Source organism: Pedobacter sp. CFBP9032 (assembly GCF_034045265.1).
In the GTDB taxonomy this organism is placed as follows: domain Bacteria; phylum Bacteroidota; class Bacteroidia; order Sphingobacteriales; family Sphingobacteriaceae; genus Pedobacter.
This window is the reverse complement of sequence record NZ_JAXCWE010000006.1, coordinates 288,358-372,579: the sequence shown is the minus strand read 5'-3', so window position 1 is coordinate 372,579 and position 84,222 is coordinate 288,358. Positions and strand designations below refer to the sequence as shown.

Genomic DNA, 84,222 nt, shown 5'->3' with positions numbered 1-84,222 from the left:
AAGAATAAAGGCTAAAGGTCAAAGCAGAAAGCCAAAAGCTGATTCTTCGTATAGTTCACGGTACGTCCTCCTAAACTTGATTAAGGATCTTTTTACAGATGACTAAGGAGTAAGGATTAAAGAGTAAAGACTAAAGGTCAAAGCAGAAAGCCAAAAGCCGATTCTTTGCATAGTTCTCGGTACGTCCTCCTGAAGTTGATTCAGGATCTTTTTTACAGATGACTAAGGAGCAAGGAATAAAGAGTAAAGATCAAAGCAGAAGGCTAAAAGCTGATTCTTCGCATCATCAGTCGCACGTCCTCCTGAACTTGATTCAGGATCTTTTTTACAGATGACTAAGGAGCAACGAACAAAGAGTAAAGACTAAAGGTCAAAGCAGAAAGGTCAAAGCCGATTCTTCGTATAGTCCTTCTTACGTCCTCCTGAACTTGATTCAGGATCTTTTTAAAGATGACTAAGGGGCAAGTAATAAAAGAGTAAAGATTAAGAAGGAGAGCGTAAAGACTAGAGGTCGAAGCAGAAATCTAAAATGGATTTCTGGAATTATCTTTATCGAGATTAGGCAGAAAAAGAATAGCATGCTCTTAATATAATTCTGCCAATAATAGTACAAGATTATAAACGTTATAGGATTACTAATCTGGATTTAATGTATTGGTAATAAAAAAGTTAAATTTGGCTATTTACCTCTACAGGGATTGCTTTTTTGGTAAACACTGGCCTTATCCAGGTTGATAAATTTTATATTTGTGAAAATTTGTATTCTTATGCAGACGTTAGCGCAATTGAAATGTGGAGTATTGGAGGGTTGTACTTCCCTAAAACTATCTGAAGGATTAACAAGCTTTCCAATAGAGATTTTTTCATTATCAGATACCCTGGAATATCTGGATTTATCTTCTAATAACTTATCTGAGTTGCCAAAGGATTTCGGAAGGCTAAAAAAACTGAAGGTTTTCTTTTGTTCTGATAATAGCTTTGATACTTATCCCCAGGTTTTGGCAGATTGCCCGCAACTTGATATCGTTGGCTTTAAAGCTAATCGTATTCAGACCATTCCGGATAATGCAATTGGCGCTAACCTAAGGTGGTTAATTTTAACAAACAATCAGGTATCAGCAATACCGGCAGCTATTGGTCAATGTTATCGTTTAGAAAAATTAATGCTTGCCGGAAACCAGTTAACGGCCTTGCCTGATGAGTTGCAAAATTGTAAGGCTTTAGCACTTTTAAGGCTTTCTGCAAATGAAATCGATATTATACCTGAATGGTTATTCTCCCTGCCAAAATTATCATGGCTGGCATTTGCTGGAAATCCTTGTACTCAAAATGCTATTGCAGAGATTGAAGCGCCGGTTATTGCTTATAATAGCTTGCAAATTAAAGATAGGTTAGGGGAAGGTGCTTCTGGAACGATTTACCGTGCATCGAGAGCAGGCATACTTCATGATGTGGCCGTAAAAGTTTTTAAGGGAGACGTAACCAGCGACGGATACCCTGAAGATGAAATGAGTTCGAGTTTGCAAGCAGGGGAACACGATGCATTGGTTAAGATTCTTGGCACAACAGATAATATTGTCGAATCGAAAACGGGTTTGGTAATGGAACTTATTCCGAAACATTATGTAAATCTTGGAAATCCTCCAAGTTTGAAGTCGTGCACTCGCGATGTTTTTGATCCTAATGTTCAATTTTCTGCCCAGCAAATTATAAACATATTAACCTCTATTTCTTCGGTGGCCAATCATTTGCATGAAAGAGGAATTATGCATGGCGATTTATATGCGCATAATATGTTAATTGATGATGAGGGTAATACCCTGTTTGGAGATTTTGGGGCAGCTACCAGGTATGAGCGAACTGAACTTAGCAATGCTTATGCTTTGGAGAAAATAGAAGTAAGTGCTTTTGGTTACCTGGTGGATGATCTTTTATCGTTATACCCTTCCAATAAAAATGATGCATTCAGTTTGGCTTTGCAATCACTAAAAGAGAGATGCCTTTCTACAAAAACTGATAGCCGCCCGAATTTTGAGGAAATTGAATCAAAATTAGCAGAGATAAAGCTATCCGTTTAATCTTAGCTTTCTTTTACTGCCAACTGGCCACATGCTGCATCAATATCTTTTCCACGGCTACGGCGAATGTTGGTGGTAATCCCCTGCGATTTCAGGTAATTTGCGAAGGCATCGATTTTATCTCCTTCTGCATTGGTAAAATCAGCAAATGAGATCGGGTTGTATTCAATTAGATTTACTTTACATGGAATGTGTTTGCAAAACTTTGCTAAATCCATTGCGTCTGTTATCTCATCATTGAAATGGTTAAACACAATATATTCGTAAGTGACCGGATTTTTTGTTTTGGCAAAGTAGTACTTTAGTGCTTCTGCTAATGCCTTTAATGTGTTTGCCTTATTGATTGGCATAATTTCATTGCGTTTTTTATCATCAGCAGCATGAAGCGAAAGTGCAAGGTTAAATTTAGCGCCATCGTCTCCCAATTTTTTAATCATCTTTGCAATTCCGGCAGTAGATACCGTGATGCGTTTGTAACTCATATTTAAACCATCGGGTGCGGTGATACGTTCAATAGATTTTAATACGTTGGCATAATTCAATAGCGGCTCGCCCATCCCCATATAAACAATATTGGTAAGTGGGTTATTGTAGTTTTGTTTGGCCTGTTTATCTATGAGCACTACCTGATCATAAATTTCATCTGCGTTCAGATTTCTTTTACGATCCATATAACCTGTGGCACAGAATTTACAAGTTAAGCTACATCCAACCTGGGAGCTTACACAAGCAGTCATGCGATCTTCTAACGGAATTAGTACACCTTCTACAATGTTACCATCTGCTAAACGAAACGTATTTTTAATGGTATGATCGTTACTGAATTGTGAGTTATTTACCTGAACAGCATTAATGGTAAAACCTTCATCTAATGTTTTGCGCAAATCTTTAGAAAGATTGCTCATCTCATCAAAATTAGTAGCTGATTTTTCCCATAACCACTGATAAATCTGCTTTGCCCTGAATGCTGGCTGTTGCATGGCCGCTAATTGTTGCTGCAACTGTGCTAAATCAAGTGAGCGGATATCGATCTTTTTTGCTATTACCATTTGCTGCAAAGATACTTAAAAAGCTTTTAAGCTAAAAGGCTAAAGCAAAAAGCAAATGGTTGTGATTCAGAATTTTACAATTAACAGGTTATCTTCCTTTTGGTCTGCCATTTGACTTTCCTGCAGGTTTGCCTTTTGCGGGTCTGGCATTTTTAGTAGCGTGAGTTTTTTTTCCGGCTGTTTTACCTTTTGCTGATGAGGGGCCGCTTTGCTTTTTATATGTTGGTTTTGCCCCAGTTGAGTGTTTAGGTTTCTGACTTTTTTTAGCTTCTTCTCTCAACTCAGGAATTTCTTCCCAGGCATTTGGTTTTTTCTTTGCAGTATTTTTGGCTTTTGGACTTGCCTCTGATGATGATTTCTCTACGCTTTTCATTATCCCTGACATTTCCTGTTCAGAAAGTTCTCTGAATTCGCCAGTTGGAATGCCCTTTAGATTGACATTCATGATGCGTGTTCGTTCTAATTTGGTTACTTCATAGCCAAAATGCTCACACATTCTTCTAATTTGTCTGTTTAATCCCTGAATTAAAATGATGTTAAATACGAAGGTGCTGATTTGCCGAACTTTACATTTGCGGGTATTTACCCCGAGAATGGGCACGCCATTACTCATTTCAAAAATGAAGTCCTCGTTAATGGGCTTATTTACGGTAACCACATATTCTTTTTCGTGCTTATTACCCGCTCTTAAAATCTTGTTTACAATGTCTCCATTATTGGTTAGAAAAATAAGCCCGGATGAATCTTTATCTAATCTTCCTATAGGAAAGATCCGTTCGCTATGGTTAATATAATCAACAATATTATCTTTTATATTAGATTCTGTTGTACTGGTAACACCTGTTGGCTTATTAAAGGCCAGGAGGATGAAGTTACTTTCTTCTTTTGGCTCGATGTTATGCCCGTTAACCATCACGTTATCACCGGCGAAAACCTGATCGCCGATTTTGGCTCTCTTTCCATTGATAAATACATTACCCTTTTCTATAAACCGATCTGCTTCTCTACGGGAGCATAAACCACTTTCGCTGATGAATTTATTTAATCTGGTTGCGGGGTTATTATTCATACTACAATTTTACGGAAATAAATTTGGTATAATCTATCAGATTAGGTGAAAGCTAAAACTTTGCCTGCTCCTCTTAAACGCATTTCTTTCTGTGCTAAATCTGAAAATTTAAAGTATAATTGCGTATAAATACTCAATCTTTCACACATTGCAGTTCGTTCTGTGTAAAAAGAATCAAACAATGTGGAGGGTAAAGCTGAAAAATTATCTTATTTTTGGCTAGTTAATTACAGTAGTTATACCTGTTTGTTTTATCAGAAAATATAAATGATAAAGGAATCATTAGAATGATTTACTTCATCTGTTTTGTAATAATGGTATTAAAACGTAATTATATTTCAGTATGTTTCCCAATGCAAGATCCAGAAGAATAATTTATAAGCAACTAATAATAAAATCAAATGTCTGCTGAAGTTCCCGGTGCAAATCCTTCATTTAAAATAAAAGATACTGCATACACTTTTAATGTTGAAGAGTACATTAGTTTTCTAGATCAGTGTGAAGACTTTATGTCTGTAGAAAAAGAAAATTTTGAAGTAATGCTTGATTGTATATCCGAGCGTTTGATTAATTGCGCGGATGCTAAGACTCCAATAGGAGAAATCAGGCCTCAAATCAAATTGCTTAAGGAACTTGGGTTTTTTCTTAAAAATATAGTAAGTGTTGAAGCGACAGAATAACTAATACAGTACTTTTGTTTTTGATGCATAATTGTAAGAGCTCATTGTATTTTTCCAGCAAATCAATGTATTTATCTTTCCAGTTTGAATCGCCCGTACTTAACGCATTTTCTGTAGATTCTGTATAGTGGAGTGTACTTTTGCCAATGGTTTCGCCTTTAACAAATAAGGATGGGAATTCTGAAGAGAAATCATGATTTAATACGGATCCTATTCTAAATATAATTTCAGGTTTAAGGTGTCTTTGATTAAACCAGTTATATACTGATCTGCGGTTAACCTGAATAATTCTTGCAAGTTCGGCGATGCTGTATCCGTTTCTTCTGATTATTCTTTCTACTGTTTGGCCATGATGGAGTTCCATAATGATAATGAATAGGGGTTTTTAGTGATTTGTTTAACGATTAGATGAAATTGTTTTTGCCTGACCAGTGATGATATTACCAATATCTACTCTAATTTTTGCAACTAAGGCACAATCAAGTTGGTTGAGTACCAGTAATACGGTTTTCTCCTCCACTTCTAATATCTCTGCCTCACTACCCGCTTTAAAGCCTTTATTAATTAATACCTTATCTCCAACAACTAATTGTTTGCGATTGATTGTTTCAATTCCGTTATAAGTAGAAAGAATTCCATTAATTCTGCTGATATCTTCATCTGGCATGATAGCAGGCTTACCGCAGAAATTTACATAATTTAAAATGCCGGCAGTAGCCAATACTTTATGTTCTTCAATCGCACTTACATATACAAACAGGTAAGATGGGAAAAGCGGTTTCTCAATAAGCTTATATCTATCGGCCCATTTACTCTTAATGGTAATAACCGGGCAAAAACTGTGCAATCCGGATTGACTTAATAGCTGATGCGCTTTCTTTTCATAGTTGGACCGCGTATATACGACCTTCCACTTTTTTTTACTCGCAACGTGTTGCGGGAGGGGTTTTAAATTCATATTTAAGGGGTAAGACATTGTAAAATAACCGAAAATGTGCCAAATATGTAGCTTAAAGATTACATTTGTATATCAATATGTGAATTTGTGTAAACCCACTTTCTTGATAATAAGTGTTTTATACTCTTTTTATGTTTAAGTGTTGGTTTATTGACACTTATCTGCAGGTCAAGTTTCCATAAGTCAACACATTTTCTCTTTTGTGAAGTATTTTAGCTGGGAAGCCTTCCCAAAATACCACGTTATGCTAACCAACTCATTCGAAAATTCGTTCGAAAATAAAATCTCCCCTACTTTCGCAGAAGCTTTTTAAGACGCTCAACAATTAAATCCCCGAGTATCTAAATTCGTCAAAAAGGATCACTGTAAGTGAAATGGCGAAGCTATACCCCCCAGTGTAATCAACATTATTATGAAAAACAAATTTCTATTGCTTTACGCAATAACGGGCATGTTATTGCTGTCTGCGTGTAATGCTTACAAGAATGTTCCCTACTTTCAGGATCTCGACAAGAGTAAGCAAACTACCGAAAACATTGAAAACTTCAGTGCACTTACTATTCAAAACTCTGACATTCTAGGGATTACAGTAAGTAGTTTGAACCCAAAGGCCTACAGCGATTCCAGCGCAAGAGTTTCTGGTTATTTAGTAGATCAAAAAGGTGAAATTAGGTTACCGCTTATCGGTAAGATTCCTGCTGCAGGTTTAACAACAGGTGTTTTGGCTGATCAAATTCAGAGCCAATTAAAAACGTATTTAAGAGAACCGGCAGTAACCGTTAGAATGCTCAACTTCAAAGTATCTGTAATGGGCGATGTTTTAAAACCTGATGTATACAAGATTCAAAGCGAACGTGTAACCGTTACTGAAGCTTTAACAATGGCGGGTGATTTAAATATTACCGCTAAAAGAAAAAATATCCTGCTTATTCGTGAGGTAGATGGGAAAAGAGAATTTATACCAATAGACATTACTTCTGCGAAGCTTTTTACTTCGCCATATTATTATCTAAAGAACAATGATGTTCTTTATGTACAACCAGACAAAACCAAATATGCATCAGTAGACGGAGGTTACCGGACAGTGAGTCTGGTACTTTCGGCGCTGTCTATTGTTGCGATTGTGCTTTCCAATTCATTGAGATAAATTATGAAAACTAATAATGAACAATTTATTTACACTCCGTTTGTAGAACAGGCAGAGGTAAAGCAAAATAAAATATCAGAACTGGTGAGTAATTTACTTTATCACTGGCCACTTGTATTGTTGAGTTTAATTATAGCGATAGTACTTGCATTTGTATATATCAGTTCTACCAATTCCGTGTATAACGTAAAGGCAAAAATATCCATCAACGATAATAAAAATAAAGAAACAAATGTAAAGGAGGCTGCTATGGAACAGCTCTCGCTATCTACTGGTAACAAGTTGGTGGAGAGTGAAGTAGAGATTATCAAATCGCGTCCATTAATTAGAAATGTGGTTGATTCCTTGCAGTTGTGGGTTAATTACAGTGTGAAGCAAAGTCTTAAAACGGTTGATATTTATACTTCATCACCTTTTCGCCTTCAGCTGATTAAGCCCAGAACTTCCTTATCCACACAAAATTTTGAGGTGAAGATTATTGATGGCAAAGAATTCAAAATCATTCAGAACGAAGAAGAGATTCCAGGTAAATTTGGTGCACCGGTAAGTACGAGTTTTGGAAGCTTCACTTTGTTGGCTACCAACAAACTAAAAAACTATGAAGGCGAAACCATTAAAGTAGATATGGTTCCGTTGGAAACAGCAGTAACTGCTTACCAGGAAAAAATATCGACTAGTTTTAACAAACAGGCTCCCCTGGTTGAGCTTAATATTGAAGACCAGGTTCCATTAAGGGCGATCAGAACTTTAAATACGTTAATCAGTGTTTACAAAAATTCTAATATCCAAAACAAGAATAAAGAAACGCTTAATACCTTAAAGTTTATTGATGATCGTTTAACTTCTTTACGCGGAGAATTATCGCAAGCAGAAAAAACGGTTGAAGGTTATAAAAGTAGTGTTGGTTTAACAGAGATTTCTTCAAAGAGCCAGTATTATTTAGATAATGCACAATCGAATGATGGAAAATTAGGTGCCGTAAGTGTGCAGTTAAATATCATTAATGGCATTGAGCGTTATGTAAATTCCGAAAAAAATTCTTCCAGTCCACCAGCAACAATCGGGATCGAAGATCCGGGCTTAGTAGCTTTAGTGGGTAAACTAAGTGCGTTATTGTTAGAAAAGGATCAGTTATTGGCTACTGCACCAGAAAGCAACCCCATATTTTTTCCACTAAACTCTCAGATAAAAAGCACTAAAACGGCGATTAAAAATTCCATTAGCAATATTAAGGCTTCTTTGGTTTCTACCAACCGTGAGCTGCGTAAAATCAGTTCGGGTTTTGAAAGTTCAATAAAGGATATTCCGGTACAGGAACGCCAATATGTAAGTTTTAAACGCCAGATGGACATTAAGCAAGGTCTTTACATCTATCTTTTGCAAAAAAGAGAAGAAGTGGCGCTAAGTTATGCCTCCACATTGAAAGATGCGCGTATTGTAGAAAATGCGTATGCAGGGAAACCGGAATCGAAGAAAAAAGGACCGATCACTGTTGCGCTTCTTTTGGGCTTGCTATTCCCGGTAGGCTTATTATCTTTCAGGAAAAATATTCGCAATAAGGTATTAACGGTGAACGATATCCAGTTGGGTACAGCTGTTCCGGTAATTGCAGAACTGATCCACGAAAGTGGAAAAAACGAGTTGGTTATGCTTAAGAAGGGCGCTTTTGCGATTACTGAGCAAATCCGTAACCTTCGTACCAATATTTTACAGCAAACCAGTGGTTCTAATAATCAGGTGATTTTGTTTGGCTCGAGTGTAGCGGGTGAAGGTAAAAGCTTCGTAGCCAGTAATTTCGCTTTATCATTAGCGGCAACCGGGAAAAAGACTATTATTCTGGAGCTGGATATGAGAAAGCCGAGAATCAGCAAAATTTTTAAAACTAAAAATACAACACTTGGGATCAGCAGCTTTTTAGAAGGAAAGGCTAATTTAAGTGCGATCATTGAACCCTCTGTTTTTAATGAAAACTTATCTATCATTGGTTCAGGTCCTATTCCAATGTATCCTTCAGAGTTATTGGAAGGCGATAAAATGGCTGATTTAATTAACCAGCTAAAAGAAGAATATGATCACATTATTATTGATTCGCCGCCAATGCATTTGGTTACCGACGGATTGATTCTTTCGCAGTTTGCAGATGTATGTTTATATATGGTTAGACATAACCATACGGCAAAAACTGAACTTAATTTTGTAGAAAAATTATACCAGGAAGAAAAAGTAAGGAATATGTTCATTGTATTTAACGGTGTGTTTATGGATAGCAGATTTGGCTATGCATTGGATTACGGTTACTATAGTGAAAAAAGCAATAAAAAACTAGGTTCTGGTGCATTCACAGATCTTGCATTAAGATTCTAAGCTTTTCATTTTCATACTCACTATTTCATGTCTGCCTCAAAAAGAATACTTTCCGGAACAATCGCCTCATGGGTGCAAATTGCAGTAGCTATGTCTGCGCAAATCTTACTTGTACCTCTTTACTTAAGTTTCTGGGATGCGGCAACATATGGGCTATGGCTTGCAGTATTGTCTTTTTCGAGTTTACTTAGTGCCTTTGATTTAGGGTTTCAGGAATACATGAATTATGAGTTTCTGAAACTTGGAGGGCAGCTGCCGAAGAAAATGAGCAAGTTGCTGTCATCAGGAATGATGGTTGCCATTGTATTAGGCTTGATCCAGATTGCAGTTGTTTTACTGATTTACTGGCTGGATGTTTTGCCCATGATTTTTAAAGATCTGGGATCATCCTTAAGAGGAAAAGCAATTCAAGCCTTTTATGTACTGTTTATTCAGTCTATCGTTTGGTTGCTTTGCAACACCGCCGGCGGATTGTTAAACAGAATAATGGCTACTTACGGCTATTATCCAAGAATGGCCTGGTGGGGTGTAGTTACCAATACGATGTTACTGGTATCGCCGGCAATTGCAGTAGTGTTTGGTGCAGATTTATTAACGGCAGGCGTTGTAATGGGGGCAGCCAAGGTTGCTTTTGATATTCCTGTTTGGTTCGACATGTTAAGGTTATTGAAAAAACACAAAGTAAAGCTAGTTAAGCCATCTTTTGAATTAGGATGGAGCAGTTTCTGCAGGTCTACAAATCTTTCTGCTACCGGATTTTTAGAAAATGTTCGCCAGCAGGGGGCAAGGCTAATCATGTCTCCAATTATCGGCGCTACGGGTATTGCAGTTTTTTCTACGATCAGAACCGGATCGAATGTAGCCTTGCAAGGCTTGCGGACAATTATTAATCCGCTAATGCCAGAGTTAATGACCTTTCTTCACAAACGAGATCAGGAGCGAACGGAAGTTGCTTTTAGTACGCTATGGGTAGTTACCATCGCCGTAATTGCACCATGTTTATTGGTGGTGCAGACTTTTATGCCAATCATCTATCATGCCTGGACAAGAGGTAAACTAAGCTTTGATTCCTGGTTATTTGCCTTGCTATCATTAAGTGTTCTCATTTATGCTTTATCTCAACCTGGTATTGCTGTAGTAAAAGGGAACAACCTGTTAAAACCGCAATTAATGATCTCTATAATGAGTGCCATTATCGCAGTATTGGGAATTTTTATTCTCGTTCCTGTTTACGGAATTAAAGGTGCTGGTATGGCACTGTTGCTATCGGAAATTGCTGCTTCGGTTGCATTTACCAAAATTGCAGGGAAATGGCTGGAAGATGCCGGTTTGAGGTGGCCTCAGCGGGGATTTAGAATCGCATTATCATCTGTAGCCTTAACCAGCCTGGGTTTGGTTGCCATGATCATTAGTCCGAAATATGAACTGCTAACGCTGTGTATCTTCTTATTGTTATTGGGATACAATTTTTATCGTTACTGGCTTACCTTACCACAATTGGCAGTAGTTAAAGCAAAAGCCATTTTAAGTGGTTTTGGAAGCAAAAATTAATTGAATTTATGAATATTTCAGCATATCAAAAAAATAAAGCCTATCAGCTAAAAAAACCTATACCCCTGGTAAAGGTTATGGTAGGATCGGCATTTTTAGGTCACGCCAAATTTTATTCCAGAGTGATGCTGTTTATTGCATTGTGTTTTCAGTGTTATTTCTTCTGGACAACTGATAACGTGATTGTGCTGGCCAACATTGCAATCGTTTGGCTGATTGTAACCGAGTTTATTCTTACAGATGATATGGTGAAGAAATATCCATTATCATTATTTATTGTAATCGGTTTCGCCTCCACACAGTTTTATTTCCCCTTGCTGTTTACATCAATGGAATTTAAACCAGTTGTGTATAATCTGGAGAAACCGCAGGATGTGTTCTTTCATGCAAGCCTGGTTTTAATTGTATTATTTATTGCGCATTATATTTACAGGCTTTTGCCGACCCAAAGAGACCGCGAATCATTTATTTTAAAGAAATTAGGTTTTTTCCAAACGCCACAGAATTTACAATTGTGGATTATGGGGATTATTGGTTTCCTGGCCAATATTTACGTTTTGGTTTTTAATCAGGCTTTGGCGACAGAAATTAGTGGCGATGCATCTGGGAAAGCCATTCAGGCATTGTTTCCTTTTGCTTATGCACCTTATTTTATTCCCTTTAAAACTTTATTTGGCGGCATAGGTAAGGTTAAAAAGTCTACCATTTATCTTCTGGCTGGCTTTACGGTTTTGCTTTTTATAGTGAGTATTGCCAGAAATAGCCGCGGGGTTTTTATGGTTGGTTTTGCCTCCATTGGTTTCGCTTATTTTTTAGGTTTGCTTATCGGTGTTTTCGGCGTTCCGAAGATCAATTACAAAATTGTTTTACTGGCTCTGTTTGGGCTATGGTTTATTAACGGACCGCTTGGAAATTTAGGAACAGCCATGTTGCTTGTTCGTTCTGAACGTTCGGATATCAGTAAAAAAGAGCTGATTGAAAAGACCTGGATTGCCATGAAAGATGACCGGGCCATTGCTATACGCAGGCTTGAAGATAGACAATTGGAAAGCGACTGGGATGAACGTTATTTAGACAATGCATTTGCTTCCCGTTTCGCTACGATAAAGTATAGTGATGCCAGCCTGGTGCAGGCAGAGAAAGTGGGCGAAAATAATCCACTAATGAGGTCGCATACCATCAATTATGTTTGGGGTGCGCTTCCTGATCCAATTCTTAGGGTAATCAAACCTGGCATTGATAAAGAAACTTTATATGCGCAATCTTTCGGTGATTATATCTATAATCTGGCCGGAGCGGGAAATGTAACCTTTGGTGGTTACCGGTTAGGAAATATGTCTGGTACAGGAATGGCTGCATTCGGCTATTGGTATCTGCTTATTCTTGGTTTGGTAATGATTCCTGTTTTTTTATTGTTCGACAAATTCGTAATCAGAGGATCGCGAAAATATATGCTTAATGGTAAGCTGGAGCACAATATTGTTTTCAGCGTGTGCGGATTACTGGCACTTACCTCTATTTTTCAATATTTACCAACAGAAAGTGTAGCCGGCCCTTTTACTTTTTTAATAAGGGGTTATGTGCAAAGCCTATTTCTATATTTTATTGTTTTTAAGTTTTCGGGTTTATTCGTTAAATCTGGCACATCAGCCAATCTCAAATTGTAAACATTTTCAAACTTTAATTAAAGATTATGCTTAACATTTTATATTTCGGCGATAACCGCCATTTTTCTACCGCATTTCATCGTGCAAAGGCACTGGAAAGAATAGGGCACAAGATCCTGGCCTATCATAATCCAGAAGAAACTTTGCCTGGTTATTTTAAGTCTTCTATTATGAGTGCGGTTAATTTTAGAAGTGGCTATCGCCTGGTACAGCCTACTATTTATCTAGAATTAAAAAAGATTTTGCATTCCGGGTTAAAACCAGATGTAATCTGGGTAGATAATGGAGAGTTTTTTGGTGAGAAATGCCTTCGTCTTTTAAAGCAGTTTAAATGCCCGATTATTTTATACAGCATTGATGATCCGACAGGGAAAAGAGATGGAAGAAGGTTTGATAGTTTTTTATCAGCTATCAAATTGTACGATTTAATTGCGGTGGTAAGGGAAGAAACCGAAGATGAATGCAAATTACTAGGTGCGAAAAACGTTTTGCGGGTGATGAGAAGCTATGATGAGGTTGCACATGCGCCATATAAAAATGCGGCTGAGATACCTGCGAATTTCAAATCTGAGGTGGCATTTATTGGCACCTGGATGCGGAATGAAAATAGAGATGAATTTCTAAAGGTGCTAATTGATGCCGGTATTGCTGTTTCCATTTGGGGAGATCGCTGGCCTAAAAGTCAGCATTTCGAAGCACTTAAGCCCTTTTACCGTGGTCCGAATTTAGGTGGCAAAGATTATATTGCGGCCATTCAGGGTGCAAAGATTTGCCTGGGTTTGCTTTCTAAAGGTAATCGCGATTTACATACTACCCGATCTATGGAAGTGCCTTATGCAGGCGGGATGTTGTGCGCAGAACGTACCAGTGAACATACCGAACTCTACGACGAAGGTAAGGAAGCCATTTTTTGGAATGATGCACATGAATGTGCCGAAGTTTGTAAAAAGCTATTGGCAGAAAAAAACATCGAAACTATTAAAAAGGCCGGGATGAAAAAAGTACGGGCGCTGCGTTTGGGTAATGAGGATATTTGTAGACGTATCCTGGAAAGAGGATTATCCATCGCGGTATAAGTTATTATTTGAAATCGAAAGACATGCACAGCCTGCTGTGCTAAATGGTAAACGAATTACGGCCTGTTTCTTTTGATATATTTCCATTATTGTTACAGGCCACTTTGCAGGCTGGTGATTTCAAATTTGTTGTAAAATTTTCATGCTTAATATATTATTTTTTGGTGATAACCGTCATTTTTCTACGGCTTGCCATCGGGCAAAAGCTTTAGAGCGAATTGGGCATCGGGTAACACATTTTAACCCGGAAGAAAATCTTTCCGCTTTTTTTAGGTCTCCTTTAATGAGGGCCATAAATTTTCGCAGTGGTTATCGCCTGGTTCAGCCATCTGTTCAACGTAAACTAAAGCATATTTTACAATCTGGCTTAAAGCCCGATGTAATCTGGGTAGATAACGGAGAGTTTTTTGGAAGGAAATGCCTGCAGATTTTAAAGCAATTTAATTGCCCGGTAATCTTGTACAGCATTGATGACCCGACAGGTAAAAGGGATGGACACCGATTTGATAGTTTACTCGATGCCATTAATTTATATGATGTTATTGCTGTAGTACGCACCAAAACTGCCGAAGATTTTGAAGCGTTAGGTGCTAAGAAAGTGATCAGGGTGATGATGTGTTACGATGAAATAGCGCACGCGCCTTATCAAAACGAAGCTGAAATACCTGCAAAGTTTAAATCTGAGGTGGCATTTATTGGTACCTGGATGCGGAATGAAAACAGAGATGAATTTATAAAAGTATTGATAGATGCCGGAATTCCTGTTTCCATCTGGGGAGATCGCTGGACAAAAAGCAAGTATTTTTCGGTGCTTAAACCCTATTATCGGGGTGCAAACTTAGGTGGCAAAGATTATATCGCAGCCATTCAGGGGGCAAAAATCTGTCTGGGTTTACTTTCTAAAGGCAACCGGGATTTACATACTACCCGATCGATGGAGGTGCCTTATGCTGGCGGACTACTCTGCGCTGAACGCACCAGTGAACACCTGGCGCTTTATGATGATGGTAAGGAAGCTGTTTTTTGGAATGATGCACAGGAATGTGCAGCACTTTGTAAAAAATTGCTGGCTGGAGACAATATCGAAACCATTAAAAAAGCAGGAATGAAAAAGGTAAGAGCCCTGAAGTTGGGGAATGAAGATATCTGTAAGCTCATCCTGGAAAAAGGATTATTTAACGCAAATTAACAACTGAATGATATGCTCAACGAAAGGGATAAACAAAGACAAAAGCGCCACCGAAAGCGATTTGAAGCTAAAATAGATCCTTCGGCAATTGTGGTGGCTTTTAACAATCATTGCTTAAACGCCGATCTGTTTAGCCTTATCTATTCCATGCTTAGTGACTTACCAGATCATATCCGTTTAAAAACCCACTTATATGGAATTGATTCTGGAGATTTTACCGATGATTTTATGGACTTAGGCACCAAAACTTTTATAGATTATAGCGTGCCTTTGCATTATGTAAAAATCGATGGTCAATACGAGTTATCTGATCATTATCATGCAATTGATATCCTGATCGTTACTGACGATAATGAGCCAGGTTTAACCACCGTAAAGTCTGCACTAACTGCAGGTTGCTCCGTTATTACAAACAGCAAAAATTCTGATAGAATTAACCTAAATATCAAAGAACGTTTACGTATAAGTGAGCGACAGTGCCCAATGGAGTTATCAAAACACATTGCTGCATTGGCTGCCCAAAGAAGAAAATTTGATTGCGCTTTAGCAAGCTAACCCATTTAAACCCGCCTCAACCTAAATATTATGCAAATTATTTTCTTTTCAAACCCTGATTTTTTTGGATCAGAGAAAAGACCAGCGTTTTCCAGTATGCCACGTTTTACCAATATGCTAGTAGATGGCATGAGGGATAAAGCGCATGAGGTGAGCGTTTGGACACCGAAATCTACTTTTTTTGATTTGCCATTCCCTTCTAAACTGAAAAAATGGATGGGTTATATTGATCAGTATGTCATTTTTCCGATTCAGGTAAAAAGAAAGCTTAAGAAAGTAAGTCCTGAAACGATTTTTGTATTTACAGATCAGGCGCAGGGGCCATGGATGCCGTTGGTGCGAAACAGAAATCATGTGATGCATTGTCATGATTTTCTTTCTCAATGGGCCGCCATGGGCGAAATTAAAGGCCAAGAAGTTGGTTTCACCGGAAAGATGTATCAAAAGTTTATTCGAGACGGCTTTAAAAAAGGCAAGCACTTTATTACCAGTTCTTATAAAACGGATGCTGATTTAAAGAAATTAATGCCTGAAGCTGAAATAAACACCTATATGATTTATAACGGACTTGAAGCATTCTACAAGCCTTTAGATAAAATCAAAGTTCGTGCATCCTTATCATTATCTCTTGGTGTTAACCTGAGCAATGGCTATTTACTCCATGTTGGCGGTAATCACTGGTATAAGAACAGAAATGGTGTAATCGAAATTTACAACGCATGGCGATCAATGACTAAAAAAAGAATTCCATTGCTATTGGTTGGTCCACCCCCAGATGATTTTATAGGAAAGGTTCAGAAAGAATCTTCCTACCGCAGTGATATTCATTTTCTGGTTGGGCAAAGTGATGAAATTGTGAGTCAGATTTATGCAGGCGCGTCGCTTTTCCTCTTTCCTTCTTTTGCTGAAGGTTTTGGCTGGCCTAGTGCAGAGGCAATGGCTTGTGGTTGCCCGGTAATTACCAGTAATGAAGCGCCAATGACAGAAGTGGTTAGTGACGCAGGCTTTCTTATTCCGCTGAGGGATATAGAAAACCCAAAACAGTGGGCAAATGATGCCGCCTTTGTTGTAGAAGAGGTTTTGAACGCACCGAATCAGGAAGCACTAGTTACAAAATCGATAGAAAATGCCAAACGATTTAATAAGAAAAAAGCGATGGATGACTTTGAGCAGGTCTACAATCGGATAGTGAAATTGAATTAATAATAACTGCTTAAAATTTATATATGGTTACGCTAGTTACTTCGCAAATTCCAAAGGCAAGTCCGGATATTACACATTTAATAGCTTTCGAAGATTATTGTAAGGATAAAAGTAGCTGGACCATAAAACGCGGACCGAAACTGTTTAATCCCCGTTCGTTTTCACTTCGTTTTTATTCATTTGTGCAAGCGCTTTTAAAACCAGTTTTAAAGCGGGTTAAAATTAAAGGTGCCGTACTATCACTTGGCTTGCCATATTACTATTACCTCACTGCAAAAACATTTCCATATTATGGTACCGATTGTGATTTGCGGGTACTGTGGACTTATGACGTTTGGGAACCGGATTTTAAGCGTGTGGAGGAACTGGTAAATAAAAGTAACCTTGATTTGCTTTTGCTTTCCTCTTACCAGGCTACAGCGCATTTTAAGAAATTAAATCTGCGCAACTGTAAAGTGCATTGGGTACCAGAAACGATAGATGTTCATGCTTATCAACATAAGGCGTGGAAAGACAGATCCATTAATATACTTTCATTTGGCAGATCGTGGCAACAGTACCACGAAGTTATTGTAGATGGTTGTGAAAAACATCAGATCAATTACCAGTACCAGGAACGTTCTGCAACACATGATGTTGCTGTTCATGGCTTAAAAAAGAAACTACAGTTTCCAACCACTGCTGATTTTACTGCAGGCCTTGCCGATTCGCAAATCTGCATTTGTTTTCCTCGTTGTGTTACGCATCCGGCATTGGCTGGAGAGGTTTCTACACTTACCATTCGGTATTTGCAGGCCATGGCTTCGAAATGTGTAATTCTTGGCGCTGCGCCAAAAGAGATTACCCAATTGTTTGATTACAATCCGGTAATTGAAGTAGACTGGGAAAAGCCTGTAGAACAGATCAGGCATATTCTTGATTATCCGGAAGCATATATGGCGATTGTAGAAAAGAATTACCAGATGGTTCATCAGCATTTTCATCACCAGAATGCGATAGATCAAATAAATGAACTTGTCAAATTAAATTTGACTTAAAACTAAATATTATTATAATGAGCGAGCAGCCAGTGCAAAAGATTCTCCACGTCGTATCCTCTATGGATCCAAAAGAAGGGGGTGTGTGTCAGGCAGTAAGGACAATCGTTGCGGGTTTATCTACCAGAAACATTTATAGCGAAGTTGTTAGTTTAGATGATGCTGAATCTTTTTTCTTCAAGTATGATTCTTTTACGGTTCATGCGCTTGGGCGTGGAAAAGGGCCCTGGAGATACAATAAAAGGCTTACCGCCTGGTTTATAACCAATTTATCTTATTTCGATAAGGTAATAGTACACGGACTTTGGACGTTTATGGGCTTCTCTTTACAGAAAGCCATTAAAAATATCTCAGCTAAACAAGGTGAGAAAGTACCTCAAGTATTTGTAATGCCGCATGGCATGCTCGATCCTTATTTTCAGCGGGCATCTGGCAGGAAAATGAAAGCATTGAGAAATACCTTCTATTGGAAGTTTATCGAAAATAAACTCATTAACAACGCTGATGGGATTTTATTTACCTGCGAGGAGGAGGCTGCATTGGCTAAGTTGCCTTTTAAACCCTACCAACCAAAGAAAACCTACATTACGGGTTTGGGTGTAGAACACCCGCCAATATATGTTGATGAAATGAAAGCTGAATTTGAGAGCCGTTGTCCACAATTGGATAATTCACCATATATCCTTTTTCTGAGTAGAATAAACGAAAAGAAAGGAGTTGATTTATTGCTGGATGCATATTCATCCATTATTGAATCAGTAGAATCAAATCCACGTTCAGAACTTGCCGGCTTATTACCAAAACTGGTTATTGCCGGGCCAGATTTAGAAAGTGAATTTGGAAAAAAAATTCAGAAGCAGGTAGATCAACATCCTTTGCTTCGAAAATCGGTCGTTTTTACGGGCATGTTATCCGGCCTTTCTAAGTGGGGCGCGTTTTATGGTTGCGAAGCCTTTATTCTGCCCAGTCACCAGGAGAATTTCGGAATTGCAGTGGTGGAAGCACTTGGCTGCTCCAAACCGGTTTTAATCTCGAATCAGGTAAATATCTGGCGGGAAATTAATGAAGATGGAGGCTGTTACGTTTCCAATAATACAATTGATGGTACAAAGAAGCTTTTGGAATCGTGGGGACAAAGCTCATATAGAACAAAGATGATGATGTCTAAAAATGCATTCTATTCTTTTACCAAAAACTTTGCTACCGTATCGGCAACGACCAAGTTTGTTGATGCCATCTCTAACCTAAACTAAAATGAGTGTTGAAACTGCAAACCTATTAGAAAGTGATCTTTCGAAGTTCGATATCGGAGATTATAATGCCGGTAATAAATGGAAGGATATATTGTGGTATCCCTTTAATTACCTGGTTTTTAACAGTTGCATTCCATGGCCTAGTTCGATAAAAGCAAGCTTGCTGAGGTTGTTCGGCGCCAGGGTGGGAACGGGTTTGATTATTAAACCACGGGTGATTATTAAAAACCCCAGAAGATTGGTTATTGGTGATCATTGCTGGATTGGTGAGTTGGTTTGGATTGATAACCTGGATGATGTGGTGATTGGCAACCATGTTTGCATCTCTCAGGGGGCCATGTTGCTTACCGGAAATCATGATTATAATAAAATAGATTTCCCCTACCGTTTAGGTACAATCATTTTAGAAGATGGCGTTTGGGTAGGCGCAAAATCGGTGGTTTGTCCGGGAGTTAAATGTTTATCTCACGCCATACTTACTGTAAATTCTGTAGCGACAAAAAATCTCGAATCCAGAAAAATTTACTCCGGAAATCCTGCGGTATACATTCGGGATAGAAAAATTACTCAGTAATTTAATGTTTCGATTTCCATCGGAAACGGATTACTGGTTTCGATAAACTGCTTGTTAAAATAAACGAACACCAGGAACCAATGGTGTTCAGGTATGTGTTAATCATTAGCCCATGCCCACCTCTTTAAAGAATAAAAATATTGCTTCTTTCTGCTAACCAGTAAGCATAAACAAACGCATCAATCTTTGGATGTGCTCGCTCAAAACAAATTTTATGGAACAAATCAACACCGCCAAAAAACGCATTTTATTACTTGGAATTAATTTTTCGCCTGAACTTACTGGTATTGGGAAATATTCGGGAGAGATGATTGATTGGTTAGTCAAGAATGGATATGATTGTACGGTAGTTACTTCATTTCCATATTATCCAAACTGGAGCGTTCAAAAGCCATACCGAGGATTGTTCTATAAGAAAGAGGTAAATGAAACTGGAGACCTGAAAGTGTATAGGTGCCCGCTTTATGTGCCATCTACGCCAACCGGAAAGAAAAGAATTCTGCATGATATCAGCTTCTTTTTAACCTCCTTACTAATGATGATTTACCTGCTGTTTAAGCCAAAAAGCGATTACGTTTTTTGTGTGGCACCACCATTTCACCTCGGGTTTTTAAGTAGTTTTTATTGCTTTATAAAAGGAAGTAAGATGGTTTATCATATTCAGGATTTGCAGATTGAAGCCGCCAGAGATCTTGGCGTGATCAAAAATCAGTCGTTATTTGGCCTGATGCTGAAGATGGAGAAATTTATCCTGAAAAGAACCACGTATGTTTCTACCATTTCTGAAGGGATGTTGGAGAAAGTAGCGTTAAAGACTGATAAAAAAGTGCTCATGTTTCCAAACTGGGTAGATGTAGACGCGTTTCATCCCATTAATAAGAGAGCTGAACTGAAAAAACAATGGGGCTTCGAGCCTGATGCCAAGATTGTTTTATACTCTGGTAGCATCGGTGAAAAACAGGGTTTAGAAAGTTTAATTTCTATTGCTGATGATTTCCAACAGTATCCGTTTATTCAGTTTATTATCTGCGGAAATGGCCCTTACCGAAACAAGCTGCAAGAATTTGCGAAGAATAGAAATCTAATGAATATCAGCTTTCTGCCGCTGCAGCCCCTACATATTTTTAACGAGTTTTTAAATATGAGTGATGTTCACCTGGTATTGCAAAAGAAAAACGCCTGTGATTTGATGATGCCATCTAAATTGGCTGGAATACTTTCTTCAGGAGGGTTAGCATTGGTTACGGCAGAGCAAGGAAGTACGCTGCATAAAATTATTAAAGCAAATAATATAGGAGTGGTGATTAACTGTGAAGATGAAAATCTTTTATCCAGTACAATCCTGGCCTGCTGTTCTGGCGATTACCAGGCAAGAACACATAATGCCCGTGAATATGCCATGAGAGAATTGAATAGGGAGGTGATTTTGAAACGTTTATTTTCTGAAATAGAAACCGGAAAAGAATCAAAAGCCGTTGTGCCGAAGATTAAGGAAATTAAAACAGAATTGGTTTTCAGTAACAATAATTAAGCCTCAGCACCATCATGAACAACTTTAATCTCTCAGATGAATCAATTATAGATCATTTCGAAAGCGAATTAGCTGGTAATATAAATAATCAGTTTGCACTAAGTGCTCCAATTGATGCGGCGAACAGGGAATATGTTTTCCAGCAACAGCTGAAGAGAGGATTTGATATTCTCTTTAGTTTAACTGTTATGATTGCCTTTAGCTGGGTATATGTTATTGTAGCAATTCTTATCCGGGCAAATAGCAAGGGAAAAGTAATCTTTAAACAGCAGCGAACGGGTAAAGATGATCAGCCATTTTGGTGTTATAAGTTTCGTACAATGGTGATTAATGAGCATGCACACGCTCACCATGCACAAAAGAACGATGCAAGAATTACCAGCATCGGCAAATTCTTAAGAAAATCGAGTTTGGATGAATTACCTCAGTTTTTTAATGTGCTTATCGGTAATATGAGTGTAGTTGGCCCACGCCCACACATGTTAAAACATACGGAAGAGTACAGGCAAACGATCGAAAATTTCATGGTTCGGCACAGCATAAAGCCAGGCATTACCGGATGGGCACAAGTGAAAGGTTTTAGGGGAAATACAACAGGAGATGAGATGATGGAGAACCGGGTAAAACACGATATCTGGTATTTAGAAAACTGGTCTAACAAGCTGGATTTAAAAATTATTATGCTTACCGCAAAGCAAGTTTTCAAAGGACATGAAAACGCATTTTAAAGAAAAAGTAAAAAATATTAAATAAAAAACGCAATGAAAAAAAAGGCATTAATTACAGGGATAACCGGTCAGGACGGTGCATATCTAACTGAACTTTTATTAGAAAAAGGTTATGAAGTACACGGGATTAAACGAAGAAGTTCGCAGTTTAATACGGATAGGATTGATCATTTGTATCAGGGGCCAGAAGTAGAAAACAGAAACTTAGTTCTTCATTATGGAGATTTAACAGATTCCACCAACCTGATCAGAATCATTCAACAGGTACAACCTGATGAGATTTATAACCTGGGTGCAATGTCTCACGTACAGGTGAGTTTTGATGTTCCGGAATACACGGCCAATGCAGATGGAATTGGAACATTAAGAATTCTAGAAGCCATCAGAATTTTAGGCTTACAAAAGAAAACTAGAATTTACCAGGCTTCTACTTCAGAACTTTATGGATTAGTACAAGCTGTACCACAAAGTGAAACTACTCCTTTTTATCCACGCTCTCCTTATGCAGTAGCCAAAATGTACGCATATTGGATTACTGTAAATTATAGAGAAGCTTATGGCATGTATGCTTGTAACGGGATTTTATTTAACCACGAAAGTCCGCTTAGGGGAGAAACTTTTGTAACCAGAAAAATTACCAGAGGTGTTGCTAAAATTGGTTTGGGTCTTCAGGATATGCTTTACCTGGGTAATCTTGATGCCAGAAGAGATTGGGGACATGCGAAAGATTATGTTGAAGCCATGTATTTAATTCTTCAGCAGGAATCTCCTTCAGATTTTGTAATTGCAACGGGAATCACCACTCCTGTACGTGAGTTTGTGAAGTTAGCCTTTGCAGAAATCGGTGTAGAAATTGGTTTCTCTGGTACTGGTGTAGAAGAGAGAGGATTTGTTGTGTACTGCAATAATCCAGATTATCAATTAGAAATTGGCAGAGAAGTAGTTGCCGTTGATCCGAAATATTTCAGGCCAACAGAGGTTGATCTATTGGTTGGAGACCCAACTAAATCAAACCAATTACTAAACTGGAAACCTAAATACGACCTGCAAATGCTGGTAAGTGAAATGGTTGAAGCAGACGTAGAACTTTTCAAAAAAGACCAGTTACTTAAAGAATCGGGTTACGTAATCAAAAATCAATATGAATAAAATGGAACAGACGGATTTAAAAGATTTAAATGCAAAGATATATGTTGCTGGCCATAAAGGAATGGTGGGCTCAGCCATAGAACGGGCCTTAGTGAAGCAAGGTTACACCAACATTATTAAAAGAACTTCAAAACAATTGGATCTGACTGATAAGTTGGAAGTAGACCATTTCTTCGCGACACATAAACCAGATTACGTTTTTTTAGCTGCGGCTAAAGTTGGCGGTATTTTGGCCAATAATACTTACCCGGCAGATTTTTTAGTTCAGAATATCAATATTCAGAACAATGTGATCCATGCATCCATGGTTAACAAAGTAAAAAAGCTTTTATTCCTGGGTTCGTCTTGTATCTATCCTAAACTTGCACCGCAGCCCATTAAGGAAGAATACCTGTTAACAGGTGCTTTGGAGGCCACTAATGACGCTTATGCGATTGCTAAAATTTGCGGAATAAAAATGTGTCAGGCTTATGCTAAGCAATATGGTGTAAACTATATTAATGCGATGCCAACCAATTTATATGGTAAAAATGATAATTACCACCTGGAAAATTCTCATGTTTTGCCCGCTTTGATTCGCAAAATTCATGAAGCAAAACATGCAGGTACACCAGAGGTAACGGTGTGGGGTACAGGAACGCCTAAAAGAGAGTTTTTATACGCTGATGATTTGGCAGAAGCTTGTGTTCACCTGATGAAAGTTTATAACAGCAGTGAGATTGTAAATATTGGTACAGGTGAAGATCTGACCATTAAAGAATTGGCCACAACCATTTCAAAAGCTTTGGAATATGATGGAAACTTAATTTTCGATGTTTCAAAGCCCGATGGAACACCAAGAAAGCTGCTCGATGTTTCGAGAATTAAGAATACTGGCTGGCAGCCAAAAGTAGAACTGGAAGAAGGTGTATTGCTGGCTTACCAGGATTATTTAGAACAGATAGATTACCCAAAAATAGCTGTTGGCAATAAATCGCTTTGTGCATAACACAAAGCAATTTATACTGATGGTAAATCCAGTATAATAAAGAAACACTTTTTTTTATAGTGTGTCACTGGGGACAATTGAGAAACCCTGTGCCGGATGGCCAGGGTTTTATTATTTTCTCATTTTTTTAAGGGTTAAAACCCTGGCTCATCTGCACTCGGGCCATAGCTGCCAGGGATGGGAATATTTAAAATTCTTAAATAAACACCCAGCTGTGCACGGTGGTGAATGGTTTGGCTAAATGCGATGCGCATCATTTCATATTTGGTTAAGTCGCCTAAAATATGTTCGCCATTGCGCAAAATCCACTGGTTATCAAAGTCTTCTACGTTGGATTGCGCCAATTCTGATTTCCCCTTCTCATAACTTTCTTCCAGCAGCTTCAGCAAATCCTCATTATTTTCTACCTTTTTTTCCTGGTAAGGAGCAGTTTCAAAATCTAATCCATCGGTAGTAAGCGCCAGGCTAACCCATTCAGGAAGCTCTGCAATATGGCTGGCAAGTGATTTTAATTTCATGCTTTTCTCGTGTGGTGCCCAATCAAATTTATCCACAGGTACAAGGGCCAGAAATTTCTTGGTCGTGATAAACTCCGATTCCAATTCCTTCAATAATGCTTTAATAATATCCATATTTTTTTGTTTTGATTTTTCCATTCCGTGTAATTCCATTAATAGTAAGTCGGCGAAGCTCATCTTTTTTCGTTTTGGTGATACAAAGAAAACAGGCGGTAGTGACAACCCTATGGCAGTGCTAAAAAATAAAATCATTTTATTTTTATTGCTCGAAATAGTAGCAGTTTTTATGGATCGGAGCTGCCTGATCTGTGAGTTGAAAGAAAAGCTAGTAGTTGATTTTTAGAAGTTAACTGGTAGCATACTCATATAGTCGCTTAAAGGCATGTGGTCTGTCTTGGAAAAAGGGGTTTCCAGGTTTTTAAGGCAAACAATTCTGGTTAAATTAAAGTCGCGGTATTGATTTCTGAAATGGCACCAGGCAATCATATGCCAGCTAAAAGCGTAGAAAATTAATCCAATAGGTTCCACACAACGTTTGGTTGCTTCTTCCTTTACATTTTTATAGTCCAGTTCGATTAAATTTTTCTCAGAAATAGCCTGCTGAATAAGGGAAAGGTAAGTGTAATTGAAAGTTAAGCGTTCTGGAATCTGCAGTTTGATGTGTTGATTTAAGTTTTCTAACTTTTCTTTTTGTGCGGTTTTCAAAACCGCTTTTACTTTTGTGAGCGCGGTAGAATAATGAGAACGGATGGAGTGATCTGCAAAACCATTTACCAGACTTTCTACCAGCAGTAAGGCATTTGCTTCATCTGTATTAAAAGAAACCGGAGGTAAAAAATATCCCTGAACAAGAAAATAACCTTTATTATGCTCAAAGCTGATCGGAATTCCCTGCTCGCTTAAAGCCTTCACATCCCGGTATACCGTGCGAACGCTTATATGAAACCGCTCTGCAATCTTCTCAGCAGTATTGTATTTGGTTGATTGAAGAAGTATTAATATGCCGAAAAGGCGATCAATGCGGTTCATGTTTCCTGGCTTAGAGCAAAACTAAGTAAATAATTTAAACCTTTTAGGGGTACAATTGTATTATATTGTTCGATATGTCTTTCGGGCGAAAATTTCGTTAATGATTAAGACACAAATCTATAGTTCATGGCAGCCGCAATTCAGAAGCGTTTTTTTCGTGCAATAAAAAGCAAAGTAATCATCGGGTTTCTGTTTGCGTGTTTTGCTTTGCTGCTGGCTTGGGGAATCAGTAAATTCGCTTTCACCCGCATGCTGAACACTGTTGAAGAAATTTCTGCTCCAAATGCCAGGTTAAGGATTGTAAACGAGTTATCGCATAAAATTGCCCGGCTTGATCAGCTCCAACGAGATGAGGCTTTTAACAAGCAAGGCAATTATAATTTTTTAAAAGAATCCAGGCAGCTGCGGTCTAACCTGGATACACTGCGGCGTCTTTATACTGGTGATGCGCTACAGCTTAAAAGAATTAAATCTATTAAAAACTTGTTAATAGAACGTGATAAACAGTTTATTGCTTATCTGAAAGTTCGCGAGACTTTAGTAAATACAAAATCGTTTTCTACTGAAGTACAGAAATTAAATGAGTTAGTTGCAACACGATCACGCCAGACGGATAGCGCAGTGCTAACCACCGAAACCACTACCTCAACTACCACCGTTGCACCAGAAGAAGAAGAGAAATCAAGAGGCTTTTTAAGTAAGCTGTTTGGTAAAAAGAAGTCAGAAGTTTACAAAATCATTAACGAGGAATTTAAGGTTAAACGTGATACGCTGAATGCAAAAGCGGAAGACAGTATTATGAAAAGTATGGCTGGCTCACTTAAAAATATTGAGAAAGAGCAACGTCAGAAAAGCCAGAAGTTTTTAAAGCGGGAGGCTAATCTATCTACAGCCAGTAATGCGTTAACCAATCAGATGCTTCAAATTTTACGAGAAGTAGAAGGTGAAGCGGTGGCACAGGTAGATTTGAATGGCATCCAGGCCAGGGAAGTGGTGAACGATGGGATAACACAAATTACCGCAATCATTATTACATTCTTTTTTCTTACGGTTATCCTCCTGTACTTAATCCTCACCGATATTACCAGGAGTAATAAATATCGTAAAGCATTGGAAGAGGCTAAAGACCTGGCCGAATATCATGGCAAGGCGAAGCAACGCTTTCTTTCTAATATGAGTCATGAAATCAGAACCCCTTTGCAGTCTATTTTAGGTTATGCAGAATTGATCGCTCAGCAAGAACAGCCCAAGAAAAAAGATGTGGATGCCATTTACCAGTCTTCTATTCATTTGCTTCAGATTGTAAACGAGGTGCTGGATTATAATAGGATTATCTCTGGTGAGTTTAGTTTTAATCAACAGGTTTTTGATGTTAAAAAGATTATCGAAGAGGTTACGTCTGTTATCCGTCCATTGGCTGCGCAGAAATCGCTCACGCTAATTACAAACTTAAATTTAAGTGATGTGGAATTTGTGAGTGGCGATGCTTTTCGATTGAAACAAATTCTTTTCAATTTGCTCGGGAACGCGGTAAAATTTACTTTAAAGGGAGAGATTACCTTATCTGTAACCTGCAAAAAACAATCCGGAAACCTCCATTTTAATTTCACCATCAAGGATACCGGGATTGGCTTTGATGAAAAAGATATTCCTAAAATATTTAAGGAGTTTGAGCAGATTGAATCTCCTGAAAAATATGTGCTCAATCAAACCGGAACAGGTTTGGGTCTGCCTATTGTAAAGGCCTTAATAGATGGACAGGGTGGAAGAATCCATGTGAAAAGTAAAGCGGGGATTGGAACTACCTTTAATATTTACCTCACCTATCAGGAAACTACAGAGAAGGTAATAGATCCGTTGGATCTGGATCAGTATGCCATTGTAAATCCTGGAATGGTTTGGGTTATTGATGATGACAGGTTAATTCTGGAACTCTGTGAATTAATTTTTGAGAAAAATAAAATTCCATATCAAAGCTTTAACCAGGTTGCCGATATTTTGCATCAGGAGGCTGATCCTCTGCTAAAGTACGTTTTAGTCGATATGCGTTTGCCAGAAATGACGGGTATGGAACTCTGTCATATCTTGCGGAAAAAACTCCCTGCTAACGTTAAATTCTATGCCATTACTGCCCAGGTATTGCCAGAAGAGCGGGAGATGGTATTAAGTGAAGGTTTTGATGGGTTAATCTTAAAACCTTTCCGGGCGGTAGATTTACTTTCCATTTTCGAAAAAACTGAACTGTTAATAGAAGCACCTGAGTTTGACTTTTCTTCTATCGAAAAAATGACCTTTGGTGATCAGCAGATGCTGGAAAAGATCATTGCAAGATTTAAACAAGATTGTATTGATGATGCAGAAGTATTAAAAATTCATCTGGAAGAAAATGATCAGGATAAAAGCCGCTTAATTGTTCATCGGCTTGCTGGCCGAACGGCACAAATGGGTTCGAAGACTTTGGCGCAAGCATTGCGGCTACTGGAAATTGAAATCGCAGAAAAAGGTTTAGATCAGCGTATTAAGGATGCTGTTTTAGATCAATTATTGAAATTAGAAGCACTAATTGTAGTGCTAGCAGAAATGGAACCCGCAGCTGAGAAAAGTAATACTTAAATCATTTGCGTAGCTATTTTATCAAGAATAAAAGATATTGCGTTTGGATTAATCAATAAGTGTTAGTCGATCCCGTACCGTTCCATTTTAGAATAAAGCGTTTTTCGATCAATATTGAGCATTTTTGCTGCCTTAGATTTGTTATGTTTGGCTTTAATCAGCGTTTCTGCAATTAAAGTTTTCTCATTATGCTCATTCACGGCTTTCAAATCAGAGGAACTTCCTGGTGAAGTTTGTTGGGTTACAGCAATCATCATTTCATCAGGTAAGGCGTTTACCTGGGCCACTTCGCCGGGTGTTAGCAATACCATGCGTTTGATCACATTGCTGAGTTCCCTTAAATTTCCAGGCCAGTCGTAATTGAGGAGTAAAGATTTTGCTTCGGCAGAGATGCTCTTTACATTTCTTTCCAGATCGCGGTTAGAAAGTTGTATAAAGTGATTGATGAATAATTCCAGATCACTACCACGGTTTCTCAGTGGCGGCAACTGAATTTTAAATTCGTTAAGGCGATGATATAAATCTTCTCTAAACTCACCAGCTGAAATGCTGTTTAACAAATCATCATTGGTAGCTGTAATAATCCGAACATCTACAGTAACATGTTTTGTACTTCCCAAAGGTTGGATTACCCGTTCCTGAAGCGCACGGAGTAATTTAATCTGCACTTCATAGCTTAAATTACCCACCTCATCTAAAAACAACGTTCCGCCATTTGCGGTTTCAAACTGTCCTTTTTTATCGTTTAAGGCACCTGTAAAGGCACCCTTTACATGTCCGAATAATTCACTTGCTGCCAGATCTTTCGATAAAGCACCGCAATCTATCGCTATAAATGGTTTATTGGCGCGTTTGCTTTGCTGATGTAAAGTTCTGGCTGCAAATTCCTTTCCTGTACCACTTTCACCCTGAATAATAACCGACATATCTGTTGGAGCAACCAGGTCAATATGTGCATAAAGTTTATCGGCAATGGCACTTTTACCTTTTATCAGGTCGGCATCAGTACTTTCAATTTCAACAGCTTTTGCTTCCTTTTTAGTTAAGGAATTTTTGATCACCATTAACAGCTCGTCGGGATTAACAGGCTTGGTAATATAATCGAAAGCACCCATTTGCATGGATTTAACAGCCGTGCGAACATCATTGAAACTCGTCATGATAATAATTGGCGTGGAGATACCGAGATTTCTGTTATGCGTAATCACATCGAAACCGATTCCATCCGGAAGGCGATAATCAATTAAAAACAGATCGAAAGTTTCATTTTCAATCAACTTAAAAGATGGTTTGATGTGCGTAGCCAAAGAAATGTCATGGCCATGTTTTGTCAAAAAACCTTCGAGTAATTGGGCAAATGTTGTATCGTCTTCTATAATCAGGATTTTGGCCATACAACAAAAATAAGAAAAGCCAGTTAAAAAACTGGCCTTCTTAAACTAGGTAGATGTAATATTTGGGTTTACTCAACTGGTTTACCGTCTTTATCAATTTTAATTGAACCAGTTTCGGCTTCTTTTTTCACATTAATAATGTAATATTCTTTTGCACCTTCTTTAACAGACCATGCTTCAGTAGGGGTCCAGCCTTTATAGGTATCAGATTTTAAGGCTGTAGTTATCGGCTCTGGAAGCTCCTCTAATTTAACCGGAGTTTTTACTGCGCTATCCTGAACTGCAACAATTGCAGCATTTTTCATTGTATTTACTTCACTCGCTTGTACTGCTGAGAATCCTGCAAAAGCTAAGAACGCAGCTGATAAAATTAATTTTTTCATCTTATTATATATTTAATGGTGATGAAACTATCAAATAGTTTCGTGATTCGCTTAGTTGAATGTAACCAAAGGTTACGCTTATTGATTATGCCTCCGGGGCATTTTATTATTGAACTGGTTTACCGTCTTTATCAATTTTCACAGAACCAGTTTCTGCTTCTTTTTTAACATTGATTAAAAAGTATTCTTTAGTACCTTCTTTAACAGACCATGCTTCGGTGGCTTCCCAACCTTTATATGCATCTGATTTTAATGCTGCTGTTACTGGCTCTGGAAGTTCTTCTAATTTAACCGGAGTTTTTACTGCGCTATCTTGAACTGCAACAATTGCAGTGTTTTTAATTGTATTTACTTCACTTGCCTGTACTGCTGAGAACCCTGCGAACGCTAAAAATGTAGCTGATAAAATGAACTTTTTCATAGTATGTAAAATTTGAATTTTAATATGTGTAACAATACTTGCTAATGTTTCATAATGATGCCAAAGCTGGCACGAAATATCAAAGCTTTGTAAATCAGTATTTTGTGTTTGTGCCAAAAAAATGATAGTGGGGAATTATTCCACAAGTTGGGGGATTTGGTAACAGATTGGTATCTAGTTGAGCGTTATTGCGGCCTGAAATGCTGTGCTGAAAGCGGGTGCTAAAAATTTAAAATAAATTTTCTGGAAAAGAATTTTTTTTTCTATCATTGCAGCCCGATTAAAAGCCTCCTTAGCTCAGCTGGTAGAGCAACTGACTTGTAATCAGTAGGTCATTGGTTCGATTCCGATAGGAGGCTCTTTTTAATATACGATTGTAGATTTATGATCATTCTTAAATCACTTCTCCTCTAAAACTTATTGATCGCCAGCAAAATCGTAATTCGGTGCGCTAAAATCTTAAATTTGTTTCATGCTAAAATATTTTTCGGCCGACTGGGTTTTTCCCGTAAGTGTAGCGCCAATTGAAAATGGTGTAGTCTCCGTTAATGAAGCGGGAGAAATTCAAGAAGTTTTAACGCCTGCAGCAGCTCAACAGCGTCAAATAAAGGTTAATAAACATAAAGGTGCAATTGTGCCGGGTTTCATTAATACGCACTGTCATCTGGAATTGTCACATCTTTTCGGCGAGATTCCAGAACGAACTGGCCTGGTAGAATTTGTGCAAACCGTTATCAAAAGCAGATCTGCCGATGCAGATGCAATTCAATCGGCAATGCATAGCGCAGACCAAAGGCTGTTTAATAATGGAATTGTAGCCGTTGGCGATATTTCCAATCAGGTTATTTCAAAAGAAATTAAGCAGCAAAGCAAAATTTATTACCACACGTTTGTAGAAGCATTAAGTTTTAATCCCGATAGGGCCGTGGCAACGATGGATTATGCTATTGAAATTAAAAGCCAGTTTGCGCCGCTGCCTGCAACTGTAGTACCACATGCACCCTATTCGGTATCGCCAGAACTTTTTGCCTTAATTAATACATCGGCAGAAGAGGATGAGGCATTTATTAGTATCCATAACCAGGAAACTACCCATGAAAATGAATTTTTTGAAACTAAGTCTGGCAATTTTTTACAACTCTATCAGTTCTTGGGTCTGAATTTATCATTTTTTAAACCCTCTGGCAAAACAGCTTTACAAACCTGGCTACCTTATATTAAAAAGCAGAAAACATTGCTGGTTCATAATACAGTAACCAGTAAAGCAGATGTAGCCTTTGCAAAACAGCATCATGGAAATTTATATTGGTGCTTATGTCCGCAGGCTAACCTATATATCGAAAATACCCTTCCTGATGTTGACTTATTCATTTCAGAAGATTTGAAAATTACTTTAGGAACGGATAGCTTGGCAAGCAACCACCAACTCAATATTCTGGCTGAAATGAAAACTTTGCAATCGTTAAAGAAGGTAGAATTTGAAAAGCTTTTACAATGGGCAACCATTAATGGTGCTGAGTTTCTTGGATTGGAAGATCAATTTGGAACGATTGAAGTAGGTAAATCGCCTGGATTAAACCTGATTCAATTATCGAAAGATTTTGAAATTGAAAGTGATCGGGTGATTAAATTGGCGTGATGTTGCACTTTGTTCAATGATAAGTTTTGTTTAATTTTGATAGTATGGGAACATTGATTGTACATCCTGAAAATAAAGAGCAACTTTCAGCACTTAAAGCGTTTATGAAAGCGTTAAATATTTCTTTTGAAGAAGCAAAACAACCATATCATACTGATTTCACTGAAAAGATGAAGATTAGTAAGAAGCAGGCTAGAGAGGGACAGACCGTCAAAGTTAGCCTGGATGATATATGGAAATAGAATTTACACTTATTGCTATGCAAGATTTAAATTATTTTAAAAAATCTGGCAATAAAACAATTCTTAAAAAGATTAGAGCGCTTTTGGAGAACATTCAAGAAAGTCCTTATGTTGGAATAGGCAAGCCAGAAGCGCTTAAATATGAACAATCCGGCAATTGGTCCAGAAGGATAAGTCAAGAGCATAGGTTAATCTATGAGGTTCAATCAGAATTTATTATTGTTCATTCTTTAAGGGGGCATTATCGTTAATAGTAATCATTTGATGAATCCAATCTGCAAACTCCTTCACATCAAATACCCCATTATACAGGCAGGCATGGTTTGGTGTAGCGGATGGAGATTAGCATCGGCAGTTTCTAATGCTGGTGGTTTAGGGGTTATTGGGGCAGGCTCGATGTATCCTGAAACCTTGCTTGATCATATTCAAAAGTGTCGAAAGGCTACAAGCAAACCCTTTGCAGTGAACATCCCGCTCTTGTACCCAAACGTTCAGGAAATTATCGAACTCATTATTCAGGAGGAAGTTAAAATCGTTTTTACATCTGCAGGGAATCCGGCAACCTGGACAGCCATTTTAAAAGAAAAAGGCATCATCGTTGTACACGTAGTTGCCAATACGAAATTTGCATTGAAAGCACAGGAAGCAGGAGTAGACGCAATTGTTGCGGAGGGTTTTGAGGCGGGCGGACATAATGGTAGAGAGGAAACTACCACCTTGTGTTTAATTCCTATGATTAAAGAAGTTGTGCAGATTCCTGTCATTGCAGCAGGAGGGATAGCCAGCGGAAAATCAATGCTTGCTGCTTTTGCACTTGGTGCTGATGCCGTTCAAATCGGTTCGGCTTTTGCCATTGCCGAAGAATCTTCAGCCCATCAGGCATTTAAAAATAAAATCATTTCATCATCTGAGGGCGATACCAGGCTGGCGATGAAAAAACTCGTACCGGTGAGGTTGTTGAAAAATGAGTTCGCTGATGCGATTGCAAAAGCAGAGGCCGAAGGTGCCGACCGAAATCTTTTGCTTGAGTTATTAGGCAAAGCAAGGGCTAAGCTTGGGATGTTTGAAGGTGATATGGAAAATGGAGAGCTCGAAATCGGTCAGGTTTCAGCAATGCTCAATGAGGTAAAACCAGCAAAACAAATTCTTGAAGAAATCTGGCAGGAGTTTATTGAGGGGGTAAAACATTTATCAAGCCTAAATTTTCCAGTTTAAAGAAGATATGAATACAAAATACTTAATGGTTGCAAGCGGCATTTTGTTCGCCTTAACTGTGCTAGTCTGTTCGTTTGTCCCAGAGGAAATTTTAAAGTTCCTGCATCTCGAAAGCCAAAGCCTCTTCACTTTAATTATTCAACTACTGGGTGCGCTTTACCTGGGTTTTGCTATTTTAAACTGGACAGCCAAATCGAACTTAATCGGTGGTATTTACAGTAAACCTGTTTCGCTCGGAAATTTTTTGCATTTCTTGGCGGGAGGATTGGCATTGGCTAAGTATTATTCAAAACACACCACAGATACAGTATTGATTGCTCCAATAGTTATATATTTGATATTTGCCATTGCTTTTGGACTGGTTTTTTCTGGCAGGCACGAGTTTAAAAAACCAGTATAACATCACACAAAAAAATTAACTTTGCTGCCATGACGAAACACATCGATATCAAAGTAACAGGCAAGGTGCAAGGCGTATTCTTCAGGGCGAGTACAAAAGCAGTAGCCGACCAAATGGGCATCCGCGGCTTCGTTAAGAACGAAAAAGATGGTTCTGTTTACATTGAGGCAGAAGCAGAACAATTTATTTTAGATGCTTTTATAGACTGGTGCAAAGAAGGGCCAGAGAAATCGGTTGTAGAAAATGTAGAGATCAGTGATGGCGGACTTAAAGATTTCCGAAATTTTGAAGTCGTAAAAAAGAATTTGCTCTGGTAAAATTAAGTTAAGATTTTAGATTGACGAATTGCGATTTAAAACCTGAAATCATATTATTGTTTATAATTAAATCGATTTTAATTTTTAGAAGCTGAATGGCTATTCAATCTAAAATCTAAAATCCTTAAATCTAAAATTACTTGTCTGTATATAAAAAGTTTCTTGGGCAAACAATGGTTTATGGGATCAGCACCATAGCTTCGAGGTTATTAAACTTTATCTTAACGCCAATATTTACCAGGAGTTACGGGGCTGCGGCGTTAGGTGTTTTTACTAAAATGTATGCCTATGCTTCCATGACTAATGCTGTTCTGGCGTTTGGAATGGAAACCACCTTTTTTCGTTATTTAAATAAGTATGAAGATAGAAAGGCCCAGGTTTATAATAATTCGTTTTTAATTGTAGCTTTTATTTCTACACTGTTTTTAATCACCGGACTTGTTTTTACAGAGTCGATTACCAAATGGCTGCTGAATAATAACATGTCGCACTACCAGGATCAAAAAAGGTATGTGCAATATTTTTTGTGGCTACTATTTTCTGATGCCATTTGTGTGATTCCGTTTGCCAGGATCAGAGCTGATGGAAAACCATTTCGTTATAGCATTATCAAATTTGTAAACATTCTAAGTTATGTATTGCTGAGTTTGTTTTTCATTTACGGCATCCCATTAATTATAAAACACGATTTGCCTGGTCGCGAATTTTTTCAGGGCTGGTTTCGGGATAAATGGGTGGGATACGTTTTCATTTCAAACCTGATTGCGAGTGCAATTACATTCTTATTGTTAGTGCCCGAGTTTTTAAAAGTGCAATTCAAGTTTGATTCTGCATTATTCAAAAACATGCTGTCTTACAGCTGGCCTGTACTTATTGCAAACTTATCTTTTATCATTAACGAAAATTTAGATAAAATTTTATTGGATCGCTACACCACCGAAGCCCAGGTTGGGATTTATGGTGCGGTTTGTAAGCTGGCCATCTTCCTTAGTATTTTTAATATGGCTTTCAGATTAGGTGCTGAACCATTTTTCTTTAGCTACGCGAAAAATGAAAATGCAAAAGTTACTTACGCTAAAATATTGGAATATTTTGTCATTGCCCTTTCTATTCTTTTTGTGGCTTTAACAGCTAACATCGAAATCCTAAAATATTTTATCAGCAGAGATAAAGCGCATCTGGCCGAATACTGGGTAGGATTACCAGCCGTTCCGTATCTGTTGGTGGGTTATGTATGTTTAGGAATTTATATGAATCTTTCCATTTGGTACAGGTTATCCGACCAAACGCGTTTCGGCCTGTATATATCATTAATTGGCGCAGTTATTACCATCGTTTTTAATATGATCCTGATTCCGAAATATAGTTATATGGGGTCGGCATGGGTATCAATGGCCACTTATGGCACCATGATGATTATCTCCTATATTTTAGGACAAAAATATTATCCAATTCCTTATAATCTTAAAAAGATTCTGGCTTACTTAATTGTGTCTACTATTATCGTATTTTCATCATTCTTTATCTTTAATAAAAACATCTATATCGGCAATGCCATGCTCATTGCATTTATTGGCGGTATTGCTTATTTTGAAAAAGAAGATTTAAGAAGAATGTTAAAACGATAAAAATTTTATTTACAAAAAACCGCTCTTTTCTATCAAAATGAATATCAACATCATCAATAAATCTGAACATCCACTTCCTCAATACGAAACCGATCATGCTGCGGGGATGGATTTGAGGGCATCACTTGTAGAAGAAATTACGCTTAAACCATTGCAGCGCCAACTCATCCCAACGGGTTTATTTATTGAATTACCTATTGGCTTTGAGGCGCAGATTAGACCGAGAAGTGGCCTTGCTTTTAAACATGGCATCAGCATTGTAAATTCGCCTGGTACTATCGATGCAGATTATCGTGGCGAAATTAAAGTGTTATTGGTAAATTTATCAGATACGGATTTTAAGATTGTTAACGGAGACCGTATTGCACAAATGGTAGTGGCTAAACATGAAACGGTGCAGTGGCAAGCTGTTGAGGTGCTTAATGAAACACTACGTGGAGAAGGCGGCTACGGCCATACGGGGAAAAGTTGAGTTTTGAATTCGCGAAGGAGAGAATTTAGAATGAAAGATTTATTGAGGGATAGATTTTGAATTTAGCATGAAAGATTTAGTGAGGGTTAGAATTTTAAATTTAGAAATGAAAGATTTAGTGAGGGATAGAATTTTGAATTTAGAATGAAAAATTTAGTGATGGATAGAATTTTGAATTTAGCATGAAAGATTTAGTGAGGGATAGAATTTTGAATTTAGCATGAAAGATTTAGTGAGGGATAGATTTTGAATTTAGCATGAAAGATTTAGTGAGGGATAGAATTTTGAATTTAGAATGAAAGATTTAGTGAGGGATAGAATTTTGAATCTAGAATGAAAGATTTATTGAGGGATAGAATTTTGAATTAATGAGTGAAAGAAATGAGACCATCATCTATTCATTCTATCATTCCATTTAATATATGATAAAAAGGCACATTTTTTTTGCATTGTTGGTTATCGGCGGAAAAACTTTTGCCCAGGCTCCTGTTGTTTCCGCTGCCCAGGATAGTAATATGGTAAAAAAGTTGTTTTTTGCTGGCTTGCGAGACAAAATGACCGATAACTATGCGCTGGCGTTGACCAATTTTAACAAAGTTGTGAGTTTGGAGCCAAATAATGATGCTGCGCTATTTGAAATGGCCAACGCGAATTTGCGGTTAGATCGTTTATCAGAAGCAGAATTAAATATTAAGCAGGCGATAAGCATAAAGCCTAATAATCCCTGGTATCAGCGACTGCTGGCAGAGATCTATAAGCGCACCAACAAAATGCCAGAATTGATCGAGGTGTTTAATCAATTAATTAAGATAGATCCAGAAAATGATGCTTACTATTTTGATAAGGCAAATGCACAGTTTTTATCCAATCAAACCGATGCTTCGAAAAAAACTTATGATGAAATTCTAGCCAAATTTGGCGAATCTAATGAATTGCTTACCGCAAAGAAACGCTTTCAGCCAAATTCGGGTGCATCAGAAAGTGATATCGTAAAACTGTTAGAGGGTAACCAGGCTGATATTAAAAACTACCTTTATGCTGCTGGTTTATTGTTGCAGAAAGGCAATGATACAGAAGCGCTGAAAGTTCTTTTGAAAGCGCAACAACTGGCTCCAGATAATTTCGAAATAAACCTGGGGCTTGCAGATCTTTATGGCAAGCAGAAAAATGAAGAAAAAGCATTTGCCTCGTTAAAGCTTGCTTTCGAAAATACAGCAATGCCTTTGAATGAAAAAGTGAAAATTATTGCGTCTTTATTTTCAAAGTTGAGTGAGCCGGTAGTTGCCGAAAATGTTACGGAATTAAGTAAGCTTTTAGCTGAAAAAAACCCAACAGATGCGAAGGCATTGGCACTTTATGGTGATGTTTTATACCAGCAGAATAAGTTAAAAGAGGCCTTAGTTCAGTATCAGGCGGCGTTGAAGCTCAACGATCAGGTATATATGGTTTGGGAGCAAATTATTAATATTCAAACGTTATTAGGTCACTACGATGAGGCTGTAAAAATGGGTGATGAGGCACTAACTATTTATCCCAATCAAGCCAGTCTTTATTACTATTCGGCTTATGCCCTATTTAAAACAAGTAAGCTGGATCTGGCACAAAGTAATTTAAAAGCAGCATTGCAATTAGATGTTGATAATAAAAGTTTACAGGCGCAGGTTTTTGCTTTGCAGGGCGATATCTACGTTAATCAAAACAACTTTGCATTGGCAAAAACAGCCTTCGAAAAAGCAATTGCAATGGAGCCTGATAATTATTTCATTATGAATAATTATGCTTATTATCTGGCCTTAAAAAATGATGACCTGGTTAAAGCAGCAAAATATTCTGAAACAGCGGCCAATGCCATGCCGAATAGTTCATCCATTACAGACACTTATGCCTATATTTTATTTAAGCAGCAAAAATATGATCTGGCCAAGGTTTGGATAGAAAAAGCACTGCAAAACAATACCAATAAAAACGGTGTTTATTTGGAGCATTATGGAGATATCCTTTTTATGAAGGGAGATAAGGAAGCCGCGCTTATACAGTGGCAAAAGGCAAAAGCTGCAGGAAACGGATCTGAAGTATTAAACAAAAAAATTAATGAGAAGAAGTATTTTAAATAGTTTGCTAATTGCAGGAACAGTAATTTCTATATCTGCCTGTAAGGCTAAAAAAGCAATCGTTGTTGCACCACCTGTTACTACAGAAGTGAAGACAGATAACACCAAGGCAGAAGCTTTAGCTTTATTAAATAGTAAACAACTAAAGTTTAATACCCTTTCATTAAAAGCGAAGGCCACCTTAGATATTGCTGGTAACTCGAATGATGTGACCATGAACTTCAGAATAAAAGACAAGGAAATTATTTGGGTAAGTATTACCGCACTGGGTGGTGCATATGAACCTGCCAGAGCCATCATAACACCAGATAGTATCAAGGTAATGAACAGGTCAAAAAGTGAATATTTGAGCAAGCCGTTTAGTTATATCTATAATTTTACCAATAAGCAGGTTAACTTTAATACGCTGCAAGCAATGTTAACCGGTAACGCAATGGGTGAGTTTTTAACACCAGCATCTAACTTAAAGCAAGAGAATGGTGTTTGGATGGTAACAGGAAGCAAAGAAAGCCTTGATTATAGGTTGTTATTTAATACGCTTTTAAAGGTGGAAGAAACGAACCTGAATGATTCAAAATCTGGTCAGGCATTGAAGGTAACGTATTCAGATTATCAGGATTTAAATGAGTCATTATTTCCTAGTACGCTTAAAATCAACACCCTATCGGGAATGAAAAAAATAAATATTGATTTAAAATTTGTGAAAATTGATGGTAATGTGCCATTGGAATTTCCATTTAAAGTTCCTAATAGTTACAAGTTAGTGCAGTAAATTTCTCAATACTCGCTTAATAGCTATCCGGCAGTCATTAAATATTTGGGTTAAATTTTTGCCCGCTTATTTGATGACTGTTTTTTTATGGCTATAAATTTTCTGATGAAGACGGGGTGAAGATTATTTGTAAAGCCTTTTGTATCTAAATTTTAATGTCGTTTCCTATAAAATTTTTATACTTTTGGATTAATGAAGCTACAGAAAATCATATTTATCCTGTTTTTAAGCGTATTTGCCTATTCGGCTACTGCACAAACCGAAAGTCAATTAAGAAGGAAAAAAGAAGCTATCCAGCGTGAAATTGAACAGCTTCAAAAGAATTTGAATAAAACTGCTAACGGTAAAAAGTTAACACTGCAGCAGATTAATGCGATCAATGCACAGATTCGCCTGCGTCAGGATAAAATTGGAACCATAAACTCTGAAATAAAAAACCTGGATAATCAAATCTCCCAGAACACAAATACCGTACATACATTGCAAGGTCAGTTAGGAGATCTTAAAAAGGAATATGCCGGAATGATTCGTTTTGCGCAGCGAAACAGAAATGCTTATGAGAAGATGATGTTTATTTTTGCGGCAAGAGATTTCAATCAGGCTTATAAAAGGATAAAATATTTGCAACAATTTAGTCAATACCGCAAAAAACAAGCAGGTTATATCGAAAATACCCAGCAGGATTTAAATGGAAAGATTAAGGTATTGGATAAAACACTGAGAGAGAAAAGTGATCTTTTGAAAGAACAGGAACGGGAGCGTGAGCGGTTAGGAAAAGATAAGAATCAGCAGGCTGTTGCCTTAAATCAGTTAACAAAGCAAGAACGTCAGTTCAAGCAGGATATCAATTCAAAGAAAAAAGAACAGGCGCAAATTAACCGGGCAATTGCTGCAGCCATTCAAAGGGCCATTGAAGAAGCGAGAAGGAAAGCAGCAGAAGAAGCACGTTTAGCAGCAGCAAAACGAGCAGCAGAAGAAAGAGCTGCTGCGGCAAAAGCAAAGGCAGAAAATAAACCTGCCCCAACTACAAGTACTGCACCTGCTGCACGGGAGAAAAGTACTTCAGAGTTGCTAACTGCTACACCTGAAGCGGCCAGACTCTCTGCAGGATTTGAAAATAATAGGGGTAGATTGCCATGGCCGGTAGCAACCGGAACAATAACAGAGCGGTTTGGTTTACATAAAGTAGATCAGGCATCGTACACAAATGATGGGGTAGACATTACCACGGCAGATGGCGCCGCAGTAAGAGCGGTATTTGCAGGTAAAGTGGTAATGGTGCAAAACATTATGGGTAGAACTGCAGTGGTAATTAATCATGGAGAGTACTTCACTGTTTATCAGAATTTGAGAGGCGTGAGCGTAAGCGTAGGTAATTCTGTTGATACCAAGCAAACGATTGGTGCGGTAGCCAGCACGGGTGATGATGCCATACTTAAGTTTCAGATAAGAAGAGGTCAGGGGGCCTTAAATCCGGAAGCCTGGATTAGTAAGTAGAAAGTTTTAAAATGTTTATATTTGTATAAAATAGATTAGTGATGTATCAAGGAACGTTATTAGAGTTTTTAAATATGGGTGGGTCTGAGATCGTACTTATATTAGTGGTAGTTCTTTTGTTGTTCGGGGGTAAAAAATTACCTGAACTGGCAAGAGGGTTAGGAAAGGGAATCAGAGAATTTAAAGATGCATCTGATGGTGTAAAACGTGAAATTCATAGAAACATCAACGCCATGGATTTAGATAAAGAAGAAGCTGAAGAAAAAGTGGCAAATAATCAATCCCATCAACCCGCAGCAGAAACTGCTCCTGTAGATGAGAAAGTGCCAACAACAGACAATCATCCATCGAGCACTCCAATAGATGAAAAAATTGTAACTGACAGTCAAAAAGTTTAAACAAAAAAGTTATGTTAAATACAACAATAGCAGCAATGCTTGGAACACCAGAAATTATCATTATTGCGGTAGTGGTATTGTTATTATTTGGTGGTAAAAAAATTCCTGAACTGATGCGTGGTTTAGGTAAAGGTGTTAAAGAATTTAAAGATGGTAAGGATGGAGTTGATGGAGAACAAGTTGATCCCTCAAACCGTGATAAGACTGTTTAATTGTTATAATTTTAAGTTTTGAAGAAATACAGCGCTCTAAAAGAGATCCAGGCACTCATTTCGCAAAAGCAACTTACTTTACCCGATTTATTGGCTTATTATTTTAAGCAAATTTCAGCTAATGAACACCTCAATGCATTTAATGAGGTGTTTTTTTATTCGGCAGAAGTGCAGGCGAAAGCAGTACAACAGAGAATAGAGCAAGGCACCGCAGGTAAACTTGCCGGGATGGTGATTGGCATTAAAGATAATATTTGTTATCAGGATCACAAGGTTACTGCATCTTCAAAAATGCTCGATGGCTTTGTTTCGCCCTACTCATCTACCGTTGTTCAGCGGTTATTGGAGGAGGATGCCGTAATTATCGGCCGCTTAAATTGCGATGAGTTTGCCATGGGCGGCTCTAATGAAACTTCCTACTTCGGGCCAGCCAAAAATGCTGCAAATCCGGAATTGGTACCCGGTGGCTCTTCTGGCGGTTCTGCTGTAGCTGTTCAGGCCGATCTGTGTCTTGCTGCCCTTGGTACCGATACCGGCGGGTCTGTGAGACAGCCAGCTGCCTTCTGTGGTCAGATTGGTTTAAAGCCAACTTATGGACGGATTTCGAGGTACGGTGTGATTGCTTATGCTTCCTCATTTGATCAGGTTGGACCGATCACATCTTCTGTTGAAGATGCAGCGCTTTTACTTCAGGTGTTAGCTGGCGCTGATGACCATGATTCTACCGTATCTCCATTAGCGGTACCAGATTATCCGGCGCAGTTAAATGAAGAGAAAAAACTGAACATCGCTGTTCTTAAAGAAACCATAGAAAGTGATGCGCTTGATCCGGAGATCAAGGCTGCAATATTAAAATCTATTGCCGATCTTAAAGAAAAAGGCCATAATGTAGCGTATGTTTCCTTCGATCTTTTAGATTACCTTGTGCCTGCCTATTACATTTTAACCACTGCAGAAGCCTCCTCAAATTTATCCCGTTATGATGGAGTGCATTACGGGCACCGGAACACGGAAGCAAAATCACTAACTGAACTTTATAAGCGCTCCCGTGCGGAAGGATTTGGTGAGGAAGTGAAGAAGCGGATTCTGTTAGGAACTTTTGTTTTGAGCGCAGGTTATTACGATGCCTATTATCAAAAAGCACAACAGGTGCGTAGGCTAATCAGAGAAAAGATGGATCATCTTTTTGAAGATTACGATTTAATTTTATCTCCTGTGGCACCGACAACGGCCTTTAAAATAGGCGATAATGTGCAGGATGCATTGGTAATGTACCTTGCAGATATTTTTACTGTTTTACCATCATTGAGTGGAAATCCGGCAATTGCCTTACCTTTAGGCAATAATACAGCTGGCTTGCCGTTAAGTATTCAATTTACAGCCAAACATTTTGAGGAAGGTAAGCTCCTTGCTTTTTCTCAGGCATTTTTAAAATAAGCATATTTTTTTAAATATGCCCAGCGTTTTTTGTGTTTTTCTGGCTAAATCGGGAAAACACACCAATTGAAATTTAGTAGGATAACTGAAAAATAACGCTGGATAAACCAAATTGCCCATGATAAAAAAATTACTTTTTACCAGTGTATGTGCCCTTATAGGATTCGTATCTGTTACTTCTGCCCAGCAGAAGGTAAAGATTGATAGTCTTCCGAAAATTCAAGATAATATTTTCATCAATACAGACCCGGTTTTAGTTCCGCTTATCTATGAAAACCCCTTGTTGATGGGACAAAATTATATCTACAAGCTGCGTTTAGATTCCATCGCCAAAACCGTTCCGCTTCCCTATAACGAATACGTTCAGCAGTATATTGATATTTACGCTAAGCGAAAAGATTTATTTGGCAAAATGATGGGCTTATCCAATTATTATTTTCCAATTTTTGATAAGGCATTAAAAGATTTCGATATTCCACAGGAAATTAAATACCTCACCATTGTTGAATCACAAATGAATCCACATGCGATTTCGAGAGTTGGAGCAACAGGGATTTGGCAGTTTATGTTTGGGACCGGGAAAGCCTATGGTTTAAAAATGGATAATTTTGTAGATGAGCGAAAAGATCCTATCCAGGCCAGTTACGCCGCAGCACAGTATTTTAGAGATGCTTATGAAGAGTTGGGTGATTGGTTACTGGCTATTGCAGCCTATAATTGTGGTAAAGGTGCTGTAGCGCGGGCGATGATTAAGGCAGATTCCCGTGATTTTTGGGAAATCAGACAATTTTTGCCTAAAGAAACGAGGAATTACGTGCCTGCATTTATAGCTGCAGTATATGTAATGAATTATTCAAATAAACACCAGATTTCACCTCAGGCTTGTAGCCTATTCTTAAAGACAGATACCGTTCAAACCAATAAGTTTGTTTCCTTGTCTGAACTGGCCAAAGCCTTAAATGTTGATGAAACCGCTCTTTTTGCGCTTAATCCGTCATATAAAAAACAGATCGTAAATGGTACTGATGAAGATCCTAAACGGATTGTGATGCCAAAACTTAGGGATATCGACTATGCCGGAGTTTATGAGGTGCTAAATAACACTGAATTGGAGACTAATATGCGCGTTATCCAGGCGAGTACAGATGATGTAAGAGACCTGAGGAAAGCCAAGGCTGCCCGAACCGTTTCTGCCAGATCTGTAGTTGTACACAAAGTTACCTCCGGGCAATCGCTCACAACAGTCGCTACTAAATATGGTGTTGAGGTGCAAGATTTGAGGGTGTGGAATGGATTGAAAAGCAAAACCATTGTGCCGGGGCAAAACTTAAAAATCTTCGCTAAAAACGTAAGTCGTTTAAAAGCACCGGTTTCCTTTCTGAATTATACGGTTAAATCTGGAGACACCTTATCGGAAATTGCAGAGAAGTTTAATGGTGCTACTGTTCAGAGTATTAAGCGTGATAATAAGTTATCTAAAGCAGGCTTACACGCCGGGATGATTTTGAAAATTAGCAAAGGATAATAAGTAAAAATTTTAACCACTTATTACAACGGATTAATCATCCAGCCCCTCTTCTTCTAAAAATTAGATATATTGTCTAGGTAAGAATTAGGGCAATATTTTTCATAAAATCTGTTAAAATAAACTTACCGCTAATCACAAGATAATTTAAGCATTTAGACTTTCTAATATAACCAGCCATTCATTAAAATTGAACAAAATAAACAGGGTTTAAATTTCCATATTCTTGAAATCATAGCGAGCAATTTTTCGGCTATTAAACTGTTTACGAGCGAAGTGATAACTATCCTGCAGATTTCGCACGACTTATTTTGCTTACATAATGTTTTCTGCCTGACAAAAGAATCGTACCTTTGCGCCGTCACTAATAAGTTACTTAATGAGTAATATCAATAGAAAGCAAGATGCGCTCGATTACCACTCGCAAGGGCGGCCAGGAAAAATACAGGTAGTACCTACAAAACCAACTACTTCACAACGTGATTTAACTATGGCTTACTCGCCAGGTGTAGCAGAACCTTGTTTAAAAATAGCAGAGAATACAGATGATGTTTACAAGTACACCGCAAAAGGGAATCTTGTTGCTGTAATTAGTAATGGAACCGCCGTTTTAGGTTTGGGAAACATTGGTCCAGAGGCCAGCAAGCCCGTAATGGAAGGTAAAGGTTTATTGTTTAAGATCTTTGCCGATATCGACGTATTCGATTTAGAACTAGATACCAAAAACATAGACGATTTTGTAAAAATTGTTAAAGCTTTGGAGCCAACTTTTGGAGGGGTTAACCTCGAAGATATTAAGGCACCGGAGTGTTTTGAGATAGAAACCCGCTTAAAACAGGAAATGAATATTCCTGTAATGCACGATGATCAACATGGTACGGCTATTATTTCTGGGGCAGCATTATTAAATGCCTGCGAAATTCAGAAAAAGAAAATCGACAAGATTAAAGTGGTAGTGAGCGGGGCAGGTGCAGCGGCAGTTTCGTGCTCAAAAATGTACCTTTCGCTTGGCGTAAAAAAAGAAAATCTGGTGATGTTTGACATCAATGGATTAATCAATACAGAACGAACTGACCTGGATGATATGCGCATGTATTTCGCCACCAGTAGAAAAGATATTGGTACCATAGGAGAAGCCATGAAAGGTGCAGATGTTTTTATCGGTCTTTCTGCAGGAAACGTAATCCAGCCAGAGATGTTGGTTGGAATGGCAAAAAATCCGATTGTGTTTGCCATGGCTAATCCTAATCCGGAGATTGCTTATGAATTGGCCATCAAAACCCGGAAGGATTTAATTATGGCAACTGGTCGGTCTGATTATCCAAATCAGGTGAATAACGTGTTGGGTTTCCCTTACATTTTCCGGGGTGCTTTAGATGTTCGTGCAACCACGATTAATGAAGCCATGAAAATTGCAGCTGTAAAAGCAATTGCAGAGTTGGCGAAAAGATCAGTTCCCGAGGCGGTTAATTTAGCTTATAATGCCCGTAATCTTAAATTTGGAAGGGATTATATCATTCCTAAACCGGTAGATTTCAGGCTAATTACAGAGGTTTCTATTGCGGTGGCAAAAGCTGCAATAGAAAGTGGAGTTGCACGTAAAACAATTACCGATTGGGATGCGTATTCTGAAGAGTTAAGAAAACGTTTAGGTTTGGACGATGCCATTATGCGTTCCATTACTACAAAAGCTAAAACAGATCCTAAACGTGTAGTGTTTGCAGAGGCTGATAATTATAAAATTTTAAAGGCTGCTCAAATTGTTAAGGATGAAAATATTGCGATTCCTATTTTATTAGGAAACAGGGAAAAAATCCAGGCGATTATTGATGAGCATGCACTTGAACTGGATGGCGTGGAAATCATTGATCAGATGCAAAATCCAGCCAAAACAAAACAGTATGCAGCAGCACTTTACAAAAAAAGACAACGTAAAGGAGTATCTATAAATGATGCAACGAAGTTATTGAGAGATCGGAACTATTATGGTGCCTCAATGGTGGAGTTCGGTGAAGCAGATGCCATGATTTCTGGTTTAACAAAAAATTATGGCGATACCATTAAACCGGCCTTGCAGGTAATTGGTGTAGAGCCAGGCGTTAAACGTGTGGCTGGGATGTACATGATGATGACCAAGAAAGGCCCGGTGTTTTTTGGTGATACCACTGTAAATGTAGATCCCACGGCTGAGGAATTGGTTGACATCACTTTGCTGTTAGATAAATCAGTGAAGCAGTTTAATATTAAGCCCCGGATTGCCTTGTTATCTTATTCTAACTTCGGCTCTAATGATGGTATAACGCCAAATAAGGTGAGAGAAACAGTAAGAATCCTCCATAAAAACCATCCGGAAGTTATCGTTGATGGTGAGATGCAAGGTAACTTTGCTATTAATAATGAACTTTTAAAAGATAACTTTCCGTTCAGTACACTGGCAGATGAGCCTGCAAATACGCTGGTTTTTCCTAACTTAGAATCAGGAAATATAGCCTATAAACTGTTACAGGAGCTAGGAGGAGCAGAAGCTGTGGGGCCAATTTTGTTAGGTTTGAATAAGCCTGTTCATATTGTTCAGTTAGGAAGTTCGGTGAGAGAGATCGTAAATATGGTTACTATTGCAGTAGTAGATGTTCAGGCAAAAGAAGAAATTGCGGAAACATCAAAACGAAAAGGTATATTTACAAAAACAACTAAGAAGTAATACCCATGTACGCCTATATTGATGGTAAATTAACATACAAAAACCCAGCGTTTGTTGTGGTTGAAGCTGGTGGTATAGGCTATCATATAAACATTTCATTAAATACCTACAGCGCTTTAGCTGACGCAGAAAGGTGTAAACTCTACACTTGGCTTTACGTAAGGGAAGACGCACATACATTATACGGGTTCGCTGATGAAGGCGAACGCCGTTTATTTTTACATCTGATATCTGTATCTGGGATAGGACCAAATACAGGTAGAATGATTCTATCCTCGATCACACCTGAGGAAATTCAAACAGCAATTGTTAAAGCTGATTTGCCACTAATCCAGCGGATAAAAGGCTTAGGTGCAAAAACTGCACAGCGTTTGGTTTTGGAGTTGCAAGACAAATTAAAAAAAGAAGGAGTAGATTCATTAATTTCTATGCCTCAGCACAATACGGTTAAAGATGAAGCCTTATCGGCATTGGTAATGCTCGGCTTTGCCAAACAAACAGCAGAAAAAACAATCGACCAAATATTAAAAGTTACAGAAGGAACGCTCTCTGTAGAGCAACTAATTAAACAAGCTTTAAAAAAACTATAGATCTTAACGCCTTTGAAGAGAATATCTACACTCCTATTTCTCATCCCCCTTTTCTTGATTGCTCCCAAAAACGCCTTCTCACAAGTAGTTCAGAGCAAAGCAGATACTGCTTTGTCTAAAAACAACTTCGGTTTAAAAGAAAAAGAGCGCTTGGGTATCAGTTCTTTACGAAGTCCGTTTTATCCGCTACCCAATAATGTGAGGAAGGTGGTGGAGTATGACGCGAAAAATAAACGATACATTGTAAAGGAATTAATCGGCGATAAATATGTTACACAAACCCAATATTTAAGTATTGATGAATATTCGCGATTGGTAAATAGCGAGATAAAAAGAGGTAACTGGCGTAGTATTTCAAATGCAGAAGTTGGCGATTATAGAAGCACTGGGATTATTCCAAAAATTCAAATCAACAGCAAAGCATTCGAGAAACTTTTTGGTGGAACAACCATCGATATTCAACCACGCGGAGAGGCAGAGCTTACCTTTTTAGGACGTAGAAATAAAAACGAAAATCCTTTATTTAATGAGCGGCAGCGGGTGCAAACCAATTTCGACTTCAATCAAAGAATCCAGATGGATTTGGTGGGTAATATTGGTACAAAGCTTAAAATTAAAAGTAACTATAATACCGAAGCACAGTTTGATTTTGAAAACCAGATTAAATTAGATTATACAGGTGGTGCTGATGACATTATCAAAAAAATAGAGGCTGGTAATGTAAGTTTGCCCCTGAATACGAGTTTAATTACAGGTACGCAGGCATTGTTTGGGATTAAGACCCAATTGCAATTCGGAAAACTGAATGTAACCAGTGTTTATACCCAACAGAAATCAGAGTCGCGGGAACTTCGCATTACGAATGGTGCACAGCAAAATGAATTTTCTGTTTCTGCCGATAATTACGAAGCCAATAAACACTATTTCCTGGCCCAGTACTTCCGAAATAACTATAATAAGCATTTAGCCAATGCTCCGATCATCACCTCACCTATTCAGATTACGAAGATCGAGGTATGGATTACCAATAAAGCCGGAAATACCACAGATTCGAGAGATATTTTAGGCTTCCTTAACTTAGGCGAAAACCAGCCCTTTAATCCGGGCGCAATAGCTGGCGGTGGCTCAGCACTTCCCGCAGGTACAACTGCAACAGGATTTCCTCAACAGTCAAATAATTTATTGTCTAGTTTACCAGCCGATGCCAGGTTTACAAACTCCAATTCTATTATACCGTTCTTTCAAGCCAATGGTGGTACAGATCAGTATGCTAAACTTACTTATGCAAGAAAATTAACAGAACGGGAATTTACTTTTCAGCCTCAATTGGGCTATATTTCCCTGAACAATCCACTCAATGCCGATGAGGTTTTAGCAGTAGCCTATCGCTATACTTATAACGGAGTTGAATACCAGGTGGGTGAATTCTCTACAGACATATCTTTTGACGCCGTAAATCCAAAAGTACTTTATGCGAAACTATTAAAAAATGAAACAATCAAAATCAACCTTCCAACATGGGATTTGATGATGAAAAACATTTATTCAATAGGCGGTTATCAGATTAGTCCACTAAATTTTAAACTGGATGTCTTTAGGATTGACAATGAGACTGGTGTTGAAAAACCGATCATGACGGAGGGACAAAATACAGCCAACAGACAGTGGATTTCCTTAATTGAATTTGACAGGCTGAACCAGCAAAATGAAAAAAAGCCAGACGGAATCTTTGATTTTGTAGCCTCAAACAATGCTTTTGGATCATACTTTTCAAATAGTTCTACCGCAAACAATACCTTTGGATCCAACTTATCATTGAGTGGATTAGCCTCCTTAATTAACAATACCAATACCGGATACATCACTATTGATCCTGCAAACGGACGGATTATATTTCCTATTCTAGAGCCATTTGGTCAGGATCTGGCCAGTAAATTTGCACCTGGCGAACAGGCATTAATTGATAAATATACTTTTACAGCACTTTATGATTCAACCCAGCTGATTGCGAAGCAATTATTTCAGAATAAAAACAGGTATGTCATTAAAGGACATTACCAATCAGAAATATCCTCTGAATTCAGCTTAAATGCAATTAATGTTCCGGAAGGATCTGTTAAAGTTTTTGCAGGAACAATGCCATTGCAAGAAGGTGTCGATTTTACGGTAGATTATCAGGGCGGCAGGGTCAGCATTATCAATCAAGCACTGCTTACTTCTGGTCAGCCGATTCGAATTACTACGGAAAATAATGAACTTTTTGGTTTGCAACAAAGATCATTGTTCGGAACCCGTTTAGATTACCGCTTAAATAATAAGCTTAATCTGGGTGGTACGTTTATGAACTTAACCGAGAAACCCCTCACTCAAAAAGTGAACCTTGGCGAAGAACCCATATCAAATACCATTTGGGGTGCCGATGTTAATTATAGTTCTTCTTCCAGATTTTTAACTAAGTTGGTTGATAAACTTCCATTCATCTCTACTAAGGCACCTTCTAGTGTGAATTTTTATGGTGAGTTTGCACAGTTAGTTCCGGGCCACCCTAGGGCATTAAATTTTGCGGGAAGTAAAAATGGCGTGAGTTACCTGGATGATTTCGAAGCATCAAGATCAGTGATTGATTTGAAAAGTGCCATTTCCTGGCAATTATCTGGTACGCCACAAGATTTTGCCGAATCGCAATTGGTAGACGATTTAACCTATGGTTACAACCGGGCTCGGATTGCGTATTATAATATCGATCCAACTTTTTATAATTCTAATGCTACTACTACGCCGGCTAACATCAGGAACAATAGAAATGAACTTTCTAATCATTATGTACGGCAGGTAATTGAACAGGAGGTTTTTCCGTTTAAAGAAACTGCAACCGGGCAGGCGCTAAATATTACCACTTTGGATGTGGCCTATTACCCTACTGTTCGTGGGCCATATAACTATTCTACCACTGGTTTTTCTGCTGATGGAAGGTTAACTAATCCAAGACAGCGATGGGGTGGTTTCCAACGTAAAATTGAAACGAATGATTTTGAAGCATTGAATGTTGGTTTCATCGAATTTTGGGTGTTAGATCCTTTCATTTATAACAGGAACTCTCAGGGTGGTGATATTTATTTTAATTTGGGTAATATTTCTGAAGATATTTTAAAAGATGGCAGGAAATCGCTCGAAAACGGATTGCCGGCAACTGATGATCCATCTAAGTATGAAGAAACAGCCTGGGGCAGGGTTCCAAGATTGCAACCCGTAATTCAGGCTTTTGATAACGATCCGGATGCGAGAAGGGCTCAGGATGTTGGTTTGGATGGCTTATCAGATGCAAACGAAAAGCAGAAATTTTCCGCCGCTATTAATCAAATCAAATCACAGTTAAATGCCACTGCTGCCGCGGAGATTGATGCCGATCCATCATCGGATAATTATTCTTATTTCAGAGGTCCGGCACTGGATCAAATTAATGCCGGGATTTTAAAACGTTATGAAAAGTATAATGGACCAGAGGGAAATTCCAAAACAGCTCAGCAATCACAAGCAGAGTTGGGGATAGAAAATTCTGCATCCACCTCTCTTCCTGATGGTGAAGATATTAATCGCGATAATAACATGACGCAAAGCGATGAGTATTATCAATATAAGGTAACCATGAAACCGGGGATGGATGTTGGTCAGACACAATTTATTACTGATAAAGTAACTTCACAAGTGAGATTGGCAAACGGCAATACACAAGCCGTAACCTGGTATCAGTTCCGGATTCCAATATCACAGTATGAAAAGAGAGTAGGTAACATTCAGGATTTTAAATCGATTCGTTTCTTCAGAATGTTTATGACGAATTTTGCAGATACGGCCATTATGCGTTTTGCAAAACTGCAATTAATCAGAGGAGAATGGCGGGAGTTTAATACTAAAAATACAGCAGATCAGGTAATTGTAGAGCCAGCATTGCCTGCACTAACGCCAGATAATTCAACCATTCAGGTTTCAACTGTAAACATCGAAGAAAATGGAAAAAGAAGTCCGATCCCTTATGTAACACCTCCTGGAATTCTTCGTGAACGCGATTTTAGCAATTACCGGGGAGATACACGTTTGAATGAGCAGTCGCTGTCTGTTACCGTAAAAAATCTTCGTGATGGATATGGAAGAGCTGCATTTAAAACGGCTTACAGTGATTTCCGATCTTACAAGCATTTAGAAATGTTTGTTCATGCAGAAGCCATTAATAATCAACTTTTGAATGACCGCGACCTGAGTGCATTTTTAAGAATTGGCACAGATAATCTGGAAAATTATTACGAATACTTAATGCCTTTAAAGATTACCACGCCAGGTACCAGTGATCCTGATGCCATATGGCCAGAGGCCAATAGAATGGACATTAACCTCACCTTGTTCCAAAACGCAAAATTAGCCCGTAATGTAGCAAAACAAGCTAATGGACAGCCTTGGCCAATTAATGTACCATTCACCTTTACAGATGGCGAACGTACCATTATTGTGAAAGGGCAGCCAGATATGAGTAAGGTAAGGGTGTATATGCTTGGTGTAAAAAATCCTTTGCGAAATAACCTTTCTGAAAGCGACGATGGTACAGATAAGGATGTGTTGGTGTGGTTTAACGAACTTAGGTTGACAGAATTTGATGAAAGAGGAGGCTGGGCTGCTACTGCAAGGTTAAATTTAAAATTAGCAGATTTTGCTGATGTGAACATCTCCGGCAGTAAATCGACTATTGGTTTTGGTTCGATTGATTCTAAAGTGAGTGAGCGTAACCGTGCCGATAATGTTTTGCTAGATGTTTCCTCTGCTGTGGAGTTGGGTAAATTCTTACCACAAAAATCAGGTGTAAAAATTCCGATGTTTGTGAACTACTCAAAGCAGGTTTCTACGCCACAATACAACCCAAAAACACCCGATATCGAACTAAAAAACGCGTTGGACCGATCAACCAAGGAAGAAAAAGACTCAATATTAAATTTCGCTCAGGATTATACCGTACGCAGGGGAATTAACTTTACCAACGTACGGAAAGAGAGAACAAATAATAGTAAACCCGTTCGGCTTTGGGACATTGAGAATTTTGCGGCCAGTTATGCTTTTACGCAATACGACCACAGGGATTTTATTAATCAGAGTAGCATTCAAAATACGTATAGGGCCTCCTTACAATATAGTTATGCAAAAGAGGCTAAAACTTATGCGCCTTTCGAAAAGGTTATAAAGTCTAATATGCTAGCGATATTGAAAGATTTTAATTTTAGTATTTTTCCTAGTGCTATTAATTTCCGAATTGACGTAGATCGCCTGTATTCTGAAAATACGTTGAGAAATAACGATCCGAATAATTCAATTCCAATATTTCAGAACGGGTTCGGAACAACTTTCAACAAGAACTTCAGGATGAGTAGGATTTACGGAATCGCCTGGAACTTAACGCGGTCATTACAATTAGATTTTAACGCGACTAATTACTCCATTATTGACGAACCAGATGGGCGGATCGATGGAATGAAACGTGACACGGTTTGGCAAAACCTGAAAAAATTAGGCCGTACAACAGATTATAATCATAACCTGAATGTAACCTATACTTTGCCGATTGATAAAATTCCGGGACTAAACTGGGTAACGGTAAAAACCAGGTACGGAACAAACTTTAACTGGCAAACAGAACCTTTATCAACACTTTTAGATCCAAATATTAACTTAGGAAACACGGTTCAAAACAGTAGGAATATTCAGGTTAACCCAACCTTAAACCTGGCCACTTTATATAATAAATTTGGCTTCATTAGAAATTCAGGCAATAGCGAGGAAACGGGAGATAAGCTTAAGAACTTCTTTGTCAATTTATTAACCAGTGTTAAAAATGTGAGTGCAAATTATGTGCAAACGAAAGGGATTTTCTTGCCAGGTTATTTACCTACAACCAAATATTTTGGAATAGATAATGTAACTGGTGCACCTGGTTTAGGCTTTGCTTTCGGAAGTCAGCGGGATATCAGGGATATGGCACTAAATAATGGTTGGTTAACCACAGATACTTTGCAAACCCAATTGTATGTGAATACGCTTCGGGAAGACTTACAGTTTACCGGGCAGATAGAACCTTTCCGCGATTTAAGAATTACCATCAGGGCCAACAAATCTCAAACCCGAAACTTCTCATCAAATTACAGGTATGTAGCCAGCGTAGCTTCATTTGAAAACCTAAGTGCAATTACCACTGGCGATTATAGCATTTCATATATTGCCTTGGGTACCGCATTTAAGGAGAAAAATTCTAATGTGATTTCTTCTTTATTCAATCAGTTTATGGCCAACCGGATTATTATTTCCAGAAGGCTAGGTTCACAAAATCCAAACTCAGCCGGAGTAGCTGCTGGTTATTCAGATGGTTATGGTAAAGAAAGTCAGGATGTGATTATTTCTGCTTTTATGGCTGCCTATTCAGGTAAAGATCCAGGTAAAATGAGTATGAATTCGTTTCCAAGAATTCCGCTTCCAAACTGGACTTTAACGTATAATGGTTTAACTAAGATTGCGTTCATTGCAGATCGTTTTTCTTCTATCGATATCAGGCATGGTTATCGGTCTGCCTATAATATTAATGGTTTTAACTCTTTGTTGAGGTACCAGGAAAGCAATGGTTTCTCTGTAAACCGCGATGCAAATAATAACTTCCTGCCAGAGTTCCAGTTTGCACAGGTAACCGTGTCAGAATATTTCTCGCCTTTAGTTGGTGTAGATACTCGATTTAAAAATAACCTGAGTGCTACCTTTGAACTCAACAGATCACGCTTGCTGGGTTTAAGTTTAGCCAATAGTCAGCTTGCTCAGTTATCAGAAAACAATGTGGTATTAGGAATGGGATACAGAACCAACAAGTTCCGTTTTCCTTTCGGCTGGTTTAAAAGCTTGAAAATGGATAACAATATGGATTTCAAACTGGATGTTGCCATTCGTGATAATAAAACGGTTATTTACAGAGCCGACATAGAGGAAGCTGAAATTTCATCCGGCGCAAAGAACATCACTTTAAGACCTAGTGTGGATTATGTATTGAATCAAAAGTTTAATGTGAAGCTATTCTACGATTCCAATATCACCAAGCCTTATACTTCACAAACGTTCAATACATCCTTCAGTAATTTTGGTTTTAGCTTAAGGTTTACGTTGAATTAAGGTTTCCGTGATGGAATTACAATTAGCACTTTAACATTCAAACTTAATATTTAACTTTGCCCAAATTAATTATAGATACATGAACTTTCCATCAGAATTAAAATACACTAAAGACCACGAATGGGTTAAGGTTGAAGGTAACGAAGCTTTCATCGGCATTACAGATTTCGCACAACGCGAATTGGGTGACATCGTTTATATTGATGTTAATTCGGTAGGTGAAGAAGTAGCCAGAGAAGAAGTTTTCGGTACCGTAGAAGCTGTAAAAACGGTTTCTGATTTATTTATGCCGGTAACTGGTACGGTATTAGAAATTAATTCAGAACTGAATGATAATCCTGAACTGGTAAATTCTGATCCTTATGGAAAAGGCTGGATGGTAAAAGTATCATTATCAGAAATAGCAGAAATCGAAGATTTACTAACTGCTGATGCTTACCAGGCATTGGTTGGCGCTTAATCGTATCTTATTTTGTACAAAGCACTTAAACGGCAAAAATGGGCCATATTCTGGACGCTTATCATTTTGGTGCTTTGTAATATAAGGCTACCTGAATCTAACGGTCAGGGTTTCTTTTTTGTAGGATTTGATAAGATGACCCATTTGGGCTTCTTCTTCGTACTTTCTGTTTTTCTATTTTACGGGAAAATAAAATACCAGAATAGCTATGGATTTAGAACACTCACCATATTCAAAATCCTTTTACTCAATTTTATCATTGGCGGTGCAATTGAACTCTTACAGTGGAAGGTTTTTACTTACCGGTCTGCAGAGTGGTGGGATCTTGGCTGTGATATGTTAGGTGCCTTAATGGCTGTTTTTAGCTATATATTACTGCATAAATTGAATTTTGATGAAAAAAATAATTAGTTCAGTATTTATAATAGCCACTATACTTTTGAGCGGTTGCAGCATTTTTAAAAAAGACTGCAACTGCCCAAAAGTTTATTATAAAAGTTACCCATCTCAACGCAGGTAGCAGAATATTATCATCCCTCAAATGATGGAACAGTGATGTTCGTATTGCTGTATTTAAAATGTTACCGAGCATTTAACAATCTATAACAAACCTTTAAGCTTTCGCGTAGTCTGATAGCTTAATTTTGTATATATTATCTAAATTTTTTTAATGAAAAGGAACGTTCAAAGGGCAATCTTCATTGTTCTTATTTTTTGTAGCTATATCGCTCAGGCGCAGAATTCAGGTTCAATAAACGGTAAGGTTATCAATGCTAAAGATAAGCAGCCAGTAGATTTCGCAACCATAGCCGTCAGAAATCTGAAAGATTCGGTTGTGGTAGCATCAGGTCAGACAGCACCCGATGGTACATTTAGTTTTAAAGCAATCGCGCCAGGCAAGTATCGTATATACGCTGCATTTTTAGGTCTGAAAACGGCTACGAAGGATGTGGAAATAGCAAAAGCAGCTGTTAATGCGGGCGAGATTTCAATGACTGACGACGGTGTAGACCTAAATACGGTAAATGTTACCGCAAGCATTCCTGTAGTGGTAAAAACCGATACATTAGAGTTCGATGCAAAAACCATCAAAGTTCGTGAAAATGCAGTTGTAGAAGATGTATTAAAAAAGCTTCCTGGTGTTGAAGTAGCCAAAGACGGAAGTATTAAAGCACAAGGCGAAACGGTTACCAAAGTGAAAGTAGACGGGAAAGAGTTTTTTGGAACAGACCCGTTACTGGCAACAAAAAATCTGCCAGCAGATATGGTTGACAAGATTCAGGTGATTGATGAACAATCAGAGCAATCTCAGTTTTCTGGTGTAGATGATGGCACAAGAACAAAAATCTTAAATATCACTACTAAAGCCGGAATGAAAAAAGGGTATTTCGGGAATAGCACTGTTGGTTATGGTACACAGGACCGGTACGATGCCAGTATTAATGTAAATAAGTTTGATAACGACCAGCAATTCAGTGTAATCGGCCAGTTTAATAACGTTAATAAGCAAAATTTTGGTCAGGGAAATGGTGCGGGTAATGGTTTTGGCGGCGGTGGTCGTGGTAATTTCGGAGGTGGTGGAAGTGGTGCGGGTAGTGGCGGAATCACCAATACAAATGCCGGAGGGTTAAATTTTGCGGATACTTACAAAGATGGAACACAAATTCAGGGCAGTTATTTTTTCAACAGATCAGATGTGGCTAATCAGCAACAAAGTTTTACTCAAAACTTTTTAGGCAATAGCATTACAACTGTAGCAAACAATTCTGATAATAATACTGATCGAATTAATCATAGATTTAATTTCATGATTGATACCAAGCTGGATTCATCAACAACCATCAAAATTCAGCCTAATGTATCTTATACTCAGAGTGACGCTACAAATCTGAGTAATTATGACCGGAACCTGCTCGAATCAAAATCAACAGGTCTGCAACGCTATATTAGTAATAGTTCTACCCCGAATATCACCAATAATTTATTGGTTAGAAAGAAATTTAAAAGAAGGGGCAGAACATTATCGCTCAATGTAAATACATCTATAAATGATAATGATGCAGACAATTACAACTATATCTCTGAAGAAAACACAATTAATAGCGTAGTTACAAATACACTTACTGATCAATTAAACAGAGTAAATACGAACTCTATAAACAATACATCACGATTGGTTTATACTGAACCATTATCTAAAACCACCAGCTTGGAATTTAACTATCAGAATGGCTACAGCCATGATAACCAGGGCAGGCAAGTGTTAGATTTTAATTCAGCTAGCGGTCAGTATGATTTGGTAAATTTTGATTATACCAACACCTACGAAAATCAAACCCTAACTAATGCAGGTGGAGTAAGCTTCACTACTAATGAGAAAAAATATAACTGGAACATAGGTTTAGCTGCGCAGCAAACTAATCGTGAAAACGCCAACCTTACTACCGGATTGGTTAGAACTCAGAATTTTATCAATTTAACGCCATCTGCAAATTTCAGGTACAATTTCAGTAACTCCAGAAGATTAAATATTCGATACAGAGGAAATACACTACAACCGAGTATCAGTCAGATTCAGCCAATTCCTGATAATACCAATACACAAAGTGTTTTCATTGGAAACCCTGGTTTAAAACCTGCCTTTAACAATACTTTGAACATCAACTATAATAACTTTGATTTTGCTAAGAGCAGAATGTTTTTCGCTTTCTTAAGCTTAAATCAAACCTTCAATGCCATTGGAAACAGCAGTCAGCTGATTACTGACCGTAATGATGAAAACTTTGGTAAGATCAGAACCACTTATGTAAACGTTGATGGTGTTTATTCAGGAAACGGAAGTGTGAATTTCGGTATACCAATTATACCAGAAAGAAAACTGACTTTAAATGCATCCTTAAATGCAAATTATAATCGCAATGTGAATTTCACGACAGGCAATGATAATCCAAATGATTTAGTTAGAAATATTACAAATTCAATCGGAATTACTAACAGATACAACTTTGTAACCAACTTCGATAAGTTTGATTTAACAGGAGGCATATCCGGAACGTATAATAGGGCAACCTATTCTGCTCAACCAGATGCTACCACCAACTTTTATACCTGGAATCCTAGCTTCGATGTGAGTTACGTTTTTCCAGGTAATATCCGCTTAGCAGTAGACTTAGATTATATTAAAAATACAGGTAGAGGAGAAGGTTTCAATACGCAGTTTACGCTAGTAAACTCTTACATTAGTCGCCAGTTTTTTAAAAACAGAGGAACATTCAAAATTGCGGTTAATGATGCTTTCAATCAAAATCAGGGAATCAGCAGAACGGCAACAAACAATACCATCACCGATTTAAATTATAATGTATTAAAAAGATATTATATGCTTTCCTTCACTTACTCGCTCACCAGAATTGGTGGAAGAAATATGAGTGGTGATATGCAGATGCCTACGCCGGGCCAGGGTGGGGGACAACGCATGAGGATGTAGAATCACTTATTAATTTTCAGAGGCTCGTGTAAAACGGGCCTTTTTTATTTTTGAAAGATTAATAACCGTTTACGTAACGTTTATGTATTTCATTTGTTACCTGACGTAAATAAACCATTAAAGTGCGCAAGAGTCTTTATGTTTAAACTCAGAAAACTAACCGAATGAAATATTTTTTTACGCTGCTCCTTCTTTTCTTATGTACTATTAGTTATGCTCAGAATACTGGCTCTATTACTGGCCGTGTTATTCAATCGAAAGATAGAAAACCGATTGATTATGCTTCCATCATGATTAAAAATCTGGTAGATTCTACTACTATAGGGGCAGTAAACACAGGCGAAGACGGTACCTTTAGTTTTAAAGAACTTAAGCCAGGGTCATATCGGATCTATGCGGCCTTTCTAGGATTAAAGAATACCACTAAAGACTTTATTGTTTCTGTTGAAAAGCCTAATATAAATCTCGGTGATATCATTTTGGAAGGTGGTGTAATCGATCTAGAAACTGTCGAAATTAAAGCAGAAGTACCACCAATCGTGGTGAAACAAGATACATTGGAATTTAATGCCAGTTCATTTAAGGTAATAGAAAATGCTGTGGTAGAGGATTTACTCAAAAAGCTCCCGGGAGTAGAAGTAGATAAGGCGGGAACCATAAAAGCGCAGGGAGAAACGATTACCAAAATAAGGGTAGATGGAAAAGAATTTTTTGGGAATGATCCACTCCTGGCCACTAAAAATCTTCCTGCAGATATGATTGATAAAATTCAGGTAATTGATGAGCTTTCAGATCAGGCACAGTTTACCGGGATAGATGATGGTTCCCGGACTAAAATAATTAATATCACCACCAGGAAAGACAAAAAGAATGGCTACTTCGGTAATACAACAGCGGGTTATGGCTCAGATAAAAGATACGATGTTAATGCCAATGTAAATCATTTTAATCAGGATAGAAAACTCAGTGTAATTGCCCAGTTCAATAATGTAAATAGGCAGAATTTTGGTGGCGGTTTAGGTGGTGGAAACGGCGGGAACGGTGGCGGTAGAGGTGGAATTACCGAAACCAATGCTGCGGGTTTCAACTTTAATGACACCTATGCAGATCAAACAGAGATAAGTTTAAATTACTTCGTTAACAAATCAAACAACCTTATTCTGAGAAACAGCGTGACGCAAAATTTGCTGGGCAATGTAACTACTATTTTCAATAATGATCAGACCAATAATGCAAACCGTTTAAATCATCGGTTAAATTTTGTAGTGGATACCAAACTCGATTCGCTAACCTCATTGAGGATTCAGCCTAACCTAAGCTATACCAATAACGAAGGATTAAACAGCAGTAATTACACCAGGGACTATAATACCTACGCCATTAACGGTTCACAAAACCTCAGCAATAAAAATACTTCACCATCAATCAGTAACAATATCCTTTTTCGCAGAAAATTTATGAAAAGGGGTAGAACGTTATCATTGAATTTGAATACAAGTATAAATAATAATGATGCAGATAGTTATAACCGAAACGACGAAACGCGGACGGAAGGTGGTATAGCTACCTTAAGAAAAACCGATCAGTTTAACGATCAGGAAAGTGAATCCATAAATCAAAATAGTCGCCTGGTCTATACAGAACCACTTGATAAAACATTAAGTCTTGAATTCAACTATCAAAACGGTTATAACCATAATAAATCTGATCGGTTTACTTATAACTATAACCCGGCAACATTAGCATATGATCTTTTAGATACCACTTTCAGTAATGCTTATGAAAACACCATTTTAATCAATACCGCAGGCTTCAGCTTTAATAAGAATGGGAAAAAATACAATTGGAATGTTGGTATGGCTGTGCAAAATACAGATAGAACCAATAACAATATTACACGTGGATTTATTCTGAAGCAGAATGTTTTCAACTATACACCTTCTGCAATGTTTCGGTATAACTTCAGCAATAATAAACGATTCGTGGTGAATTATCGCGGCAGCACCAATCAGCCTACTATACAGCAATTACAACCCATTCGCAACAATACCGACACGCAGAATCTTCCTGTGGGTAATCCTGATTTAAAGCCTGAATTTAACAACAACCTTCGGTTGGCATTTAATAGCTTTACAGTGGGTAAAAACAGGTCGTTATTCATCAATCTGAACCTTACCCAAGCCTCAAACAAGATTGCTAATGCTACCAGTTTAATTTCATCAGGTAGAGATGAAGGTAAGTTAGCCATCCGTCCGGTTAACGTAAGTGGTGTTTATGCGGGCTCGTTAAACACTTCTCTCAGCTTACCCATCATGGCCGAAAATAAGCTGAATTTCCATGTAAACGTTGGTGGCAATTATAACCGCGATGTGAACTTCACTAATTCCGTGAAAAATATTACCAATAGCTGGGTGTTAACCAATGGATACCGTTTGGTATCTAACCTGGATAAATTAGATTTAACGGTTGGCGTAAATGGTGCTGTGAACCGGGCAACATATTCTGTACAGCCGGAATTCAATACCCGATTTTTTTCTTTTAGCCCAAACATTGGCGTTAGTTACCTTTTTCCTGGAGACATTCGCTGGTCGGTTGATGCAGATTACAGCCAGAATACAGGTAGGGGAGAAGGCTTTGATACCTATTTCACCATCGTTAATTCTTACATCAGCAAACAGTTTTTTAAAAACCGCGGAACGTTTAAAGCAGCTGTAAATGATTTATTAAATGAAAATCAAGGCATTACCAGAACAGCCAATAATAACACGATCCGAGATGAGCGTTACAATGTGCTGCAACGCTATTTTATGTTTTCTTTCACTTATTCTTTAAACAGGATGGGCGGTAAAAATCGGATCAGTGAAAAAGGTGAGGGGGGCAGGCGTAATCGTGGTAGCGAAAGTTTTGGCGGCGGGAGAACAAGAAATTAATCACAAGTTAGTCAAACCTGATCTTCGGCACTAAGATCCCTGCCTTCTATTTGGAATAAATCTAAAGAAAGGCTAACTTGCGACTGATTTAGCACATGAACCCGAAGGGATTGAGATAGTATTTTAATCGTGGAGGCTCCATCTGAGCATATAAACGAATACAGATGAAACTTTCAAATTTAAAAGTTGGCGAAAAAGGAACAATCGTTTCATTTACAGATCTTGATCTTTCTGTAAAATTGATGGAAATGGGTTGCTTGCCTGGTGAAGTGGTTGAAGTTGAGCGCTTTGCTCCGCTCGGCGACCCAATGGCTATTCGTGTTGCTGGTTATCAGCTTTGCTTACGTAAAAGCGAAGCCGATGTCGTTATTATCAATAAATAAGCTGGTTTGGATATTAAAGTTGCGTTAGTTGGTAATCCCAATACAGGTAAATCTACTCTGTTTAATCGCTTAACAGGATTAAACCAAAAAATTGGAAATTTTCCAGGGATTACGGTAGATAAGAAAACAGGTTTTATGAAACTTGCCGATGGCAAGAGTGCTGAAGTGATTGACTTACCGGGAACGTACAGCCTCTATCCAAAAAGTGCTGATGAAAGTATTGTTTTTCAGGTTTTAGCTGATGCAAAAAACAATAGCTATCCTGATATAATTGTGCTGGTGGTTGATGCCTCAAACCTAAAACGTAACATGCTTCTGTATTCGCAGGTTGCAGATTTAGGGATCCCGATGGTATTAGCTTTGAACATGGTCGACCTTTCTGAAAAACAAGGAATAAATATCGATTTAAATAAACTTGCTCAAAAACTAGGCGTGCAGGTTGTTTCTATTTGTGCACGGAATAATATCGGGATTGATAAACTAAAATATGCAATTACCAATACTACTAAAATTGCTACTCAATTTCAGGATGTTGATGTGAATATCCTCGCGCCAGCAGCGATTAATGCCATCAAATCAAAACTGAATTCTGATAACGATTACTATGCTTTGCAGGTTTTACATCAGCATGAATACCTTAAATTCTTTTCTGCAAAGGAACAAGAAGAAATTGAGGAGATAGAACAATCTCATCGATTTGAATCTTCTAAAACACAGGCTGCAGAAACTATTGTACGTTATAAGTATCTAAGTTCAATTTTGGCCGATGTAGTTACTGATGAAGGTATTGCTAAAAAATTTACTTTCAGCGATAAGCTTGATTCAATATTAACCCACAAAATCTGGGGATTTGCAATATTTATATTGATCCTTTTTGTCATCTTCAATGCCATTTTTGCCTGGTCGTCTTACCCAATGGAATGGATAGAAGCTGGATTTGGTTTCATTACAGAATTTGGTCATCAATATCTGCCTGAAGGGATGTTTACCAATTTACTTCTTGATGGTATTATTGCAGGGCTGGGCGGAATCTTCGTATTTATTCCTCAAATTGCCATTCTGTTTGCTTTCATCTCTATTCTCGAAGATACAGGCTACATGTCCAGGGTAACCTTTATGATGGATAAAATCATGAGCAAAGTTGGCTTAAATGGAAAATCTGTTGTACCTATGATCGGTGGCTTAGCTTGTGCAGTACCTTCAATCATGGCAGCAAGAAATATTGAAAACTGGAAAGACCGGATGATTACCATCATGGTTACACCTTTAATAAGCTGTTCCGCGAGGCTTCCGGTTTACATTTTGATTATTTCCTTAATTGTTCCTTCTGAAAATATTTTTGGAATTTTTAATATGCAGGGTTTAGCCCTGATGGTGATGTACCTGGTTGGGGTTATTGCTGCGGTGGTAGTGGCCTGGATTATGAAATTCATTATTAAAACAAAAGAGCGGGCCTATTTTATTATGGAGCTTCCAATCTACCGCATGCCAAGATGGAAAAATGTGCTTTATACCATGTACGAAAAATCGAAAACTTTTGTTTTTGAGGCTGGCAAAGTGATTATTGCCATTTCTATCATTCTTTGGGTGTTGGCTACTTTTGGTCCGGGAAATCGCTTTGATCAGATTGATCAGAAATATGAGTCTGCCTTAGCAGATACCACAAAAAATACAGCGCATATTGAAACGCTTATCGCTACCGAGAAACTGGAAAATTCTTACGTGGGCATTTTGGGGCATTGGATTGAGCCTGCTATTCGGCCATTAGGTTATGATTGGAAGATCGGTATCGGATTGATCACTTCCTTTGCAGCACGCGAAGCTTTTGTAGGTACCATGGCGACTATTTATAGTGTCGATGGCGGAGATGAAGATACCTCTACAATCAGAGAGCGAATGTCTGCTTCTAAAAATAGTCGTACAGGTTTACCCGTATATACTTTCGCTACTGGCATTTCGCTGATGTTATTTTACGCCTTCGCGATGCAATGTATGAGTACGGTTGCAATCGTTTACCGCGAAACCAAAGGCTGGAAGTGGCCAGTGATTCAGTTGGTTTACATGACCGCCATGGCTTACTTTGCAGCGCTTATTGCTTATCAGGTGTTGAAGTAGGGGAGAGAGGAGAGAGTAAAAAGTATCAGGTATCGGGTAGCAAGTATCAGGTAGCAAGTATCGAGTAGCAAGTATCGGGTAGCAAGATTTAAGTATCTGAATGATAGTTATACGTAACATGCGGCTTATAACTTCTATTTACAAGCTGCACTGCCAGCTTTTGACTCACATGGCAGATACTTATAACTTACAACCTATAACCTACAACTTCTTACCCTAACTCTATCTGCCTTTTAATACTTTCCTCTAAAGAGATTAAAGTTTCCGTTCGTTGAATACCATTAACGGCCTGAATTTCTTCGTTAAGCACATGGCGTAAATGATTGGTATCTCTGCAAATTATTTTGGCAAACATGCTATAGGCACCGGTAGTATAATGCAGTTCTACCACTTCTTTAATTTTACTAAGCTGGGCAACGGCATCTTTATATTGAATTCCTTTTTCCAGATAAATACCTAGAAAGGCGCAGATGTCATAACCAGCTTTTTGAGGATCGATAATCAGATGTGAACCCTTAATGATCCCCATTTCCTGCAACTTCTTCATTCTAACATGTATCGTACCACCAGAAACAATAAGGTCTTTTGCAATTTCGGTATATGGCTTGGTCGCGTCCTGCATTAACTGCTTCAATATATCAATATCGAGGTTGTCAATTTCTAAATTGGAATTGTCTTTTTTGAGCATATTTTTGAATTATGATAAGCGAATTTACGAATATTTATCAATATTATAAAAATAAAATTAAATGTTTAAAATATTTGCAAGGTATTAGATGTTCCATTACATTTGTATCAAGCAATTAACAAAAAGGAACGTTCTTTAACCAATTGCTAAACATACTGTAGGGTGGTGAAACAGGCAGACACACCTCCTTGTCTCGGTGGCGGAGAATAATGGGAATACCAGCAATGGCTAACCACTCCTTGGAGGTTCGATTCCTTCCCCTACAGCTGCTTAGTCTGGAGTCCTTAGTTTAAAGTCATGAGTAGACTATCAATTTGGAGACTCCAGACTAAGGACTAAAATGTTGGGTGGTGAAATTGGCAGACACGCCTCCTTGTCTCGGTGGTGGGGAATAATGGGACAAACGCAGTTTATTGGGTTGACCACAATTAATTTTTTGAACTGTAGCTAACTACCCCTTGAAGGTTCGACTCCTTCCCCAACAGCATTTTTTATGAATAATAAGTTAGTTAATTGAGCAATCCTGGATAGGTTGCTCTTTTTCATTTTGTAACCATCTGAAAAATATCTAAAATATTAGATCAGTTATTACTATATTACCGATTGATTACACCAAATATCTTGTAGTCCCTTGTAATGAAGAGAGTATCAATTAAAGACATAGCCAAACAACTAAACATTTCGATTACATCTGTCTCCTTTGTAATTAACGGAAGAGCAAAAGAAAAGAATATTAGTGATGCACTGACTAAAAGGGTTTTAGACCTTGTTGCAGAGCTAAATTACCAGCCAAATACACTTGCCACAAGCTTGAGAACAGGAAAGACCCGGATTATTGGCTTCCTGGTTGATGACATATCAGAGCCATTCTTCTCTGGCATTGCGAAGCGTATTGACGAGATTGCTTCTGAATTAGGATATAAAATTTTATTTAGCAGTACCCGGAACGATACAAAGAAAGCTATAGAGTTACTGCAAATCTTTGCAGACAGGCACGTAGATGGATATATCATGGCGCTGCCCGAAGGTTTGGAAGATGAAGTTAAAAAACTTATTTCGACAGATGCACCCGTTGTTTTGTTCGATCGATATGTGCAGGATGTACAAGCTGATTATGTAATTATAAATAATAAAGAAAGTACAGCCCTCGCAACGGAACATTTAATCGCTAACGGATATAAAAATATTGCTTTTATCACCGTTGATTCCATTCAGTTGCAAATGTTAGATCGCCTTGCTGGTTATGAAGAAACAATCGCACGGCATCAATTAAATCCATTCGTTAAAAAAATTAATTATAGTACATCAGCAACAACGATAAAAGAGATGACTGAATTTTTCCAGGCAAATAAGGAGTTGGATGCGGTTATCTTTGGAGCGAACTATATTAGTTTAGATGGTTTGAGAACCTTTCGGGCTATGGGGTTGCGCATTCAGAAAGATCTTGCTGTGGTTTCGTTTGATGATTTTGAAATCTTGGAGTTTTGTGATCCTCCGGTAACCGCAATTGCTCAGCCTTTGGAAGCTATCGCAGAAAATATTATGAAAACGATGATGGATAAATTGAAATCTACCAGCACAGATAAGAAATATAGTGAAGTGATGGTTCCAACAATTTTCAACATCCGAGAATCCAGTTCAAAAGCCAGGAAATAAAAAAAGGGAACAAGTTCATCACTTGTTCCCTTTTTTTATTTATGATGTAATTGATTAAACAGTCATTACATCTTTTTCTTTTGCCTCTGCATGTTTATCTACTTTGATGATATAAGCATCAGTTAATTTCTGAACCTCACCTTCACCAGTTTTAATTTCATCATCAGAAACGCCTTCGCCTTTAAGCTTTTGAATTTTAGTATTTGCATCTTTACGGATATTACGTACCGTAATTCTTCCACGCTCGGCTTCTTCCTTAACTTTTTTAACCAGGTCTCTTCTGCGTTCTTCTGTTAGGGGAGGTACTACCAAACGAATTACAATACCATCGTTCTGAGGATTAATACCAATATTTGCAACCTGAATAGCTTTTTCAATAGGTACTAAAAGTGATTTTTCCCATGGCTGAATCACAATTGTTCTGGCATCAGGAGTATTGATGCTGGAGACTTGGGATAGCGCTGTAGAAGCGCCATAATAATCTACAAAAATACCATCAAGCATGCCTGCCGACGCTTTACCAGCTCTAATTTTAGTTAGTTCAGATTCACAATGATCGATCGCTCTATCCATAGCAGATTCAGCATCCATCAGTTGTAATTGTATGAGTTCGTTCATAATGTGTGTATTTCTACAAAAGTAATAAATTTTAAATGCTTATTTAACCAAAGTACCGATCGATTCGCCGTTTGCAATCTTCATGAAATTTCCATGTTTATTCATGTCAAACACAATAATTGGAACCTGGTTTTCTTCACAAAGGGTGAAAGCAGTCATATCCATCACATTCAAGCCTTTATCGTAAACCTCCCTGAAAGAGATTTCTTCATATTTGGTGGCCAATGGATCTTTTTCAGGATCTGCCGTGTAGATACCATCTACGCGGGTTCCTTTTAAAACAACATCAGCTTTAATTTCAATCGCACGTAAAGCGGCAGCAGAATCAGTAGTAAAATATGGATTACCGGTACCTGCTCCAAAAATAACCACGCGGCCTTTTTCTAAGTGTCGCACGGCTCTTCTGCGGATGAATGGTTCACAAATCTGTTCCATCTTAATGGCTGTAAGTAAACGGGTTTTAATTCCAACTTTTTCTAATGCATCTTGCAAAGCCATAGAGTTAATTACAGTGGCTAACATACCCATATAATCAGCCTGCGCCCTATCCATCCCACTTTTTTCAGCACTTAAACCTCTAAAAATATTTCCACCACCAATAACGATGGCGATTTCCAAACCTTTATCGTGAACGGCCTTGATATCTTCAGCGTATTGTTTAACACGCTCATTATCAATTCCGTATTGTTTATCGCCCATTAGCGATTCGCCGCTAAGCTTTAGCAGGATGCGTTTGTATTTCATGACCTCAAAAATATTAAGTTTTTTTTAATACCGGGCTATCCTTTTTGATAAATGATGTAAATATTTAGATTAGATATTTGTGCCTTTGAATATCACCTTCTTTAAATTCAATTCATTATCCAATACCAATAGATTTGCAGGCTGCTCAACCGCAATCTTACCTGTAAGGTTTTCAATGCCCATTAATTTAGCCGGATGTTCAGTTGCCATTCTAATGGCTTGCGATAATTCAATATCACAATGGTTTACACAGTTTTTTACGGCTTCTAGCATGGTTAAAGAAGAGCCCGATAGTGTTCCGTCTGGCATTACAAATTTGTTGCCCTTTTGGATATGCTGATAAGGGCCGGTTGAACAAGGCGTAACGGCATCGGTAATCAAGAATAATCTTTCACCCGCCAACTTATAGGCCAGCTTCACTACTTCAAAGTCTACATGCTGACCATCTACAATGATGCTTGCCATTGCTTTATTATGGTTAAAGAATGCAGTAGGTATACCGGGTGCTCGGTGGTGAATAGGAGTCATGGCATTAAAGAGATGGGTGGTGGTTTGAATTCCGCTCTCGTAAGCATTAGTTGCTTCCTCGAAAGTCGCATCGCTGTGGCCTAAAGAAACCACCACATCATGATCTAAAAGGTATTGAATCACGTCTTCATCATGTAGCTCTGGAGCAATGGTCATCATTTTAATCACACCATCTCCAAAATCTAATAGTTCTTTTATTTCCGCTAAGGTTGCCTTCCTAACAAATGCAGGGATATGAGCGCCCAGTCGGTTTGGATTTAAGAAAGGCCCTTCCAAATGTAAGCCTAAGAAGTTTTTAGCTGATGAACGGTACTCCTTTGCCGCTGCAATACCCGCATTGAAAACTTCAGGAGTATTTGTGGCCATGCATGCCAGGAAACCTGTTGTACCTTTTTTTAGTAAATCATTTTCCATGATCATCAACGATTCTACTGTTGGTTCTGCTGAAAATAGTTTTCCTCCGGCACCGTATATTTGTAGGTCGATAAATCCTGGAACAACGAATTCCTGTTCCGTATTTCCCTGTGTTTCTTCTATAGAAATTATTTTACCATTATAAATACTGATGTTTTTTTCTTCTATTAAAATTTTATCAGCATAAAATTTAGCATTAGGAATGTTTAGCATAGCATTTTTTTTTTAGCGGCCTAAGTTACTAAGTTGATCGTTTATTTTGAATTAGGCGTCAGCTTGTTCATGTAAAAAAAAATATTTTTTTATTGAATATTATCCGGTGGAGATAGCCTCGGCAGATCTTCTTCAGGTGACTAACCTCACAAATCTTTCATTTTTAACATAGGAATATACCCTAATTTTGATCAAAAAAAATCCGGTTAACTTTTTCAGCTAACCGGATTTTAATATTATTTTAAATGCTTATGCACCTAACTGAACACGTTTGAAAGCAGATACGGTTAAACCTTTAGATGTATTATCTAAGAATTTACGAACGTCTACTGAACTGTCTTTAACAAACTCCTGGTTTAATAAAGTGCTGTCTTTGTAGAATTTGTTCAACTTACCAGCAGCAATTTTTTCAACCATTTCTTCTGGTTTGCCTTCTTGACGGATTACATCTTTAGCAATTTCGATTTCACGTTCGATAGTAGCAGGATCAACACCGTCTTTATCAACAGCAACTGGGTTCATAGCAGCAATCTGCATTGCAACATCTTTACCAGCTTCAGTAATATCTACGCCATTAGCGCCTTCAAATACCACTAAAACACCCATTTTACCATTAGAATGGATATAAGAAACGATTTTTTCACCAGATACATTTGCGTACTCCTGAATAACGATTTTCTCTCCGATTTTACCGGTTAGTTCAGTTATAGTTTCGGCAACTGTACGACCATCTTCTAAAGTAATCGCAGCTAATTCTTCAATAGAGGCTGGATTGTTAGTAACTGCTGCTGCTAAAACAGTCTGAGCTAAATTACGGAAATCTTCAACTTTAGAAACTGGTTCAGTTTCACAAGCTAAAGCAACTAATTTACCATTCGTACCATCTGCAGAAACGTTGATTGATACCAGACCTTCAGAAGTTGCATTACCAGAACGAGCGGCAGATACTTTTTGACCTTTTTTACGCAATAAATCAACAGCTGCTTCGAAATCGCCATTAGCTTCTACTAAAGCTTTTTTGCAATCCATCATACCTGCACCAGTTTGTTGGCGCAATTTGTTTACATCAGCGGCAGTAATTTGTACTGTAGACATTTTATTTCCTTTTTAAAGTTTAAAATCTTGTTATAACAATTACAGGTTACAAGTTACAAGTGCTAAGTTAAACTCATGTTAAGCCAACTTAAAACCTGAAACCAGTAACCTGCAATTAAAAAATATTACTATTCTTCTGTTTTAGTTTCTTCTGATGAAGAGCCTTCAACTTCAGCTTCAGCAGTTTTTTTACGTCTTGGTTCTTTAACCTCTGGCGCATCCGCTGCAGCTTTAGCCGCTACTGCTTCTTTTTCTGCTTCATCATCTTTTTCACGTTTACGCTCATCTAAACCTTCTTCAATTGCTTTGATGATTACATCAGTAATTAAAGAGATTGATTTAGTTGCATCATCATTCGCTGGAATTGGGAAATCGATGTTTGAAGGATCAGAGTTAGTATCAACCATCGCAAAAGTAGGGATGTTTAATTTTAACGCTTCAGTAACTGCGATGTGTTCTTTCTTAACATCAATTAAGAATAATGCTGCAGGTAAACGGTTTAAATCAGCAATACCACCTAAAAGTGATTCTAATTTAATACGCTCACGTTGAATCATCAAACGCTCTTTTTTAGATAAGATCGAATAAGTACCGTCTTTAGTCATTTTATCGATGTTAGACATCTTTTTAATTGACTTGCGTACAGTAGCAAAGTTGGTTAACATACCACCTAACCAACGTTCGGTTACGAAAGGCATATTTACTTTCTTAGCTTGTTCAGCTACGATTCCTTTTGCTTGTTTTTTTGTTGAAACAAATAAAACTTTACGTCCTGATTTTACGATTTGTTTAATCGCAGCCGCAGCTTCTTCAGTTTTAGTTAATGTTTTATTTAAATCTATAATGTGAATTCCATTACGCTCCATGAAAATGTAAGGAGCCATTTTTGGATTCCATTTACGGGTAAGGTGACCAAAGTGTACACCTGCATCCAATAAGTCTTGATAAGTTGTTCTTGCCATTGTCTTTGCCTCCTGTGATTAACGTTTACTGAATTGGAATTTCTTACGGGCTTTTGCACGTCCTGGTTTTTTACGTTCAACCATACGCATATCACGCGTCATTAGGCCTTTAGCACGTAATGCAGGTTTTTTCTCCGCATCTAGTTCAACAATCGCTTTAGCAATAGCTAAACGAACAGCTTCTGCTTGTCCTTTTATTCCACCACCTTGTACATTTACAGTGATATCATAACGACCTGTAAGCTCAGAAACTTCTAAACTTTGGTTTACGATATATTGCAAAGGTAAAGTTGGGAAATATACTTTGTGATCTTTACCGTTAACGGTAATTGCTCCAGCACCATCTTTTAAGTAGATACGTGCAACAGCTGTTTTTCTTCTGCCTGAAGTGTTAGTAACTGACATTTCTTAAAGTTTAATGGTTTTTGGAGATTGAGCTGAATGTGGGTGGCTTTCACCTGCATACACAAAAAGATTAGTGTATAATTTTTTACCCAATTTAGTTTTCGGTAACATACCACGTACCGCTTTCTCGATTACACGTTGAGGGTGTTTCGCCATTAACTCTTTTGGAGAGATAAAACGTTGACCACCTGGATAACCAGTATAAGAAACATATTGCTTTTCGCTGAATTTGTTTCCTGTCAATTTAACCTTGTCTGCATTGATAACGATAACGTTATCTCCGCAATCTACGTGTGGGGTGTACTCAGGCTTGTTTTTACCACGGATGATCATAGCGATCTTCGATGACAAGCGCCCCAAAATCTCGCCTTGCGCATCAACAACAATCCACTGTTTGTTAACAGTTTTCGCATTGGCCGAGACAGTTTTGTAACTTAACGTATTCACTTGCTTGTATTTAATTTATTAAACAATTTATTATTCCCATTAAAATTGGGACTGCAAAGATAGATAGAATACTTTTATTATCAAATAGTTGAAAGGAAAAAATTGAAAGTTATTTATTAAAGTTTGCAAGGGGCGGGGGATAGATTATTTTGTTTACAACAAACCAATACAATCTGAAGTGATCATAAAAAAGATATAGCGATGGTTATTTAAATTAATAAGGTCGAATATTAGATAAATATAAAATTGAAGTTCAATTCTCCGATGGTATTAATAGAATCGTTGATTTTGAAGTCCTATGCATCTATAAGAGTGTCGGGGGATTAGAACATAAAGGATCAAAAAGCAGAAAGCCCGGATTTTTAAGTTCGGGCTTTCTGTTTAGCGTGTTGAAATTACAATTTTATTTCTTCATCCTTAGATGAGATAAAATGAAATTCATTTAAATAGTATGATGATTGTGCCTTAACTTTAATCCACTGGCCATATTTAAAAAACCAGCGGCGTTGTAAGTTAAAGATTCCTTTAGTAATGAAAGCTTCAATATAAGGGTGTACACTTAGCGTTATACCTTTTTCATTTTGCTCACGTAAAATATAATTAAGGTTATTCTCAATATCATCCATTAAAACAATACTTGCTTTAATTTCTCCGGTTCCACCACAAGCCGGACATTTTTCTACCGTAACAATATTCATCTCCGGACGAACGCGTTGTCTGGTGATTTGTACCAAACCAAATTTGCTTGGAGGCAAAATAGTATGTTTGGCTCTATCCAATAACATCAGCTCACGCAAATAATCGAATAGCATTTTACGGTTTGTTGGCTTATGCATATCGATAAAATCGATGACCACAATGCCGCCCATATCACGCAAGCGCAATTGTCGGGCAATTTCTTTTGCCGCCTCTTTATTTACCTGTAAAGCATTTTCCTCCTGGTTTTCTTTACTGGCAGTACGGTTCCCACTATTCACATCTATAACGTGAAGTGCTTCAGTGTGCTCTACTACTAAATAAGCACCACCTGGTAAGTTTACTGTTTTTCCGAAAGCATTTTTAATTTGCTTTTCTATTCCGAAGTGGTCGAAGATGGGTTCTTTCTGTTTGTAAAGTTTCACGATTTTTTCCATTTCCGGAGAAATATCATGAACATAAGAACGAATATCATCGAACAACTCTGGCGTGCTCACGTAAACGTTTGTAAAATCAGGATTCAGAATATCACGTATTAACGTTGATGATCTGTCCATCTCTCCCCATACCCTTTTTGAAGGTTCGGTTGAAGGCACTTTTTTAATGAAGTTTTCCCATTTTGCAATTAGATCTAATAAATCTTTTTGCATTTCGGCAACCCCACGTCCTTCAGAAACGGTTCTGATAATTACCCCAAAATTTTGGGGTTTAATACTTTCGATAATCTTTTTTAAACGATTACGTTCGGTATTACTTTTAATTTTTTTTGATACAGATATGGTATTGGAGAATGGCACCAGTACCACATACCTGCCGGCAATCGAAATGTCGGAGCTTAAACGAGGGCCTTTTGTAGAAATTGGTTCTTTAGCAATTTGTACGGGAAGCAGCATGTTTTTCGCCAGCACATCAGAAATTTTGCCTGCCTTATTAATGTCGGCTTCGAGCTTTAAATTATCTAATAATGTGCCTGTAACCGAGCCATTACGCTTGATTTTAGTTAGCTTAATTAAAGATTGCACCTGTGGGCCCAAATCAAAATAATGCAAAAAAGCATCTTTTTCATAACCAACATCCACGAAAGCAGCATTCAGGCCGGGCATAATTTTTTTAATGCGGCCTAAATAAATATCGCCTACGGCGTAGTTATTATTGATTTGTTCTTTGTGAAGCTCAACAAGTTGTTTGTCTTCAATCAACGCTATGGTAACTCCGGCAGGAGTCGAATTGATAATTAATTCTTTTACCAACAGCTACAGATTTAAGGCTTTCGCCTATTAACAAATGGATAGTAAACGAGAAAAACCTGATATAGCCCAAATACTAATGCGATTAAAAAAATCATATAAATACTTTAAACCTCACAGTTTTTACTATGAGGTTTAAAGGGCTGCTATCAAAATAAGAATCTATTTTTTCTTATGTCTGTTTTTTCTTAAACGTTTTTTACGTTTGTGGGTAGCCATTTTATGTCTCTTTCTTTTTTTACCGCTTGGCATAGTTTTAAGTTTTAAATGTTTTTATTAATCCGTTAATTAATTTTTATTCTTTAGTTCAGCTACTTTCTTATCGATGAATGATGATAAGGTTGGGTTAGCTGCTAATTTTTTGCTAGATAAATAAGCATCAACTGCTTCTTTGTTCTTGCCTAAATTTTCTAAAGCTGTTCCTAAATAAAAATAGGCTTCAGGTGTAGGAGCAGTAGCAATCACCGTATTAAAACGAGGAATTGCTTTGTCAAACTGGCCTGATTTTATAGAGAAAATTCCTAAATTCATGTTCGCCTTAACATTTTTTGGCTCTTTAGCTACAACTTCCAGCAACATTGCAATACCTTGCATTGGTGCGCCTAAGCCATTTACTATCGTTACGCCTAATCCTGTTTTGGCTTCAATATTATTTGAATCTTTCTCTAATACATTTTGGTAAGATGTATTGGCTTTCTGTAATAATGCAGGTTGAGCCAAGCTATCTTGAGTACTCTCAAACGCCTTCATAAATTGATTGCCTGCAGCTAACCATGTTTTTGATGATGGTTCGCTCTGCGCAACTACTTCTAAATAAAGCGCTGATGGAGTAATTTGCTCCACATCATCCCATTTCTGAGCTAACTGTTTTGCTACTTCAATTTTTTCTGCACCTTTAGCGCCTTTATAACTGTTTTCTAAAGCTGTAATGTCTGTAGCCAAATTTTTGTTCAGTACATTCTTAGCTGCTATAGAAGAAGTTTCGATGCTTAGCACTGCAGCAGATGGTGTGGATGCTGCGCCAGTCATTTGTTCGCCGGCAGCAGGCATTTTGCCATTTTCTTCTGTTGGTTTAACCAACCCCTTAATGTCTCTTGTGAATAAAAAAGCAACCAGCAATAAAACTGCTCCAATGATAATGATTTGTTTTGATCTGATGCTGCTATTCATAATATGACTTAGGCTTCTACACTAATTTTTTTAGAGTTACTTTTAACTTTATCAACAAAAACTTTTGCTGGTTTAAAGCTAGGTACAAAGTGTTCTGGGATAATTATTGCAGTGTTCTTAGAGATGTTTCTAGCAGTTTTTTGTGCTCTCTTTTTAACAACAAAGCTTCCGAAGCCTCTTACGTATACATTTTCACCGCCAATCATACTTGTTTTGATAACCTTGAAAAATGCCTCAACCGTTTCCTGTACATCAACCTTCTCAATTCCGGTTTTTGTTGATATTTCTGAAATAATATCTGCCTTAGTCATATTTACTTATTTATATATATTGTGTTTTAATATTATAACTGTTTTGGGGTTGCAAAAGTATTGCTTTTTAATGAGATAGGGAAATAAAAGATGATTTTTTTATCTCCTCAGATATCAGGCAATTGCAAGATTTTTTTTTATCCAATAAATACGCCGTAATTTGCATCAATGACATTCCAGATTGAACTGATAAATTGGTATCAAAATAATAAAAGAGATCTGCCCTGGAGGCACACAAACGATGCTTATACCATTTGGTTATCAGAGATTATATTACAGCAAACCCGGGTAGAACAAGGCCTTCCATACTTCAACAGTTTTCTCGAAAATTTCCCTACGGTAAGCGATTTCGCTGCTGCTACAGAAACGAGGGTGTTGAAACTTTGGCAAGGATTAGGCTATTATTCAAGGGGTAGAAACATGCATGCTACCGCGCAAAATGTGGTAAATAACTTTGGTGGGATATTTCCAACACTTCATGATGACCTGATTAAACTTAAGGGAATTGGCGAATATACTGCTGCAGCAATTTCTTCTTTTTCTTCTGGCGAGGCAAGGGCTGTTGTTGATGGAAATGTATTCAGGGTACTATCCAGGTACTTTGGCATTGAAACGCCAATCAATTCTCCGGCAGGTAAAAAAGAATTTTTTAAACTTGCCAATGAACTCCTCTATCAGGAAGATCCGGCCACGTACAATCAATCAATTATGGAGTTTGGCGCAATTCAGTGTAAACCGAAATCGCCGAATTGTGGTATTTGTCCATTAAATCAATCTTGTTTTGCATTTACTCAAAATCAAGTAAATCTACTTCCTGTAAAACTTCGTAAGGCTGCACAAAGGCATCGCTACCTCAATTATTTTATTTGTAAAAATGATGAAGAGGTGTTAATTCGCGAAAGGCAGGCAGGTGATATCTGGCAGCACCTTTTTGATTTCCCCTCCATTGAGACTCAAGAAGAAGTAAATTTAAGCAATTCCTTATTTGCTGAAAAGGTTGCTGAAACTTTTGGCATTAATGCAGAGTTTACACAGCTCATGAGTAAAAGACATATATTAACACACCAAATTATTCATATCAACTTTTTTTTGTTAAAAAATTATATATTTAACTTCGATAAACAAAAGGAACTTAATTGGGTTTCTTTAGATAGATTGAATGATTTACCGCAACCAAAAGTTATTCACGATTTTATTACCGAATATCTTTTAAAACGTAATGGCCTAACTACCCAGATTTCATTTGATCTATAATTTAAAAAAACTAACCAAAAATATTTATGTCGGGCATTAACAAAGTTATTTTAGTAGGCCATTTGGGCAAAGACCCTGAAGTACGTCATTTAGATGGTGGCGTTACCGTCGCAAGCTTCCCTCTTGCCACATCAGAAACCTATAATAAAGATGGAAAACGAGTAGAACAAACGGAATGGCACAATATTGTATTGTGGAGAGGCCTCGCCGAAGTTGCCTCTAAATATCTTCAAAAGGGAAAACTCGTTTACATTGAAGGAAAATTAAGAACAAGATCTTTCGAGGATAAAGAAAAAGTTAAAAAATATGTAACTGAAATTGTAGCAGAAAATTTCACGATGTTAGGCCGGAAGAGTGATTTTGAACAGAGTCCTACAGCTACGATTCAGCAAGCCCCGGCAGAACGTAAAATCGAGGATGAGTATACCATTGGTCCTTCGGACGAAAATGGTGATTTGCCTTTTTAAGTCTGAATTAAGAAATAGACCGTATCTTATTAATCTAAAAAAATATATGTTCTGTTGAGTTTGTCGAAATACGGTGAAGAAAATTTTACAAGTTCTTCGACAAGCTGATGATGGCATCTTTAATTTAAAGATGCCATCATCAATTTATAATAAGGTCTTTTGTTTAAAGGCTTATATTATTTATTCAACCGTTACGGATTTTGCCAGGTTTCTTGGCTGATCGATGTTACAGCCTCTTAAAACTGCAATATGATAAGATAACAGTTGCAGAGGAATGGTAGCCAGTAAAGGTAGAAAAGCTTCGTTGGCATCAGGGATTTCAATACAATAATCTGCCATTTTCTTTACTTCTACATCACCTTCAGTAACGATTGCGATCACCTTACCCTTTCTGGCTTTAACTTCCTGAATGTTGCTGATTACCTTTTCGTATGATGAATTTTGAGTCGCAATAAAAACTACAGGCATTTCTTCATCTATTAAGGCGATAGGGCCGTGTTTCATTTCTGCGGCAGGATAACCCTCTGCATGGATATAAGAAATCTCCTTAAGCTTTAATGCACCTTCAAGCGCCACTGGGAAACCACTTCCACGCCCCAGAAATAAACAATTCCTTGAGTCCTTAATTTTTTCGGCAACTTCTTTAATTAATTTATCTGATTCGAGCGCCTTTTGAATTTTTTCCGGAATATGATCTAACTCCGTTAAAAGCTCAATCATTTTAGATTCGGTAATGGTTCCCTTTTGCTGCGCCATGTAAAAGGCCATTAAAGTGAGCACGGTAACCTGGGCGGTAAACGCCTTGGTAGAAGCAACGCCAATCTCCGGACCAGCATGCGTATACACACCTGCGTGCGTTAAACGAGGAATGGATGCACCTGCTACGTTACAGATTCCAAAAATGGTTGCACCACGTTCTTTAGCCATTTCAATAGCCGCCATGGTATCTGCCGTTTCTCCAGATTGTGAGATGGCAATTACTACATCCTTTTCTGTAATGATTGGATTACGGTATCTAAATTCAGAAGCATACTCTACTTCAACCGGGATTCTGGCGTATTCTTCAATCAGGTATTCGCCAACTAAACCAGCATGCCAGGAGGTTCCACAGGCTACAATAACGATTCTATCAATATTTTTGAGCTTTTCCGCAAATTCTTTTATTCCTCCAAGTTGAACCTTTCCCTCGCTTGGATAAATACGGCCACGCATACAGTCTTTAATTGATCTCGGTTGCTCGTAGATTTCTTTTAACATGAAGTGTTCAAAGCCACCTTTTTCCAGCATTTCCAACTTCAATTCCAATTCTTGTATTAATGGCGTCTGAACGATATTATCCAGTTGCTTCACCAATAAATCATCTTTGGTAACTAAAGCAATTTCGCCATCTTTAAGGTAGATTACATTTTTAGTATATTCAATAATCGGTGTAGCATCTGAGGCAATAAAATATTCGCCTTTCCCAACGCCAATTACCATCGGACTACCTTTTCTGGCTGCAATCAAACGATCTGGATGATCTTTATCCATAATCACAATCGCATAGGCGCCGCTTACTTCATGCAAGGCCAAGCGAACAGCTTCGAGCAGATCCAGGTTTTCTATTTTCTGAATCTCCTCTATTAAATGGATGAGTACTTCGGTATCTGTATCACTTTTAAATTCATGACCACGGCCCATCAATTCTTCTTTCAGCGTAGCATAATTTTCAATTATACCATTATGAATAATTGATAGTTTCTCATTATTTGAAGTGTGTGGATGTGAATTCCGATCTGATGGTACACCATGTGTTGCCCACCTGGTGTGTCCCATTCCGATGGTGCCAGTACGGTCTTGATTTTCAGCAAACTCTTCTAAAACAGCCACTTTACCAGCTTTTTTATAAATACTTTGTCCGCTATCATTTATTAGTGCTATCCCGGCACTGTCGTAACCTCTATATTCTAACCTTTTAAGCCCTTTTAAAACGATTGGCCAAGCTTCTCTATAGCCGATGTAACCTACTATTCCACACATATATTTGGGTATTTCTAAAGTCGACGAATATACTAAACAAAGATTGGTTAGCGTGAAAATAATTTTTCAGGGCATAAAAAAACCTCAGCATTTCGGGCTGAGGTTTTCTTTAAGGATTATAATTGTTAATTTATCTTCGTGTAATAAATATTCAATTTTATTTTATTTGTAGCGTTACCAAAAGATCCGATAACAGCTCTCCCGGCAGATGTACCTGAAGGTGAAATATCGTATTGAGTAATAGATGATGGTGCTAAGAATGTTCCATAATCTGTAATGGTTTTATCAACAAGACCTTGTACATATGAAGTAACATTAAATACATATCTGTTTGTCGACGATTGGTAAGCACCGCCAAATAAACCAGTAGCATTAGAGGCTAGTAAACTATTGTAATCAGGTAAAGTGGTAGGTTGTTCAGCAATATCCCAGCGATATAAAGCTAATCGCTCTGCCGGAACGAACGGATTTGCAAATGAACCATTACTTACATCAACCACTAATTCTGCCTTATTTACTACAACTTTACCATGTGTATTACTAAAGTTTGCAAGATTTGGAAAAGAGATTTTAGTTTTTACTCCAACTAAACCTTGCAAATACGTTACATTATATTGTGTAGCATTATTGGTGAGTTGTGTTTGAACATCCGTACCAGTATAATCATGTTTAATGTTTGCGGCAGCACCGTTTGCTAACGAAATCGGGAAATTCACGCTCGTGGTATCAATGCCATTTGTGGCATTAGGTTTTTTATAAACCAATTGAACAAACGAACTAGTACCTGCAAGATCTACAAAAGCTACTCCACCACCGGCAATGGTTGAAGATGTTTTGTTCACCTCTGCATATAAGCCTTTAAAATAATCAATAAACCTTGCAGCTGTTGTAAAGGTAGCAGCAGGTTGCGCCAAAATGGTGCTCTGAATAAATGCCCTGTTTAATGGAATTCTGATCTGAGCTTTAACTGTTCTTAGCGTATCAGGCTTGCCAGCAATAATGTCAAAAATTTTGATAGGTGTTTTAGGGAAAATTTTACTATTGAAGTTACCTAATAGAGTACTGTTATGGGGCTGTACATCAGAACTTTTAAAATTGGTAATTTTATTAGTCAACTGGTATACATCAATACTATATTTAGAAGTTGTAGTATCTCCGTAGAACTGGGTACCCAGGTTTAAAACCAATACAGCAGAATCCAAAGTAGAGTTGGTGCCGAAATCCTGATTAAGGGAAGTTGGAGGTGCTACAGACATTGCCAGGCTGGCTTCTGTTTTTCCGAAAATCGGATCAACCATATAGCCTATCGGATGCTGAGTTAATCCACTGGTTGTAATATCACCTTCTTTTATCGTTTGTGACCTGATCTGCTCATTGTTTACCAAAGTACCTTCGATAGCTGCGTTTGGATCAACGTCTAAACCGACAGCACCTGGGTTTTTACATGATGCAAAAAGAAAAAGACCTATCAACAGGGTTAATAAGTCTTGTTTTGTAAATTTCATATTTAAAATAATAATACCTGATTAAGCAACTGAAACCAATTCATCACTTGAAATTTCTTCATAAAAAGTATAGAAGTTTTCAAAATTATCGGTTAAGTTAAAGGCTAATGTTGGTTTATTAGAATCTTTAACAAATTTTAACACCGTTGCATCAAGATTTTCATCTGCTAAAACTACCGCATCAGCATGTGTTATCGCACCAATATGCATACTGTTGCAATCTGCAGGAATGAAAGCTTTTGTGTCTTCCTCAGTCATGTTAGCCATTACAGCTTTAGCTGCGAATTTCTCATTCAGTTTTTCTGTAAAACCATCCTCATAAATCGAATACACCACTTTTGAATTCTTGAAAGTAGGATCATTTTTATAAGTAGTTTTGATATAAGCAGGAACTAAAGAACTCATCCACCCGTGACAGTGAACAATATCCGGAGCCCATCCTAATTTTTTAACCGTTTCTAGTGCGCCTTTGCAGAAGAAAATAGTACGCTCATCGTTGTCATCAAAGAATTTTTCATTCGCATCTCTGAAAACTTGTTTGCGTTGAAAATACTCTTCGTTATCAAGGAAATAAACCTGCATGCGTGCAGCTGGGATGGATGCTACTTTAATAATTAAGGGATTATCATTGTCATCAATAATGATGTTCATTCCTGATAAACGGATTACTTCGTGTAGGCGATTTCTTCTTTCGTTGATGTTACCGAATTTAGGCATCAAGATGCGGATTTCAAATCCTTTTTCCTGCATAGCCTGTGGTAGTTGACGCGTTATTTCAGAAATTTTAGTAAGCTCGAGGAAAGGCGACATCTCGTGTGTAACAATCAGCAGCTTCGTTTTGGCCATCTCCATATTATAAGAAAATATTAAGTTAAATAAAAGATAATGAGCTGCAAAGGTAAGCATAATAATACTATTTATCAATATAGCAAGCATTTGTTTGGTTTCGTTTAGATTAATTTACACCTTTACCATTTAATTTAGATAGACCAAATTGGAAATATTTAAAACCAAAGCAACGCTTAAAGCTTTCTTAAAACCATTAAAAGAATCTGGTAAAAAAATAGCACTTGTACCCACAATGGGTGCCTTGCATAATGGCCATATTTCTTTGATCAAACTTGCCCAGCAAAATGCAGATATTATTATTTGCAGCATTTTCGTAAACCCTACTCAGTTTACAGATCCTAAAGATCTGGAGAAATATCCCCGTCCTATTGAACACGATTTAGCCATGCTCGAAAGTGCAGGCTGCAATGGCGTGCTGATGCCAGATGTTGAAGAAATGTATCCTTCAGATGAAAATGAAAACTGGCATATTGATCTGGGAAAAGCCGAATTTTTATTAGAAGGTGAGTTTAGAAAAGGGCACTACCAAGGGGTTACACAAATTGTGAAGAAACTTTTTGATGCGGTTGATCCCGATATCGCGATGTTCGGACAAAAAGATTTTCAGCAGGTATTGATGATCAAAAATATGGTTGAGTATTTCAACCTTTCTATTCAGATTATCACCTGTCCTATTATTAGGGAAGATGACGGACTGGCCATGAGTAGCCGCAACATTCACTTATCTGCTCTTGATAGAAAGCACTCTTTGGTTTTAAATGAATCCCTCTTGTTTGTGGTTAAACACTTCGATGAATATGCATTGGAAGAACTGGAAGCAAAAGCAAAAACATTTTATAATAATATGGAGGGGGTAGAATTAGATTATTTTACCATCGTTAATGGAAATACCTTAGAGCCAGCCACTTCCAAAGATGAAGCAAATCTGGTTGCCTTAGTTGCGGCCAAAGTAGGTTCTACCAGGTTAATCGATAATATGATTATTAAATAGTATCGAGATTAGGGGAGTGGGTATGAGGATTAGGGTATCAAGATTTGAGTATCAAGTATTGAGATTAGGGTGTAAAGTATTGAAATTTTAGTATCAGGATCAAATGTCGTTATGGTCCAATACATATAAGAATTTTGAATTTCGATTTTATTTTTTTGTAAATAAGCCTTCTACCTTAAACCTTTTTATCATCAACCTTTTTATTACTAACTTTGCCAAATGGTTATTACAATATTAAAATCGAAAATACACCGTGTTAAAGTAACACAAGCTGAATTAAACTATGTAGGCAGTATTACGATAGATGAAGATTTGATGGATGCGGCCAATATTATCGCTAATGAAAAGGTACAAATTGTTAATAACAATAATGGAGCCCGTTTCGAAACTTATGTTATAAAAGGCGAACGCGGCACCGGGACCATCTGTTTGAATGGTGCAACTGCACGCCTGGCTCAGTTGGGCGATGTCCTCATCATCATGTCTTACGGTAGCCTTCCTATTGAAGAAGCCAAGAAATATAATCCAATCCTTGTTTTTCCGGATGACAATAATCATTTATTAAAATAGCATTGTGACACTCGACCTCAAAACGGCAGTAAAATACCTCATCATGCTTTTGATTGGTGTAGGTGTTTTATACTTGGCGTTTCAAGGTCAGGATCTGAAAAGGATTTGGCTGGAAATTAAAACAGCCAACCTCTTTTATGTAATCATTTCTTCGTTATCCGTTTGGTTTGCCTATGTCTTGAGGGCGTTAAGGTGGCAAATGCTTTATGGAGCTATTCATTATAAAGTTAGTTTCTGGAATGTCTACCACGGAGTGATCATTGGTTATTTAGCCAATTTAGCTTTGCCGCGGTTTGGCGAGGTGGTTCGATGCTCGGTAATGCAAAGAACAGAAAAAGTGCCGATCTTTTCGTCTTTGGGTACGGTAATAACCGAAAGACTTTTCGATATACTTGTACTTCTGCTTACTAGCCTGGCGTTGCTTATTTTTCAGTACGACTTAGTGTTTGATTTTCTTGATCACCACCTCTATCATAGTATCGCAAATCGCCTGAGCCAGGTTAATTATATCTGGCTAATGGCATTTGGTATTTTACTTATGATGTTAAGCGGCGCAACATTCTACTTTTTACGCCGTAGCGTAAACAAAAAGTTGCTAAGAATTTTTGTAAGCCTCAGGCAGGGATTTGGATCCTATCGCAAAATGAAAAATAAGTGGTCTTTTCTGCTTTACACTTTTGGGATCTGGAGCTTCTACCTGATTTCCATGTATTTCTGCTTTTCAGCCCTTCCATCAACCAGCAACCTGCATGTTAATGCTGCATTTACCGCATTGGTGTTTTCCGGATTTGCTATGGCTGCACCTGTGCAAGGTGGGATTGGTGTTTTCCATTGGATGGTAGTACAATCTTTGGTTTTATACGCGGTATCTTTTAAAGATGGATTGGCTTATGCCACAATTATCCATTCCTCCCAGATTTTACTTATTCTTATTTTAGGATGTTTAAGTCTCTTCTTAACATTAATAAAACCTCGTTCCAAAATTCCTGGATAACAGATTCCGCAAATGGAAACTAAACGGCTACTTATTATTATTTCAATAAAATTACTATGCAGCCATAGTAATTTATGATTTGAAATGCTACATTTGATTTACTAACCCTTTATACCTAAATGTTATGCATTTTGAATTAAGTGAAGAGCAAATAATGATACAACAGGCTGCAAGAGATTTTGCACAGCAAGAACTTAAGCCTGGAGTAATTGAGCGCGATGAGCATCAGAAGTTTCCTGCCGAACAAGTAAAAAAGCTGGGTGAACTCGGCTTTTTGGGCATGATGGTGAGCGAAAAATATAATGGAAGTGGCCTTGATGCCATCTCTTATGTTTTAGTAATGGAAGAACTTTCTAAAATAGACGCCTCTGCATCAGTGGTTGTTTCTGTAAATAATTCATTGGTTTGCTATGGTTTGGAAGCTTATGGGAGTGAAGAACAGAAAGAAAAATA

72 protein-coding genes and 2 tRNA genes (1 of these 74 only partly in view) are annotated in these 84,222 nt (G+C 37.8%); 51 read left to right on the top strand and 23 right to left on the bottom strand.

Going from position 1 to position 84,222, the window contains the following annotated elements:
* Window positions 1–767: 767 nt before the first annotated feature.
* Complete coding sequence (locus SOM16_RS14155) at window positions 768–2,078, top strand: leucine-rich repeat-containing protein kinase family protein (RefSeq protein ID WP_320464643.1); 1,311 nt, start codon at window positions 768–770, stop codon at window positions 2,076–2,078.
* Between the two features lie 2 nt (window positions 2,079–2,080).
* Here the strand turns inward: SOM16_RS14155 and rlmN are convergent, their stop codons facing one another.
* Complete coding sequence (gene rlmN / locus SOM16_RS14150) at window positions 2,081–3,127, bottom strand: 23S rRNA (adenine(2503)-C(2))-methyltransferase RlmN (protein WP_320464642.1); 1,047 nt, start codon at window positions 3,125–3,127, stop codon at window positions 2,081–2,083.
* 88 nt (window positions 3,128–3,215) lie between these two features.
* The gene (gene rluF / locus SOM16_RS14145) at window positions 3,216–4,196 is read right to left on the bottom strand and encodes a 23S rRNA pseudouridine(2604) synthase RluF (RefSeq protein WP_320464641.1); all 981 of its coding nucleotides are present in this window, start codon (window positions 4,194–4,196) and stop codon (window positions 3,216–3,218) included.
* A gap of 401 nt (window positions 4,197–4,597) precedes the next feature.
* Here rluF and SOM16_RS14140 point away from each other — a divergent pair, with 401 nt between their 5' ends.
* A complete protein-coding gene (locus tag SOM16_RS14140) occupies window positions 4,598–4,876 on the top strand; it encodes a hypothetical protein (protein WP_320464640.1) in 279 nt (92 codons plus the stop codon).
* Here SOM16_RS14140 and SOM16_RS14135 read toward each other — a convergent pair.
* Window positions 4,842–5,240 (bottom strand): helix-turn-helix transcriptional regulator, encoded by a 399-nt coding sequence (locus SOM16_RS14135; RefSeq protein ID WP_320464639.1) that lies wholly within the window; start codon window positions 5,238–5,240, stop codon window positions 4,842–4,844. The genes SOM16_RS14140 and SOM16_RS14135 overlap by 35 nt on opposite strands.
* A 33-nt stretch (window positions 5,241–5,273) precedes the next feature.
* Window positions 5,274–5,834 carry a UpxY family transcription antiterminator gene (nusG, locus tag SOM16_RS14130; protein WP_320464638.1) on the bottom strand — a complete coding sequence of 187 codons (561 nt, stop codon included), beginning with the start codon at window positions 5,832–5,834 and terminating at the stop codon, window positions 5,274–5,276.
* A gap of 412 nt (window positions 5,835–6,246) precedes the next feature.
* On the opposite strand from nusG, the gene SOM16_RS14125 reads away from it, so the two are divergent.
* From SOM16_RS14125 to SOM16_RS14055, 15 genes are all read left to right on the top strand, one after another.
* A complete protein-coding gene (locus tag SOM16_RS14125; protein WP_320464637.1) occupies window positions 6,247–6,981 on the top strand; it encodes a polysaccharide biosynthesis/export family protein in 735 nt (244 codons plus the stop codon).
* A 3-nt stretch (window positions 6,982–6,984) separates the two neighbouring features.
* Complete coding sequence (locus SOM16_RS14120) at window positions 6,985–9,345, top strand: GumC family protein (protein WP_320464636.1); 2,361 nt, start codon at window positions 6,985–6,987, stop codon at window positions 9,343–9,345.
* A 27-nt stretch (window positions 9,346–9,372) separates the two neighbouring features.
* Window positions 9,373–10,896, top strand: a complete 1,524-nt coding sequence (locus SOM16_RS14115; RefSeq protein ID WP_320464635.1) for a hypothetical protein — start codon at window positions 9,373–9,375, stop codon at window positions 10,894–10,896.
* 8 nt (window positions 10,897–10,904) lie between these two features.
* Complete coding sequence (locus tag SOM16_RS14110; protein WP_320464634.1) at window positions 10,905–12,563, top strand: hypothetical protein; 1,659 nt, start codon at window positions 10,905–10,907, stop codon at window positions 12,561–12,563.
* Between the two features lie 26 nt (window positions 12,564–12,589).
* On the top strand, window positions 12,590–13,639 hold the full coding sequence (locus SOM16_RS14105) for a glycosyltransferase (RefSeq protein WP_320464633.1): 1,050 nt from the start codon (window positions 12,590–12,592) through the stop codon (window positions 13,637–13,639).
* Between the two features lie 142 nt (window positions 13,640–13,781).
* Window positions 13,782–14,828 carry a glycosyltransferase gene (locus tag SOM16_RS14100; RefSeq protein WP_320464632.1) on the top strand — a complete coding sequence of 349 codons (1,047 nt, stop codon included), beginning with the start codon at window positions 13,782–13,784 and terminating at the stop codon, window positions 14,826–14,828.
* 12 nt (window positions 14,829–14,840) lie between these two features.
* The gene (locus SOM16_RS14095) at window positions 14,841–15,383 is read left to right on the top strand and encodes a hypothetical protein (RefSeq protein WP_320464631.1); all 543 of its coding nucleotides are present in this window, start codon (window positions 14,841–14,843) and stop codon (window positions 15,381–15,383) included.
* 30 nt (window positions 15,384–15,413) lie between these two features.
* Complete coding sequence (locus SOM16_RS14090) at window positions 15,414–16,586, top strand: glycosyltransferase family 1 protein (protein ID WP_320464630.1); 1,173 nt, start codon at window positions 15,414–15,416, stop codon at window positions 16,584–16,586.
* 23 nt (window positions 16,587–16,609) lie between these two features.
* Window positions 16,610–17,623 (top strand): glycosyltransferase, encoded by a 1,014-nt coding sequence (locus SOM16_RS14085; protein ID WP_320464629.1) that lies wholly within the window; start codon window positions 16,610–16,612, stop codon window positions 17,621–17,623.
* Window positions 17,624–17,640: 17 nt separating this feature from the next.
* Complete coding sequence (locus SOM16_RS14080; RefSeq protein ID WP_320464628.1) at window positions 17,641–18,876, top strand: glycosyltransferase; 1,236 nt, start codon at window positions 17,641–17,643, stop codon at window positions 18,874–18,876.
* 1 nt (window position 18,877) lies between these two features.
* Window positions 18,878–19,450: a WcaF family extracellular polysaccharide biosynthesis acetyltransferase gene (locus SOM16_RS14075; protein WP_320464627.1), complete on the top strand. Its 573-nt coding sequence runs from the start codon at window positions 18,878–18,880 to the stop codon at window positions 19,448–19,450.
* A gap of 214 nt (window positions 19,451–19,664) precedes the next feature.
* Window positions 19,665–20,981, top strand: a complete 1,317-nt coding sequence (locus SOM16_RS14070) for a WcaI family glycosyltransferase (protein WP_320464626.1) — start codon at window positions 19,665–19,667, stop codon at window positions 20,979–20,981.
* Window positions 20,982–20,995: 14 nt separating this feature from the next.
* On the top strand, window positions 20,996–21,709 hold the full coding sequence (locus SOM16_RS14065) for an exopolysaccharide biosynthesis polyprenyl glycosylphosphotransferase (RefSeq protein ID WP_320464625.1): 714 nt from the start codon (window positions 20,996–20,998) through the stop codon (window positions 21,707–21,709).
* Between the two features lie 33 nt (window positions 21,710–21,742).
* On the top strand, window positions 21,743–22,858 hold the full coding sequence (gmd, locus tag SOM16_RS14060; RefSeq protein ID WP_320464624.1) for a GDP-mannose 4,6-dehydratase: 1,116 nt from the start codon (window positions 21,743–21,745) through the stop codon (window positions 22,856–22,858).
* A 1-nt stretch (window position 22,859) separates the two neighbouring features.
* A complete protein-coding gene (locus SOM16_RS14055; RefSeq protein ID WP_320464623.1) occupies window positions 22,860–23,846 on the top strand; it encodes a GDP-L-fucose synthase in 987 nt (328 codons plus the stop codon).
* Window positions 23,847–23,980: 134 nt separating this feature from the next.
* Here SOM16_RS14055 and SOM16_RS14050 read toward each other — a convergent pair whose 3' ends face one another.
* Both SOM16_RS14050 and SOM16_RS14045 read right to left on the bottom strand, forming a co-directional pair.
* Complete coding sequence (locus SOM16_RS14050; RefSeq protein WP_320464622.1) at window positions 23,981–24,541, bottom strand: DinB family protein; 561 nt, start codon at window positions 24,539–24,541, stop codon at window positions 23,981–23,983.
* Between the two features lie 162 nt (window positions 24,542–24,703).
* Window positions 24,704–25,393, bottom strand: coding sequence for a YafY family protein (locus SOM16_RS14045; RefSeq protein ID WP_320464621.1), 690 nt, complete (start codon window positions 25,391–25,393; stop codon window positions 24,704–24,706).
* Between the two features lie 126 nt (window positions 25,394–25,519).
* On the opposite strand from SOM16_RS14045, the gene SOM16_RS14040 reads away from it, so the two are divergent.
* Window positions 25,520–28,006 carry a hybrid sensor histidine kinase/response regulator gene (locus SOM16_RS14040; RefSeq protein WP_320464620.1) on the top strand — a complete coding sequence of 829 codons (2,487 nt, stop codon included), beginning with the start codon at window positions 25,520–25,522 and terminating at the stop codon, window positions 28,004–28,006.
* Window positions 28,007–28,068: 62 nt separating this feature from the next.
* Here the strand turns inward: SOM16_RS14040 and SOM16_RS14035 are convergent, their stop codons facing one another.
* From SOM16_RS14035 to SOM16_RS14025, 3 genes are all read right to left on the bottom strand, one after another.
* Window positions 28,069–29,400: a sigma-54 dependent transcriptional regulator gene (locus SOM16_RS14035; RefSeq protein ID WP_320464619.1), complete on the bottom strand. Its 1,332-nt coding sequence runs from the start codon at window positions 29,398–29,400 to the stop codon at window positions 28,069–28,071.
* A 68-nt stretch (window positions 29,401–29,468) separates the two neighbouring features.
* On the bottom strand, window positions 29,469–29,783 hold the full coding sequence (locus tag SOM16_RS14030) for a hypothetical protein (protein ID WP_320464618.1): 315 nt from the start codon (window positions 29,781–29,783) through the stop codon (window positions 29,469–29,471).
* A 106-nt stretch (window positions 29,784–29,889) separates the two neighbouring features.
* Window positions 29,890–30,321, bottom strand: coding sequence for a hypothetical protein (locus SOM16_RS14025; RefSeq protein WP_320464617.1), 432 nt, complete (start codon window positions 30,319–30,321; stop codon window positions 29,890–29,892).
* 169 nt (window positions 30,322–30,490) lie between these two features.
* Here SOM16_RS14025 and SOM16_RS14020 point away from each other — a divergent pair.
* The 25 genes from SOM16_RS14020 (at window position 30,491) to feoB (ending at window position 63,926) form a co-directional block, all read left to right on the top strand.
* Window positions 30,491–30,563: transfer RNA gene (locus SOM16_RS14020), tRNA-Thr, on the top strand.
* A 113-nt stretch (window positions 30,564–30,676) separates the two neighbouring features.
* The gene (locus SOM16_RS14015; protein ID WP_320464616.1) at window positions 30,677–31,843 is read left to right on the top strand and encodes an amidohydrolase family protein; all 1,167 of its coding nucleotides are present in this window, start codon (window positions 30,677–30,679) and stop codon (window positions 31,841–31,843) included.
* Window positions 31,844–31,887: 44 nt separating this feature from the next.
* On the top strand, window positions 31,888–32,085 hold the full coding sequence (locus SOM16_RS14010; RefSeq protein ID WP_320464615.1) for a DUF2683 family protein: 198 nt from the start codon (window positions 31,888–31,890) through the stop codon (window positions 32,083–32,085).
* Window positions 32,076–32,336: a Txe/YoeB family addiction module toxin gene (locus SOM16_RS14005; RefSeq protein ID WP_320464614.1), complete on the top strand. Its 261-nt coding sequence runs from the start codon at window positions 32,076–32,078 to the stop codon at window positions 32,334–32,336. Before SOM16_RS14010 ends, SOM16_RS14005 begins: the two co-directional genes overlap by 10 nt.
* Before the next feature lie 13 nt (window positions 32,337–32,349).
* Window positions 32,350–33,300 carry an NAD(P)H-dependent flavin oxidoreductase gene (locus SOM16_RS14000; protein ID WP_320464646.1) on the top strand — a complete coding sequence of 317 codons (951 nt, stop codon included), beginning with the start codon at window positions 32,350–32,352 and terminating at the stop codon, window positions 33,298–33,300.
* Window positions 33,301–33,307: 7 nt separating this feature from the next.
* Window positions 33,308–33,700, top strand: a complete 393-nt coding sequence (locus SOM16_RS13995; protein ID WP_320464613.1) for a hypothetical protein — start codon at window positions 33,308–33,310, stop codon at window positions 33,698–33,700.
* A gap of 29 nt (window positions 33,701–33,729) precedes the next feature.
* Window positions 33,730–34,017: an acylphosphatase gene (locus tag SOM16_RS13990; protein WP_320464612.1), complete on the top strand. Its 288-nt coding sequence runs from the start codon at window positions 33,730–33,732 to the stop codon at window positions 34,015–34,017.
* Between the two features lie 140 nt (window positions 34,018–34,157).
* Window positions 34,158–35,645: an oligosaccharide flippase family protein gene (locus tag SOM16_RS13985; RefSeq protein ID WP_320464611.1), complete on the top strand. Its 1,488-nt coding sequence runs from the start codon at window positions 34,158–34,160 to the stop codon at window positions 35,643–35,645.
* A 37-nt stretch (window positions 35,646–35,682) separates the two neighbouring features.
* Window positions 35,683–36,117 carry a dUTP diphosphatase gene (dut, locus tag SOM16_RS13980; RefSeq protein WP_320464610.1) on the top strand — a complete coding sequence of 145 codons (435 nt, stop codon included), beginning with the start codon at window positions 35,683–35,685 and terminating at the stop codon, window positions 36,115–36,117.
* Between the two features lie 422 nt (window positions 36,118–36,539).
* Window positions 36,540–38,231: a tetratricopeptide repeat protein gene (locus tag SOM16_RS13975; protein WP_320464609.1), complete on the top strand. Its 1,692-nt coding sequence runs from the start codon at window positions 36,540–36,542 to the stop codon at window positions 38,229–38,231.
* Window positions 38,209–39,000, top strand: a complete 792-nt coding sequence (locus SOM16_RS13970) for a DUF4292 domain-containing protein (protein ID WP_320464608.1) — start codon at window positions 38,209–38,211, stop codon at window positions 38,998–39,000. Before SOM16_RS13975 ends, SOM16_RS13970 begins: the two co-directional genes overlap by 23 nt.
* 192 nt (window positions 39,001–39,192) lie before the next feature.
* Entirely contained in the window at window positions 39,193–40,497 is a 1,305-nt protein-coding gene (locus tag SOM16_RS13965) for a murein hydrolase activator EnvC family protein (RefSeq protein WP_320464607.1), read from the top strand.
* 41 nt (window positions 40,498–40,538) lie between these two features.
* Window positions 40,539–40,895 (top strand): twin-arginine translocase TatA/TatE family subunit, encoded by a 357-nt coding sequence (locus SOM16_RS13960; RefSeq protein ID WP_320464606.1) that lies wholly within the window; start codon window positions 40,539–40,541, stop codon window positions 40,893–40,895.
* Window positions 40,896–40,906: 11 nt separating this feature from the next.
* Window positions 40,907–41,107, top strand: a complete 201-nt coding sequence (locus SOM16_RS13955; RefSeq protein ID WP_029287719.1) for a Sec-independent protein translocase subunit TatA/TatB — start codon at window positions 40,907–40,909, stop codon at window positions 41,105–41,107.
* 18 nt (window positions 41,108–41,125) lie between these two features.
* Window positions 41,126–42,544, top strand: a complete 1,419-nt coding sequence (gene gatA / locus SOM16_RS13950; RefSeq protein ID WP_320464605.1) for an Asp-tRNA(Asn)/Glu-tRNA(Gln) amidotransferase subunit GatA — start codon at window positions 41,126–41,128, stop codon at window positions 42,542–42,544.
* 118 nt (window positions 42,545–42,662) lie between these two features.
* Entirely contained in the window at window positions 42,663–44,069 is a 1,407-nt protein-coding gene (locus tag SOM16_RS13945; protein WP_320464604.1) for a lytic transglycosylase domain-containing protein, read from the top strand.
* A 379-nt stretch (window positions 44,070–44,448) separates the two neighbouring features.
* Entirely contained in the window at window positions 44,449–46,770 is a 2,322-nt protein-coding gene (locus SOM16_RS13940; RefSeq protein ID WP_320464603.1) for an NADP-dependent malic enzyme, read from the top strand.
* 5 nt (window positions 46,771–46,775) lie between these two features.
* Window positions 46,776–47,360 carry a Holliday junction branch migration protein RuvA gene (gene ruvA / locus SOM16_RS13935; protein WP_320464602.1) on the top strand — a complete coding sequence of 195 codons (585 nt, stop codon included), beginning with the start codon at window positions 46,776–46,778 and terminating at the stop codon, window positions 47,358–47,360.
* Window positions 47,361–47,372: 12 nt separating this feature from the next.
* Entirely contained in the window at window positions 47,373–54,551 is a 7,179-nt protein-coding gene (sprA, locus tag SOM16_RS13930) for a cell surface protein SprA (protein ID WP_320464601.1), read from the top strand.
* A 79-nt stretch (window positions 54,552–54,630) separates the two neighbouring features.
* On the top strand, window positions 54,631–55,011 hold the full coding sequence (gene gcvH, locus SOM16_RS13925; RefSeq protein ID WP_320464600.1) for a glycine cleavage system protein GcvH: 381 nt from the start codon (window positions 54,631–54,633) through the stop codon (window positions 55,009–55,011).
* Between the two features lie 12 nt (window positions 55,012–55,023).
* Complete coding sequence (locus tag SOM16_RS13920; RefSeq protein WP_320464599.1) at window positions 55,024–55,422, top strand: VanZ family protein; 399 nt, start codon at window positions 55,024–55,026, stop codon at window positions 55,420–55,422.
* A 259-nt stretch (window positions 55,423–55,681) separates the two neighbouring features.
* On the top strand, window positions 55,682–58,498 hold the full coding sequence (locus tag SOM16_RS13915) for an outer membrane beta-barrel protein (protein ID WP_320464598.1): 2,817 nt from the start codon (window positions 55,682–55,684) through the stop codon (window positions 58,496–58,498).
* A 164-nt stretch (window positions 58,499–58,662) separates the two neighbouring features.
* Window positions 58,663–61,428 carry an outer membrane beta-barrel family protein gene (locus SOM16_RS13910; protein ID WP_320464597.1) on the top strand — a complete coding sequence of 922 codons (2,766 nt, stop codon included), beginning with the start codon at window positions 58,663–58,665 and terminating at the stop codon, window positions 61,426–61,428.
* 164 nt (window positions 61,429–61,592) lie between these two features.
* Window positions 61,593–61,811: a FeoA family protein gene (locus SOM16_RS13905; protein ID WP_320464596.1), complete on the top strand. Its 219-nt coding sequence runs from the start codon at window positions 61,593–61,595 to the stop codon at window positions 61,809–61,811.
* Between the two features lie 6 nt (window positions 61,812–61,817).
* The gene (feoB, locus tag SOM16_RS13900; protein WP_320464595.1) at window positions 61,818–63,926 is read left to right on the top strand and encodes a ferrous iron transport protein B; all 2,109 of its coding nucleotides are present in this window, start codon (window positions 61,818–61,820) and stop codon (window positions 63,924–63,926) included.
* 211 nt (window positions 63,927–64,137) lie between these two features.
* Here feoB and SOM16_RS13895 read toward each other — a convergent pair whose 3' ends face one another.
* The gene (locus SOM16_RS13895) at window positions 64,138–64,614 is read right to left on the bottom strand and encodes an Lrp/AsnC ligand binding domain-containing protein (protein ID WP_025145395.1); all 477 of its coding nucleotides are present in this window, start codon (window positions 64,612–64,614) and stop codon (window positions 64,138–64,140) included.
* Between the two features lie 341 nt (window positions 64,615–64,955).
* Between SOM16_RS13895 and SOM16_RS13890 the strand changes: the two genes are divergently transcribed.
* Both SOM16_RS13890 and SOM16_RS13885 read left to right on the top strand, forming a co-directional pair.
* Window positions 64,956–65,099: transfer RNA gene (locus tag SOM16_RS13890), tRNA-Asp, on the top strand.
* A gap of 151 nt (window positions 65,100–65,250) precedes the next feature.
* Window positions 65,251–66,270 (top strand): LacI family DNA-binding transcriptional regulator, encoded by a 1,020-nt coding sequence (locus tag SOM16_RS13885; RefSeq protein ID WP_320464594.1) that lies wholly within the window; start codon window positions 65,251–65,253, stop codon window positions 66,268–66,270.
* Window positions 66,271–66,324: 54 nt separating this feature from the next.
* Here the strand turns inward: SOM16_RS13885 and frr are convergent, their stop codons facing one another.
* From frr to SOM16_RS13835, 10 genes are all read right to left on the bottom strand, one after another.
* Window positions 66,325–66,888 (bottom strand): ribosome recycling factor, encoded by a 564-nt coding sequence (frr, locus tag SOM16_RS13880; protein WP_320464593.1) that lies wholly within the window; start codon window positions 66,886–66,888, stop codon window positions 66,325–66,327.
* A 39-nt stretch (window positions 66,889–66,927) separates the two neighbouring features.
* Entirely contained in the window at window positions 66,928–67,632 is a 705-nt protein-coding gene (gene pyrH, locus SOM16_RS13875; protein WP_320464592.1) for a UMP kinase, read from the bottom strand.
* A 69-nt stretch (window positions 67,633–67,701) separates the two neighbouring features.
* Window positions 67,702–68,787 (bottom strand): N-acetylglucosamine-6-phosphate deacetylase, encoded by a 1,086-nt coding sequence (gene nagA / locus SOM16_RS13870; protein ID WP_320464591.1) that lies wholly within the window; start codon window positions 68,785–68,787, stop codon window positions 67,702–67,704.
* Between the two features lie 249 nt (window positions 68,788–69,036).
* Window positions 69,037–69,882 carry a translation elongation factor Ts gene (tsf, locus tag SOM16_RS13865; protein ID WP_320464590.1) on the bottom strand — a complete coding sequence of 282 codons (846 nt, stop codon included), beginning with the start codon at window positions 69,880–69,882 and terminating at the stop codon, window positions 69,037–69,039.
* 128 nt (window positions 69,883–70,010) lie between these two features.
* On the bottom strand, window positions 70,011–70,844 hold the full coding sequence (gene rpsB / locus SOM16_RS13860; RefSeq protein ID WP_154281110.1) for a 30S ribosomal protein S2: 834 nt from the start codon (window positions 70,842–70,844) through the stop codon (window positions 70,011–70,013).
* 18 nt (window positions 70,845–70,862) lie between these two features.
* Window positions 70,863–71,249, bottom strand: a complete 387-nt coding sequence (gene rpsI / locus SOM16_RS13855; protein ID WP_269416197.1) for a 30S ribosomal protein S9 — start codon at window positions 71,247–71,249, stop codon at window positions 70,863–70,865.
* Window positions 71,250–71,252: 3 nt separating this feature from the next.
* A complete protein-coding gene (gene rplM, locus SOM16_RS13850) occupies window positions 71,253–71,696 on the bottom strand; it encodes a 50S ribosomal protein L13 (RefSeq protein ID WP_131557562.1) in 444 nt (147 codons plus the stop codon).
* Between the two features lie 395 nt (window positions 71,697–72,091).
* Window positions 72,092–73,642: an Rne/Rng family ribonuclease gene (locus SOM16_RS13845; protein WP_320464589.1), complete on the bottom strand. Its 1,551-nt coding sequence runs from the start codon at window positions 73,640–73,642 to the stop codon at window positions 72,092–72,094.
* A 285-nt stretch (window positions 73,643–73,927) separates the two neighbouring features.
* Window positions 73,928–74,809, bottom strand: a complete 882-nt coding sequence (locus SOM16_RS13840; protein ID WP_320464588.1) for a tetratricopeptide repeat protein — start codon at window positions 74,807–74,809, stop codon at window positions 73,928–73,930.
* 8 nt (window positions 74,810–74,817) lie between these two features.
* Entirely contained in the window at window positions 74,818–75,120 is a 303-nt protein-coding gene (locus SOM16_RS13835) for an HU family DNA-binding protein (protein WP_010601128.1), read from the bottom strand.
* A 168-nt stretch (window positions 75,121–75,288) separates the two neighbouring features.
* Between SOM16_RS13835 and mutY the strand changes: the two genes are divergently transcribed.
* Both mutY and SOM16_RS13825 read left to right on the top strand, forming a co-directional pair.
* Entirely contained in the window at window positions 75,289–76,374 is a 1,086-nt protein-coding gene (gene mutY / locus SOM16_RS13830; RefSeq protein WP_320464587.1) for an A/G-specific adenine glycosylase, read from the top strand.
* A 26-nt stretch (window positions 76,375–76,400) separates the two neighbouring features.
* Window positions 76,401–76,841, top strand: coding sequence for a single-stranded DNA-binding protein (locus SOM16_RS13825; RefSeq protein WP_320464586.1), 441 nt, complete (start codon window positions 76,401–76,403; stop codon window positions 76,839–76,841).
* A gap of 180 nt (window positions 76,842–77,021) precedes the next feature.
* Here SOM16_RS13825 and glmS read toward each other — a convergent pair whose 3' ends face one another.
* From glmS to SOM16_RS13810, 3 genes are all read right to left on the bottom strand, one after another.
* Window positions 77,022–78,860: a glutamine--fructose-6-phosphate transaminase (isomerizing) gene (glmS, locus tag SOM16_RS13820; protein WP_320464585.1), complete on the bottom strand. Its 1,839-nt coding sequence runs from the start codon at window positions 78,858–78,860 to the stop codon at window positions 77,022–77,024.
* A 125-nt stretch (window positions 78,861–78,985) separates the two neighbouring features.
* Complete coding sequence (locus SOM16_RS13815; RefSeq protein WP_320464584.1) at window positions 78,986–80,365, bottom strand: DUF4270 domain-containing protein; 1,380 nt, start codon at window positions 80,363–80,365, stop codon at window positions 78,986–78,988.
* 21 nt (window positions 80,366–80,386) lie between these two features.
* A complete protein-coding gene (locus SOM16_RS13810) occupies window positions 80,387–81,211 on the bottom strand; it encodes a glycogen/starch synthase (RefSeq protein WP_320464645.1) in 825 nt (274 codons plus the stop codon).
* 148 nt (window positions 81,212–81,359) lie between these two features.
* Between SOM16_RS13810 and panC the strand changes: the two genes are divergently transcribed.
* The 4 genes from panC to SOM16_RS13790 form a co-directional block, all read left to right on the top strand.
* Window positions 81,360–82,205: a pantoate--beta-alanine ligase gene (panC, locus tag SOM16_RS13805; RefSeq protein WP_320464583.1), complete on the top strand. Its 846-nt coding sequence runs from the start codon at window positions 81,360–81,362 to the stop codon at window positions 82,203–82,205.
* Window positions 82,206–82,424: 219 nt separating this feature from the next.
* On the top strand, window positions 82,425–82,775 hold the full coding sequence (gene panD, locus SOM16_RS13800) for an aspartate 1-decarboxylase (protein ID WP_320464582.1): 351 nt from the start codon (window positions 82,425–82,427) through the stop codon (window positions 82,773–82,775).
* A 4-nt stretch (window positions 82,776–82,779) separates the two neighbouring features.
* The gene (locus SOM16_RS13795; RefSeq protein ID WP_320464581.1) at window positions 82,780–83,769 is read left to right on the top strand and encodes a lysylphosphatidylglycerol synthase transmembrane domain-containing protein; all 990 of its coding nucleotides are present in this window, start codon (window positions 82,780–82,782) and stop codon (window positions 83,767–83,769) included.
* Between the two features lie 124 nt (window positions 83,770–83,893).
* Window positions 83,894–84,222: the beginning of an acyl-CoA dehydrogenase gene (locus SOM16_RS13790; RefSeq protein WP_320464580.1), read on the top strand. 811 nt of this gene lie beyond the right edge of the window; the window shows 329 of its 1,140 coding nt (coding positions 1–329); its start codon is at window positions 83,894–83,896; its stop codon lies beyond the right edge, outside the window.

Bases quoted from the DNA above. Each gene is read 5' to 3' on its own strand.
- SOM16_RS14155 (WP_320464643.1), top strand. From the start codon at position 768: ATGCAGACGTTAGCGCAATTGAAATGTGGAGTATTGGAGGGTTGTACT.
- rlmN (WP_320464642.1), bottom strand. From the start codon at position 3,127: ATGGTAATAGCAAAAAAGATCGATATCCGCTCACTTGATTTAGCACAG.
- rluF (WP_320464641.1), bottom strand. From the start codon at position 4,196: ATGAATAATAACCCCGCAACCAGATTAAATAAATTCATCAGCGAAAGT.
- SOM16_RS14140 (WP_320464640.1), top strand. From the start codon at position 4,598: ATGTCTGCTGAAGTTCCCGGTGCAAATCCTTCATTTAAAATAAAAGAT.
- SOM16_RS14135 (WP_320464639.1), bottom strand. From the start codon at position 5,240: ATGGAACTCCATCATGGCCAAACAGTAGAAAGAATAATCAGAAGAAAC.
- nusG (WP_320464638.1), bottom strand. From the start codon at position 5,834: ATGAATTTAAAACCCCTCCCGCAACACGTTGCGAGTAAAAAAAAGTGG.
- SOM16_RS14125 (WP_320464637.1), top strand. From the start codon at position 6,247: ATGAAAAACAAATTTCTATTGCTTTACGCAATAACGGGCATGTTATTG.
- SOM16_RS14120 (WP_320464636.1), top strand. From the start codon at position 6,985: ATGAAAACTAATAATGAACAATTTATTTACACTCCGTTTGTAGAACAG.
- SOM16_RS14115 (WP_320464635.1), top strand. From the start codon at position 9,373: ATGTCTGCCTCAAAAAGAATACTTTCCGGAACAATCGCCTCATGGGTG.
- SOM16_RS14110 (WP_320464634.1), top strand. From the start codon at position 10,905: ATGAATATTTCAGCATATCAAAAAAATAAAGCCTATCAGCTAAAAAAA.
- SOM16_RS14105 (WP_320464633.1), top strand. From the start codon at position 12,590: ATGCTTAACATTTTATATTTCGGCGATAACCGCCATTTTTCTACCGCA.
- SOM16_RS14100 (WP_320464632.1), top strand. From the start codon at position 13,782: ATGCTTAATATATTATTTTTTGGTGATAACCGTCATTTTTCTACGGCT.
- SOM16_RS14095 (WP_320464631.1), top strand. From the start codon at position 14,841: ATGCTCAACGAAAGGGATAAACAAAGACAAAAGCGCCACCGAAAGCGA.
- SOM16_RS14090 (WP_320464630.1), top strand. From the start codon at position 15,414: ATGCAAATTATTTTCTTTTCAAACCCTGATTTTTTTGGATCAGAGAAA.
- SOM16_RS14085 (WP_320464629.1), top strand. From the start codon at position 16,610: ATGGTTACGCTAGTTACTTCGCAAATTCCAAAGGCAAGTCCGGATATT.
- SOM16_RS14080 (WP_320464628.1), top strand. From the start codon at position 17,641: ATGAGCGAGCAGCCAGTGCAAAAGATTCTCCACGTCGTATCCTCTATG.
- SOM16_RS14075 (WP_320464627.1), top strand. From the start codon at position 18,878: ATGAGTGTTGAAACTGCAAACCTATTAGAAAGTGATCTTTCGAAGTTC.
- SOM16_RS14070 (WP_320464626.1), top strand. From the start codon at position 19,665: ATGGAACAAATCAACACCGCCAAAAAACGCATTTTATTACTTGGAATT.
- SOM16_RS14065 (WP_320464625.1), top strand. From the start codon at position 20,996: ATGAACAACTTTAATCTCTCAGATGAATCAATTATAGATCATTTCGAA.
- gmd (WP_320464624.1), top strand. From the start codon at position 21,743: ATGAAAAAAAAGGCATTAATTACAGGGATAACCGGTCAGGACGGTGCA.
- SOM16_RS14055 (WP_320464623.1), top strand. From the start codon at position 22,860: ATGGAACAGACGGATTTAAAAGATTTAAATGCAAAGATATATGTTGCT.
- SOM16_RS14050 (WP_320464622.1), bottom strand. From the start codon at position 24,541: ATGAGCTTCGCCGACTTACTATTAATGGAATTACACGGAATGGAAAAA.
- SOM16_RS14045 (WP_320464621.1), bottom strand. From the start codon at position 25,393: ATGAACCGCATTGATCGCCTTTTCGGCATATTAATACTTCTTCAATCA.
- SOM16_RS14040 (WP_320464620.1), top strand. From the start codon at position 25,520: ATGGCAGCCGCAATTCAGAAGCGTTTTTTTCGTGCAATAAAAAGCAAA.
- SOM16_RS14035 (WP_320464619.1), bottom strand. From the start codon at position 29,400: ATGGCCAAAATCCTGATTATAGAAGACGATACAACATTTGCCCAATTA.
- SOM16_RS14030 (WP_320464618.1), bottom strand. From the start codon at position 29,783: ATGAAAAAATTAATTTTATCAGCTGCGTTCTTAGCTTTTGCAGGATTC.
- SOM16_RS14015 (WP_320464616.1), top strand. From the start codon at position 30,677: ATGCTAAAATATTTTTCGGCCGACTGGGTTTTTCCCGTAAGTGTAGCG.
- SOM16_RS14010 (WP_320464615.1), top strand. From the start codon at position 31,888: ATGGGAACATTGATTGTACATCCTGAAAATAAAGAGCAACTTTCAGCA.
- SOM16_RS14005 (WP_320464614.1), top strand. From the start codon at position 32,076: ATGGAAATAGAATTTACACTTATTGCTATGCAAGATTTAAATTATTTT.
- SOM16_RS14000 (WP_320464646.1), top strand. From the start codon at position 32,350: ATGAATCCAATCTGCAAACTCCTTCACATCAAATACCCCATTATACAG.
- SOM16_RS13995 (WP_320464613.1), top strand. From the start codon at position 33,308: ATGAATACAAAATACTTAATGGTTGCAAGCGGCATTTTGTTCGCCTTA.
- SOM16_RS13990 (WP_320464612.1), top strand. From the start codon at position 33,730: ATGACGAAACACATCGATATCAAAGTAACAGGCAAGGTGCAAGGCGTA.
- dut (WP_320464610.1), top strand. From the start codon at position 35,683: ATGAATATCAACATCATCAATAAATCTGAACATCCACTTCCTCAATAC.
- SOM16_RS13975 (WP_320464609.1), top strand. From the start codon at position 36,540: ATGATAAAAAGGCACATTTTTTTTGCATTGTTGGTTATCGGCGGAAAA.
- SOM16_RS13970 (WP_320464608.1), top strand. From the start codon at position 38,209: ATGAGAAGAAGTATTTTAAATAGTTTGCTAATTGCAGGAACAGTAATT.
- SOM16_RS13965 (WP_320464607.1), top strand. From the start codon at position 39,193: ATGAAGCTACAGAAAATCATATTTATCCTGTTTTTAAGCGTATTTGCC.
- SOM16_RS13960 (WP_320464606.1), top strand. From the start codon at position 40,539: ATGTATCAAGGAACGTTATTAGAGTTTTTAAATATGGGTGGGTCTGAG.
- SOM16_RS13955 (WP_029287719.1), top strand. From the start codon at position 40,907: ATGTTAAATACAACAATAGCAGCAATGCTTGGAACACCAGAAATTATC.
- SOM16_RS13945 (WP_320464604.1), top strand. From the start codon at position 42,663: ATGATAAAAAAATTACTTTTTACCAGTGTATGTGCCCTTATAGGATTC.
- SOM16_RS13940 (WP_320464603.1), top strand. From the start codon at position 44,449: ATGAGTAATATCAATAGAAAGCAAGATGCGCTCGATTACCACTCGCAA.
- ruvA (WP_320464602.1), top strand. From the start codon at position 46,776: ATGTACGCCTATATTGATGGTAAATTAACATACAAAAACCCAGCGTTT.
- gcvH (WP_320464600.1), top strand. From the start codon at position 54,631: ATGAACTTTCCATCAGAATTAAAATACACTAAAGACCACGAATGGGTT.
- SOM16_RS13915 (WP_320464598.1), top strand. From the start codon at position 55,682: ATGAAAAGGAACGTTCAAAGGGCAATCTTCATTGTTCTTATTTTTTGT.
- SOM16_RS13910 (WP_320464597.1), top strand. From the start codon at position 58,663: ATGAAATATTTTTTTACGCTGCTCCTTCTTTTCTTATGTACTATTAGT.
- SOM16_RS13905 (WP_320464596.1), top strand. From the start codon at position 61,593: ATGAAACTTTCAAATTTAAAAGTTGGCGAAAAAGGAACAATCGTTTCA.
- SOM16_RS13895 (WP_025145395.1), bottom strand. From the start codon at position 64,614: ATGCTCAAAAAAGACAATTCCAATTTAGAAATTGACAACCTCGATATT.
- SOM16_RS13885 (WP_320464594.1), top strand. From the start codon at position 65,251: ATGAAGAGAGTATCAATTAAAGACATAGCCAAACAACTAAACATTTCG.
- frr (WP_320464593.1), bottom strand. From the start codon at position 66,888: ATGAACGAACTCATACAATTACAACTGATGGATGCTGAATCTGCTATG.
- pyrH (WP_320464592.1), bottom strand. From the start codon at position 67,632: ATGAAATACAAACGCATCCTGCTAAAGCTTAGCGGCGAATCGCTAATG.
- nagA (WP_320464591.1), bottom strand. From the start codon at position 68,787: ATGCTAAACATTCCTAATGCTAAATTTTATGCTGATAAAATTTTAATA.
- tsf (WP_320464590.1), bottom strand. From the start codon at position 69,882: ATGTCTACAGTACAAATTACTGCCGCTGATGTAAACAAATTGCGCCAA.
- rpsB (WP_154281110.1), bottom strand. From the start codon at position 70,844: ATGGCAAGAACAACTTATCAAGACTTATTGGATGCAGGTGTACACTTT.
- rpsI (WP_269416197.1), bottom strand. From the start codon at position 71,249: ATGTCAGTTACTAACACTTCAGGCAGAAGAAAAACAGCTGTTGCACGT.
- SOM16_RS13840 (WP_320464588.1), bottom strand. From the start codon at position 74,809: ATGAATAGCAGCATCAGATCAAAACAAATCATTATCATTGGAGCAGTT.
- SOM16_RS13835 (WP_010601128.1), bottom strand. From the start codon at position 75,120: ATGACTAAGGCAGATATTATTTCAGAAATATCAACAAAAACCGGAATT.
- mutY (WP_320464587.1), top strand. From the start codon at position 75,289: ATGACATTCCAGATTGAACTGATAAATTGGTATCAAAATAATAAAAGA.
- SOM16_RS13825 (WP_320464586.1), top strand. From the start codon at position 76,401: ATGTCGGGCATTAACAAAGTTATTTTAGTAGGCCATTTGGGCAAAGAC.
- glmS (WP_320464585.1), bottom strand. From the start codon at position 78,860: ATGTGTGGAATAGTAGGTTACATCGGCTATAGAGAAGCTTGGCCAATC.
- SOM16_RS13815 (WP_320464584.1), bottom strand. From the start codon at position 80,365: ATGAAATTTACAAAACAAGACTTATTAACCCTGTTGATAGGTCTTTTT.
- SOM16_RS13810 (WP_320464645.1), bottom strand. From the start codon at position 81,211: ATGGCCAAAACGAAGCTGCTGATTGTTACACACGAGATGTCGCCTTTC.
- panD (WP_320464582.1), top strand. From the start codon at position 82,425: ATGGTTATTACAATATTAAAATCGAAAATACACCGTGTTAAAGTAACA.